This is a genomic window from Emergencia sp. (assembly GCF_048465375.1).
Classification (GTDB): domain Bacteria; phylum Bacillota; class Clostridia; order Peptostreptococcales; family Anaerovoracaceae; genus Senimuribacter.
Genome location: NZ_DBFWLQ010000011.1, coordinates 115,343 through 230,685, shown reverse-complemented (window position 1 = coordinate 230,685; position 115,343 = coordinate 115,343). Strand labels below are relative to the sequence as shown.

The window sequence follows — 115,343 nt, the reverse complement described above, 5'->3', positions numbered from 1 at the left end:
GGCAAAGAGGTGATAGCATTGAACATCAATCCAAATATAGACAAACCAATCTTCATACAGATTGCGGAACAGTTAGAGGATTCCATATTTACCGGCGTATTTCCGGAAGAGGGCAAAATTCCTTCCACAAACGAAATATCAGCGCTGTTGAATATCAATCCCCATACGGTGCTCAAGGGAATGAACATGCTTGTTGACGAAGAAATGATTTATAAGAAAAGAGGACTGGGGATGTATGTAAAGATCGGCGCAGTAGAGAAAATACGGCAGAAGAGGCAGGGACAGTTTTACAACCAATACATTGCGGCGCTGATTGAAGAGGCACGCAAGCTGCAGATGTCAAAAGAGGATATCATCACGTTGATAGAAAGGGGTTATGAACATGAACGCGATTGAAATTAAAAATGTGAGCAAAGAATACAAGGACGTCGCAGCCCTGACGGACGTTTCGCTCTCCTTTGAACACGGTAAGATTTACGGATTTCTGGGAAGGAACGGAGCAGGCAAATCTACCCTGATCAATATCATGGCAAATCGGATTTTTGCCGACCAGGGAGAAATTTTCATCGACGGTCTTGCGGCCTATGAGAATATGGAGGTCCAAGAGAAGCTTTACTGCATGAGCGAGGCGGATCTCTACGATGGCGCCCTCAAAGTCAAGGACCTCTTCAAATGGACGGCGCGCTTTTACGACTGTTTTGATTTAGAGAGGGCATATGAGATTGCAGAAAAATTCGACTTGAATACAAACAAGAAATTCAAAGCGTTATCCAAGGGTTATCAGTCCATCTTCAAGTTGGCCATCGCCCTCTCCCTGAACGTTCCTTATGTGGTCTTTGATGAGCCTGTGCTGGGCCTGGATGCCAACCACAGGGAGCTGTTCTACGACTTGCTGCTGCAGGATTACCAGAGCAATCAGAGGACGATCATCATTGCGACCCACCTCATCGAAGAAGTGGCGAACCTTATCGAGGAAGTGGTGCTCATAGATAGCGGAAAGGTTTTGCTGCAGGAGACGGTGGAAGCTTTGATGGAAAAGGGATACTGCGTTTCCGGCATTGCGGAGCAGGTGGACAGGTACTGCGAAGGGAAAAACGTCATCGGCTGCGACGAGCTGGGGAGCCTGAAGCTGGCCTATGTGCTGGGAGAAAGAGAAGACCTGCCGCAGGGCGGCAATCTGCAGATTTCCAATATGAATCTGCAGAAGCTATTTGTTAAATTGACAGAGAAAGGCGGGAATGAGCAATGAAGAAATTAGGCACGGTGATACGGTATGAATGCACGACGTCCTTCAAATATATCTGGGTCTTTTATGCCTGCGTATTTGCGGCAATTTCGGTGATTTCTGTCATCGTCTTCATCAGCACTGGCGACCGGGATAAAATCGGCACCAACGGATTGGAACTCAATTCGATGATCTATGTGGGAATCTTAGGCGTCTTTGGCTTCAAAGAGGACTTTAAAATGCTGATTCAAAATGGCTTCACGCGCAAATATATTTATCTGGCAGCGCTGTCGCTGTTCGCTTTTACCTCGGCCATTATGGCCGCTGTCGATACCATCGTAGGGAACGGGCTTCACGCCGTGGCCAAGGGGTACTTTTCCATCTTTGGCGGCTTATACGGATATGAACACTCCGTTTTCATCAACTGGCTCTGGCTCTTCCTCGCCTATATGCTGGTCTGCTGCCTGCTGTATCTGGCGATTTTGATCATCAATAGAATTGGAAAAGCAGCGTCCATTTATCTGGGGATCGGCCTTGGGCTGACTTTCGTTCTGATCATACCTGTCGTGTTCAAGTTTGTTCTGCCAAAAGCTTTTACAGAGGCAGTCGTTGAGTTTGCCATCAAAGCGATCGGTTTTGCGGGTGGGAACACGATTAACTTCCTGTACCCTATCATGTTCCTGCTTCTCGTCGCTGGCATTTTCAGCCTCGGGTCCTATTTGATCATACGCAGGACGGAATTAAAAGTATGACATTCTGACCAAAGAACAAGGGGCTTGACCTTCCCCTAAGGGCAAGGTGTATTCTGTAGAGGAGAAGGAAAGGAGATGGCCATGCTATCTATCGGTGAGTTTTCAAAGATTTGTCAGGTGTCCAGCAAGACGCTGCGCTATTATGACGAGATAGGGCTGCTGCAGCCAGAAGAAATCAATCAGGAAAATGGCTATCGCTATTACGCAATCGACCAATTGGAGCAGATGCTGTTTATCAACCGATTGAAGACATATCACTTCTCTTTGGAGGAAATCAAGGGGATATTGGAATCAGATGAGGCAGAGGCAGAAAACCTCTGCCGGCTTCTCAGCAAAAAGAAGAGTGAGATGGAAAAACAAATGCAGCAATACCAAAACATTTTGGATCAACTGAGGGATGATATCAGCAAATTGCAAGAAGGCAGGTCTGTGATGACCTATATGGAAGACATCGACGTGACGCTGGCTGATATGCCGATGATGAATCTGCTGTCTATGCGAAGAATGATTAGCGAACATGAATTTGCGGATTCCTACAGCCATTGTTTTGGCAGGCTGTTTCGAAAAATTGCTGATGACCAATTGACAGTAACGGCACCACCCATGGTATTGTTTCACAGCAGTGAGTTTACGCCAGAGGGTATGGACACGGAATTTGCAGTACCCGTAGAAGAATATGCAAAAGGGACGAGGGATTTCCGGCCGGGATTGTGTTTGAAAACCGTTTTGCACGGTTCCTATAGCAAGCTGCCTTCTGTATACACAAGACAGCGTCAGTGGGCGGAAAATCAGGGATATGAAGGCAGTGACGCCCTCTACGAAGTCTATGTGACGGATCCTTCTCAGGTATCAGAAGATAGTGAACTGATTACGGAAATCTATTTTCCGATCAGAAAGAGAAAGGGAGGATCTTATGAAGCGAGAAAAACAGAGAGAACTGGAACAGATGATAGAGAGTGAGTATAGCAATATTGCGGGCCTGACTGTGCAGAAGGATGGCAGCCTGCTATATGAACAATACTTCAATGGCTGCACAGAGGACAGTCGCATTCACGTCTATTCCGTGACCAAAAGCATCGTATCTATACTGCTGGGCATCGCTGTAGATAAGGGGTATATCAAAAGCGTTCATCAGCGGGTGTTGGAGTTTTTTCCAGATTACACGGTGAAAAATGGGGAGAATACAATTGAGAATGTGACCTTGGAACATCTGCTGACGATGACCGCGCCATATAAATATCAGGAGGCGCCATATATCGAATACTTTACTAGCAGCGATTACGTGGAATTCGCCCTGGACTTATTGGGCGGCAGTGACAAAATCGGTGATTTCCGGTATGCGGGCCTCATCGGACCAGATATTTTATCGGGGATTCTAGTCAGAAGAACGGGTCAGTCTGTCCTTGATTTTGCGAAGGAAAATCTGTTTTCGCCACTTGGAATGACGGTGGAAGATCCTATCACTTTCAGCAGCGAAGAAGAGCAGATGGCTTTCAATACGCGGTCAGACATCAGCGGATGGGTCTGTGATGAAGCAGGAAACAATACGGCCGGCTGGGGTCTGACCCTCTCTGCCAGGGATATGGCAAAGATCGGTCAATTGTACCTTGACGGCGGCCTCTGGGAAGGAAAGCAAATTGTCTCCAAAGAGTGGATAAACCAGAGCACCCGAGAGTACAGCCGCTGGCAGGAGTTAGATCTGCCTTATGGTTATCTGTGGTGGCTGGAGGATCAGGGCTACTCGGCCATGGGTGACGGCGGCAACGTGATTTATGTCAACAAATCCCAGAAGCTGGTGGTTTCTATCGCCGCATTTTTTCACCCGCAGGCAAAAGACAGCATTGCGTTGATTCAAAAATATATTGAGCCTGCATTATAAAATTGATTTAGAAAAGGACCGAAATCTGCTCGGTCCTTTTATAACATAGGAAATATCGTCCGAAGGACGTATTTCCGTATGTTTCATCGTTCGCTTTGCTCACTCCTCCAGTCGCAAACGCTCCTTTCGCTGTCCGTTTCGCCTAGCCAGCTAAAGCTGGGGCGAAAAGGCAAAGAACGTACCTTACGAAGCGTCGCCCCTTGCGGGCGGCATGAGTGCATAGGAGCGACGCTCCGTCATGCACTCGTTTTTTATGCTGACCATAAATGAATCATTTCCCTGATGGAACTTTCCAACTCGTCCAGAGGAATCTGATTATAGTAAAAAATCAAAGCGGCAGTATCCTGGTCGGTCAGGCTGGCTGCCGGCAGGACATTGAGCCCGATGGTTTTTGCCATCTGCGATAACTTGCCGGGATCTTTTTTTGTACGCACCTTCAAAATGATATTGATGCCGGAGTTGGTGTTGGTAGGTGTCGTAAAATCATTTCCGTACTTCGAAAAAGCGGCCAGGGCTGTCTGCAGCTTCTGTGAATAGAGATTGCGCAGTTTCTTGATGTTGGTATAATACAGCCCCTCTTCCATGAAAAGTGCCAGGGTCAGCTGCTCTGTCTTCGAACAGGTCTGCGTATAGTCGCTTTTGATGGCGTCAAAGATATCCACCATTTCCTTGGGCAAAACCATGTAGCTGATTTTGATGGCAGGAAAGAGGGTGGAAGAGAAAGAACCCAGATAGACGACACGAGCGTTCTTGTCCAGTCCCTGCAGAGCGGGAACTGGCTTGCCGAAGTAACGCAGTTCACTGTCGTAGTCGTCTTCCAGGATGAAACTGTCGTTTTCGCTTGCCCACTCCAGGAGACGGTATCGCTTGCCGATGGGCATGACAGAGCCTGTGGGAAATTGGTTGGACGGACTGACGTAGACCGCGGCTGGAATGTTGGTGGGCAGTTTTTCAATCATGATTCCGTCGGTGCCGACAGGAATCTTCGTAATACTCATGCCGTGGTCGCGGAAGATATTCTGCACCGGCAGATAGCCGGGATCCTCCGTAGCGACGTGACCGATGTCCATCTTGCGCATAATACGGCACAGATGAGTGGTCAGCTGCTGGGTGCCGGCACCGATGACGATTTGGTCTGGATTGCAGGTGACGCCGCGGGAGGTGTAGACATATTTGGAAATTTCAAAGCGCAGTGCGGCTTCTCCTTTGGGGTCGCTTTCAAAGAGCAGCAGATGGGAGTATTCGTTCAGCACTCTCGCCATACATTTCTTCCACTTGTTAAAATCAAAACAGGACAGATCGTACTTATAGGCGGAATCCTCAAAGGTGTAAGTGGTAAAGTCATGGCTGATATTGGCATGCTCCTGGTCCTTGGCAAAATGCCCTGCGATACTTGCCACATAATATCCTGATTGAGGCTTGCTGATCACGTATCCCTCCACCAGCAACTGATTGTAGGCCAATTCCGTCGTAGTAACGCTGATGGACAGGTCCTTAGACAGGCGGCGCAGGGAGGGCAGCTTTTCTCCCGCATTCATATTGCCGCAGGTGATTTCTCCTTTCAGATAACGATATAACTGTATATAGAGTGGCGTCGAAGTATTGTCGTCAAACTGTAGTGTAATTGGCTTCATTCTGTTAAAAACCTCCAAACTGTTCATAAGAAAATAATTAAATTTGCATATTTAATTATTTACACTTTAATGCTATTATAATACTGCGATAGAAAATGTCAACAGATTGAATAGGAAACGGGTGAGAATAATGATCAGAAATGAAAACGATAATAAAATAACAGCCATCGTGATGACTGGACTGATGATGTGTTTGGTCATGGTAGCGACCATGTTCATCAAACTGCCCATTCCTTTTACGCAAGGTTATGTACATTTGGGAGACTCTATGATCTTCCTCTCCATCCTGGTGCTGGGGAAGAAGAACGGCAGCATTGCAGCGGGAGTCGGTTCTGCCATGGGAGACATCATCGGCGGTTACGCCTTCTGGGCACCATGGACATTGGTTATCAAATTCCTCATGGCGTTCATTATGGGAGCCTTTGTGGAACACATGGAGAAGAAGGGCAGGAACAATACAGGCAGCTTTGGTATTTCTGCTATGGAAATCGTCGGTATGGTTCTGGCTGGCCTCGAAATGGTAGTCGGTTATTATATCGCTTCTGCAGTCATGTACGGCAACCTGCTGGTACCGATTCCAAGCATTCCTTGGAACATCGGACAGTTCGCAGTCGGTATGGTGATTGCAAGTGTCATCGCATCGGCATTGTGCAAGACGCCGGCCAAGAAATTCTTTGCCATAAAATAGCTGGAATGTTTTACGAGAGAATGAGAATTCTCTCGTTTTTTTATGTGTTTCATGGTATCATATAGGAATAGAATTGCAGGAGAGTGGGTTAAAATGAAGAGGAATAGAGTTTTTGCAGTATTCTTAGCCGTTGCCATCTTACTAAGTCTCACCGTGCCCGTCTTTGGCGGCAACAGTGTTCAAGCCCATAAAAAAGTGAAAGTTGCCTTTGTAGAGCAAGAAGGGTTGATGGAAAAAGACGAAGACGGCAATTTGAGCGGATATTCATATGATTACATCATGAAGATGGCGCAGTATGCCAACTGGGACGTAGAATTCGTATTCTCTGAAACAGATAGTCTGGATGGGGCCATTGTAGACATGATGGAGAAAGTAGAAAAAGGCCAAGTAGATATTATCAGCGGCATGGTCTATAACGAGGGGCTGGCGGAGACATATGCCTATCCGAAGAAAGGCTATGGGTATGCTTTTACGACGTTGCTTGCCAGTAAGACCAATACCGCTATAAACGAAGATAATTTAGCACTGCGCAAAAACCTGCGGGTCGCCGTGATCGACATGGCCGATATGAGAAATGAAGAGCTGGAGGCATTCTGTAAATCCAATAACATCGAGTACACAGAGGTCAAATGCCAGACAGATGAAGAACAGCTGGAGGCCATTAAAAACGGCAAGGCAGATGTCATGGTATCCCTGAGTCTGTTACCACTGGCGGGAACCAAAGTTGTAGCCAGTTTTGCAGACAGGCCCTTTTATTTCGCCTGCTCAAAAGCGAATGCTCAGCTTTGCGATGAGATAGATAAGGCTATAGAATCCATCGAGTACGTTGAGCCGGATTACCGAAAAGATCTGCACGACAAATATTTTTCTGATAAAGAGGGGGAATGCGCCTTTAGCACCGCCTCCCAGGCTTACATTGAGAAAAAAAAGAAGCTGAAGGTTTTAGTGCCGGATGAGATTAAACCGCTGCAGTCACAGGAGACCAGCGGCATCTATAAAGGTATTTTTGTTTCCTTTATGAAGCGTTTGACGGAGGCGACAGGACTGAAGGTCGAATTGTGCAGTCTGCCTCAGGGAATGTCCCTCAAGGAAGCCATGGCTTCTGGAAGGTATGATATGACTCTGGCTGTGCCAGAAGACTATGTATGGGCAGATGAAAACGGACTGATTTTCTCGGTGCCCCTTCTGACCAGTGATAAGGTACTGTATTATAACAAATCGGCAGATATCTCCGACCTTTCTGCACTCAAGCAGAGCAGGGAGGGCAGTCTGCAAGAGCAGATGAAACGAGTGGAAAAAGGAGAAGCCGATTACGGCTACGGTTCATCTCTGGTAGTCAATTACAATATCTCAAACAACGCATACCAGGAAATTGCCACCCTTCCGGTTTCTGAAGAGAAGAGCAACTATGTCTGTTCTTTCAGTAAGGATGCCTCTCGCGAACTGATAGCAGTCGTAAACGAGGTCATCGAAAATGTGGATTCGGCCACGATGAATTCTTATCTGCTGGAATCATCGCAAATTGACAACCAGGACCTTCTCTCTTCCTGGATTCGTAAAAATCCAGTCAGAGCAGTCGGTATCATCTCAGCCTTTGTAGTGCTTGTCATCTGCCTTGCGGCAACGGTTGTCCTCAATCGACGCAAAAAAGAGGAAAATTTGGAACTGCTGAAGGCCAACAATGCGAAGAGTGAGTTTTTATCAAAGATGAGTCACGAGATGAGGACGCCGCTCAATGCGATCATCGGTGTGACTGCGCTGGCAGGAGACGAGGTGGACGATCCGCAGGAAATGAAAGAGTACCTGAAAGCGATCAACGACTCCAGCGATTACCTTCTCAGATTGATTAACGACGTGTTGGACATGGCGAAGATCGAAAGCGGAGAATTCACGCTCAACCCGTCTAAGTATAGATATCAGGACTTTGAACGGACGGTCAGGGTCATGGTGGAACCGCTCTGTACGCAGAAAAATATCGATTTTGTCTGTCGTTACGAAATCGGCGGAGAGGATATTCTGGTCGACAAGATCAGATTTGATCAGGTCTTTATCAATTTGCTGACCAATGCGGTCAAGTTTACGCCAGCCGGCGGTCGGGTAGAGTTTTCTATTCAGGCGGCTGACAATGGAAGTGGATTTTTAGATTCGACTTTCGTCATCAAAGATTCCGGGATCGGCATGAGCGAAGAATTCTTGCAGAATGTCTTTGAACCGTTTGCCCAGGAACGCAACGACGGATCAGGCGGCGGAACCGGACTGGGTCTGGCCATTGCGAAAAGTATTGTAGACATGATGGGCGGTACTTTTGATATCGTAAGCAAGAAGGATGTCGGTACGACGATTACCATTGGACTGATGCTGGAGGTAGCACCAAAGGATCATGCTGCGGAACAGACGGTGATAGAGAATACGCAGAAAACGCTGAAGGGAAAAAGGGTTCTTTTAGTTGAGGACAACGATATGAACCGGGAAATCGCCAAGAAACTGCTTCTGAAGAAAGAACTTCAGGTCTTCTGTGCTTTGAACGGAAGGGAAGCAGTGGAGCAATTTGCAGACAGCCAGGAGGGCTTCTTTGATGGCATTTTGATGGATATTCGTATGCCGGAGATGGACGGCTTGACCGCGACCAGTAAAATTCGCACCATGGACCGAACAGATGCGAATGAAATTCCAATTATTGCCATGACTGCCGATGCCTTTGAGGAAGATGTAGAGAAGGCAAAGGATGCGGGGATTACCAGCTATCTTGCGAAACCGGTGGACGTCAATCTGCTCTATGAAACTTTAGAAAATTTGCTGTAACCCATTGCCGTATACTACATATAGTGATATAATTGTCCAAGTGACAATATATAATGTGTAGGAGGAAAAAATGGCAATTGAAGAAATAAGCAAAAATGCCCTTACGGTATTGGAAAAAAGATACCTGGGTAAAGACGAAAATGGCAATGTTCTCGAGACTGTTGAGGATATGTTTCGCAGAGTTTCAGATACAATCGCGGCAGTAGACGCCAATTACGATACGAGTACAAATACGAGAGCGCTGAGTGACGATTTTTACGAGCTGATGACCGATCTCAAATTCCTGCCCAATTCACCGACGTTGATGAATGCAGGCAGGACTTTGGGACAACTGTCAGCTTGTTTTGTGCTGCCTGTAGAAGACAGCATGGAGGGCATCTTCGATTCTGTCAAGAACGCGGCGCTGATTCACAAATCAGGCGGCGGTACAGGATTCTCTTTTTCGAGGCTTCGCCAGAGCGGTTCTGCGGTGAGATCCACAGGTGGTGTTGCCAGCGGCCCGGTCAGCTTTATGAAGGTATTTAACGCCGCTACAGAAGCAGTCAAGCAGGGCGGCACTCGCAGAGGAGCCAACATGGGCGTACTGCGCATCGATCATCCTGATATTCTGGATTTTATCAACTGTAAAGCTGATAACAGCGAGATCACCAACTTTAATATCAGCGTCGGCATTACAGAGGCTTTTATGGAAGCTGTGGAAAATCAGAGTGACTATGACCTGATTGATCCGAAAACCAAACAGGCGGTTGGACACCTCAGCGCGGAGAAGGTCTTTGACATGATTGTCGACCACGCCTGGAGAAATGGAGAGCCAGGCATCATCTTCCTAGACAGGCTCAACCGCGATAACGTAACGCCAAGCCAGGGGGAAATTGAGAGCACCAATCCGTGTGGGGAGCAGCCATTGCTGCCTTACGAGAGCTGCAACCTGGGTTCTATCAATTTGGTCAAAATGCTTCGCAAGACTTTGACCGGCTACGAACTGGATTTCCGTCTGCTGGGCGAGACGGTAGAAAAGGCTGTGCATTTTCTCGATAATGTCATAGATGCCAATAACTATCCTTTAGAGAAGATTTCTGAAACCACCAGGGCTTCGAGAAAAATAGGATTGGGCGTCATGGGATGGGCAGATGCCCTGCTGATGCTGGGCATTCCGTATAATTCTGATGAAGCAGTGGAATTGGCGGAGAGAGTGATGCGCTATATCAATAATACCGGTCATGCAGCGAGTGCAAGATTGGCGGAAAAGAGGGGAAACTTCCCATTGTTTTCAGTCAGCACCCTGAAAGAGGGACCGGCTATGAGAAATGCCACGGTAACGACCATTGCGCCGACAGGGACCCTCTCTATTATCGGTGGGTGTTCTTCCGGTGTAGAACCGGTATTCGCCTATGCTTTCATTCGCAACATCATGGACGGCACGGAGATGATTGAAGTAAACCCGGTGCTGACAGCGAAACTGAAAGAACTGGGACTTTACAGCAACGAGCTGCTGAAGAAGATCGCTTCGGAAGGAACCATTGCTCACTGCAGCGAGATTCCAGAAGAGGTGCGCCGCGTCTTCGTCTGCTCTCACGATATCAAACCGATTGATCATATCAAGATGCAGTCTGCATTTCAAAAATATACAGATAACGCCGTATCAAAGACTGTCAACTTCCCGAAAGAGGCTACGAGAAATGAAGTCAGAGATGTCTATCTGCTGGCGTATAAAGAAGGCTGCAAGGGCGTGACCATCTACCGTGACGGCAGCCGTGAAGAACAGGTACTCAACATCGGCAAGGTCAACCGGGAAAGTGCACAGATGCAGAGCGTACATCAGAGTCCGTCAAATTGTCCTGCCTGTGACGAAATTGACTTTGGTCACATCGAACCGCGCCCTCGTCCTGACATCACCCGCGGATTTACGGAGAAGATGAAAATCGGCTGCGGAAGTCTTTATGTTACGACCAACTACGACGAAAACGGTATCTGTGAAGTCTTCACCAGCACTGGCAAAGCCGGCGGTTGCCCTAGCCAGAGCGAGGCGACAGCCAGATTGGTGTCAGTCGCTCTGCGCAGCGGAATTTCCATCAACGAAGTCTACGACCAGCTGAAGGGGATCAGGTGTCCGTCTACAATCAGGCAGCAGGGCATGAGTTGTACTTCCTGCCCGGATGCGATTGCAAAGGTTGTAATGAAGGTCTCTAAGCTGATTGAAGAACAGCCGAAGGAAAAAGCCAGCTACGAGATGCCGACAGACAATCCTGTCCCACAGAAACATCCAATCATACCGGCCACGGCAAATGAGATTCATGCCTGCCCGGAATGCGGAAGTGTGGTAGAGCATGAAGGGGGCTGTGTCATCTGCCGCAATTGTGGATTTTCTAAGTGTGGCTAAACGAAATAGAATAGGACTTGCACCGGCAGAAGCCGGTGCATTTTTGTATAACCAAAGCGCGCCAGCCGTGCAGTTAAGCAGAATCGGCTGAATTCAGCAAATCGGTTACGCAGGCGAACCGATCCGAACGGCATTTGCGTAACAGAGTGCCCTTTCAGAATGACAAAAGGCAACGAATTTGTTTGACCTTGTGAAAATCGAAAGCTATAATAGGCAGTAGATAGGAGTTGCTATGCTGAGAAGATATGTAGAACAGATTTTAAATTTATATAATTATATCGATGGAATTTTGGTGGTAGATGCAAAGGGAATCATAGAATACTTTGTCACCTACAGACCGGACGTCAATAATCTGAAGGAGAAGGATTTGATCGGCAGACATGTGCTGGAAATCTATCCTAACCTTACAGAAGAGAGCAGCAGCCTGCTCCGCGTGCTGAAAACGGGCAAACCTATTTCCAACGAGTATCAGGCTCTTTCCACTTACAACGGCCAGAGCATTAACGCTATCAACACCACTATGCCCATCAAGGATGGCGATCGAGTCATCGGTGCAGTGGACGTTTCCCGTTATATGGATTCCGCCTACGAACGGCAGGATATTACGTTGGAGCTGAAGGACAAGTTTGAAGAGAAGGCTCTTTACACAGTAGATGACATCATCACTTCATCCCAGCAGATGGAGCTGATCAAAGAGCGCATAACCATGATTGCCGATACCGATTCCTCTGTCCTGATCGTAGGCGCTACGGGAACGGGCAAAGAACTAGTCGCCCAGTCCATACATACTGGAAGCTGTCGGCGAAAGAAACGTTTTGTTTCTCAGAACTGTGCCGCCATCCCCGCCAACCTGTTGGAAAGCATCCTCTTCGGCACGGTCAAGGGCAGCTATACCGGAGCAGAGAACAGGCCTGGGATCTTTGAAATCGCCAACGGCGGTACGATTTTCCTGGACGAAATCAATTCCATGGAAATCAGCGTGCAGGCAAAGATTCTCAAAGCGATTGAGGAGAAAAAGATTACCCGAATTGGCGGCGTAGAACCTATTCCCATCGACGTAAAAATTGTTTCTGCCATTAACGAAAATCCCATCGACTGCATGGAGGCTGGCAAGCTGAGAGAAGACTTATTCTACCGCCTCAGTGTGGTGCAGCTGACCCTGCCATTGCTGAAAGAGCGTATCAACGATCTGTTTTTCTTAGTCAATCACTTTATCGCAGAATATAACGAGAAAATGCACCGCAATATCATCGGCATCGATGAGACCGTAGAAGAAATTTTTCGCGGCTACGACTGGCCGGGAAATGTCCGGGAATTGAAGAATGTCATAGAGGGAGCCTTTAACGTGACCTCTTCTGGATTTATTCAGAAAAAGGATCTGCCGGAATATCTGCTCAACGCGATTGAGCGGAGCCAATGCAGTACGGTGACTGGAAACCGCATTGACCTGGACCATCCGGCCTTTTCACTGAACAAAACCATGGAAGCCTTTGAAAAAGATTTGATTGGTCGTGCCCTGAGTGAGAGCAGGAATTTGTCGGCAGCCGCCAGGAAGCTGAAAATTTCAAAGCAGACCTTGAGTTACAAGATGAATAAATATAATTTAGATTAGAAATGTCAAAATTTTATGACAAAGTGATATGATTTTTTTGACATATTTCATAGAGAAAGTCCAAAACCGCTGAAAAAGCGGTTTTTCTTTTTGGCACGGCTTTTGCTCTTTATAATAGCAGAGAAAAAGTTTGGAGGCGATAAATATGAATGAAGAAAAAAAGAAGCTGGATATTGATGCGATTCCGGGAGAACGATGGTTTCCCAAGGAAACCACTTTTGAAGAGGACATGAATCAATATTGGGGAGACTGGGGTGTTTCCTCTGAGGTGGATACGCTGAAAGCGGTATTGTTGAGACGACCGGGCAAGGAAGTAGAACACTTTGACGCTGCGGAATACCGTTTTGCCGACGTACCTGTAGATGTGGAACTGATGCGAGCGCAGCACGACGCAGTGGCACAGATATACAGGGAGCACGGGGTAAAGGTATACTACGTGGAGGAACAGCGGGAAGACAGGCCCAACGCCGTATTCTGTCGAGATCTGATGTTTATGACACCGGAAGGCGCCATCATTACCAGACCGGGCATGGCTGCAAGGAGAGGTGAGGAACGGTATATCGCCAAGGCGCTGGCTGACCTGGGGGTACCCATCGTGAGAACGATTAATGGGGATGGTATGTTTGAAGGTGCCAACGCCATGTGGGTAGACCGCAAAACGGTGGTGCTCTCAACGGGAAGCCGCTGTAATCGCAGCGGTTACGAACAGGTGGAGACCGAGCTGCGCCGCATGGGCGTTACAGAAGTGATTCACATGCAGCAGCCATACAGCAACATCCACATCGACGGTCTGATGAATGCGGCTAGCAATGATGTGGTCATGGTTCACGCATCCCAGGTGCCTTACGACGTGTTAGATGTGCTGAAGCGGAAAGGCTATAAGGTTCTTGAAGCGCCGTCTACGACGGAGGTGAGAGAGACCTTTGGCTGCAATTTCGTGGCTTTGGAATCAGGACTTGTTTTAATGCCGGAGGGAAATCCGCGTTGCCAGGCTCTTCTCGAAGAAAATGGCATCAAAGTGCTGACGGTAGATGTTTCGGAAATCATGAAAGGCAGAGGGGCGCTGCACTGCATCACTGCATTTTTGAAGAGAGGTTAAAAGGATGGAAAAAAGAAGAGATATTGACGCAATTCCAGGTGAAAAATGGTTCCCTAAGGAATCATCCATCATCGACGATATGAAGGATCTGTGGGGAGACTTTGGCGTATGCTCCGAAGTGGACCCGCTGAAGGCGGTATTGATGCGCAGACCGGGAAAAGAAATTGAGAATTTTGACTGGCAGGCAGCCAGGTTCAAGGCAGACATCGATCCTGCGCGCTTTCGAGCACAGCACGATGCCCTGGCGGATATTTATCGAGCCCACGGTGTCAGGGTTCACTACATCGAGGAACAGCGGGAGGACAAGCCCAACGCCCTGTTCTGCAGAGACTTAGTTTTGATGACGCCAGAGGGAGCCATCGTGACCAGACCGGCCATGGAGGCGCGCCGCGGAGAGGAGCGCTATGCGGCAAAGGCGCTGGCGGACTTGGGTGTTCCCATCATCCGCACCATCTGCGGCGATGCAACTTTTGAGGGTGCCATGGTCATGTGGGTCGACCGCAGAACTGCAATTCTGGCCTCCGGGGTCAGAACCAACCGCAGCGGATACGAGATGGTCGAGTACGAGCTTCGCCGCATGGGGGTGACCGAGATTCTGCACATGCAGGTACCTTACGGCCACGCCCATATCGACGGCAACCTCAACTTTGCCAGCCACGATGTAGCGATGATACACGCATCTCAGGTACCTTACGACGTGTGTGATGCCTTGAAGAAAAAGGGAATCAAGCTGCTGGAATGCCCATCGCAGACGGAGGCGAAGCAGTCCTTTGCTATCAACTTCGTAGCTCTCGCGCCGGGTCAGATCGTCATGCCGGCCGGCAATCCGCGTAGTCAGGCGCTGCTGGAACAAAATGGAATCGAGGTTATACCAGTAGAATTCGATGAAGTGATGAAAGGATTCGGTGCTATTCACTGCTGCACCGCATTCCTAAAGAGAGGATAAGGTGGAAACTATGGATTTTGGTATATTATCAATACTGCCGCCATTGCTTGCAATCGTACTTGCATTTATAACAAAGAACGTTTTATTATCGCTGATAGCGGCGGTATTTGTTGGCGCGACTATGATTGCAGGTAATCCCATTGTTGGATTTGTAGATATCTTCGGCAATTATATGATACCGAAAATTGCAGACCCGTGGAATGCAGGCGTCATCGCCATGACTTTGTTTGTCGGTTGCTTTTCAGTCATGCTGGAACGAGGCGGCGGAGCCTGGGCTTTTGGACAGGCGGTCAAAGATAAGATTACGACGAGAAAACAGGGGCAGATCGCAGGCTGGATTGGAGGATTGATGATTTTCTTCAGTGACTCATCCAACTCCGTTATCGTAGGACCAATTTTGCGGGCCGTTACGGACAGGCTGAAGATTTCCAGAGAGAAGCTGGCCTATATCTGTGATTCGACGGCATCTTCGGTGCCTTTGCTTCTGCCGATCACTGGCTGGGGCGCATTGGTTATGGGAATTTATAAAGAAAGCCTGCCTGCGGGTACGAACCTGGTGGATGTGTTTGTTAAATCCGTTCCTTTTAATCTGTATACCATAACCATTATTTTGATGGTTCTCGTCATTGCAGTGACGGGTTGGGATTTTGGACCGATGAGAAAGGCAGAAATCAGAGCGCGGAAGCTGGGAAAACTAGTTGCAGATGACGCTCACATTAAGAAATCAGAAACATTTCAGTTGAAAGAAGGGGCGCATCCTACAGCCTGGGGTTTGATTGTTCCTCTGATTGTCCTTATTGGAAGCCTCTTCGCCACCATGTACTACACTGGACCGAAAGGCGAGGGCTTCATGAACACGATCACTAACAGCGATACCATGCTTAGTTTGACGGTAGCCTTTTTCTCTGCAGCACTGGTTGGCGTATTGATTGCCATGAAGAACAAAGTCCTCACCTTCAAAGAGAGTTATCAAGTCTTTATTGATGGATTTCAACAAATGATCGAAGCAATCTTGATTTTGATCTTTGCATGGTGCATCGGGGGTGTGACTTCTGATGTTGGAGCAGCAGACTACATAGTAGAGGCAACGCGAGGGTTTATGACACCAGGCATCATGTTTATCTCCTTGTTTGTGACTGCATGTATCACTTCTTTTGCAACAGGTTCCAGCTGGGGTTCTTTCGCCATCTTCCTGCCGATTGCTATTCCGTTGGCACTGGCGAATGATGTTTCAATCTATCCGGCAATTGGAGCAAGTCTTGCGGGAAGTCTGTTCGGCGACCATTGCTCACCGATCAGTGATTCGACGATTCTGGCATCCCTGGGAGCATCCTGTGATCACCTCGCCCATGTGAAAACGCAACTGCCTTATGCGGTGTTAGCAGCTTTAGCTTCCATCGTCGGTTTTGTCACAGCAGCAATCACCATGAACGGCTTTATATCCCTGGCGGTAAGCATTGTCTGCATGATCGCTTTCCTGTATGTCATGAACAAAGTGGATCGGAAGAGACATCCGGAAAACGAGATGGCGGAATAATCCTCGAATCGCACTAAAGAGAGTGTTATCATCTTTAATATAATTAAAAAAGGGCGCTCATAGCAATGGGCTGAGAGGGGGCTGATACTGCCCCGACCTAAACCTGATTTGGATAATGCCAACGTAGGGAAATATTTGCAGAATCAAAACTGTCAATACGCCTATAGAGCTATTGGCAGTTTTGTTGTGCAGGATTTTGCAGATCCATTGATCCCAGGTAGCATACCTACGAAACAGATTATGGTGAACTGGTACACTCTAAATCCGAACAGATACTGTTCAGTTCACTTTATGCATATGGTGCCCATTTTCATTATGAAGAGTGATTCTTATATGCCATCTGGAGATGGGGTCATATTTACCCCCGATTTCACTATTTTTCTTCCTGATGGGAGAATGATTCTTTGGGAACATGTCGGGAGTCTCTCCGATAACGACTATTGTTTGCGAAGCACTAAAAAGCTGAATATTTTCCAACTGAATGGGTTGGTGTTGGGAACGACGCTAATTCTGACAATGGATGATAATAAAGGGACTTCAGCAGCGGTATCGTCAACAAGATTATCAAAGAATAAATTCTGCCGCATTATGAAGGAATTGATCTAGAACAAGAAAACATCGTTGCAGGCATAGGGCAGCGGCAATAGTCATTATGCTCGGAATAATGTTTGGTTTTATTCCGAATAATGTTGCATTTATTCCGAATAAAGGGTATACTAAAGAAAAAAGGAGGCGGGTCATGAAGAAGATGATGAGCTGCCAAGAGGCAGCATGGCGCTGGGGGATTTCTGACCGCAGGGTATCCAAGCTTTGCGCAGAGGGACGTATTCCAGACGCATATAAAGAAGGCAGAAGATGGCTGCTGCCGGAGAACACCCCAAAGCCATCGGATCAGCGCATCAAGAATGCCCTCTATGTGAAGGAACCTACACTGGCTTACAGGGCCAAACGGCCGCTGCCTATCGGCGTGTCCAGTTACCGCGAGGCCACGATGAATTACTATTACATCGATAAGACCTTGATGATTAAAGATCTGCTAGACGAGATTCCAAAGATATCCCTGTTTACTCGGCCGCGCCGCTTTGGCAAGACATTGAACATGGATATGCTGCGCGTGTTTTTTGAAGATACAGGGGAAGACACTTCTTTCTATTTCAGGGACAAGGCAATCTGGCAGTGTGGAGAGAAATATCGACGCCATCAGGGCAAATATCCGGTGATTTTTTTCACATTCAAGGACATCAAGTTTGCTACCTGGGAGGAATCCCTTGAGATTATCGGACTGCTTTTTCAAGAGGAGTTTGGCAGGCATATGGAGCTTCTCGAGAGCAGCCGCTGCAGCGACTTTGAAAAAGCGTATTTTCAGAGGGTTTTGTCTCTCAAAGCAAGTAGTGCAGAACTAACCAAGGCGCTGTCCAAGCTGTCCAAGATGCTGGATGCCCATTACGGTGTCGCGCCGATCCTGATTATAGACGAATACGATACGCCGATACAGCAGGGTCATGTGAGGGGATATTACGATCAGGTGGTGACCTTTATGCGAAACTTCTTCTCAGATGGTCTCAAGGATAATACGCATATTTCCTACGCCTTCCTGACCGGTATATTGCGCGTGGCAAAGGAGAGTATTTTCAGCGGTCTTAATAATCTTAACGTGAACTCCATCCTAGAGGAACGATATGGAGCATACTTCGGTTTTACGCCGGAAGAAGTCAGGGAAATGTGCAGATATTACGGCGTGCCGGAGAAATACGAAGAAGTCTGTGACTGGTACGATGGCTATCGCTTTGGAAACAGCGACATCTTTAACCCATGGTCCGTGATTAACTACTTCAATCGAAAATGTGAGCCGCAGGCATTCTGGCTTTCCACCAGCAGCAACGACATCATTGGAGAAGTGCTACAGGCGGCTACGCCGGAGATTCGCGCCAAGCTGGCTGATTTGATGCTGGACAGAACGATTTTGACCCCTGTGGACATCGGCATCATCTATCCGCAAATCAAGAAGAATCCGGCTTCTGTCTATAGCTTTTTATTGATGACCGGATATCTGAAAATCGTAACAAAAGAACAGCAGTACAATGGCTCCTATCTGTACCATGTTGCCCTTCCTAACAAAGAGATCAAGCTCGCATACAGCAAAGAGATCCTCGCGGAAATGGAGGAGATTGTGTCATACGGTACAGTCTCTGCCATACAGGAGGCGCTTTATATGGGAAACGGCAGCCGACTGCAGGAAGAACTGTCACAGTTTTTGATGCGGACTGTGAGCTTTTACGATACGGCAACCGAGAGTTTCTATCACGGTCTCCTCTTGGGTCTGTTTGCAGTGCTGGCAGGATATTATGCGATCAGCTCTAACCGGGAATCAGGGACAGGCCGCTATGACATCCAGTTGATGCCGCGGAACGAAGGGATGCCGGGAATCCTCATAGAACTGAAAACGGCACCTAAGGGGAGCAGTGAAGCGCAGCTCCAAAGGCTGGCAGCAGAGGCCATCGGCCAAATTAAAAGCTGCAGTTATGAGACAGAACTGCAGCGGCAGGGAGTAGATCAAATTATCAGGTACGGCGCAGCCTTTTGCGGCAAGCAGGTACAGATTGCCGCCGAAGTGTCCTGAAACGGTTTACACCAGCCCGTTATTTACCAAAAACCTGGCAGCGTTAACCTCGTCTTTTAGGATACGGCGCGCATATTTTGATAAAAAGATGCTGTCACTGCTTTTGGCGCGCAGACTATCTGCAATGAACAGGGTTACCGTTCTGCGATTGGCAATTTTGAGGATTTCCTTGATTTTACCTAAGGAGGCAAGAGATTTTAAAGAGGCCAGGGACAAGTCGATATCTAGATCCATATCATCATTGGCCTCATTGACTGCCTGGTTCAGCGCCTGGAGGAATCGATCCTTTCGATATAAAATCAATGGATCTAATTCAAAAATCTTTGCTGCTTCATCAGCCTGTTTTAAGGTGCGCTTATCGAATTCGTTCTTTGCGAAAGTGTAATAGCCGCCATCAAAGACATCAAAAGTTTTCATGGTATCCAGATAGCCGATGCGAAGAATTCTCTTTGTGTTTGCGTGATCAAAGACGAGAAAATCTCCCAGATCCCACTTGCTTTTGATGAAGGTCAGGTTTGGAACTTCTTCCAGTTCCTCCGGCTTGAAACGTCCGATGGCATCTAAGTAGACAGCGATGACTTCTGTAGCGCCTTTTTCTAAAGCCATGGGAACAGGCAGATTATCCTCATAACCGCCGTCGATAAAATCTTTTCCATCGATTTGGTGGGTGTGGACTGCTGGAAAGGCGGATGCGCTGGCGGTAATATAGTCGTAGAGCTTACCCTTTGGAATATCCTCTTTCCAGACATAGTAAGGCTTCATGGCAGGAAATTCGACTGTCAGAAGTCCGTATTCAATTGGAGATTTGCGAATCACTTCTTCGTCAATATACTCTCTCATCATCTTCTGCATGCCCGTCGAACCAGCGCCGCGGTTGACAACGAATTCTTTGGCAAAGTCCTGGATTTGAGCGTCAGCATCTACATCAAAGATCATGTCTGTTGCCATTTCCCGCCAAAGATTTGCTGTTTTCACCACATCGCCCTGAACGACCATGGCGCCATTGATGGCGCCGACTGAAACACCGACGACAATATCTATCCTTATGCCCAGTTCTTCCAAGGCCTGCCATACTCCACACTGGTATGCCCCGCGAGAACCTCCCCCGCTTAAAACTAATGCAACTTTTCTTTTATTCATATACACAATCCCCCTTAATTTATGGTATACTATGATATTATACCATGTGCATTCCTTTGAGAAATATAATCGAAGCACATGATTCAATGAACGCTTCTTTGCAGCAAAGCTGTAAGATAGTTGCGTTCATTATACCACGACAATTCCATTGAAAATAAAATCGAATGTCGTGATTCAATGGTTTCTACCTTGCGATAAAGTCGAAAGATTTTGAAACCATTATACCATGTGCATTCCTTTGAGAAACATAATCGAAGCACATGATTCAATGAACGCTTCTTTGCAGCAAAGCTGTAAGATAGTTGCGTTTATTATACCCTGAAAGGGAGGTAAATGACAAGATGGATGAAAGATTAAAAAAAGTAATTGATGAAAGCGAAAACATCGTTTTCTTTGGCGGCGCAGGTGTATCTACGGAAAGCAATATACCCGATTTTCGCTCTGAAAGCGGGTTATACCACGCACAGCAGAAATATGGACACTCACCAGAAACTATGCTGTCACACACATTTTATAAGAATAACACAGAGTTGTTTTTCAAATATTATAAAGAGAATCTCATTTATCCAGAGGCAGAGCCAAATGACGCACATAAAGCCCTGGCCAAGCTGGAGGAAATGGGAAAGCTGAAGGCAGTTATCACACAGAATATCGATGGTCTACATCAAAAAGCTGGCAGCAAAAAGGTGTACGAGCTGCACGGCAGCGTACTTCGCAATTACTGTGAGAGATGCGGCAAGTATTTCGAAGCAGAGTACATCATGGACGAATCCCATTGCAAAGACGGCATTCCCCACTGCGAATGCGGCGGTATCATTAAGCCGGACGTAGTCCTCTACGAAGAAATGCTTAACGAGGATTGCATTCAAGGAGCGGTAGATGCCATATCAAAAGCGGACACCATGATTATCGGCGGGACTTCTCTGGTAGTGTATCCAGCGGCAGGTCTGATTAATTACTTCCAGGGCAAAAATTTGGTACTCATCAATAAGACACAGACGCCTTATGATAGCAGAGCCAGCTTAGTCATCTATGATTCCATCGGAAAGGTTATGAGATTAGAATGAATATTTTAGTAGTAAATGATGATGGCATTAAAGCGCCGGGAATTCAGGCGCTGGTCCGTGCTTTGTCAAAGGCGGCAGATGTTTATGTCTGTGCGCCTGACGGGCAGCGGAGCGCCAAAAGTCACTCCGTCACACTGGGGCAGCCGGTGACAATAGAGGCAGTGGATTTTCCCTATGCAAAAGAGGCCTATCAGACTAGTGGATCTCCCGCAGACTGCACCAAAATAGGACTGCAGTTTTTCGAAGAAGCTGGTGTCAAAATCGATATGGTTTATTCGGGAATTAATATGGGAAGCAACCTGGGACGGGATACGTTGTATTCCGGAACGGTGGGAGCAGCTGCAGAAGCGGCCCTCAGCGGATATCACGCAGTAGCGGTTTCTGCGGATGACCATCAGGCGACCCACTTTGATGTAGCGGGTCAACTGGCAGTAGACGTCATAGAGAAGGTCTATGGAAAAGTCGATCCTCATACTGTGATCAGTATCAATGTGCCAAATCTTCCGCGAGAAGAAATCAAAGGCGTCAAATTTGTACGTTTGGGACAGCGATATTACGATGATAAATTTCACCTGGTTGAAGATAATAAATATAAATTATCTGGGCAGCCTGCTGACTTCAAAGATGAGGCGGAGGAGTTTGATGTCACGGCAGTGGCTAACGACTATGCGACGATTACGCCGCTGCAATTTGATTTCACGGATTATGAAAATTTAGAAACAGTAAAGAAATGGGGCTTTAATATATGAATATTTTCAAACATTGTTTTGAAGAGTTGACAGAAAAAGACGCAGAAGTGCTGAAAGAATATTTTCACGGCTTTGATTATCGCGGAGCGGGTTATACCTTCCTGGCCAATTATATTTGGCGGAATACCCACTGCTTGTGCTGGGAAATCATCGGCGACTATCTTTGTATGGCGGGAGCAGATTGCATGATTGGCGATCCCAATGCCATCATCTCTATGCCGCTGACGAAAAATGGCGTTTATGAGCCAGAAAAACTGCGGGAAACCATTTTGGAAGCAAAACGCAGATTTGATGACAGAAAAATCAAATTTCTTATTGAATTAATACCAGGACATATGGTACAATTCTTGGAAAGCGCTTTTCCCGGCGAGATGAAATTCGAACATGATCGGGATTCTGACGAGTACGTTTATCTCAAGGATAAGATGATTACCCTTGGCGGCAGAGCGTTGCATAAGAAGAAAAACCATTTGAACTATTTCTTGAAAACCTACCAGTACGAGACGAAACCACTTACCCGAGAGATGACGGAAGAAGTCATAGACTTTGTCGTGCAGATGCGAGACGGCAGGGATTATAATGAGGATGAGATGGAGAGTCTTCGCATGGAAGAGGAAGCTATTCGTGAAATCATGAAATTCGTGGACAGAAGCGATGTATATTCGACTGCGATTTTGATTGATGGGAAACTACAGGCCTTTGGCATCGGAGAAAGATTGAGCCAGGATACGGCAGTAGAACACTTTGAAAAGGCAAATGATGATTTTAGAGGACTATATCAGGCTATTTGCAGCGAATTCTGCAAAAATCTGCCAGAAGAAATCGTCTATTTGAACCGAGAAGAGGACATGGGACTGGAAAATTTGAGGCATGCCAAAGAAGCGCTCAAGCCAGATCACATGGAAGAAAAATATTCGGGTTGCTTTTTGTAAGGGGATATAGTAGAATAAGTATGTGAAGAATTTAACAAATATATCAATATTATCAATTAGCCAAAAATGGCTTGTTTAATAAAGGAGGTACATATAAATGAAAGAGGTAGTAATCGTAGGCGCAGCCAGAACACCAATCGGAAGCTTTGGTGGATCACTGAAAAACGTTCCAGCAAGAACTTTAGGAGCAGTCGCTATTAAAGCTGCAGTAGAAAGAGCTGGAATCAAACCAGAGATGGTTGACGAAGTAATCATGGGCTGCGTCCTGCAGGGTGGATTAGGCCAGAACGTTTCAAGACAGATGTCTCTTGATGCTGGTATTCCTATCGAAGTTCCAACAATGACAATCAATAAGGTTTGTGGTTCCGGTCTGAGAGCCGTTGAACTGGCTGCACAGATCATCAAAGCTGGCGATGCAGATGTTGTCGTTGCTGGTGGTGCAGAGAACATGTCGATGGCTGGATATGCTGTTCCTTCCGCTAGATGGGGTGCAAGAATGAACAACACGCAGATGGTTGACATGATGGTTAACGATGGACTTTGGGAAGCATTCAACAACTACCACATGGGTATGACTGCTGAAAACATCGTTGAACAGTGGGGACTGACCAGAGAAGAATTAGACGAGTTTGCTCTTGCTTCACAGCAGAAGGCTGAAGCGGCAATCAAAGCTGGCAAATTCAAAGATGAAATCGTTCCAGTTGAAATTCCACAGAGAAAAGGCGATCCAATCGTATTTGATACAGACGAACACCCTAAGTTTGGTTCAACAATCGAAAAGCTTGCGAAACTGAAACCTGCTTTCAAGAGAGACGGCGGAATTGTTACTGCTGCTAACGCTTCTGGTATCAACGATTCCGGTGCTGCTCTTGTCGTAATGTCCAAAGAAAAGGCTGACGAATTAGGATTAAAGCCTCTTTGCTCAATCAAGGGATATGCATCAGCAGGTGTTGACCCTAAGATCATGGGTATCGGACCAGTACCTTCTTCAAAGAAAGCATTAGAAAAAGCAGGACTGAAGATTGAAGATATGGACTTAATCGAAGCGAATGAAGCTTTCGCAGCACAGTCTGTAGCAGTAGGTAAGGATCTTGGCATCAATCCAGAAAAGCTCAACGTAAACGGTGGAGCAATCGCTCTTGGACACCCTATCGGAGCTTCCGGAGCTAGAATTCTCATCACTCTGATTTATGAGATGCAGAAGAGAGCAGATGCAAAATACGGCCTGGCTACATTATGTATCGGCGGCGGTATGGGAACTGCTATGGTTGTTGAAAAATAAGACCAATTTTAAAACGAGTGCATAGGAGCGATCGTCTCCTGCACTCGTTTTTTAAATTCATAGGAAATTGCTCGACAGAAATTATTTTCTTTTTTTCTTATCCATACGTCGATGCATCAAAAATGATTTTGGATCAGCGCTTTTGTCATCATGATTTTTGCAGTGCTCTACCTTATGGCGAAGCATGCCTTTCTCTCTGCTCCATTTTTCGAAGTCGGCCATGGACAGTGGCTTTGAAAAAAAGTACCCCTGTATGACGTCGCAGCATGTATTGCGGAGAAAGTCGATCTGTTCCTGGGTTTCGATTCCTTCCGCTACAGTTTGGATTCCCAGGTTTTTTGCCATTTGAAAGAGACTGCTGATGATTTTCTGCGATTTGACATTGCTGATATCTTTAAAGAATTCCCGGTCCAGTTTAATCGTATCCACATCAAACTCTTTAAGTAATCCCAGTGAGGAATAGCCCATACCAAAATCGTCCAGAGCACAGAGAAATCCATTCTTGTTCAACTCTTTGATGGCAGCGGTCGCAAGAACTCTCTTGTTCTGGTCAAAGAAAGTGGATTCCGTCAACTCCATTTCAATAATCCAGTCGGGTACCTGATATTTTTCTTTTAGTTTCACAAAGTCTTTCAAAAAGTTCAAGTCTCTAAAATGGGCTCTTGACAAATTGACTGAAATAGGAAGCAGTTCTCGTCCCGCTTCTCGCCAATGCTTTATCATCATGCAGACTTCTTCAAAGATATACAGATCCAGCCTGCAGATATTGCCGTTCTCTTCAAAGAGAGGGATGAAGTCTGACGGAAGGATGATGCCATGGAGCGGGTGTATCCAGCGGACCAGGGACTCGCCGCCGCAAGGAGTCTCGCCAGCCAGTTTCACCTTAGGCTGTATATACACTTGAAAATCATGATTCTCTAGAGACTTTTCAAAGAGTGTATTAAGCTCTTGGGCTCTTTTTAACTGCTCTATCATCTTTGGCGTATAGAATGCGCAGGTCCCTTCGTGGTTATAGGACTTACAAGCCATGAGCGCCCGGTCCAGCACGATGTTTACGTCCAGGCTGGGTTCGTCAATTAGATAAACGCCGGACAGTATGGTAAAATGATATTGCATATCGCTGTTATAGTTAAAAGAATTAATGGCGTCTGTGATAGCTTCTAAACGCTTTTCTATGCTCTCTCTGCAATTTTCCTGAAAACAGACGAAGAATTGATCGGCATTTCCTCTCGCTGTAAATTCACTCGGCTGCATCTGAGAAATCAGGACCTTGTGAATGTATCTTAAGGTATCGTCGCCTGCAGATATGCCGTAGCTTTCATTGATTACTTTAAAAGCCTTCACATTTAGTAACACCGCGGCATAAGTGTTCGGCTTCATTCTCATTGCCAGCTTTTGATAGCGAATTTTAAAGGCCGTTCCGTTCATCCCGCCGGTCACAGGATCTTTAAATGCGATTTCTTCCAGTTTTCGCTGATTGTTCCTGTAGAAACGGAACAACATGACGAAGAGAATTGCGAAGATAATGATGATCGCTCCTATGATTAGGAACGCATTAAGGATATAGGCGTCTGCTTCGTGATAAATCAAATCCGCCGGAACTAAAGTCAATAAAATCCAGCCATTGATGCCAAGGGGATAATAGGACATAATCAGTTGCTGTTCATCCACAGCCGTGAATTGAAAGGCGCCGGGCTGCTGTTTTTCCATGTCTTTCTGCATTTCAACGATAAGTTGCTTTGTTTGTCGCTCCTCATCAGACTGAAAGAGGTTATCAATCTGCAGAAAAGGCTTCAGATCGGTAGGCGAAATGACGACGGTGCCGCTTTGGTTGATGATGCAGGTCAAGCCTTTACCTCCATAACTCTGTGGCTGAATATGCTCTTGCATCTGTTCTCTGCTGCAGATGCCGACCAGGATCCGGCTGTTCTTGCTAACGGGTTTGATTGGTGCCGCAAAAACCAGGTTGTGCTCCTCGTCATAACTGACGATGGTTTTGCCATCAAAGGCCTTTTTGATGGCAGACTCTTCGTCAACATCGTCTTTATCGATGATAGTAAGTGAATCGAAAGTTTGATTTTTCGTCTGCTTTTGCAGCGTCTCTCTTATAACCGTCTGCTCCGTTACATCTGAAAGCGAGTCCGCTAGTAATTCCAGATACCTTTTGTCAGCGTTTAACTGAGTGTAAATATCATCTGCCAGCTGTGACGATACATCGCAGACATAAGCTTCGGTATTGTCAGATAGTGTTTTTTTCAGTTCTGATATATTCCAGCCCATAATAGCAAGCATAAGAATTAACAGGAATGACATCATCCATGCAGACAGGCTTTTGCAAATGGATTTTTGCTGATACGATAAAATATGATTCTGTATTTTCATAATATTTGCTACTCCTTAGATCTATAGAAATGATAGCATTTTATCGCAATACGGACAATAACCAATCTGTGTACGTATGCATATAGCTTGCGTTTATTCCTCTGGATTTGGTATAATAAATGCATTGATTATAACGGCGTTGCCGAAAGGAGGCGTTCATTGAATCATGACGTACGAATCTATATTCAAAGGAATCGTCATGGTATAATGTTTAAAAGTCCAGATTTGTGAGGTGATGATTGCAATAAGAAAGAAACAAACCCTATTTGATTATGTATATCAAAATCTGCGGGAGCAAATTATTACGGGGCGTCTACAGTACGGCGTCAAACTTCCCTCCATGACCTGCCTCTGCGACTTCTATCACGTTGGAATACGTACGGTGAAAGACGTTTTACGTACCTTGAAGGAAGAGGGTTATATCAAAACAGAGGAACGGAAAGCAGCCGTGGTCATCTACAGACAACAAAAGACGGATGAGGCCATTCGGTCCGTCTTGACGAAGAAGAAAGTGATTCTTGAGGTCTATCAGACTTTGACTACTTTGATGCCGTGGATTTTCGCTTTCTCCGCCCAGTTTTGTGATAAGGCAAAATTGAAGCTGATCTTGGAAAATATAGAGCAACTGCGAGACAAAGAGAAGAAAATGCCAGGTGTGAGTTTTCTCAATCCCCTTTACGAATTGCTGGACCGTTCTAATAATCTTCTCTTTCGAGATTTGTTTGCTAATTTGGAAATCTATGCGAGAATGCCGTTTTTTCAGCGTTATTCTCGGTACTTAGAATTGATAACCGTGCACAATCAGTTTCGGGATGTTTCCTGGGTTTTGGAATCCTTGATGCTGGAAAACCAGGAGGAGGTGGTTTCGCGTTTTCGCCTAATGTTTCAGACCGTGGAGGATGCAATACGCGACCACTTAGAAGAAATGTCTCGAGAGTTTGGCGAAATCGAGGAGACGGAAGAGGCTTTCTTTCAATGGAAGGCAGAAACCGGGAGAGATCATTATTATATGCAGATTACTCGTGACCTGATTGATAAAATCAGCGTTGGTATATATAAGGAAGGTTCTTTTCTGCCTTCTGAGGCAGAACTGGCCAGCCAGTATCAAGTCTGCATATCGACGATCCGCAATGCACTTTCTGTGCTCAACGAACTGGGCTTTGGGAAAACGCTCAATGCTAAAGGGACCATGGTCCTTCTTCAAACCGATGCAGACGCCTTTCGATGCATGAAGAATAAAACCTACAAAAAGGATACACTGATGTACCTCAGCGGGCTGCAACTGATGGCGATTGCAATTAGGCCTGCCGCCAGGCAAGCCTTTGACCATATCAGTATAGAAACAGCAAAGGATTTGAGAGAAAAAGTGAGGGAAAGTCATGGAATTCCCCTGGGCTGCATCGTGACGTGCGTTATAGATCACCAGTCGTTGTCGCCGCTCAAGACGATTTTAGAAGAGACGGCAAAGTTCTTGAACTGGGGATATTACTTTTCCTTTTTCAGTAAAGGGCCGGAAAGTGAAGCGCTTCTTGCAGAATTAAGCGAGAAAGCAGTCGACTATCTGATCAAAGGAGAGGCAGATTCCTTTGCGGACATCTTGTCCCATAGCTATTGTCATATATTGGATTTAGTAAGAGACTTTTTAGCAGAATGTGGCCTGCCAGAAGCTGGCAAAATTTTAACGCCGCAGATTCAGTTCTACAAAATTTAATAAATAAATTAGTGAAAGCCTTGTAGCTGTTATAGCAAATGCTACAGGGCTTTTTTAGTTATCAGAGAATTAAAAATTATGTTGTCATACAACAAATACGACTTGACAACAAGAACAAACGGTGGCATAATGATAAAAAAATAACTATTGAATTGAACGAAAACAGAGAGCAGAGATATCAGACAAGAGGTAAGCAGATGAAACATGCGATTACGGTAGATTTTGGCAGCACCTTTACTAAAATTGTTGTGATAGATTTAGAAGAGAGAGAAATATTACTGAGCGACAGGGTTCCTTCCAGTGTGGGAACGGATGCGGCGATTGGCTTAAACCGTTGTTTCCAGTTGGCAGAGTCCGTAATCGGTCATGAAGCATTTGAAAAAGCAGTAAAATTAGCTTCGTCCAGTGCAGCTGGCGGTCTGCGGATGTCTGTGATCGGTCTGACTGATTCGCTGAGTACCCTGGCCGGAAAATCAGCAGCCCTTGGCGCTGGTGGAAAAATCATTGCGAATTACAGCGGCCTTATGACGGAAGAGAAGGTGAAAGACCTCGAAGCGAGTAAAACAGAGATTGTCCTCCTATGCGGTGGTTATGAACGAGGCAACACCTCAATGGTATGGAAAAATACACAGATGCTGGCACATTCAAGAATACAGGTGCCGATCATCTATTCTGGCAATTCTGCTCTCTGCAAAGATGTCCGAAAGACTTTGACAGCACATGGAAAACAATGTTTCACTGTAGAAAATATCATTCCTGGGGTTGGGATGCTCAACGTAGAACCGACCCAGGATGTCATCAGAAATTTGTTCTTAGAACGCATCACTGACATGAAAGGATTTCGGGACGTAAAAAGAGAGTTTGACAATCAATTTATTCCCACGCCTGTGGCGGTTTTGACGGCAGGAGAATTGTTAAACAAAGGGACGGACAGCTGTCAGGGTTTAGGACCGTTGATGATTGTAGATGTAGGCGGTGCGACTACAGATGTTTATTCTTTCAACGAAAACAAAAGTCACGAAGGCGCAAAGCTGGCAGGTCTTGAAGAACCTTTTGGAAAACGGACGGTGGAGGGTGATTTGGGCATGAGGGAAACTTGTTGCGGCGTGATGAAAGAGAATGATATAGATGCCGTAATCAGTGTGCTGGCAATTACAGAAGATCAGCTTTGGGAATCCGTTAACAATCGAACGCTGAATATAGAGTATCTGCCGGACAATGAATTAGAAAAACGCATAGACGATATGATTGCAAAAGCAGCGATATATGCAGCAAGCAGGCGGCATACAGGAAAAGTGATGCCTTCCTACAACAAGTCGTGTCAGAATATTCAGGTAGGAAAGAATCTCACAGAGGTATCAAAGGTCATCGGTACAGGTGGAATTTTGGTACATCATCATAATCCTTCAGAATTGCTGAAGGCAGTAGAGAGAGATTGTGCAGACAGGGGCGTTTTGCTGCCTGAGACGATTGAACCATATTTGGACACAGAATATGTTCTATTTGCAGCAGGTCTGCTGAAAGAAATAGATGAAAATGCAGCAATTGAAATAATGATGAAAAGCATAAGACGATGTTAGTCAATGCAGGAGGTTAACATGGAATTGAAGTTTAAGTGGAAGTTTAATATTAAAGACTTGCCTGACATGGGTACGTTAAATCATGAGATTGATGGGATTGCAAAGAATGTGACCATCGGCAGGACTCTGTTCATGGAAAAGTTCGGTGTCTCTTCCGAACGGGAATACAAAGAAAGAATGATGAAAGAGAAGAAGGTCATGAAGCACTCGGCCGTCGGTCTGAATTCGTGGCAGGCGCAGGAAGAAGGGCTGAAAAAGATTTATGACGAACTGACGGAATCAGGTTCTTATATCGATCGTTATGGTGCCTGCCTGGACTGGGTCATGGGCGTGCCTGAAGAACACCGCAGCAAGATACAGCCGGGATCAGGACTGATTCTGAAAAACGAAGATGAATGGGCTCGTCTCGGTCAGGTGGTACCTGTTCAGCCTCATTTGGGCGACCACATCATCGGCTCACTGAACTCACTGCAAAATACGATGCTGGGGCTGAATGCCGGTGTTACGACCATTGGAAATATCTCACATTACTATACATACGAGTATCCCGGTTTAGATATGGAGGAGTATCGAACCATAGATATGGTGAAGGCAATCGGTCTGATGGCAAGATTAAGCGGACAGGGAACAATCATTCACTCCAACCTTGATGACGGTTTTGGCGCACAGTTTCACGACTTGGCCAATCTGGTGGGATATGCAAAGTTGGAAAGATACATCTGTGAAGATCTCTTAGGCGCAAGGGTCGGACATTGCTTCGGCAATCTGTTTAACGACCCTATGATCAGAATCATCTTTAACAGTGCGATGGGCAAGATCAATACTTACCATACTCCTGGTTCGATGATCTATGGGAATACCATCGATTTCTCTTACAATATGCCGAAGAATTATGGTGCGGTAACTTCCTACGCTATGGCGGATGCAATCGGCCAGATGATCTGTCCAAGCGGCCATGCCATTACGCCGATTCCTGTGACAGAAGCCATCAGAGTGCCAGCGATAGACGAAATTATCGACGCCCACAATACTGTAGATATGGCCATTGAATCAGCAAAATACTATAAGGATTACGTCGACGTGCAGAAAGTGGAAGCGGAGGCAGATATTCTTGTCGCTTGCGGCAACATCTTCTTTGAGAGAGTCCTCAATGGATTGGACGAGCAGAACGTCGATATTACCCATCCAGGTGAGGTGCTGGCAGCCCTCAAGGCCATCGGCGTTACACAGCTGGAAACCTGCTTTGGCGTAGGCAGGAAAGATGCAGAAGCTATGAGAGGCAGAATTCCTGTCAGACCGACATCTATTGTAAAGGAAATTGACCGGCAGCAGACCAGTATCATTAACGGGATCGATGGTTTGGATAAACAGCCGTTAAAAGACATCAATGTTATCGTCGCAGCGACAGATGTTCACGAATTCGGCAAAGAGATCAGCAAAACAGTGCTGCAGAAAGCTGGAGCAGAGGTCTTTGATCTCGGCACTAACGTGGCAATTGCAGAACTGGGTGACACGGTCATTGAGACAGAAAGCCGCGCAGTATTGATTAGCACGTATAACGGAATTGCCTATAGCTTTGGGGAAGAACTGGTCAAGAAGTTCAAGGAGCTCGGCATCGACATACCTATCGTCATGGGCGGCAGATTAAATGAACCGATGGAAGGCAGTGATCTTCCTGTTGATGTTACAGACCGATTGGCAGCTATGGGAATCAATGTCGATAACGACATCGATAAAATTGTTGATTATTTAGTTAGAGTTTTAGGTCTTTAACTGATTAATTATAATAGGGGACGGGTTTAGACGTATCAACTATATTTTAATGCCTCGATGGTAAGAGGCAGAGAGGAGTGAATTATGTCAGGAATTACAATCGCACTGCTGCTGATTTATGCGGTAGTGTTTGGCGGGGGAAGTGTTCTTCTTATTTTACAATCCATGAGAAAGAAAAAAAGCCCTGCAGGAGGTGAGCAAAAAGCCGTGAAGAATCAAGACGGTTTTGGATCCCGGTTAGGATTTATCTTGTCTACGGTCGGTTTAGCTGTCGGTGTTGGAGCGATGTGGAGATTCCCGATGATGTGTGCTCAGTGGGGAGGAGGCGCTTTTGTACTGGCCTTCGTGGTAATCTGTGTTGTCATCGTAATCCCCGCCGGATGGGCTGAAATCTCTTTCGGCAGAAAGTTTAAGAAGGGACCGGTCGGCGCGCTCAATGCAGTCGCTGGCAAAACTGGTAAAGGCCTTGGCTACATCATGGGCGGCACCTCATTAGGTTTATTTGCATATTATCCCGCAATAATGGCAATTATTCTATGTTATATTTTTAAATCCTTTGGCGGAATCGACTATGCACAGAATGCACAGGCAGTCTATGACGCCACTAACGACAATCGGCCGATTATCTATATCCTGGTTGTGGCAGTGATTCTTCTGGTGGCATTCGTCAGTTTACGAGGTATTCAGAAGGGAATTGAGAAGATCTGTAAGATTCTCCTTCCTCTGCTGTTCCTCATTTTGATTGCGATTACGATTCGTATCTGTCTGATTCCGGGGATTGCAGAAGGCATTGAATTCTACATCAAACCTGACTGGGCGCAATTGGCGAATCCGCAGATGTGGGCGGCAGCTGCCGGAATGGCTCTCTTTGCAGTAGGGCTTGGTCCTGCATGCCTGTTGGCATATGGCAGATATGTTGATGATGATATGGATATTGCTACGGATTTCATAACGGTAAATGTCGTTCAGCTGACCATCTGCCTGATTTCTGGTTTTGTCGTCATACCTGCAGTAGTAGCTTTTGGGCTAGATCCATTTATCGGAAAAGGATTGCTGTTTGTTTCGTTACCGACCGTATTTGCAACAATTCCAGGCGGCAGCATCTTCCTGATCCTGTTCTTTGTCGCTTTGATGTTTGCCGGAATTTCATCATCGCTGAATCAAGTAGAGATTCCTGTTCAGGCGCTGATGGATGAGGAAGGCTTTGGCATGAGCAGAAAGAAAGCGGTATTGACCTGCGTTATCATCGCGGTACTGATTGCAATTCCATGTGTTTGGAATGACGCTTTCTTCGCCGTATTCGATAATGTCATCGGTAATATCATGTACACCTTTGACGCAGCAGCATTGGCCATCGTATTAGCTTGGAAGGTCGGGGCGAGAACCGTCAGGGAAGAATGGTATCTTCCGACATCGGCTGTCAAATGGGGCAGACCAATCGACTACATGTATAAATATGTCGCGGTTATCTGCCTAGTATACTTCACTATTACAGCGGTAATATCATTGTTCTAAAAAGCTTACTGGAGCTGATATACGAGGATTGCTGTATATCAGCTCCTTCTGATTAAAGAGAGAGGAGAATGTTATGAGATTTTCAGGAAAAGTTGTCATTATTACAGGCTCGGGTGCTGGTATTGGCCAGGCGGCGGCAGTTGCCTTTGCTAGGGAAGGTGCCAAAGTCGTGGTGAATTCTGTCAAGGAAAAAAGTGGAGAAGAAACCCTGGCTCTCATTGAAAAACTAGGAGGAGAAGGCATTTATGTGCAGGGAGACGTTTCGAAACCGGAAGATGTGAAGAAAATTGTCGCAGCCACCATTGACCGCTTTGGCACAGTTGATGTTTTGGTAAATGTTGCAGGGATCGTCATTGCAGGACGCGCGGATAACACCAGAGAAGAGGACTGGGATAAAATGATGAACGTCAATGCGAAAGGCACGTTTATGATGATTCGCGAGGTTTTGCCATGTATGCTGGAAAAACATCATGGTTCCATCGTCAATATCGCATCAATTGCGGCGCAAAAAGGACTGAAGGACCGTTTTGCTTACTCCGCATCGAAAGGCGCAGTTCTTTCTATGAGCCATTCCCTTGCGGCGGAATATGTGGATCAAGGGATTCGATGCAATGTGGTATGTCCAGGAACTATTTTAACACCGTCCCTGCAGTATCGCATCGATCACGCGGAAAATCCTGAAGCTATGAAAGCTAACTTCTTTGCCCGCCAGCCGATTGGACGTTTAGGCAAGCCAGAAGAAGTAGCAGAGGCAATTCTCTTTGCCGCTGACGATGCAGCGGGTTTTATGACTTCTGCTGTGGTCTCCATCAACGGAGGCATGATTATTTAGAGGCGCGGGTTACAGGGAAACGCGGACATAGGTTTTGTCAGATAATGCGCATGGCAAAGGCAAGAAAATCAGGTCCTAAGTAAAGCCGGCGCTGTTACAGCTTAAATTTTACTATTTGGAGCCTGTTTGCAAAAAATGAGTATAAAAAATTCCCGTAAATTCCATCAGTTATCGTAAAAATAGGTTAAAAACAGCATAAAATTGCTCAAATCTCGATTGAATTTACATTTACTTCCAAAAAATTATACTCAATTTTTTAAAATAGCGTCATTTTAGTAAAAGTTGTATTTGCAGGCTGACTTCATCAGCTTCCATGCGTTTGCCGTGGGACAATGCGTGGTTCCACTTTATTTATAGCTTGCTGTATGGTATAATGAACGTACAATCCTCTCAACTTCGTTGCAAGGAAACGTTCATTGAATCATGACGTTCGATTCTATATTCAAAGGAATCGTCATGGTATAATAGTTCCAGAATCAAAGGGCGTTGCCTTTTTGTCCCAAGCTTGCTTGGCTAGGCAGAACGGACAGCGGCGTGAGTTATGCGAGCGTAGGAATATTGCGAAACAATATGCTGCCGAGAGGCAGGAACTATTGAATCATAGAATTTTATTGAAAGATGGAGAATCACATGGAGAACGACAAGCTATTAGATAAACTGGTAATCAATGAGATTAAAACACAATCTGACTACCTAGCTGATAAAATAAAGAATATGATTGTATCACGGGAGTTTCATGACGGGTTTGTTTTTCCCAATGAAAATGAATTCTGTAAAAAACTGAATGTAAGCCGCAGTACGCTGCGAGAGGCGTATAAGATTCTGGATACCCAAGGCTTTATACACAGGACAAAGCACGGTACTTATGTAAAGTGCAGGGATGACATTGCCAAGCAGGGAGACTTTGCAGCCAGTTTGGAATTGGCAGACAACCATGAAATGGTGGAGTTCGTCTGTGCTTTGGAACCCGAAGCAGTATTTCTCGCTGCCCAGAAGGTGGACGAAGAGGGTCTGGCAAAATTGGAAGAGGTCATGATTGCCTGTGAAAAGGCAATGGATAACTCAAAGGATCTGGTGGAGATGAATTATCAGTTCCACGCCTGCATCAGAGAATTGGCAAAGAACAACCTGATTACCAGTGCTCTGACCGCATATTATGATATTTTCAATCATCAGATCATTGAGGATATCTATGCTGTCAGTACAGATACGGTGGACTTTAAGAGAAATTCTCTGGTACAGCATAGAGAACTGTTCGAAGCGCTGAAGAATCACGAAGCCGAAAAAGCAAAGAGCCTGGCATACAATCATCTGCTGGACTCCATGAAATTCCAGTTGAAAATGAGTGGAAAATAGAAGGTTACAGACTATGCAAAAAACGTCTGCTTCTGTAAACAAAGTCAAATAAACAAATGAAAAACCGCGCCTGGGGACTGGCTGAAGTCTCAGGGGCGGTTTTTCGCATCTTCAACTAAAAACTGATCTTATACGCTTTTCTGAATGGTTCTTTCAATAATATTGTCCTGTATTTCTGTGCTGAGATCAACGAAGTATGCAGAATATCCTGCTACACGAACCAGGATGTGTCTGTAGTTATCCGGATCCTTTTGTGCTGCGCGCAAGGTCTCATCATCGACGACATTGATCTGGATGTGATAACCGTTCTGCGCAAAGTGAGCGCGGAATACGGTTTCGATGATGTCGATGCCCTTTTCACCGGCGACGATAGCAGGGTCGAAACGCTGATTCAATAACAGTCCGCTTTGCGGCACCAGTTCGTCGCAGGCGCCTAAGGAGTTGACCACGGCTGTTGGACCGTTGATATCACAGCCCAGGGAAGGTGACGCGTTGTCTGCCAGAGCTGTGCCTGCCAATCTTCCATCAGGAGTGGCTCCAATCAGCTTGCCCAGTTCGATGTTGTATGCTTGGGTAGCGACCAGGGTAGTATATGGACCGCCGTGGGCATCGTGATACTGCTGGAATGACTCGTCGATGAATCCGATCAGCCATCCCGCATATTTGTCAACTTCCTCGATGTCATTGCCGAACTTCGGCGCTTTGTTGATCAAAAGCTGACGCAGATCTTCTCTGCCTGCAAAGTTTGTATCCAGCAAGTCGATGAGTTCGCCCATGGACAAGTAATGTTTTTTAAATACACATTCGTCGATGGCCGCTAAGGAGTCGACAATATTAGCAATACCGGAGATGGCGATAGCCGAATAATGATGATTGGATCCCTTTTGCTGTAACAGCTTGCCTTTCTCAATGCAGCCCACGGAGAAACAGGAACCGGTTAAAGTCGGCAGTGCGTAGGCGTGTGCAGCCAGAGTCCGGTTGCACAAGGTGACGAATTCCTTTAGGAAGTAGTTATGCTGCGCCGCATAGGCGTTCATGACGTCTTCTATGCAAGTAAAATCTCTCGGATCACCAGTTACAGGCCCCAGTTGTGCCTTAGTCACAGGGTCATAGCCATTGTGCAGTGCGATTTCAAAAATTTTGATCGGGTTGAAATATCCCGGATTGCTCTGGAAGTCCGTCTTTCCTAAAACGTGAGGTTCGATGCAGCCGCAGATTCCCCAGTTTCGCGCTTCCTTTAAGGTGAATCCCAGACCGAGAAGGTAGGTGATTGCTGTGGTGTCGTTATAGAACGCCGGGTGGCTGCCACCTTCTCTCGCCACGTCGATGGCCAGGCGGAAGGTCTCCTCATCAATATTCGGGTGCCAGCGGAAAGAAATGCAGGGCTCATCGGTCTGCAAGTCTTTCATGCTGCGCAGGAATACGCGCGTCAGTTCATTGCAGCCGTCTTTGCCATTTGGCAGTACGCCGCCCAACATGATATGCATCCACAGCGGGCAGCCAGGATCGGCAATAGATTCCTTCTCCGTTCTGATGTTCCAAAGCTCACAGATCTTGAGTTTGAATTCGAGAATGATATCTTTGAAGTATTCTTCACTGGCGCCATCGGCGGATTCCTTTTCAAAGAAAGAATACATATACTGGTCGTATCGCCCCAGAGTGTGGTCGCCGCCAGCTACTTCCAGAACCTGGGATAAGTGGTTGAACCATACCAGTTGATTTGCCTGTAGGAAAGTCTTTGGCGCGAATTCCGGAACGACTCTGCAGTTTTCCGCCATGGTCAGCAGTTCCGTTTTTCTAGTCTCATCAGTGCACTGTGCCGCCATTTTCTCTGCCATATCTGCGTAGCGATGGGCAAAGCTGATGATAGCTTCCATAGTGATAATCATAGCCTGCCATGCGATTCTCTGTTCCATATCGTAGACATCGTCTACACTGTGTGCCGTCAGCTTTTCCTTGCACTGGTCGATGTAGTAGCGATAACCGTGCTTCACCAGATCCTCGTAATTCGGTGAATGGTTCATAGTGGACTGATTGGAAATGCCGTGGGTGCAGATTCCGACGTCGATCATTTTTCTCGTCAGATCTTCTGTCTGTGCCCTGGCGAAATCCCCAAAAGCATGACCTTTCCAGATTTTAGCGATTTCCCGCAGTTCATCTTTTTCGCCGGGAAGGAAATCCAGGCGGTCTGAAGGACGAGTATCCAGGGTTTCCAAGTCGTCATATAACCAGGCAGTCACATCGGGGTAGAGAGGGACGGCCTGCCAACGGGAACCTAGATGGCCTGCCAGCTGCTCACCATCGGGATCGATGAAGATCTCTTTGTTCTCCAGAAAATACTCAAACGCCTGCGCTCTGCGCAGGATATAGTTTTCCATGGAGGGCTGGCTGTAAAATTCGGTCATCAGCCTGGCGCGGTCCAGGCAGATGGTCGGCTGGGTGTTGCGCACTCTGGCGCTCATTTCCGCGATTCTCTCTGACATCATATCAAAATCTCCTTTTTATTTTTTTTAGTATAAAAACACTGCTTGCCAAATGGTTGTAGAATTCGGCCTGACAGCTTCACCAACTGAACGATCTGTTCCTCGGCAGGGGGCGTTACGTCATTCAACACATAAGGTCTGCCCAAAGACGCATACTTTCCGCTGCCCAGATTGTGATAGGGAAGCAGCTCGTACTCTTTGACGGCGGCAAAGTCCTTGATCAGAGAAGCGATGCCTGCGATATTCTCCACAGCGTCATTGTATCCCGGTACGATCGGTGTTCGCACAGTAATGGGGATTCCATGCTCTGAAATCGCCTCCAGGTTGCTGATGATGATCTCGTTTCCGAAACCAGTTAGCTGCTGATGAACTGCCGAATCAATGTGTTTAAGATCAAAGAATATGTGATCTATATAAGGAAGAGCCGTTTTGAAGGCCTCATAATCGCCAAAGCCACAGGTCTCTATCGCAGTGTTGATCCTGAACCGTCTGCATTTCTCTGCAATCGCGGTCAGAAATTCCGGTTGGGTCAGAGGTTCGCCGCCGGAAAAGGTCACGCCGCCGCCATATAATTCGTAGTAAAGGCGATCCTTGTAGATCTCTTCGAAAACGGCATCCACATCCATCTCCCTGCCCACTAGCTCTTTGGATTCGGCATAGCAGACATCCACACATCTGAGACAGTTTTTGCATTGACTGCGGTCGATGACAAAATCACCGTCAACCAGAGAAATCGCTGCCTCTGGGCAGACTCTTTGGCATGCGCCGCAGTGGATGCACTTTCTGGGGATTTCCATGATCTCTTCCTCATAAGACTGGGATTCCGGATTGGCGCACCAGAGGCAGTGCAGGGGGCAGCCCTTGAGAAAGACCAGCGTGCGCAGCCCGTCGCCGTCATGGATGGAACATTTCTGTATGTTGAATATCAAAATCGTTCTCCTTTCGTTCCTCATCATTTGGGTCACAGATAAATACAGCAAGAACCATGCCATGGTGAGAATGCCTGATTTTACTCAATCTTTTCGAAGAATTGACAGAATGTGTATTAGAAACGAAACAATTGCTGAATAAAGTGTCTCAGATAAAAGACACTGACTGAACTTGCAAAGCAAAAAAAGACATGATGTAGAATAATATAAGGAAATTATATGTAAGAAGATTACTTTGAAGAGAGGATTCGGTATGCATGTCTAAAATATGAGACGGATTTACGAATGAAATCTCAAATATGATACACAAAAGCACTTGATTCTTAATAAGGCTTCACGTTGTGTCGCATTTTTCAGTCAATTCCACATGGTGTAAGCATGGCATGATATTTGCGTTAGTAATAAATAACCACATTTCCTTATGTATATTGTGGCATTGGAAGAAGAAAAGAGGTGGTGATAATAATATAAATCGGAGCATGGGGTTAGTGAAAAATGGACGTGTACCAAAGTTCAGATTGGAAAATATTGGACTGTGGTAATAAGTGGAATCTATGATATTATTATGTTAGGAACTAGAAAAGGAGGAACTATTAATGAAGAAATCGTTTTTGATAATCATGCTTGCCTTTTGTTTGATTTTCGTGATGACTGCTTGTGGCAAGGATGGCGGTGAGGGAAGCTCTGATTCGGATTTGCCTAGCTATACAATACGTATTGCGGACGTATGTGCTCCTGGCAGCGCATATGATTATGGCACTGCACAATTTAAAGAAACAGTTGAAAAGGCGACGGACGGAAGAGTTAAAGTGAACTGCTACCATGGCGACATGACGACTGATGAAATTGAAGGAATTGAAATGGTGCAGACGGGGAATTTGGAGATGATGTGGACATCCCTGGGAAGTTTGAATGGTTTTACTCCGATTACAGATATCATGCAGCTGCCATTCCTCTTTGACGACCCAGAACATTTGGAAAAGTGCTTGGATAGCGAATTTGGTGAGAAGATTCTTTCTGAAATTTCTGCAGTGGACAATTTGGAAGCGATTGCTTTCCATGAAGATGGATGGAGATATGTCTTTACAACAGACAGGAAAGTAAGCAAACTGGCCGATATGAAAGGGTTGAAAATGAGAAGCATGATGAGCGAAATGCTTGTCGATATGTATAAAGACTTAGGCGCAGTACCTGTATCAATCAGTTACAGTGAATTGTACACAAGTCTTCAAACAGGCATGGTAGAGGCACAGGATAACGGTTTTGTCCCTACTGAATCAGACGGATTTACCGAAGTATTGAAAAACGTATGCGTGTCAAATCATTTTTACGCTGGTGGTGTCGTCGTCGTTGCAGATGACTGGCTCAAAGGCTTGCCTGAAGAAGATCAGAAACTGATTAAAGACGCTGCGAAAGAAGCAGGAAAAGTGCAGAGGGCTTACCTGCTTGAAGAAAATCAGAAGCTGATTGACAAATACAGCAAAGAAGACGGATGGACGGTGACTCAGATCGAAGACAAGGATGCATGGGTAAAAGCCGTACAGCCTGTATATAAAAAATATCTGAAAGCAAATCCGGAGTGGCAGGAACTGCTTGATATCGTGGATGGCTTTAGAAAATAACAGATACCAAATAACTGAAATCTGTCGCCGCCAGGCGCTTTGCTTGACGGCGACAGTGAATAACAGAGTTTAGGAGGATGACTATGAAGGCACTGATAGAAAGACTTGTCCTTGTAGGCGCTTGGATAGATAAAGGCTGCCAACTAATATTAGGAATTCAGGCTGTAATGCTACTTGCGTTAGTAACCGTGCAGATTTTCCTAAGACAGATCGATGTATCAATAAGCTGGGCTACGGAATTGAGCTGCTTGCTTTTCATTTGGATGACATTATTAGGGTCTGCAATTTCGAGCAGGTATTTGCTGCATATCGGCGTGGACGTATTAAAGGACCGTTTGAAAGGAAAGGTTAAAAAAACCGTTTTATTTATTTCTCATTTCATTTTACTGATTGGATTAATTATTTTTATATTTTCAAGTTTTGAATACACGTTATCAAATGTTAATCATATGGCTACCACTATGCCGGCAATATCCCTATCCTGGTTCTATTGTTCCTTGCCTATTTGTGGCGCAATCATGTTCTACTATACGGTCATTCAGCTGCTTGAACTTGCAGTTTTAGGAGATATGGTGAAACTGGAACTATCTCCTGACACAGAGCTAATCGGAGAGGAGGTTGTTCTATGACGACGTGGATTTTGTTCGTGATATTTTTCTTATTGTTAGCTTTAGGCATTCCTATCGCTTTCGTACTGGTCATTTCTACAGTGGGCTATGCTTTCATCATTGGAGATATATCCTGGGCGCTTATTTCACAAAGAATGATATATGGAATCAATATTTTTGTAATGATTTCGTTGCCTTTCTTCATTCTTGCAGGAAATATCATGGCAAGCGGAGGAATTACAAAGAGACTGGTCGCCTGCGCGCAGTCTTTCGTGGGACATGTTAGAGGCGGGCTTGCCATGGTAGATGTGCTTGCCTGTATGCTCTTTGGAACAGTGTCCGGCTCTGCCATTGCCGGAACGTCGGCGGTAGGCTCCCTGCTGATTCCTGCGATGAAAAAAGAAGGCTATCCGTCGGGTTTCTGTGCAGGTTTGACCTCGGTGGCCTCCACTTGCTGTCCGGTTATCCCGCCGTCATTAGCCTTTGTAATTTACGCCTCTTGTGCGAAGGTATCTGTAAGCGATATGTTTGTGGCAGGCGTCATGCCGGGTATTCTAATGGGCTGTCTTTTAATGATGGTAATCTATATTTATTCGCGTAAAGACAATTTCCCAAGAATGAAAAAGACAACGTGGAAGCAGCGCGGCAAAGCGACACTTGAGGCACTGCCTTGTCTGGGAATACCAGTAATGATTATCGGAGGGATTGTCTCAGGTATCGTTACACCAACAGAGGCAGCAGCACTTGCCGTCGTCTATGCGCTGGTACTCTCAATGATTTATAAGACGATTACATGGAAGAGCCTGTGGAAATGTGTTGTACAGAGTGCCGTTGACAGTGGAGCGATTATGCTCATCGTAGGAGGATGCTATCTGTTTGGATGGGTCATTTCCAACGAACGGATTACAGTAATTTTGACAGAAGCCCTTGTCGGCATGGATTGCTCCTTAGTTTTGAAGCTGTTGATTATCAATGCAGCACTTCTGATTGTGGGTATGTTTATGGACAGCTCACCGGCGATTCTCCTGGTGGCGCCAATTTTGGCTCCTGCCATGCAGAGCCTTGGAATCGATCCAATTCAGACAGGCTTGATCATCTGTATCAATCTTGTTTTAGGATTGTCCACACCGCCTGTGGGCGTATGCCTCTATGCCGCGACCAATATTTCAAAGGTCAGCTTTGGCGAAACGGTTCGAGCGGCAATGCCGTTTTTATTGGCTACCTTAGGCGCACTGCTGCTGATTACATACGTGCCGGTTCTCTCACAACTTCCTTTCATGATATTGGGAAAATAAAGAGCGGCCATTATTAAACATTCATAGAAAAGGGCGACTCCAATCGTTATGAGGAGAGAGTCCTTTTTCTTTGAATTCCGTAAAGTTGGCTTAATAAAAAAGGCGGGTGAAAACATTATGAGTACGAAATTGGACTCTGTAATAGTTAAACTGGATCGCATCACGAGTAAAGGACGGCGCGATTCGTACATGAACTCAACGCAAGACATACTGGTAGGAAAAATCTTTGATTTTTTGATTGGCCGTTATGAGAATCGAGAGGAATTCGTGCTTTTTTGTTCGGAGAATGGTGGGGTTATCCGGTCATGTACACCGGGGGTAGAGTTGGCGGATGGGATAAAGCTGGCCGCAGAGGATCTGTCTATGCTGAAAGAAATGCTGGCTTGGTCTGATCGTGTTACGGGGTATCTGCTCTTTATAGGAACCTCTGCGGACGATGATACTGGATATCTGGATACTTTCAGCGATGACATGATTCGGCTGATGGAGATCTATGAAACAGAAAATGCTGAAAAAAATTTTTTGCTCAGGGCACTCGATTTCATGGATAACCCTCTGTGCATTTACGACCGAGACGCGATATTTCGCTATGGGAATACGGCGTACTGCAATGTGATGAACATCAGTGACCGAAAAACTGCCGTCGGGGTTCACGTCAACGACCTCATGAAAAACAGCGGCACATCGATTCATGCGCTGAAAAGTTCGTCCAATAAGTACAAGATGTTCGACGTGCTGGAGAATGGCAGGAAGGTTCTGGACTGGGAGGTGACAGTGGAATCCAGGTCAAATTCTGCGGACACTTTGTCCGTTTCTAATAATATGTATCCTATTCTTACGGATGATGACGAAATAGACGGCGTGCTGGAATTTTTGTACTTGAATAAACTGAATCTGAATAAGGTGAACAAAATTATCGGTCATGCGGCAGAGTACACCTTCGATTCTATTATTGGCGAGAGCGAGGGAATAAGGCAGAGCATCGACATCGCAAGTGAATTTGCAACAGCGGGAAGGAATAGTGTTCTGATCGTGGGAGAGAGCGGCGTTGGCAAGGAATTGTTTGCACAGGCGATTCATAATTACAGTAACCGGAGCCAGGAAGCCTTCATCGCTCTCAACTGTGCGAACTTTCCGGAAAATCTTTTTGAAAGTGAATTATTCGGTTACGTGGGCGGAGCCTTTACGGGGGCGTCAAAGAACGGACAGCTGGGTAAGTTTGAGTTAGCAGATGGCGGGACGCTGTTTCTGGACGAAATCGGAGAGATGCCTTTCTATTTCCAGTCAAAATTGCTCCGTGTTCTTGAAACTGGAAAAATTACCAGAATCGGCGATACCAGAGAAATCGCCATAGATGTGCGTGTCATCGCGGCTACCAATCGGGATCTTGAGCGAATGGTCGAAGAGGGATTATTTCGAAAAGATCTCTACTATAGACTACAGGTTCTTAACCTGGTCATTCCGCCATTGCGAGAACGGGAAGACGACATCATTCCTCTGGCGAAAGTTTTTCTGAAACAAGTGGCGCAGTCCAACGGGAGACTGGCAAAGATGCTTGATTATAGTGCGAAAAAGACTTTGATTGAATATAACTGGCCTGGAAATGTGCGTGAACTCAGAAATGTGATACAGCGCGTTGCCCTGCTCTCCAAACGCAACGTGATCAACGACAAAGATATTGATGCCTCCATTTCATCAAAGCCATATAGCTTTAAGGCTGATGCAGCAGAAACGACAGAGGACAGGCTGGAAAAATGCCGCAGAGAAATTGAGAAGGCCAATGCCAATCTGCTGAAGGAGGCGCTGGAAATGACCAATGGAAATAAACAAGAGGCGGCAGTTTTGTTAGGAATGTCACGAGCCACCTTCTATCGGATGATGGAAAAATACCTGGTATTCCCTCCGATTAGCGAATGAACGGATCACAATTATTCTCTTTACTTTTCACGCGTAAGACACTATAATTCTTTTAGACAAGTAAATTGTCTTAGAACCATTGCCATTGTTGCGGGATAATGGCGAATACACCTAAAAATGTCGATGGGGCTTTACCAACCCTGTCGGCATTTTTGTTTATAAATCAGCTGCTGGCGATATAACAAAAAGCTATGCGTAGTATAATGATTATTCGCTTTATTTTCAGCGTGTGAAACGCTATAATTCTTTTAGATAAGTAAATTGTCTTAGAATCATTGCCATTGTTGCGGGATAATGGCAGAGTAAACCGAAAGAAGTTGCTGGCAGAGGCGTTACCTCCTTTGTCAGCAATTTCTGTAAGGAGAAATAATAACTGCAGGAGGAAAGAATAATGGGTAAAGAACTTATATTTCAGACATTGAGGCACGAAAGTGCAGAGGAACTTCCATGGGTGCCGTTTGCCGGTGTGCACGTGGGAAAGCTGAAGGGGTATACGGCGGAAGAGGTTCTGCGGGACGAAGATAAACTGGTCGAGTGCCTGATTGAAGCGAACAAAATATATACGCCGGACGGTCTTCCAGTCATCTTTGACCTGCAGGTTGAAGCTGAAATTCTCGGCTGTGACCTGATGTGGGCAGAAAACAATCCGCCGTCTGTTAACAGTCATCCGATTGCAAACGAAAAATCCATTCCCTGCAGCTGCAAGATACCGACTCCTGAATCGGGAAGGCTGCCGATGATTCTTTCGGCGATGAGGCGCGTAAAGAAAGCGATTGGTGAAGATACGGCATTATATGGACTGATCTGCGGGCCGTTCACCCTGGCTTCTCACCTTCGAGGAACAGACATCTTTATGGACATGGTATCTGACCAGGCATATGTAAAGGAGTTGGTCAGCTATTGTGCACAGGTGTCTATCGCCATGTCACAGATGTACATAGATGCCGGCATGGATGTCATCGCAGTGGTTGACCCCCTGGTATCACAAGTTTCTCCTAAGCACATCGAGAAGATGCTTTCAGAAGCATTCAAGGCAGTCTTTGATTACATTAGGGCAAAGGGTGCATTTTCATCCTTCTTCGTCTGCGGCAATGCAACAAAACAGATTGAAGTCATGTGCAAGATGGGACCAGACGGCGTATCTGTTGACGAAAATGTCAATCTTCCAGTGGCAAAGGAAGTGACAGATCAATATAACATCACGATTGGGGGAAATATTCCTCTGACTACGACCATGCTCCATGGGACTCAGGAAGACAACATGAAGGGCGTCATCGATCTGATCGACTCCCTGGACCATTTCAACCTGATTGTCAGCCCAGGCTGTGATATGCCTTATGACACGCCCATTGAAAACACTATTGCTTGCGCCCAGGCTGTGAAACACCCGGACAGCACCAGAAAGCTGATTGAAAACTATGAGGTCGTCATCGACGATTCCGATGTGGAGATTCCTGACTATGCAGGTCTGGATAAACCGATGATTGAATTGTTCCTCTTAGACCCTGAGCAGTGTGCGGCTTGTACATACATGCTGGCCTCTGTAGAGGATAACTGGGAGACGCTGAAAGATATCGCTTCAGAATACAGAGTATACAAATACTTTATCAAAGAGGACATCGCAAGGACGAGAAAGATGGGCATTGCAAATCTTCCCACGATGTGTATCAACGGGCAGCAGAAATTTATCTCTATTATCCCTTCCCGGGAAGAGTTGATTGAGGCTGTGAAGGAAGCGCAGAAGCAAATGCAGGCTGAAAATTGAGGAAGAAAAAAGGATGGAAAAGCAGTTTCTAACGATTGACCGAAATAAGTGTAATGACTTGGCAACGACTCTTTTTTTGGAAAGTGCAGGAATCAACCGAGAAGGGGAGAAGTTTGAACGGATGAGAGAAGATGCCTTTCATATGCGGGAAAGGATAGAGTCGCGGATTATCCCTCGCGCAGTATATCTTTATTTCAATAGAGATGAAATAACCCTTCACCATGAAAAACTGTCGGCCGGCGGACAAGAATTTTGCTGTAAAGCCTTTGACCAATTGCAGACAGGAAGCATTGACGGCCTTTATCTCTATGCCTGTACAGCCGGTGACTATTCTCTTCCTGGAGAAGAGGTGTTGAATCAGGTTTACGCAGACATCTGGGGGACAGCTTTTGCTGATGCAGTTCGAATGCTGCTTAAAGAAGAGCTGCAAACAAAGTCGGACCTGAGCGACAGCTTTGGTCCCGGCTTCTATGGTATGAGTACAAGGGAGGTGACGAAGATTGATTCGTTGCTGGACTTTGCGTTGCTGGGCATAAAACTTAGAAACAACACGGTTATGCTACCACTGAAATCCTGTGCGGGCATGTATTTTGCGGTCAATGCTCATTACAAACCCCTTCATGGACGGTGTGAATTCTGTTATGGAGCACAGAGCAGCTGCAAATTATGTCATGTGCTTATTGCGAATGACGTCGAAATTCGTTAGGTGTAGTTCCGTTTTTCGCTTTGAACAATTTTGTAAAATAACTTGAGGAAGAAAATCCGGTACTGAGACAGACTTCTGTCACAGTCAAAGCGGAATTATTTAACAGCTCTTCGGCATGAGCAAGCCTGACGCTGTTCAGATAGGCAACAAAGGAGATGCCCAGCTCTCTCTTAAAGAGTGTAGACAGATAGGTACAGTTTACATGGATTGTTTCAGCTACGCTTTTCAGACTGATGTTATTGCAGTAATGGAGATTTATATATGTAATTACTTTTTTAATAATGGGAGATGAACCAGAGTACACTTTGTCAGCTGTTGATTTAGCCAATGCAGCTGTCAAAGTAGCTCCGGCTTCTGTTATTTCTGCTAAATTCTGCGCTTCGTTCATCTTTTTGAGCGAAAAGAAATTTTTATAGTTCTTCTGCCAGTCATCATCACTCTTCATGAGTTGGGTAAAGAATGCGATCAAGCGTAATTTTACCATGGATAGATTACCGCTTTCAAAGGTCATAAGCTCTTCCATATAAATTGAAAACTGCTTTTTGCAGATATCGATACTGCCTGATTTAATGATGTCGACTAATTTGTTCTCTGCGTGATAGGGGTAGTCAATATTCAGATGGGCTTTGTTCATCTGAATTAATTTATTGCCGATATCAGACTGCTCTTGATGGCGCTGATATTTTATTTCACTAGTATGATGTATTTCCAGGGACGCAGTAATAGCGCTTTGAAAAAGCGTCGATAAATAAGTGATTTCTTTCGGCGCATAAAGTTTCAATTCCCGTACCAGAGTCATTAAACGGGAGTAATCTATCGCTTCTGCCAGGCTGCTGCTAAGCAAAGTGCTGATAATTTTTTTCACGTCATTTCCCATGGCGATGGGGCCGGCTATGAGAAATCCGTACACCTTCGTATCCATCATCAAAGCATAACATAAATTGATCAGTCCGGCATTACACATGAATATATAGACGTCTGGCAGAGACAGTGAGATACGCATAGAGGACATGAGATTTCTCGTGCAGTCAAAGTTTTCATTACCGTACTGACTATTGGCGGCACATATCTTTTTATCTTGCAGAGTTGTCCATTGTTCTTTACCCACACTTGAAAAGTAAGTAACCGGCGTATTGGTAATCCGCGAAAAGGCCATAAGTGTATTTTCGAGCTGGACAATTTTCTTATTCATTATCTTGTCTTTAAAGATCATTAATTCGTATAAATGTTCCATGGTTCACCTAAATATAATATAATTGACTAGTAAAATATTTGGTTTTATAGTTTATAAATTGTGCTAATTATATACATGATAGAATAATTTGTCAATGAATAATGATAAAGTCGCAAATTATTTTGATATGCACACCTCCGTAAAATTGGTAAGATGATGGTATGATAAGACATGAATAAGGAGGTAGAGAGTATGAATTCTATAGAGAGAGTAACCATGACGCTGAACCATCAGGAAGCGGACCGGGTACCGGTCTATCCGCTGATTAACAGCATTGCGAGAAATTATCTCGGCATCAATTATGCAGAGTGGACAAAGGATCCTCACAAGTGCGCCCAGTCCATCATTAAAGCGACAGAGGAATGTGATGTGGATGTCATATGCACGCTGGTGGACTTGTCTATCGAGGCGGCGGACTGGGGAATGGAGATGGAGTATCCGGAGGATAAGGCTGCCGGACCTCTTGGAGACGGCATGATTAAAAGCACCGAGGAATATGAAAAGATTGGCGTTATTGACCCTTACAAGGGCGAGCGGATGTCAAAATATATCCAGCTGACAAAAGAGCTGGTAGAGGCAAAGGGAGATGAAAAGCCCATCGTCGCCTTTGTGTTCGGACCACTGGGCATTTTGAGCATGCTCCGAAGCTTATCAGGCATGCTGCTGGACACCTTTTCTGCCAAAGATCAGATTCATAAGGCTTTGGAAAATATCACAGAGACTTTAATGACCTTTATCGATGCGCTGATGGATACTGGCTGTCATGCAATCATGTTCGATACGCTGTACGCTTCCAAGACGATCATGAGTCCTAAGATGTGGTGTGAGCTGGAAGGGCCATATATTAAACGGCTTTCTGACCACGTTCACCAACGGGGCTGCATGGTGATGATTCATAACTGCGGCGAAGGCATTTATTTCAAAGAGCAGATTGAATACATGAAGCCGGAAGCGATTTCCACGTTATACGTACCGGCGGATTGTAAGACGATGGAAGAAATGAAAGAAAAATACGGACAACAGACTACCATTATCGGCATGGTAAATCCGGGCAATCTGATGATCTATTCAGAGGAGGATCTCCGGGCGGAATGCCATAAGGAGATTGATGCCCTTGCGAAAGACGGCGGGTTTATTCTGGCAACAGGCTGTGAATTTCCTGCCAATATGACCGATGAATATGCGAAAATCATGGTCGAAGAAGCAAAGACCTATGGCAAATATTAAAACAGGTTATCTATTATTTTCACTCTAAAGACTGCTGACAGACGAAGGAGATGATTTGGTATTATCTAATTGTAATTTTGCAATCCTAATCATCTCTTTCAGCGCAGTAGACGCTTTCTTTTGGGATTTGATACCGATTCCCATCACTCTGAAGACATCTTCTTCAAATTCTTTTTTCACCACGTTAGCAGGTAAATTCTTGCACTGCATTTCTGAAATAATATAGACTCCAAGATCGGCAGCGACCATGGAGACCGCCGCGGCATCGCTGTGGACGTAATATTTGACAAAGGGAGTAAATTTCTCTGTCTCTTTTACCGTATTGATCAGATCCTGTCCCTCCGGCGGAAGCATGATAAAATCGCAGCCGTTTAGATCACTGATAGAGATGGTCTCTTTTGCGACAAAGGGATGATTTTTGTTCACGATCAAACGGCAGGGATCGTTGAAAAGGGGAATGAACTCGATCCCTTTCACATCGAATTTACTCGTAAACCCGATATCGATGGTGCCGCCCGCCAGCTGTTCGATGACTTCAAATGACGGTATCTCATTCAGGGATATTTGTATGATGGGGTGTTCGTCTGAGTAGAATTTTATGATGCGCGGAACGTAATCCTGTATGATGGAGTTCAGCGCGCCGATGCGAATGTTGCCTGTCAGCAGACCATTCATAGCGTTGACTGCGTTGATCAGCTCGTCATCATACTTCACCACTTCCTTGCAGTAGGTATACACCTGCTTTCCGTTATCCGTCAGTTCTATGGAAGAACCGTTTCTGATAAAGAGAGAAATGTTCAGTTCATCTTCCAAGGATTCGATCATCTTGCTAATTCCTGGCTGTGAATACCCTAGAATCTTCGCTGCCCTTGTAAGACTGCCTTGCTCGACTACGTGAAGAAAGGCCCTGTATTTTATCAAACTCATAGCAAACTCCTCACTATATTTCTTTTAGTCCATTATAACAAAAAGTTATGCAAAATGCTATATGAAGTTGTATTTTCAGGTTTCTCGTTAGTTTTTATATCATCTGACAGCAGAATAACAAAAAGCTATGCTCAGTATAGCAATCAAGAGTTTTACTTTTATCTTGTCAGACAATATAATTAGGTTAGACAAAATAATCTGACAACTACGAGATCTAAAGTAATATGAAAGGTAATGAAAGGTGAAGAAATGGCGGAAAACAAATATAATGAATTAGCGGCACAGGCTATTATGGACGCAGACGGAGATGCGGTAGAAGAAATTCTCGACGATGCCAAAGCTGACGGAATTACAGCAGTTCAGCTGCTGCAGGAAGGTTTTGCCAAAGGCATGGAAGAACTGGGCGACGCTTTCGCAGAGGGGGAAGTATTCCTGCCTGAGCTGATTATGGCATCTGAAGTGATGAAGATCGTTACAGCCAGGGTTGAAGAAGAAGTTGCTGCAGGCGGCAAAGTTGCAGAAAAAAAAGGCACTGTGGTCATTGGAACCGTGAAAGAAGATGTTCACGATATCGGCAAGAGCATCTGCGTATCCATGTTAAAAGCAGCTGGCTTTGATGTTTATGACTTGGGCAAACAGGTGGAGCTTCAGGACTTTGTCGACAAAGCGATTGAAGTCGGAGCGGACATTATCGGCAGCAGTGCGCTTCTGACGACGACCATGGAACATCAGAGAACCATTGAAGAACTGGTCAAAGAAGCGGGGCTAAAGGGAAAAGTCAAGACTATGGTCGGCGGTGCGCCGGTGTCACAGTTGTGGGCGGATCAGATTGGCGCAGACGGATTCTCCACCGATGCGATGTCCTGCTGCAAGAAAGCGGAAGAGTTGATTGCGATATAGCAAATTCAAAATTTGATGGACATATACAAGGAGGGCGAATAATGGAATTTGAAAAAAATATGAAAGTTTTAACAGAAGATGAAGTTTACAGAATACATATGAACGTTATGGAAGTTCTTTGGCAGATCGGCATTATGGTCGAGGAGAAGCAATCCCTGCAGTTGCTGGAAAAGAATGGGGCAAAGGTGGATTATGAAAAGCAGAGAGCCTATCTGCCCGCGGACTTAGTGCAGCATTGTATGAGCGTCAAGGGTCATTCCTTCTCGTTTTACGACGCCTTTGGAAAGAAAGTCATTGATTACGGCGGAACCCGTACTTATTATTCTACCTGCGGATATACCACGACGTATGTGGACCAGGACGGAATTTCAAAAGAAGGCTCCTATGCGGCTTTGGAAAAAGCAGTCAGATACGTGGAAACTATCGATGAAATCGATATGATGCAGCCATCTATCCAGGCCTGCGACATTCCGTCGGAAAATCAGGATCTGTATATGACAAAGGCACTGCTGGTCAATACCCGCAAGCCGACCCATGCCATTGCCAACTCAGATAAGCATGCTGAAGGACTGATCATGATGCATGCGGAAATAGCAGGAGGTCTGGAGAATCTGATGAAGAAGCCGAGACATCTCTTCAACATCTGTACCTTCTCTCCACTGGGGATCAGAAAGGATGCCTGTGAGGTTATCAGAACGGCGGCAAAATACAATATCCCGTGTGAATTCAGCACCGGAACCATGGCGGGAGCTACCGCCCCGGTTACTCTGGCAGCCTCTATCGTGGAAGCCTTTGCAGAGGTCATCGGACATATCGTATTGGCACAGTGCTACAGGCCGGGCTTAAACTGTTCACTCTTATCCGCTAATAGAATTTTCGATATGAAATTTGCCGCCTGTACAGTGGCAACGCCGGAGTATGCGGTAATAAAGACTGCAGCCTGCCAGATGGCCCACTATTATAGAATTCCAATCGGATGCATCGGACCATGTTCCGACTCCAACGAACATGACGCGCAGTTCGGCTGGGAGAAATTCATGGGAGGGTTTGTCTGCAGACAGGCAGGTAGTAATATGGAATTTGGTATAGGATTGTATTCACAGCTGAACCAGTTTTCTTATACCTGTCTTGCTCTGGATGCAGAGCTAATCAGGAATCTGGAGAAAATTGGAAGAGGCATGGAAGTCAGCGACTTCACTTTGGCATTTGATGTGCTGGAGGAAGATGCGGGGAAAGGCGAATTCCTGTTCCATAATCATACACTGGACAATTACAAAGATGAATTTCTTGCTCCGGTTCTCACTGATAGAGCGCCATACCCGAATTATCAGAAGAGAAACGGTAAAAACACCCTTGTCGACCGAGCCAACAAACAGCTCGATAAATATGAAAAGGCTTATAATTATACGAAAGGCCGGGAACATGAGGCAGAACTGCAGAAAATCCTGGACGAGTATGCGGATTGATTTAGAAAGGAAAAATTATGAACATTAAGAAGGAAAGAGTAAAACTCAATAAACCTGTTTTCTGGGCACCGATGATCATCATGATCGGCATGGTAGTCATCAGCTTTGCCAACCAGGAACTGTTCTCCGCCATAACCCAGCGGGGTACCACATGGATTGCCAACAATACCATGTGGTTCGTATGTTTGAACATGATCATCCAGACGACGTTTACCGTACTTTTTATTTTCCTGCCCATCGGTAAGAAAAGACTGGGTGGTCCCAATGCCAAACCGACTCATAAGACTGTCACCTGGTTCGCAATGTGCCTGACATCCAGTATCGGCAGCGGCATTATCTTCTATGGTGTCGCACAGCCGATGACTTACTTCATGGACGTAGCTACTCAGTGGGGTATGGATTCGGGTTCTTCTGCCGCAGCAATCAAAGCCATGGCACAGAGCAGCTGGGAGTGGAGCGCGCAGTACTGGTTCTACACCTTGTACGCTATCGCCATCGGACTTGCCGCTTACAACTATGGGCAGCAGCTGCGGGTCAGTTCCTTCGTTTACCTGCTGGGCGGCAAGCCTGCGAGGACATGGGTCAGAAATCTCATCGACATCCTCAGCGTCATCGCTATCGTTGCCGGTGTTACCAGTTCTCTAGGCAGTGGCATCATGCAGATCGGATCCGGGTTCAACATGATCTTTGGTATTCCGGTCACTAAAATGCTGTGGCTGATTATCGCCGTCGGCATCGTCGCTTTCTTCGTCCTGACTTCTATTTCCGGCGTAGAAAGAGGTATATCCAAGCTGGCGGATCTGAACTTCTATATCTATATTGTCGTACTGGCTTTCGTATTCATCGTGGGTCCGGGCAAATATATCCTGAGTCTGTTTACAGAGAGCATGAGCTATCTCTTTGGCAACATCATAGAAACAGCAGGATATACCGGCGTGCTGGACAATGCAACCTGGACCAAAGATTGGCCATTCTGGCAGTTTGTAGGTGCCTCCGGCTTCGCACCGATCTTCGGCATCTTCTTTGCAAAGATATCTTACGGTCGGACGATTAAAGAGATTGCGCTGGGCATGGGCGTGATTCCGGCATTCTTCAACGTAATCTGGTTCTGCATTTTCGGCGGTTATGCCTTCCATCTGCAGACGAGTGGCAAATATAACGTATGGCAGGGCATTGTGGACAAGGGCGCTGAGGCTTCCATGTTCGACCTGTTAAGGACGCTGCCGCTGGGCGGTATTCTGGTTGTCGTATTCCTGATCATCGTAATCATTTCATTCGTTACTATGGCAAATTCTACCACAACATCTGTTGCGTTAGTATCCACGACCACCAAGCTGAATCCTGACGGCAGCGGAGAACCGCCGACAATGATTAAATTCGCCTGGGGCGCTCTGATGGGCGCTACCGCTTATACTTTCATCAGCTTTGCTGGTATCGCCGGAGCCAAGAGTGCGATTCAACTCTTCGACTTCCCGCTCCATGTCATGACCCTGATCGTTCTGGCGATTCTGATAAAACGATTGTTCAGCAAAAAAGAGCTGAAAGAAGTGTACGATGTTTCTGAGAAAGAAGAGACTTCCCAGGCAGAGGAGACTGCCTGAAATACGAGATGCAAAACCAATAAATGAAAAACTGAACTGAGAATATAAGGGGTTGTAGTAAAATGCTGCATCCCCTTATTTCATCGAGGGTCTTCTTGTAATTTGGAGATTCGAATCATCTCTTTAATCGTCGGGGAAACGTTTTTTGTATATTTGATACCGATACCCATGACTCTGAAAAGATCTTCCTCAAATTCTTTCTTAATTACATTGTCTGGAAGATTTCTGCACTGCATTTCGGAAATGATATAAACTCCTAGACCGGCAGAGACCATGGCAACAGCCGCTGCATCGCTGTGAACATAATACTTATTAATTGGAGTGAACTTCTGCCTGTTTCTGACGACTACCAGCAGATCATCCCCGCCGGGAGGCAGGGAAATAAAATCGCTGTTATCGAGGGCGCTGATAGGAATTTTGCTGCATGAAGCGAGGGGATGGTCTTTGTTGACGATTAAGCGGATCGGATCTTTAAACAGGGGAATAAAGTCCAGGCTTTTTTCGCTGAACTTGCTGGTAAAGCCGATATCAATCGTACCATTTTTTAAATCATCTATGATTTCGGCATAGGATAACTCATCCAAAAAAATTTGAATGATCGGATGGGCATTGGAATAGGTCTTAATTACATTAGGCGTATATTCGAGAATAATTGAATTTAGGGCGCCGATTCGTATGGTGCCGGTCAGCAGTCCGTTCATCGCATTTGCGGCGTTGATCAGCTCGTCTTCACGGCGGACAATATCTTTGCAGTAAATATAAATCTGTTTCCCGTTTTCTGTAAGTTCTAAGGCAGGCCCTTTTCTTACGAAGAGAGAGAGGTTTAATTCGTCTTCCAGCGAGTCCATCATCTTGCTGATACCGGGCTGAGAGTATTGCATAACTTCGGCTGCCCTGGTGAGACTGCCCAGTTCAACAGTGTGGACAAAGGCTCTGTATTTCGTCATGCTCATGGCTAACTCCTTATTATATCATTATTAAGTAGATTATAACAAAAAGCTATGAAAAATGATAGGTAAATATGATTGGCTACAGCGACTGCTATCCATCCATTTTATACGACAAGGTGTAAATATAACATAGGGCTATACTGATTATAGCCATTGTTTGCTTTATTTCTCTCTTGTCAGACAATATAATAACGTTAGACGAAATAATCTGACAAATGTGTATTCAATTAGCAGGAGAATACACTTCTGCAATTGTTTAAAAGGATGAAAGGTGAAGAAATGGCGGAAAACAAGTACAACGAATTAGCGGCACAGGCTATCATGGAAGCAGACAGAGAAGCTGTAGAACAAATTCTTGACGATGCAAAGGCGGACGGAATTTCGGCAGTGGAATTGTTAAAAGACGGTTTTAGCAAGGGAATGGAAGAGTTAGGGGATGCTTTTGCCGAAGGTGAGGTTTTCTTACCGGAACTGCTCATGGCCTCTCAGGCGATGAAGGTCGTTACAAACAGAGTGGAAGAAGAAGTCGCTGCAGGCGGGCAGGCGGACAGCCGAAAGGGAACGGTGGTCATTGGGACCGTGAAGGATGACGTCCACGACATTGGCAAAGCGATTTGCGCATCCATGTTGAAAGCATCGGGCTTTGATGTTTACGATCTGGGTAAACAGGTTGAACTTCAAAAGTTTATTGATAAAGCAATCGAAGTCAATGCCGATATTATCGGAAGCAGTGCACTTCTGACAACGACAATGGCACATCAGAAAACAATTGAAGATCTTTTGAAGGAGGCGGGATTAAAAGGAAAAGTCAAGACCATGGTCGGAGGAGCGCCCGTTTCAAAAGCCTGGGCAGACCAGATTGGTGCAGACGGCTTTTCCTCTGATGCGATGTCCTGCTGTAAAAAAGCAGAAAAACTAATTGCGAAGTAAATTATTGCTGTTTTATGGAGAGAATTCAAAGGTGAAAATATGAAAGAAACAAAAGAAAAAACCAGCGCCTTCAAATTGAATAACGCGATCTTCTGGCCAATCGTTGTGATTATGGTCGCAATCATCGCACTGAGTTTTATTAACCAAGATGGATTTTCTACGTTTGTATCCGGCGCATTGAACGCAGAAGTCATCAACTTTAAATGGTTTGTCGGACCAATCACGTTGTTTATGTTCATTACGATGGTTGCAATGATTTTCCATCCCATCGGCAAAGTGAAACTAGGCGGCGCTGATGCAAAACCGAAATTTAAGACCTTCTCTTATTGGGGGATGTGCATCTGTTCGACCATCGCTATCGGCATTGTCTTTTACGGAGTAGTGCAACCTCTTACCTATTTCATGGAGCCATGGGAATCCTGGGGCGTAGAAGCGGGTTCCGCGGCGGCTGCGGTCAAAGCCCTGGCGCAGAACAATCTGGAATGGGCATGGGGTCAGTACGCACAGTACGGAATCTTTGCCATGGCCTTAGGCGTTGCAATTTATAATTATAATCAGCCCTCAAGAGTCAGCTCCTTCCTATACTGCATCAATGGCAGACCGGCAAACAGTAAATTAAACACTGTCATCGATGTCGTCTGCTTATTCGGTATTGTTTCAGGTGTCACTTGTTCCTTGGGAACTGGTACGATGCAGATCAGCGCGGGACTGAAGTCGATCTTTGGTATTGAAGTGTCTAACGTTACCTGGCTCATAGTGGAAGTAGTCATTGTTTTAGGTTTTCTTCTCATGAGTATCGGCGGCATTGCAAAAGGAATTAAGATTATTACTGACCAAAACTTGAGGCTGTATATCATCGTGCTGATCTTTGTCGCAATTGTCGGACCTACTTTGTACATATTTGACATGTTTACTGAAAGTACCTCGTCCACATTTGGTTGTTTTATTGAAAGTATCTGCTACACTGGCGGCATCGACGGAAATGACGGACCAATATTCTGGATGATATGGCAGTATGTTAGTGTTGCGGCATTTGCCCCTATTGTGGGGCTGTTCCTGGCAAAGATTTCCTATGGTCGTTCGCTCAAAGAAATTGCCATTGGAACGATGGTGATTCCGGCTCTGTTCACCTGTGCTTGGTTTGTGATATTTGGATCTCTGGCATTTGACATGCAGACCAGCGGCAGATTTGATATCTGGGGCGCCATGAGTGAACTGGGAATGGAAGCGACCATGTTCGAGCTGTTCAAGCAGCTGCCGGGAGGCATCCTTTGGTGTGTCGTATTTCTAGTGGTTATCTACCTCTCATTCGTCACATTGGCCAGCAGTTCCACGACGACAGCAGCCATGGTAAGCACCGTGCAGCTGCGAGCCGTTTCAGACGATGAAGAACCGCCCCTATGGATGAAATCTACCTGGGCATTGGTTATGGCCGTGTCCGCATATGTGTTCATTTCATTTGCAGGGATAACGGGCGCCAAATCCATGGCTTTGATCGGCGGCATGCCGTCAATGCTGCTGGGAGCGGCATGTGCATGCTGTGTATGGCGAATCGGCAGGCTAAAGGAAAATTACAGTGAAGCAGCAGTATTGGAAGAGAAGGAGGAGAAATAAAATGGAATTAGCGAAAAATTTGACGGTTTTATCTGAGGATGAAGTCTATAAAATTCATATGAACGTGATGGAAGTCCTTTGGCAGGTAGGCATCCTGGTGGAGGAAGAGCAGTCGTTAAAGCTGTTAGAGAAGAATGGAGCGAAGGTGGATTACAATCTGCAGAGGGCCTATATACCTGCGGAACTGGTACAGCAGGCATTGCAGACGAAAAGTCATTCGTACGCTTTTTATGATGTATTCGGCAAGAAAGCCTTCCAGTTTGGCGGCAAGGAATCTACCTATGCAACGGCCGGTTATGCAACCACATACATCGATAAAGACGGCGTAGAACATGCGGGAACCTATGAAGCGGCACTCAGGCATGCGAAACTGATGGAAGTGATGAACGAAGTCGGCGTGCAGCAGCCGGCAATCCAGCCCTGTGATATGCCAGCGGAGCTGCAGGATCTGTATATGTACAAAGCTTCTCTGGTCGGCACAAAAAAACCGATTCACAGTGTTGCGAACTCTGAGAAGAGTGCGGAAGCGATCATCAATATGAATGCGGAAATGGTCGGAGGGCTGGACAACCTGATGAAGAAGCCAAGACTGATGTTTAACCTCTGCACCTTTTCTCCTCTTGGAATTAGAAGAGATGGCTGCGAAGTGATCCGAATGGCTTCAAAATACGACATACCATGCATCTTCAGTACTGGCACCATGGCAGGTGCTACAGCGCCAGTCACCTTGGCGGGTTCCCTGATACAATCTTTTGCAGAGGTCATCGGACACGTCGTGCTGGCGCAGTGTTATCGGCCCGGTATGCGGGTCGGCCTGCTCCACGCCTCGAGAATCTTCGACATGAAATTTGCAGCGTGTACTGTGGCTACGCCTGAATACCCGATCATCAAAATGGGGGCAATGCAGATGGCGCGGTTCTATAACATCCCTACCGTCGGTATTGGCATTTCAGCGGATTCCAATGAGTGCGACGCACAGTATGGCTGGGAGACCTTTATGAATGGATTCATTGCAAGACAGTCCGGTATGAACGTCATAAACGGCCTGGGTACTTTCTCGCAGCTGAACGGTTACTCCTTTGAGCGGACCGTTATCGATGGAGAAATCGTCAGAGTCATTGAAAGAATCTGTCGCGGAATGGAAGTGAACGACTTCTCTATGGCCTTCGATGTGATTGAAGAAGAAGGAGTGAAAGCGGAATTCCTATATAACCCGCATACTACGGGCAATTTCAGGAGCGAGTTTATGATTCCAATTCTGACCGACCGTGCGCCTTATGCCAATTATGTAAAGCGAGAGGGAAAAAATACCCTCCTCGAAAGGGCGGCAAAACAGCTGGATAAGTATGAGCAATCTTATAATTATACATATGGCCTGGAAAAGGAGGAGGCGCTGCAGAAGATCATCGACGAGTACGCAAAAACGTTTTAGAACATGATATATTAAATCTTAAGGTCCGGCTCTGCAGCCGGGCCTTAAGCCGCGTGAGCAAAGAGAAAGGATAGCAGTATATGTGTAAGAGCAAAATAAAAAAACCTGGAATCATAGGAATTGATGCAGGCGGTACCTATACAGATTTAGTCTTTCTAAATGGAAAAGATAATACTGTTGAAACAAAAGCAAAGACGCCGACGATTCACGACGATTTAGTAACGAGCATAGAAACGGGACTGGATTTGATCTTGGAAAAGGTCCAGATTTCAGCCATAAGTTCCTTTAATCTGGCGACGACCCTGGCGACGAATGCCATTGTTGAAAACAGACTGCGGCCGACGGCATTAATATTAATTGGTTACAACGAAAAGCTTGTCAAAAATGCAGTGGCAGAGAATACCTTTAACACTGATTATGTATTTACAGTAGAGGGCGGGCATAATCAACGTGGCGATGAGAGGAGACCTCTTGATGAAGCAGAACTGAGGGAGAAGATTGAGGAGATTCCCAATCATATTGAGGCAATTGCAATCTCCGGCTACTTTTGCGTGAGGAATGCGGCCCATGAAAACAGGGCAGTTGATATCATACAGGAGATGAGGCCGGACCTGTATATCAGTTGCGGACATGAACTGGCGACAGATTTGGATGCAGTAAAGCGCGGAACAACTACGGTATTGAATGCGGGCCTGATACCCATCGTTATGGAACTGCTGGATGCAGTGGAAAGAGTCTGCCAGGCAAGAGGAATCAAGGTGCCGATTACTATTGTCAGAGGAGATGGAACCATCGTCGGGGCTTCGTGGGCTAAAATGCACCCGGTGGAAATGGTCTTATCAGGTCCCGCCGGCAGCGCCTGCGGCGCACGGTTTTTGGCTTCTGCTGCCGGAGACAGAAGAGGAACCTGGGTGGTCGATATCGGCGGAACGACGACGGATATCATCCGTCTGGACGCAAGCGGAAAGCCGGCACTGATGGAAGAAGGCGCCATAGTCGCAGGTCATAAAACTCTGGTTAAAGCCATTGACATCTATACCTTTGGGCTGGGCGGAGATACGAGGATTCTGTATCATCAGGACCACTCTCTAGGGCTGAGTAACCGCAGGGTCAGGCCCCTTTGCGTTTTGGCCGAGGAGTACCCGCAGATTACAGAAGAGCTAAAATCTTTACAGAAAGCACGATATAAAGGAGAACCTCTTTTTCTAATTGCTGCCGCCGGAGAAGCGGAGAGTGAATTCGAACAGAGAATCATGGGGCGGCTGAAAGAAGGGCCTCATTCGATCAACACTCTTTTAGCCGATGAAAGTGCCCTTTGGCTGAAATACGCACAGCTGGAAAGAATGGAGGAAAAAGGCCTTGTCCAGTTTGCTTCCTTTACGCCTACCGATGCCCTGCATGTTCTGGGATTGTTAGACCTATGGAACAAAGAAGCTTCTCAACGGGGAGCAAGACTCCTGACCGGCAGCGGCAGAGACACTGAGGAAGCTGTGGCTGTCTCGGTGAGAAGGTTAGTGGCAGACACCATCGCAAAAGCTTTGCTGAATAAAAGCTTTGCCGCCGGCGGATTCAATCTGATGCCAGGCGGAGAAGGACAGCGGTTAATTCAATGTGTGCTATTGGGAGAGAGCAGGATTTCAAAACAGGTGCAATTGCTGTTAGACAGTATGCTCGTTGGAGTCGGCGCACCGTCCTGGGCCTTCGTACCTCTCGTTGGAGAGCAGCTCAATGAATCTGCATTGCTGCCAGACGATGCAGATGTGGCAGGCGCTGTAGGCGCGGCTGTGGGTACCTTCTCTTTAGTTTATAGTGTTCGAATTATACCGTTAAGAGAGAAGGAGCGCTTTCGTGTTCATTATCCTTTGGGAATTGCTGACTTTGACAACTTAGACGAAGCTATCGACTTTGCAGCCGATTTTATGAAACCGTGGCTGGCTGACCGGGCTTTGAAGGCCGGGGCAAAATGTCCCAGGGTGGAGGTACGACGTTTTGACAAAATCGTGACAATAACAAGATCCAGTCTTGAACTGTATCTATACACCCAGCTTTCTTTTGATGTCATCGATGAGAGGGCGAAGAAGGAGAGGCCATCCTGACGGATAAGCCCCTTCAAGAAAACCAATATTATTTCGTTAATTAAAAAAGTTCGTGTTTTTTCATCATCCGATAAAAGGTATTGCGGGACACACCGATTAAATCGGCAGCCTCTTTCCGCTTACCCCCGGTAATCTCCAGAGCCAGGTGCACTAAATCTGCCTGTGCACTGCCAATCGCCTCTTTTGCCTGCTGAATTCTGTTTTCATCCGTGTCGCCTGCGCCTGCGGCAGGTGAGTTTCTTACGAAAGAAGGTTTTTTTACTGAAAGTACGCTTTCAAGAAAGCTGGCATCTATAACAGGATCAGGAGAAAGAATCGCAATACGACTGATTACGTTTTTTAGTTCCCGCACATTACCGGGCCACAGCTGGCTTGCGAGAAGTCTTTTTGCTTCATTGGTGAGAGTTTTAGCCTGGTTTTTACCATCAGGGGCAAATTGTGCTAGAAAATATTCAGCCAATGGAACAATGTCCTCCCTTCGATCTCGGAGCGGAGGGATTTCTACATTTAGCACCTGGAGCCTGTAATATAAATCGCTTCTGAAGAGACCTTCTTCCACCATCTTTTCCAAATTTCTGTTTGTTGCAGCGACAAGGCGTACATCTACTGGAATTGGCTTGCTGTCACCGATCTTGGTGATTGTCCACGTCTCAAGGACTCTCAAAAGCTTGGGCTGGAAGTAGTAAGGGAGTTCGCCTATTTCATCTAAGAATAGGGTACCGCCGTCGGCAAGTTCTATTTTCCCTGTCTGCCCTCGTTTGGATGCTCCCGTAAACGCACCCTCTACATAACCAAAGAGTTCGCTTTCAATCAGTTCTGATGGAAAGCTTGCGCAGTTTAAGGCTACAAAAGGTCCCTTGCTTCTTGCGCTGTGATTATGAATCGCCTGTGCAAAGAGTTCCTTTCCGACACCGCTTTCTCCTGTAACCAAAACGTTTGCAGAGCTCTTTGCAAACTGTTTGGCAATATTGATTTTATCCCTGATCACCTGACTGTATCCGATGATGGAATGAAAGTCATATCCTGCAGAAAGCCCCATGATCTTACGGGCACTTTTGATTTCCTGCTCATGTGAACGATAAATTTCAATGACGCCGGTTACATTGTCTGCGGTGTCTTTGATCGGATACATATCGGTCGATAAAATTTGTCTTTCGTTTGGCAGTGGTTCGTATTCGAGGTATACGTTCCAATCCAGCACTTCAATACCGCTGCGCAGCACTTCAGGTACCTTGAGCTGGGGACGTTTCGAGCCTACCGGGAAAGCCTTGATTTTCCCCTTTCTCATGATATCGGCAAGGGTGGTACCGATCGCTTTTTCCCGTGAGGGTATGTGAAATAAATTGCAAAACGCAGTATTGGCAAATAGCAGCTCTGTTTTTTCTCCCCAAATCACGATGGGGTTCTGTGCAAAGTCAAGGCATTTTAAGAAATAACGTTCATTAAGGATTGCAGCATTCTTATCTGTTGTGGACTCCATGGAATTCCCTCCTAAAAATAGTATTCATAAAGCTTGACATGGAGAAATTGCTTTGACTGCATTGTACCATATATTGATGAAAGATAATAGCCGAGTGTAATTATTTTGATACAAAAAGTAAAAAAGGTGTGCCATAAATGGTGCGTATCTGAATTTTCTAGGTACTTTCTCCCGAGAAAGCAGTACGTAAAAAAGTGCATCGTGTATTAAAACTGGCACGCAATAGTAATGGATTACATACTTATCTGCCATTTTTTCAGAAATTATCGGTCTTTTCCGCCCAAAAAAGAACTAAAAGTTGGCATATTTTTTGCGATTGTTAATGTTAGCTTAAGATCAGAGAGAATGCGAGAACTTCTCTCGATTTGAGCACGTTCTTTATCTTTGCGATTCATTAAGAAAGGAGAAAAAATGGAAACACTTAACAAAAAGAAGGACGGATATTCGTCCCGGTTTGGCCTGCTGATGGTCATGGTAGGAGGTAGTGTGGGAACCGGTAATCTCTGGCGCTTCCCTCGCCTCGTCTGCACTTACGGCGGAGCTTTTGTGATAGCGGCAGTCGTATCGCTGCTTATCATCGCTATTCCACTAGTCATGGTTGAGAACTTTGCAGGACGTGCATCACGTCACTCTGCACCTGGAGCATTTCGTGACCTCCTTGGTTCGAAATGGACGATTATGGGAACCTTTGCGACACTTTGCTATTTTATGATGCACTGCAATTATACGGTCATCCTTGCATGGGTTGTTCGCTATCTGTTTATGTCAATCACTGGCAGTTATTTTGGTGTCGAAGACAAACTGGAGCTTTTTACGAATGTAGCTTCGGCAGATTGGGGAACAGCGGTATGCTGGCTGGTTCCGATGGCCTTGGTATTTTTCTGTACAAACAGGCAGGGATTCCTGGAAAAAACAGCGAAGTTCATCGTTCCCATTATGCTTGTCATTTTGGTAGGGCTTGCCTGTTATTCTATGACGCAGCCAGGAGCCGTTGAAGGTCTTAAATATTCCTTTGGATTTGAATTCTCAGAATTGCTGAATGCAAATATCTGGATTCAGGCGATTACGCAGGATTTCTGGTCACTTGGTTCTGGTACGATGCTTTGTGTGACGTTATCCAAGTATTCTGCCAAGAAGGAGGATATCGTTGTAAATACCAATGTACAAGGATTTGGCGATATTTCTTTTGCTATGCTGGGAACGCTGGTTGTTCTTCCATGTATCTTCACATTTGCAGGAAGTACAGAGGATGCGTTAGCGCTGGCACAGTCAGGAAACAACGGACTTACTTTTGTCGGACTTACAAATTTATTTGAAACCCTTCCGATGGGTAGAGTGATCGGAACCTTATTCTTCCTGTCACTGGCCTTTGCCGCCTTCACCTCGATTATCGCTGTGACGACAGTATTTGCAGGTCCCTTCATCGACATGGGATGGAATCGTAAAAAGTGCATTGCGGGAGCTATTTTCTTCCAGGTGTTGCTTGGATTCCCTAGTTTCATGAATCAGGACATTCTGACAAATCAAGACACGACATGGGGCTTCGGCATCTTCATTGGCGGTATGTTCTCAGGTATTCTCGCTATGAAGTTTGGTGCAAGGAGGATGCGCGAAAAGTTCATCAATCCAGTCAGCGACAGAAAAATCACCAGAGCCTTTGATATCAAAGCCGGCTATATTGCCCCGATCGTATCAGGCATCGTATTGCTCGTTTGGCTGAAAGATGCCATCGGCTGGGATGAACAGTGGTGGAACCCGTTCAGAACGGAGAGTGTGGGAACCCTTCTTTTCCAGTGGGCAGTTGGATTTGTAGCAGCGTACTTCTTTGCGAAGAAGTTTAATAAGGACACCATCGGCGTTTACTATGACCCTGGTAAGGAAGAATTTCCTGAGATCCCTGAGAGAATCATGGATGAAGTATAGAGGAGGTAAATTATGTGGATTGCCAGTTTAATCTTCTGTCTAGCGATTACCTTTGGATCTGCAATCTTTTACATGACTGTAGCAATGAAAGGATCAAAGAAAAAGGAAGATAAATAATTATAAAAAGAGCGAGGCGGTTTTTACTGCTTCGCTCTTTCTTTTAGCAACCAGGCGGCTGAGCCTGTATTCAATTTAACCTAAAAGAAACCCTTCTGGAAACGGGTCCTTCGGATCCAGCACCCAGGTTGCAAAACCCATCACGCAGGCATTGCCGGTGACCTTGGGAATAACTGCTTTGACTCCGCCAACGGTTGTCTCTTCTATAATCTCGCATTGAAACTGTGAGCCGATAATACTTTCGTGAGAAAAGCTGTCGCCTACTTTTAGTTTGCCCTCTTCAAATAGAAGGGCAGCCTTTGCCGAAGTTCCTGTACCGCATGGCGAACGGTCAACCACCTTGGGCAGTGCGACTACGCAGTTTTGGATGTCAGCGCCTGCTCCCTTTGGGGGACCAGAGAATTCTACATGGGTAACACGGTCGACAAAGTCGAGCTCTGGATGCTTGATTGTAACCTGTGTGTTAATATCGCCGGCAATGGAGTTTGCGGCCTCGACTAATTTGCCCGCATTGCCGGGATCAATTTCAATTCCCACTGCGCCAGCGGGAAGAATCGCATATACATTTCCTCCCCAGGAGATATCAACAGTCAGCTGGCCGTAATCCTTCGTTTGCACCGTGACATTTCGGTTTAACACAAGAGCCGGTGCGTTAATGAATGAAACCTCGATTACAACGCCATCTTCTACTTTTGCTTCGACCTCGACAATCCCGGCAGGCGTATCAAGACTGATCTTTGTGATCGGCTCGGTTACTTCAACTAAGCCTGACTCAATCAGCGCGACCGTTACGCCCATCGTATCATGACCACACATTGGAAGCCAGCAGCTTGCTTCAAAAAACAGGACGCCTGCATCAGTACCAGGTGTACAGGGTTCCGTGATGATGGTGCATGACATGATTTCGCTCCCACGAGGTTCGTAAGCCAGGACTTTACGGAACCAGTCTTCATGATCCTTCATATACGTGAATTTCTCGCTCATGGTTTTGCCCGGTATATGACGGAATCCGCTGACCACATTGCGAGTAGGATGACCTAACGTATGCGTCTCAACGGTTCTAAACATTTTTCTTGCTTTCATTTTTTCCCTCCATCTTGTAGTTTTTCCTAAGCTTAGATATATGCAAGAATTGAACCAAGTAAAAAAAGCTGCATTTAGGCTCTGTTTGCTCATCATCCTACAGAAATGTATCAAAAAAGGTACGCAATGTAGATGTAAGACGTATCGTTTTTGGCACGTTAAATCAAAGACCCATGAAAGGAAATGCAAAATGCTTGTTTTTCGCTATTTTGCCAGGAAAAATTCGAAATGCAAAAAAACAGGCGTAGCAAAAATGGTACAGAAGAGAAGTCTTTTGCTGATTTTCAACAGGTTTTGCCAGGAAAACCGGCTCAAATTTCCGGAAAAATCCTTAAAAATAGCAGATGAAGTTGGCACAACCTTTGCAATATGTAAGTGTATCAATGAAAAGCGAACCAAAGATAATGTGGAGGAATCATGAATGATCTTTAATATCCAAAAATGCTCTATTCACGATGGTCATGGACTGAGAACCCTGGTGTTTTTTAAAGGATGCCCCCTTAGATGTAAGTGGTGTGCAAATCCCGAATCCCAGGATTATGGTCAGGAAATCATGGAGTCCCAGGGTAAATGCATCGGGTGCGGGGCTTGCCTCAAAGTATGTCCCGCAGATGCGATTTTCTCTGCAGAAGACGGGCTTAGAATAGACAGAAAAAAATGCATAAAATGCTTTCGATGCGCAGAAAGCTGCTACGCAGGTGCGAAGTATCTGGTGGGCGAAGAATATGAAATAGAGGAGCTTTGTAAGCAGATCGAGAAAGACAAAATCTTTTATTCCATCATGGGAGGGGGCGTCACCTTCTCCGGAGGGGAACCCTTGACCCAGCCAAGATATCTTACAGAAATTGCCAGAAAATGCGGGCAAAAAGGGATCGACGTTGCAATTGAAAGCTGTGGCGCCGGAAATTACGACGAGTTCAAGGAAGCGCTTCCTTATGTAAACAGTATGTTCTTAGACATAAAGCATATGGACTCAGACAGACATCGGGAGCTCACCGGTGCGGGAAACGAAATGATACTGGAAAATATCAAGAAGATCGCAGCTTTCGGGGTGGACATTACAGTTCGAACGCCGGTCATTCCAGGACTTAATGATTCAAAGGATAATATCATTGCCACGGCAGAATTTGTAAAAGGGATTCCTCAGATAAAATCCTATGAGCTTCTCTTGTATCACCAATTTGGCGTGAACAAATATTCTGCACTTGGCAGAGAGTATGGGTTAAGTGATGTGAACCCACCGGAGGAATCCCAAGTTAGAGAATTGGCAAGGGCTGCAAATGACGTACTGGATGGAACGGATAAATCCTGTTTCTATACAAAAGACAACGAAAAAATAATAGTGAAAGAATAGATGATAATAGGAAAGGAGATATATTATGCTTTCTCAGAGAATCGAAAAACTCAGTAAAAGAGTTCGTGATACACAGCCGACCATTGATTTGGACAGAGCAAGATTAATCACGGAATTTTACACCCAGCCTTCCATGGATAACTACATTCTAAGAAGGGCAAAGGCTTTTAAATACTATTTAGACAATATGGCTATCTTCATCGATGATGACGAGCAGCTTGCCGGTCATCAAGGCAGCCGAGTGCAATCCGTCATTTTACATCCGGATACCACAAAATGGCTTTACGACGATTTTGATACATTAGACAATCGACCATCTGACAACCTGGCTTTCCGCTCAGAGCAGGATAAGAAAGACTTATGGGAGATCGTCAATAAGTGGAGAGGTAACACCTTCGGCGATTTTGCTAGCAGTTTGATTGATGATGATACAAAGAGAATGATAGAGGCAGGCGTGCTGACCCATGGCATATCGAATCAGTCGACCATGAATCACTCGCCAGATTATGATAACTTCATTAAAAGGGGTTATCGTTATTACATCGATGAATGCAGGGAAAAGCTTGCAGCACATAAAATCAATGATGTATACGACATGGAACAGGAAATCGCATGGCAGTCCATGGTGATTGTTATGGAGTCCATCATCAATTTGGCACATCGTTATGCTGACCTTGCTGAGCAAAAGGCAGCCCGCTGCAAAGATGCAAAGAGAAAAGAAGAGCTTCTTACTATGGCTGAAAACTGCCGCACGGTTCCGGAAAATCCACCGCAGACCTTTATGCAGGCCACCCAGCTTGTATGGTTCCATCACCTGGCCATTACTTTAGAGGCATCAGGCGGAGACCACAATCTGGGCAGATATGACCAGTACATGCTCCCATTCTTTGAAAAAGAAATGGCAGAGGGAAAAAACGAAGCATTTTTTGCAGATATCATCCACGAGTTCAAGCTGAAAGTTATGGAGATGTGGAATATCAGATGCTATGCAGAATCTGTGGCAGACCCGGGCTGTCCCCTTTGGATGCACGTGATCCTGGGCGGCGTAAAGGAAAACGGCAAAGACGCCTGTAATGAACTGACAAGAGTATTCCTTCGCTGCTTATTGGATTTACAGACGGATGAACCTTGCATTTCATTCCGCTATCATCGAAATATTGATGAAGAGACTTTCAGACTGGCCATCAAAGCGGCAAGAGATACGGGAGGACACCCGGCTTTCTACAATGACGATACGGCTATCAACTACCTGCTTCAGCTTGGCTTTACTCTGAAAGAAGCACGGAACTGGGGAATCTGCGGCTGCATAGAACCACATGTTCTAGGAAAATCAGATTTCCAGAGTAATCCGGGATATTTTAATCCTATCAAAATATTTGATATCATGCTTCATGACGGATATGACCATGTTACAGACACAATGATGGGACTTGAGACGGGTGATCCCAGAAACTTTAAGGATATTGAAGACGTAAAAGAGGCATTTAAAAAACAGCTTCAATTCTTCTTAAGCAAGTTTGTAGACATGTACGCAAGAACCTTGGCCGGTCATGCTTACACCCTGCCTACTATCACTGGCTCAACCCTGGCCGTTGGCTGCATGGAAAAGGGTAAACTGTTACAGCAAAAGGGTTCAGACCATCATTACACGGCCATAGCGATTACAGGAATTGCAAATGTCGTTGACTCTTTAGAGGCCATAGATGAATGCGTATTTAAGAAAAAGTACGTTACCATGGACCAACTAATCGATATGCTTGATCACAATTTTGCGGGACATGAAGAGAAACGCCAGATGCTTCTGAACAAGGCACCGAAGTTCGGAAACGATATTGAAGAAGTTGATCAGTATTCATACTGGCTTGTGGATGTACTGGATACAGAAGCAAAGAAGTATCGTGACGCCATGGGCGGTGCGTTCACACTGGTAATTGCAACACAGGCTTACAATGTGGAATTAGGTAAACTGATCGGTGCTACGCCAGACGGACGACTGGCAACGACACCCCTTGCAGACAATGCATCTCCAATGGCGGGAATGGATACAAATGGTCCTACTGCAGTCGTAAATTCTCTGGCGTGTTGTGACCCGCTAGTTCCGGCAAGCGGCATGCTGCTGAATCAAAGATTCGACCCTACCGTATGTGCAGGTGAAAAGGGTCTGGATATTATAGAGACCGTGTTCAAAGCACACTTCTTAAAAGGCGGTTTCCACATTCAGATTAACGTATTAGACGACAAGGTGCTGCGGGCGGCCCAGGAAGAACCGGATAAGTATAGAAATATCCTAGTCAGAGTAGCTGGATACTCAGCATACTTCGTAGACTTAAGCGAAGAAATTCAAAATAATATCATCGATAGAACCATACAAACAGGATGTTAAGGAGGCAAATATGTTATCATCAAGAATTGAAAGAATACGTGACAGAATCAGAACCACGACACCTACGATCTGTCTTGACAGAGCTAGAATCGCGACGGAGTTTTATAAAACGCCGTCAGTGGAGCCATATATTCGCAGGAGAGCCGAATTGTTCATGAAAGTAATGAAGACAAGGGAAATCTATATTGAAGAGGACTCGCTGTTAGCAGGCAGCATTGCGTCCAGAACCCATGCTGTGCCGGTGTTCCCTGAGATGATGAATTGGCTGCCTGAGGCAGCGCGTACCTTTGATACTCGTCAGTTTGACCCGTTCCAGTATATGCCGGGAGAAAAGGATGAACTGATAGAAATTGCAAAGACATGGAAAGGGCACACCTTTGGCGATTATACCGATGGGCTTATGACTGAAGAAGAACACGAGCTGGTAGATATCGGAATCTTTACCAGGGGAATACAGCAATGTTCGACCATGTGCCATGCACCTGACTATGAGAATCTGGTGAAACGGGGATATCGTTATTATATCAATCAGTGCAAGGAACAGATTGCAAAATTAGATGATGATATGACCATTGAAAACACAGAGCAGAGAATGAAGTGGGAAGCGATGATCACGTCCATGGAAGCGGTCATTGTCATGGCTCACAGATATGCTGATCTGGCAGAGGAACTGGCAAAAGCATGCAGAAATACAGAGCAAAAGAAGATGTATGAAACCATTGCCGAAAACTGCAGAATGGTACCGGAAAATCCGCCGGAGACTTTCTTGCAGGCAGCCCAGCTTGTCCTGTTCACCCATGATGCAATCATGATTGAAAATATGGGATATATCCATGCCCTGGGCCGTTTTGATCAATATATGTACGAATTCTACAAAAACGATTTGGAAAATGGAGTGTCTGAGCAGGAAATCGGGGATCTTATCCATGAATTCAAACTGAGAATTGAGGAAATGTGGTATCTCAGAGACGAGTTTGAATCCGGCGCATACCCCGGATGCGCTTTGTACATTCAGATGACCTTAGGCGGACAAAAGGCAGACGGCACAGATGCATGCAATGATCTGACCAGACTGATTCTTCATGGAATGGAAGATCTGCAGACCAAGGAACCGCCGGTTTCCTTTAGATATCATGACAATGTCGATGAGGAAACTTTCAGGCTGGCAATTCATGTTGCATTGACTGGCGGAAGTCATCCGGCATTCTTCAATGATAACAACAGTATTCCGGCGCTTCTTGATATCGGTTTCACTTTGGAGCAGGCAAGGAACTGGTGTCTCTTAGGCTGCACGGAACCGGTTGTGCCAGGTCTTTCAGATTATCAGTCCATGCTTGGATTCTTTAACACCATAAAGGTATTTGAAATAACCCTTTATGGAGGCAGAGATCCTGTTACTGGAAAACAAGTTGGACCGGAAACTGGAAATGCAAGAGACTTTACGTCCATAGAACAGCTGAAAGAAGCTTACTTAACACAGCAGGCATACTTCATCGAACGCTTTGTCCGCAAGTTTAACAGACTGGTATCTGCACACGCATATACCATGCCGACGTTACTCGCCTCAGCATTTACCCAAGGCTGCATTGAAAAAGGAAAGCTCCTGCAAGATAAAGGTGCCGATTATAGATGGGATGCTATGGCGACGACTGGTCTTGGGAATATCGCAGACTCCTTTACAGCAATTGAAGAATGTGTATTCAACAAAAAATATCTGACTATGTCAGAGTTGATGGATGCATTAGAATGCGACTTCAAGGATAAGGAAGATATACGCCAGGTACTGATTCAGAGAGCGCCTAAGTATGGCAACGATATTGAACAGGCTGATAAGTATGCGCAGTTTGTAATTGAAAATGCGGATGCAGAGATAAAGAAATATAAGGACGGAAGAGGCGGTAAGTTCATCTCTGTATGCGCAACCCAGTCCTACAATGTGCAGCTTGGAAAAAATATTACAGCGACTCCAGACGGAAGACATGGTTTTACACCGCTTTCGGATAATGCTTCTCCGATGATCGGCTGTGATACTTGTGGACCGACAGCTGTGGTCAAATCCCTGGATTCTATCAATCAGGAGGCATCACAAGCTGGAATGCTGCTGAACCAGCGTTTTGATCCACAGATTGTAAAAGGTGAAAAGGGCATTGACATCGTAGAAACTGTCTTAAAAGCGCACTTTAAAATGAAGGGCAGCCACATGCAGATCAACGTCGTAGATAACGAGACCTTGAGAGACGCACAGGTACATCCTGAAAAATATCGCAACATGCTGGTTCGCGTTGCAGGCTATTCTGCCTTCTTTGTTGATTTGGAAAAAAACATTCAAGAAAATATCATCGAAAGAACGATACAGACAGGGCTATAAAATCAAAGATCATAAATAATAGGATGGGGCTGCGTTCATGGCAATGGGGCAGCCCTATCTGCGTTTTTGCTGTTTCAGGTACTGCAAATTGGCATCACATTGGCTATTGAAAAACAGGGGAAGATATAATAGAATACAAACTGTAAAGGAAGGAGAAACAGTCAATGGAAAGAACGATTATGATTGCGGGAGAATTGGATCAATATCATTTCTCACAAGGCTGCGCAGAAGCGATTACAGAATTAGGCGCAAAAGCATTTATCTCTTATGATCCTGCGGATTTTGACAAATGTGACGCAGTTCTGCTGCCGGGCAGCTGGACAGGCATCAACGCCAGGCTCTGGGGAGAAGAAAACGTGGGCTGCGATATACTGGACGACCATCTGGACACCTGCCAGGGGGAAATCCTCCAAAAGGCTGTCAGCGAGGGAAAGCCAGTCTTAGGCATATGCCGCGGCTTTCAGATGATCAATGTCTTCTTTGGGGGCAGCCTGTATCAGGAACTACATCATAAGGATCACCACAAGGGCGAGCATATTGAGGAGAAGTATCACAATACAGCCTGTGTTCCGGGCACCTTGCTTCACGGCTTATACGGAGAGCACCTTTGTACAAATTCTATTCATTATCAAGCCGTCAGAGCAGTGCCTTCTTGCTTGAAGATTGCGCAGGTTTGGTTCAGCCCTCAGATTACGCGAGAAGAGCAGGTTCATTTTCTCCATCTCTGCCAGGAAGGTGCAATTACAGAGACACCTTCGGACTGCATTATCGAGGCTGCCGTCCACGAGAGCCTGCCTATCATCGGCCTGCAGTGGCATCCGGAGATTTTGCTCAGGAATCCGGCCCACGCTGCCGATGCAAAGAAGATTCTCCAGTGTTTTCTGGAAATGTAAAGGGTCATTCCAAATGCTTCTGCATCAGATCTATGAAGATTTTCATTTGAGGGGTGATCCATTTATTTTTATGGTGGACAAGCTGAGACCAAATATAGGGTGCAGGATAGTCCGTGTCGATGATGGCTAGTTCGCCGGCATGTTGTCTCCGCTGTTATCCGATGAGATGATTGGTGCATTCTCTTGTGTGGGAGCGCTCCTGACCATTCCTCTTGGAACAAATATGATGGGGGCAACCGATATCAAAATCGCAAACTACATCCCAGCAATCATCGCCGCCCCTGTGATGGTTTGGATAGCATCATTGCTTCCCTTCCTTTGAATTTCCTGCTGACCACAAGATGAGAACTGCTGCCTAAAGAAGAAATAAATGAAAAGAGAAAAGTCTCTTCGGTAATACGGAGGGGCTTTTCTCTTTTTGTTCCACCAGGTGTTTTTGGGAATGCAAATGTAAATTATTCAGAAAACTTACAAAGTTAAGAAAAAATGGTCAGGCACCCTTGACAAATCATACAAATTATTTATAATATGATGTAAGACAACGTTGTAAAGATAATACAAATAGTTCATGTAGAGAAAGGAGGAAAGCATATTACAACTTGATTTTGACAGCAAAAGCCTGCCGCATCGGCTTTTAACGTCTCAATTACATAACAATATGCGATTTCTAATATGAAGAATTTCAGGTTTTCAACAACAATCAGTGTAGCCGCTGCATTCTGCGCCTACTTCATCGGTTCAGGTTTTGCTTCAGGCCAGGAAGCACTGCAGTATTTTGCCGCATATGGCGGTTTCTGGCCAATTCTCATTCCCCTGATTGTATTCGCCTGTCTATGGTTTTTCTGGTCCAAGATCGGATATAACTCATGGGATATTCCAGAAATAGACGCACCGGCTGATGCCTACGATTACTTCTGCGGATTTAAAGGAGCAGCCAGAGTGGCGGACGTTTTGACAATCATCATCACCGGTCTCTTCAGCTTATCCATGTTTGCCGGCTGCGGTGCAACCTTAGAGCAATATTTGGGAATCCCCCAGTGGATTGGCGCCATCGGCCTTGGAATCATCGCCTACGCCGTAATCTGGTTTGGTCTTGAAAGCGTCACAAACGTACTGAGCTGCGTGGGACTGATCATCATCGGTTTTGTCGTATTAATCGGCGTCTACTGCTTCGCAGTCCAGGGCCCTGGCGCAATTACAGACGGCGCAGAGAAAATCAGCCAGTATGTGGACAACAGCGATATCTATATTGCCAGTGTGTTTGGCATTAAAAATCCGCTCCTGTCAGGCGCATGGTATTTTGGCACCTTCATCGTGACAGGATACGCCTTCATCGTAGCCCAGGGCAAGCGATTCCGCAGCTACAAAGAAAGTAATATGGCTTCGCTCTTTTCTGCCATCCTGTTTACATTGGGACTATACATGATTACTGGCGCCGTGTTGGCCAACATCGACCACATTGTAGAAGTCAAAGCACAGATCCCGCTTCTTGCCGTCATCGACAATACCCTGCCAGTTCTACAGCCAGTATTTGCATTAGTCGTCGTGGCAGGCATCTTCACGACAATTACGGGTTATTCCTGGACCATCGGAAGAAGATTTGCAGAAGACAAGACGACCAAACAGAGGCTGATTGTCGGCGGCCTGATGATCATTGGCATCCTGGGCGGCGCCTTCATTCCATTCAGCACCCTGGTCAACTGGATTTCGCCGGCATCCGGTCTGCTGGGTTTGATCATCGCCGTATACATGACGATCGGTGCAATCGCAAAATCAAAGAGCCGTAAAAAGGCAGCGTAAAGGAGGAAATTATGGTATCTGAAAGAATCAACAGAATGAAAGAAAAACAGAGAAACACGGTCCCTACGTTCAGTGCAGAAAGGGCGAGACTGGCTACAGAGGCCTATGAGAAATTCGGCGGCGAACCCAACGTACTTCTAAAAGCCAAGATGCTGGACTATATTGTCACCAATATGACCGTCTATATCGACGATGATGATCTGATCGCCGGCAACTATACGGACCGCCCCCGGTGCGCACCGATTTTTCCGGAATTCGCATCCCAGTGGATTTTGGACGAAATTGATACCTTTACCACCAGAACTCTGGATCAGATGACTGCGGAAGACGGCATAAAAGAAGAGGTCATTGAAATTCTAAAACGATGGGAAGGCAAGTCCTTTGATGAGGTTACTGCCGGAGTGTGCAGACCGGAGGCCATTGAAGCGATGAACTCCGGCATCCTTTCCATCGGTGGCTTGGAAACCAGTACAGGTCACATCCTGCCTAACTATTTCCGCTTGTTTGACGGCGGTCTTGCCAGTGCCATCCAAGCGTGCGAAAAGAACATCAATGAGATGAAGGTGGCAAAGAAAGAGGACCAGGAAAAAGTGGATTTCTGGAATGCTGTCATCATTTCCTGTAGGGCCTGCATCAAATTTGCCCACAGATTTTCTGTGCTGGCAAAAGAGATGGCCGCAGCGGAAACAGATGAGGGGAGAAAACAGGAGCTTCTGGTTATCGGCGAAAACTGTGCCACTGTGCCGGAAAATAGTCCGCAGACCTTCTGGCAGGCCATCCAGTTCGTCTGGTTTATCCATATCACCCTCTGGATTGAAAGCAACGGACATGCCAATTCCTTCCCCGTATTTGACCGCTTGATCAATCCGCTCTATGTAAAGGATCTGCAGGAGGGCAATGTGACAGAAAGAGAAGCCTTAGACATCCTGGAATGCTTTTTCATTAAGAACACAGACATCCTCAAACTGAGAAATGCCTTTTTCAGCGAGAGCTGGGCTGGCTATCCGGTTTGGCAGAATATGATTATCGGCGGCATAGGGGCAGACGGCAAGGACGCCTGCAATGAGGCCACCATGCTCCTTCTGAAAGCAAATGAGGAAGTGCAGAGTTCCCAGCCTACCATGTCTCTGCGCTATCATAGACATATGTCTAAGGCAGTATTTGACAAGGCCATTTCCATGATACAGAAGGGACTTGCCACACCTGCTTTCTTCAACGACCATCTCTGCATTCCTCTCGTTCTGGCAAAGAGCGACGGTATCAACATCGAAGATGCCAGAAACTGGGGCGTCATGGGATGCGTGCAGCCTATGGCTGCCGGAAAATCCGACGGAAGAGCCCAGGTGGGCACGGTCAATCTGCTGAAATGCATCGAATTTGCCATGCACGACGGTTTTGACCCGCAGACCGGCAAACAGACCGGTCCGCACACTGGAAAGTTTGAAGAATTCGCCTCTTATGAAGACTTCTTCCAGGCTTTCCTGACTCAGGTGGATCATTCCTTCGACTTGATGATCAATGCCTATAATTCCGTAACGGCTATCCACGCAACCCGTCAGAATATGCCTTTTGCTTCTATGTGTGTGGACGACTGCATCGCCAAAGGCACCACCCTGCAGCAGGGCGGCGCCAAGTACAGCTATTCAGGTGCCTTGGCAGACGGGCTGGCCAATGCCATCGACTCCCTGGCCGCAGTGAGAAAGTTTGTATTTGAGGACAAGATTATCACGCCGCAGGAGCTGCTCTCCGCCTGTGACGACGATTTCGCTGATGAAGTTCTGAGACAGAAGCTGCTCAACAAGGGGCCGAAATATGGCAACGACATTGATGAGGTGGATCTGATCGGTCATCTGATTATCAAGCACATCAACGAGATGATTTCCACTTACAGGGATAGCCGCGGCGCCAGATTCTGTTTTGATATCGAGTCTCAATCCTATAATATCGTGCAGGGAAAATGCGTCGGCGCCACACCGGACGGGCGCAAGGCCTTTGCCCCTTTAGGTGACAACGTGTCGCCGGTCATGGGCAGAGACATCAGCGGTCCGACGGCAACTGTACTATCCGTTGCAAAGATAGATCAGTTCTACACCACAGACGGAACCCTGTTTAACATCCGTTTCGACCCGAGATCCATCGCAGGAGAGAAGGGCAGGGAAGTCCTTGGCGGCGTCGTGAAGACTTACTTTGACAACTACGGCGAGCACATTCAGATCAACGTGGTCAGCGATGAAACCTTGCGAGAGGCGCAGAAACATCCGGAAGACTATAAGAACCTCTTAGTTAGAGTTGCCGGGTATTTAGCCTACTTCACAGAACTGGACAAGAACGTGCAGGACAATATCATCGCACGTACGCTGCACAGCTGTGATTGTTAAGACGGAGCAATATGATGAATAAGAACGGTAAAGAATTGATCGGCGGTATTCAGAGGTTTTCCACAGAAGATGGTCCGGGAATCCGTACCACGCTGTTCTTTAAAGGGTGCCCGCTGCGCTGTAAATGGTGTCATAATCCCGAACTGATCGATTTTGACTTTACACTCATACACACAGGCAATCAATGTATTGCCTGTGGCGAGTGTACCGCCATCTGCCCGGAAAATGCCATTCACATGGGAATTGAAGGGGTGCAGATTGATAGAAAACGGTGCAGGAGATGCGGAAAATGTGCGGATAATTGCTGTACAGGAGCTATGCGGCTTGTAGGCATGCATAAAACCGACGAGGAACTGCTGACCCTGCTGACGAAAGATCGAGGCTTTTATGCAGAGACGGGAGGGGGCATCACCTTCAGCGGCGGCGAGGTGACCAGCCAGGCTGCTTATGCACTGCGGCTTTTAGAAAAGTGCCGGGCAGCCGATTTGGATGTGGCCATCGATACCTGTGGCTGCTGCGATTATGAGCAGCTGCAAAAGCTGTGTCGGGGAGCAAAGACCGTGCTCTTTGATCTGAAGTGCATGGATGAGGAACGGCATAGAGCATTGACAGGAGTAAACGATAACTTAATTTTAGAAAACCTGGAAAAGCTCAGCTGTCAGCCGGATATTCACGACAAAATCGTCATCAGGCTGCCCCTGATTCACAGGTTCAATGATGGAGAGGCTGACATGAAGGCGATTTGCAATCTGCTGCATCGCCTTGATTTTAAAAAAGTTGACGGCCTGCCTTATCACAGCCTGGGAGTAGCCAAAGGGAGAAACATCGGTGAACCGATGGCAGAGTTTGAGACGCCGCCCGATCAGCATCTGGATCAGATTGCAGCCTGGTTTCAGGAGGAGAATCTCCATATTCGCATCATGGGCAGGGATAAGAAATAGGTGAACTGTATGACGTATACATTTTGTGTTGACTTTGGCAGTACCTTTACAAAGCTCTGTGTTTTAGACCTGGCGAGGGGCGAACTGGTCATGACCACGAAACATCCCACCACGGTGGGAACGGATGCCAGTATTGCTCTTCTGGCAGGTCTTGCGCAGGCGAAAAGATATGTGGGAGAGAAAGGCGTAAAGGAAGGAAAGATCGTTACCAGCAGCAGCGCCGCCGGGGGTCTTCGCATGGTAGTTGTAGGACTGACCAAACGATTCAGCCTCCTAGCCGGAAAAAACGTGGCATTAGGGGCAGGTGCAAGGATTATCAAGACCTATGCAAATTATCTGACGGAAGAGAATGTGTGTGAAATTGAGAAAATCAATCCGGAGATCCTTCTGCTCTGTGGCGGCATCGAGGGGGGCAATGTGGACCGAATCCTCTATAATTCCAAAATGCTCAAAGAGGCTGATATCTCCTCTTATGTGGTCTACGCTGGCAATCAGGAGGTTGCTCCATATATCAGGCAGGAACTGGTCACAAACTCCATTCCCTGCTATATGGCAGAAAATGTGTTTCCTGCCTATGGACAGCTCAACGCAGCGCCAGCGGGAAACATCATCAGACAGCTGTTTATGGAACGGATTGCAGGCGCCAAAGGGTTGGCCTCCGCCTTTCCCATTATCGGACGGGTACAGATGCCGACACCGGCGGCAGTCCTGGCTGGTGGACAGTTGCTGGCCCAGGGAACTGATAAAGAGTCAGGCCTGGGCAGTCTGATGGTCTTTGATGTGGGAGGAGCCACCACCGACGTGTATTCCTATATGGAGGAGACTGGATGTGGTGCAAAACATGTCGGTTCGCCGGAACCTTTTGCCAAGAGAACTGTGGAAGGAGATCTGGGCGTGCGATCTTCCTGTCTATCCCTGGCAGAAGCCATGAATCTGACGGCAGGTGCAAAGCGGGCTGGCAGGTCAGCCGAGCAGTTTTTATCCGATTGCAGGAGACGGGCAGCAATAGGGACTTACGTGCCGGATAATGAATTTCAGAAGGAAGTGGACGTTGTCTTAGCAGAAGGAGCCGTGGAAATCAGCGCCCGCAGACACTGCGGGAAAGTGACCAACGCCTACGCCAGGGAGGTCAGTGAAACCTTAGAAGGAAAAGATTTGCGAGAAATTGGCAGCATGGTCGGCACTGGCGGACCCATCATTCACAGCGGCAATCCGGCTGGTCTCCTGAGCCAAGCACTGCGCAGACCGTGGGAAAAAGAATTGCTGCTGCCTGAAGAAAGCAAGTTTTATCTTGATAAACGATATATTTTATATGCTATAGGCCTCTGTGCCGGCATCAATCCTGCCGGTGCACTGCATATTGCAAAAGAAAATATAGTGGAAGTAGATTGAGGAAAAGAGAATGAAAGCATATTCAAAACAGGATTTTATTACTACTGAATTTCCGTCGGTACAGAAGATGATCGAGCTGGCAAAGGAGATCAGCAAAGACTGGGAATACGGACAAACAGCCTTCTGCCGGGAAAGGGGCGTAGACTCGGAGAGGGCGTTCAAAGAACAGTGCAAGACTGAGAACAGAATTTCCAGACATGCCGCCATCGGCTATAACTCAGTAGAAGAGACCTGCAGCGCAATGAAGTGGCTTTATGAGGAACTGGAAAAGAAAGACTGCACCTTGGATCGAGTAGGTGTGTTGCTGGACGTTTCCATGGGCATTTCAGATGAATATAAAGACCATGCCATGGTCGGCTCTGGATTGGTACTGCACAGCGAAGAGGAGTGGGTGACCTTGGGACAGGCAGCGCCGTTTATGATTCACTTCGGAGACAATATGATTGGCTCCCTGAGAAGTCTTGAAAATCTCAAACTGGCCTTTAAAGCGGGAACGACATCGGTGGGGAATTTCTCCCAGTATTTCAGTTACAGCTATCCATTTCAATATGATATGAACAAGAGAACCCTGGATGCCTGTCTGGCGATTTGTATTATGGGACTTAACAAAGAAAGAGGCATGGTCATGCACTCCAACCTGGACGACGGCTTTGCCGCTGCCTTTAACGATTTGGTGACGGTTCTGGCATGGGCAAGGGTTGAGAAATATCTGGCCGAGGACTTGATGAAGGCCAAACTGGGCCACTGCTTTGGAAATCTGTTCAGCAGTCCGATCTTACGAATGACCTTTTCCCTGGCTCTGGATGAAATCAACGGCGGGGATTCCTGCGGCACCATGATTTACGGAAATACGACGGATTACACCAGGGATTTCGTCAGAAACAACGCGGTAGTAAATGGTTATATCATTGGAGACATGATCGGTCAGATTCACAGGCCTACCGGCCATGCCATGAGTTCGGTGCCAGTATCGGAGGCAGCCAGGATTCCCACCAAAGAAGAGATTTTGGACGCCCAAGTCATGAGCAACGAGATTGAGCGCTATGCCAGAGCTTTTGAACCCTATATTAATTGGGCCAAGGTTGAAGAGGACAAGCAGCTACTGCTGCAAGGAGCCGACGTAGTTTACGGCAATATAATGAGAGGCCTTGCAGACATGGGTATCGACATGAAGAACCCGGCGGAAATCATGATTACCTGTAAGGAACTGGGACCTGAATACTTGGAACGATCTTTTGGTCTGGGAGAACCCTCTGAGGAATACGCCAATGGCAGAAAACCGATTTGGCCGACAGATATGGTACGTAGTCTGGAAAAAATTCAAAATCAGTGTTTCCGGAACTTCAATCCAGATAAATCTGATCTGGCCGGGCTGAAGGTGATTCTCTGCGCCACAGACATTCACGAGTTCGGCAAGGTGGTGGTGGGCAATGTTCTGCGCAGAGCCAATGCCAGAATCATTGACATTGGGAGAGATGCCAGCCCTGGCGAAGCCGCTGAAATGGCTTTGGAGACAGACAGCCACGTGATTTTGGTCAGTTCCTATAATGGAATCGCCAGAACCTTTGCCAAAGCTCTGCTCCGTCAAATGGAAGACCTGGGGGTAGAGGCCGAAATCTTTATGGGCGGTCTGCTTAACGAAAACGACGAAGGCGGCAACATTCCAGTGGACGTGACTGAGGAACTGGAAGTAATGGGTGTGCACTGTGTAAAAGAAGCAGAAAGCCTGCCGGCGGAGATCAAAAGAGTTTTTGCTTAAATAGTCAGAGGCGGTTATTCTCATAAAGGGCTGTAAAATCCACTTGTAAAAAACCACTAGATATGCAATAATTTCAGTAGTAATACAATCGGAGGGAAATATTATGATGGATAACCGCAGCCTAACGGATAGAACGATAAAGGAACTTACAGAGATGATTACTGTGAAAAAAACGTACAAGCCGGGTGATAAATTACCCAATGAACTGGTACTGTCGGAAGAACTGGGGGTGAGCAGAACCACCCTGAGAGATGCAATTACCTATCTGACATCAATCAATGTTCTTGAAAGAAAACGAGGAAAGGGTACCTTTGTAATCGATAATGAGGCGCTGCGCGATGATTATGGTTTTAACGAATTAAATTTTCTGCAGGTGAAACTGAAAGACCTGTATGAAGTGCGGCTGATTGTAGAGCCTGAAATGACAGCGATTGCAACCAGAAAAGCCACAGAGGAGGATCTGGAAAAAATCATCAAATATACGAAAATGATTGAAGCGACACTTGAAGAGGGTGATTTCACAGCAGATATGAATAAGAAGTTTCACAACGCCATTGCTATGGCAACCCACAATGAGTTCATCATCAGGCTGTACGAGAACATCAGCACGGCTACGGTGAAGGCGTTCAATGAGGAGAGCATCATTCAAAAAAATAACGAGGTGCTTGTCATGAGCCATGGCATGATAACAGAAATGATGAAGTGCAGAGATGCAGAAGGAGCCAAACTGGCCATGAGGCTTCATATCAAGCAGTCAATCGACTTCTATAATTTGAAAATCTAAGACGAATTACAAGAGATATGCAGAAGCAAAATCTATGGAGGACAGACATGAAAAATGTGAACAAGAAAATTGTGTTTTACGGCGGGGGCAAAATGGCTGAAAACATCATCAGGGGACTGATTAAGAATGAGACGATGAATCCCGATAATATTACGGTGGGTGAGATGATGCAAGCGCGCTGCAGCTATTTGGCGGATACATATGGTGTAACAGCAGTTACCGATGCATCAGAGGCAATAAAAGAAGCCGACATGGTATTGATCGGGGTCAATCCGCCACAGATTCCCAGTGTGACTGGCGCACTGAAACCCGTTCTCAACGAGGATACCATAGTGATGTCCTTTGCTTGCGGCGTGGCCATCAAAGTCTTTGAAAATCAGCTGGGCAGTGATAAAAAGGTCGTAAGAATCGTACCTAACACTCTCAGTCAATCCGGATATGGATATTCCTTGGCGCACAGCAATGGAAACCTGGACGAAGATGACAAAGCTTTCGTCGACCAGCTGCTCCATGGTCTTGGAAAAGTGCTCTATATGGAGGAAAGCAAGTTCGACAGCTTCCAGGGCTATGGCTGCACAGGTCCGCTTTGGATATATAAGTTTGTAGAGGCGATGATTGACGCGGGGATTTATGTTGGCTTTACCCGGGCGGAGGCTCGAGAACTGATTCTTGAAAACATGCTGGGTACAGTAAAGATTCTTCAGGAGACGGGGGCATCGCCTACTGCCAAGATTGAAGAACTGACCTCGCCTGGCGGCGTGACCATTGAAGCCCTCCGAGCCTTACAGGAGAATGGCAGCTATATGAGACCTACCATAGCTTCTATGGAGGCAGCCGTAAAGAAATGCGCCATTGTGGCATCGTAATAATAAGGAGGATGAAGGATGAAAAAATTTGATTTACTAGTGATGGTGGACAATACCGGCATTGCAGAGTTTGCATTGCCGGCGTTGCAGTTGTTGGCAGAACGGGTGGTTTGTCACGATGATTTTCCCTCTGATCAAGAGGAGATTTTAGGGAGAATCAGAGAAGCGGATGCTGTTCTCGTATCCTGGAACACCAGATTGACGAAGGAGGTTCTCTCTCAGTGCCATAAGCTGCGTTACATCGGACTTTGCTGTACTTATTTTGACGAAAAAGCTTGTAACGTGGATATTGCTTGCTGCAGAGAAAGAGGAATCACGGTGACGGGAGTCAGCCACTACGGCGATTACGGCGTGGTGGAATACGTCATCAGCGAGTTGATTCAGATGGTGAAGGGGCTGGGTTCCATTTCCTTCTATGAGGAGCAGAGAGAACTGCGCCACATGAAACTGGGTATCATCGGTCTGGGAACCGTGGGAACCATGATTGCGGAGGCGGCAGCGTTTTTCGGCATGGAGGTCGCTTATCACAACCGCAGCCCAAAAGCAGATTGCCCGTATCCATACTTGGAAAAGAGGGAGCTGCTTCAACGCAGTGATGTCATTCTGGTCAGCATTCCTAGAAATCAGATTGTCATGGAAAAAGAAGACTTCCATCAGCTGGGAAATCATAAGATTTTTATCAACGTAGGGGTGGGTCCTTCTTTTGATCAGAAGGCTTTTGAAGAATGGATCGATGCGGGGAACTATGGTATTCTCGATGCAGGATCGATCCATAAGAACTGCCGTCAGTGGTACGAAGGGCAGAAACGGATATCTCTATCCGGCCAAGTGGCGGGGTTTACCTATAATGCCCGCCAGCGACTGGCAGAAAAAGCTGTTAAAAATATCGGAGAGTATCTGGCTTAGAGTTCATATTTTTCGAGCATGCGGTAGAAGATTCGGTGAGATTACGCCGATCAGTTCTGCCGCTTGTTTTTTAATATGTAGGCAATATAGAAGAAGTCGATATTGACCGAATATCAAGGGGCGTACCTTGCGAAGCGTCGCCCCTTGCGGGCGACATATGGAAATAGGTAACCTCTGGACTAGATAAAAGGCCGCCGAATGGCAGCCTTAAGGATGGTATCTGTTTATTCAAATGCATTTACTTTTTCGAATGAAGCGATGACTGATTTCATGACTGCTGTAGAAAATCCTTCTTCCTGCAGCACTTTCAGTCCTTCGATGGTTGTTCCGCCAGGTGAAGTCATCTGATCCACCTTGACGGCTGGATGTTCTCCAGTTATTTCCAAGACGCCTGCCACACCTGCCATGTTTTTAATCGCAATATTGCGGGCATCGGTGCGGCTGAAGCCTATGTAGACACCAGCGTCAATCAGTGCCTCTGCCATCTTATATAACCACATCGGTCCTACATTGCTGAATGCAGTAAAGGTATTGAACATTTCCTCTCTGATGTGCATCACCTGTCCCAGGGCATTGAGGGCCTCATCCACCAATGCTTGATCTTGTTCTGTACAATTTTCGTTGAATGAGGCAGCGCTATAGCCGTCACCCGACTGATTGAGGGTGTTGGGCATGACGCGAACAACCTTTTTATCACAGCCTGCGATATTTTCCACCGTTGCAATCGTTACACCGGCTGCAATGGACATGATGATCGTTTTTTTACTGACTAATGGTTTTAGCATCTTTGCTACTGTCGGTACTTGGGGCGGGTTGACCGCAATGATTATCATATGGGCTTCTTTAATTGAAGCTTCTGCATCCTTCGTCGCCGTTACACCATAGGTCTTCGTCAAGTATTCACAGCGGTTTGGAACCAATTCATTAACAGTAATGTCTTCAGGATGATTTACTCCATTCTGAAGCAGCCCTCGCATAATTCCTTCTGCCATGTTGCCGCCGCCGCAGAAAACAATTTTTTTGCTCATTTCATCTCCTCGTTTCATATTATTTTACACGTTCTTCCAGTCACTTTTTCTACCCTTATTATATCTATTGACATTCCTGTTGTCAACTTATATTTGTTGTCATACAACAAAAAAGTGTGATATTACTTCTAGAATAGCAGGCTGTAGAAGGGTATGTCGGACTGTAGCCGACTATATCTGACTATATCGGGGCAGCCTGCCATGTCCGCCTAGATATACAGAGTCGATTTGCGCAGGTTAGATACTTTGAAGTGCTTCCTGCCATGTTTTATTAAAATTGGCTGAGTGTCTTGCGGAACTCCCTTTGCAAAATAGGTCAAAAATCAGTCATTTTATAGTTAGTGGAAAATGGTGCGCAATGTAGATCTTGGTAAAGCAGGAAAACATGGCGTTTTAAAAGAGAAACACGATGTTCTGCGCAAGTGATAACCTGATTTCTGAAAGAACATGGCGCGTGACCTGTCAGACGCGCAAGTGGTTGTGTGAAATTGAGGTTATCATGGCGCGGAAGCTGTCGGGCGTATCCTCGAGCTGTCGGGTAGCCCGGAGACAAGCCAAGTAATCCGGAAGGCAGACAACCTTTACTTGAGATAGGGCTGTCTGACACCGGCAATTATTTTATTCCGATCAACTTTGACTTCCTGGAGCAGAGGCAGTATTTGATCGACAATGGTCTGGTTGATGATGCGGCTGCTGAAATCACCCCTGTTGTCATCCATGGTCAAGATTAAGTTGCTGCCAATGGTAAGCCCGTTTTGCTGAAATAAATTCAACTTTCTCGCACAATCATCGCAGTAACTCTTCTTCGACAGGAGTCCCCAATGTTCCCAAATCTTCCACTCTCCGTTAGGAAGAAGAATACGAAAATCTGGATATAGAATAATGCTGCCGGCACATGTGAATGCTTCCTCATAATGAAAGGGGACGCAGTACGAAAATAACGTGTTGGCTAACAACTGCTCTGACTTGGAACGAACCAATTCCCCGTAATCTGTCTCGTGTACATGAGATTCTGGGTCATAGGGGCACTTTTTATAAGGTGTGGTGAGACGTTCTTCTAGTTGATGCTGTTTTCGTAAAGAAAGCGCATGCTGATATTTAGGCGCACACTCCTTGACGATTTTATCAGGATTGACAGACGTGTAGGCTGTGCGAGCCTGCTCTAAGCTGGGCAGGTTCTTGCCAATGGTTTTTAGGGTGCGGCTCTTAATTTTTTTCTCTGTCAGTTTGAAAATGAGTTCTGGCTTATTTGTAATATTGATCTGCTCCTGCTTTGCTATTTTACCTTGTTTCTCCTCAAAGACCCAGTAATATGTAAAACTGCGGGCTCTTTTTCTCACCATCAAAAAACCTTTTGGAGCGCAAGCTAAGTACTCTTCACAAATGGCAGAAAGCTTCTTTTCTCGCATGATTTCCATATCTAATGATGCTGTTACATGATCCATAATAACCTCCTTTAAGTTCTAATTATGTAAATATTTTACATTTAGAATTGACGCAAGTCAAGAGTTTTTCCAGAAAATTCTAACTACCAAACAAAAAGTAATAAAATCTGAAAAATAATTTGACATTGCTCGTCGAATTGGTTACAATGAAAAGTGTAAAGAGGCAACACAGAGTGAGGGATTTTGATGAAACAGATATTAACAGAACTTCTGAAAACAAAGAAAAATTTTGTCTTTGTCGGAGAGGCGGGCAGCGGCAAGAGTGAAATTGCTATCAATTTTGCTGTCAATTTGGCGAAACTCAGCGATAAGCCTGTGCATTTCTTCGACGTAGACCAGACCAAGCCATTGTTCAGATCCAGAGACGTGAAGGAAAAGCTGCAGGCAGAGAATGTGCAGTTTCACTACGAAGAACAATTCTTTGATGCGCCAACCATTGTAGGCGGTGTTAGAGAACATTTGATGGATGAGAATGTCATCGTAGTCATCGACGTAGGCGGCGACCACTTGGGAGCCAGACTGATCGGCGGCTTCGCACCCATTCTGAACAGAGAATTTACACAGAACTTCTTTGTTATCAATTCCTACAGACCTTGGTCGAAAGATTTGGTGGCAATCGACGGCACCATGGCTCGGGTTTTGGGTATGGCCCACATCGAACTATCCAACGTCTCCATCATGAGCAACCCCAATGTAGGTTTTACAACCACCGCCGAAGAGGCTGTGAGCGGCAACGAGAAGGTCAGCAGTCTGATCGACGAATACTTCTCGGTAGACTACATGTGTGCAAGAGAGGAGATCTGCCCGCAGATAAAAGACAAAGTGCAGATTCCGCTGCTCCCCATAAAGTTATATCTTACATATGAGTGGAGCGAATAAATTTATCAACAAACCCACAATTACAATAGAGGGTTATTGAATAGAAACTCAATTTCTTATACGGCGATTGAGAAATTGAGGCGAGAACCATTATACGACTAAATCCATCCAATCGTGCTTCGTGCGTACCACTCGCACTCTTGGGGATTTACAGCATAAGGTCTCCCTCACAATTTCTAAAGAAATTGGGGCGAGAACCATTAGGAGGTAATCAAAAATGGCAAAAGGAAAAGTAGAAATTAGAGCAGAGAGCTGCAAGAGCTGTGGCTATTGCGTCAAATTCTGCCCTAAAAACGTACTCGCAATTGGCGACAAAGTTAATTCAAAAGGCTATCAGTATGTTGTCGCAGCAAATCCGGATGATTGCATCGGCTGCGCGTCATGCGGTGTTGTATGTCCAGACGCAGCAATCGAGGTTTATAGGGAGGTTTAGAAAATGGCAAGAGTATTTATGAAAGGCTGCGAAGCGATTGCAGAAGCAGCTGTTAGAGCAGGTTGTAGGTTCTTCGCCGGCTACCCGATTACACCACAGAATGAAATTCCGGAATATTTCTCAAGAAGAATGCCGGAAGTAGAGGGCGTTTTCGTACAGGGAGAAAGTGAAGTCGCATCTGTAAATATGCTTTATGGTGCAGTTCAGACAGGAACCAGATCCATGAGTTCTTCTTCAAGTACAGGTATCAGCCTTTACAGTGAAGGCGTATCCTATTGTGCTGCTGCACGTTTACCGATCGTCTATGTAAACGTAGGCAGAGGCGGCCCTGGTATCGGCGCAATCCAGCCGGCACAGCAGGATTACCTGCAGGCGACAAAGGCCTCCGGAAATGGCGGTTTTGAGATGATCGTTTTGTCACCATCTACGGTCCAGGAAGCTGTCGATATGACTTACGAAGCATTTGATCTTGCTGAAAGAGATAACAACCCGGTATTAGTTTTGACTGATGGCGTCATGGGCACCATGATGGAGCCAGTTGAACTTCCTCCTATGAAGACTGCAGAAGAAGTTGCTGCAATGAAGGAAGCACGCCGCAGTGTATCTGCAGTAGGACATAAGCCGGAAGAACAAGTGAGAATTCTTCCAGGCGGTGTTGGCGGCAGTTTTGAGCCTGTCAATATGGCAGCAGCTGAATTATACAAGTCCTGGGTAGACAAAGATGTCAGAGTGGAAGAAATCATGATGGACGATGCAGAAATCGTTCTAACTGCATATGGAATCTCTGGCCGTATTGCAAAGGTTGCAGTAAAAGAGCTGAGAGCAGAAGGCATCAAAGCTGGAATGATCAGGCCGATCGCAATTCATCCGTTCCCTTACAAATCCTTTGAGAACCTTGATTTTGACAGAGTAAAAGGCATCCTGGATGTAGAAATGTCCATCCCGGCACAGATGGTATGGGATATCGACCATGCCGTTCATGGAAGATGCCCAATCAAAGAATGTCTGCGTTCAGGCGGAGAACTTATGACAAAGGAAAGAGTCATGAGAGCAGCTCGTGAACTGGCAAAGGAGGTATTATAATGGAAAAGGTATATAAGAGAACCATTGGTATCAAGCCAGATGCAGTATCTGGTTTCTGCCCTGGCTGCATGCACGGAACCATACATAAATTGATCGGTGAGGTTTCTGAAGAACTGGGCATGTTGGACAAATTAGTTCGCTGTGAAGGCGTAGGCTGCTGTGGACTGGGACAGTTGTATGTAAGCCACGACTTGAACATCTCTGCACACGGAAGAGCTTGTGCAGTAGCGACAGGTCTGAAGAGAACAAGCCCGGAATCATTGGTTTATACATATCAGGGAGACGGCGACTTAGCCTCCATCGGATTAGGTGAAACCGTTTCTGCGGCAAACAGAGGTGAAAATTTCACTGTTATCTTTGTCAATAACGGCATTTACGGCATGACAGGCGGACAGATGGCACCGACCACTTTGATCGGTATGAAAGCGACTACCGCACCTAAGGGCAGAGATCCGAAAGAACATGGCTATCCTATTCACATGTGCGAAGTGCTGAATCAGCTGACAGCGCCATATTATCTTGAAAGAACTTCCTGCAATACGCCGGGCAACGTTCGCAAGACCAAAGCGGCTATCAAAAAGGCGTTCCAGTATCAGATGGAAGGGAAAGGTTTCTCCATGGTAGAAATCGTTACTTCCTGTCCGACCAACTGGGGACTGAACGAAGCAAAGGCGCTTGACTTCTTAGAAACGGATATGCTAAAGGAATTCCCTCTGGGAGTATTCAGAGATAAGGCAAAGGAGGAATAATCATGGAAAGAAATTTACTTGTTGCCGGATTCGGCGGACAGGGTGTCATGATGCTGGGAACTCTTTTGGCAACAGCAACCTGCGAATCAACAGATAAACACGTTACCTATTTCCCATCCTACGGCGCTGAGATGCGTGGAGGAACAGCAAACTGCTATGTCGTCATTTCTGACGATGAAATCGGTGCGCCAGTTATGGAAGCGATGGAAGACATGATCGTCATGAACGATCCTTCCCTGCACAAATTCCTTCCAAAACTGAAAGCGGGCGGAACATTGTTCATCAACAGTTCCATCGTAAAATCCAAGATTGAAAGAGACGATATCACCGTTGTAGAAGTTCCTGTAACAGAGATGGCTCTGGAGATGGGTAATCCAAAGGTACTGAACATCATCATGCTCGGTGCATACATCGGATATACTGAAGTCGTTTCTGAAGACGTCATCTTAGAGGGCATCAGAAACAAAATCGGTAAGAAAAAACCGCAGCTGCTTCCACTGAACGAAGAGGCTTATGCAAAAGGTCTCGCAATCGGAAAAGCTGCCAGAAAATAGTATATACTGCTAACACGGGCCGGCGCGGATGCGTCGGTCTTTTGTCGTTATAAATGTATGATAAGGCAATATTTGAATAGGCCGTGAAAGTGGCTGACAGAGCAGACTGGAAAATTATAACAAGATAACAAATGTTCTTGAATCGCTAGTAAAAACATCGTATAATGAAACCAGAATTGAAGATTGGGTAAACCTGTCGAAAGGCAGCGACACAAAGCTATAGGGCCTTCCCCTTTACGGATGGCAGCCAGTTGCACAGATTATTTGAGTTCGTTCATAGAAGAATGAATTCTGTTTTATTGCGCAAAAAGAGCATGTGCTGCGGCCATGCTCTTTTGTTTTTTAAGAAAGGAAACGTTATGAAGAAATTATTACTAGCATTTCTCTGCATTGCAGTGGTCATGAGCTGCATGCCGACAATGGTGTTTGCAGGGGTAGGAGAGTCACTGAACCCAGATGTTTTGACTGTCAAGATGGGGACGGAAAAAGACAATATGACTCCTTTGACTACAGAATACAGTCCGTCATTTGGAAGCAGTCAGTATTATAACTTATCAATTACAAATAAGTGTAGCCTGGATCAGAAGCAATATGTGTATTTACAGGTAGAGTGTAAAGAGGAATATAAATATGATATATCAGAGAAAATATCAATCTCTTACCAGATTGGGGATCAATATTATGAGATAGAAGAGCCAACTGCCATTGACAATACTAAGATTACAATACCAGCTAGTCAATTGAGACTACAGAATTATGATGATTATGATATGTTTATTATAACTGTAAGATATTCGGATTTGACATATTACTATAAGGGGTATTTTAAAGATCTTTTCACCTCATCTTCTGATACGTATGATAAATATGATTTAGAAAAGTGTATCGGGTACTATACCTCAGAGGGAAAAGCACCTATCGGTATCTTTAAAAATAGCAATGGAGAAGTGAAAGCAAGGATTTATGATGAGTTAGACGAGAAGGGTAATCCCGTAATTAGTAATCTATCTTCTTTGGTCGTTCAGGACAAAGACGGGAATAGAAAATCTGAAATTTTAACTCTTGGGTATTCGGTAAACGCAGAATTTAAATTCTTGGGAAACTCTCTTATTGTATTAAAAAGTGACAAATATCGCAATAAACCGGATAAGGATAAAACAGGCGACATAATCAAAGATACGGTCTATACCAAGGCTACAGCTTCTGTTGCCGCAAATGCGAATACAGGCAAATCCTATCCGTCCCTGGAGCAAGCTGCGGCAGAGGCAAAAGGTGAGGAGAGGATTCAGCTCTTGACAGATACGACGACTAATCAGAGCGTAATTGTTAGGAATGACATTACTTTGGATTTGAATGGCAGAACAGTTACAGCCGCCGGAGGTTTAGTTCGACCATTTTATTTGTCTCAACAGGGGGAATTGACCGTTGAGAACACAGGCAGTTCCGGTGGCATCATGGTCAACGTAAAACCAATCAATGCGCAGAAAGCGCTGAACTATGCGGTGGATTATACGACACTCAACTTCGCACCAGGTAACTATGAAAAGCTGGAAATCAGAAATAGGACTATCGATAAGGTCATTGATGATAAGGAAAAGGGTAGATATAGGAGGTCACTGAAGCATATTTCCTTTGTAGGACAACCAGATGCCAAACTGAAAAATATAACAGTAGAGCCGGGACATAATGCTACAGATAAGAAGATGGTCAATTATGTAACAGGCGAAGATATCGTGGTAAATGAAGCCGATGGCTATATAGGCCGAATTGATTTATCAGATATTATTTTTGATGGCCTATATTTTGTCAACAGTGAGAATAAACCGGGTATAGACTTAGCTTATTGGGGGAATGACCCAGGTGGTGCAAGCTATGGGACTGTGGACAATCTGGAAATTAAAAATTGTCACTTCGATTTGTCTAATTCGGGGAGCAATGCGGCAGCCATTAAAATTGTCGAACAGGGTTATCATACCTTTGGCAGGATCAGAATTCAAGATAACATCGTTGATCGAGCGTTTCAGGCGATTTATCTAGCGGGATGTGGGGATCATACAGAGGTTTCCGTTAGCGGAAATGTATTCAAGAATACAGTTCATAATGCTGTTGCAATGCAAAGTACAATCGACTTAGTTCAAAACACACAGCAAGTAATTCATGATAGCAGGATAAGAGGCAAAATTACTGTAGAATCCAACATAATAGAAAATGCGTCAGATAGAGCCTTTCGACTGGGGCAGGTTCTGGCTTCTGCGGACATCAAAATCAACAACAACATCATTTTGAACTCGGGCGATGCAGATGGAGAACTGATTAAGGATGTATCGATTGAAACCGGTGCCAAGATCGACCTGGAGCACAATTATTGGCAACTGAAAGAAACAGTAACCCTGGATAAGGCGATTGCAGGGAGTTTGCAGACACCAACTTCCACAGGTGTCGTTTCTGGCACCTTCCCACAGGATGTCAGCCAGTACGTTGCCGAAGGCTATGAGTGTGTCAGCGATGGAACTGGCAAATATGCGGTCAAGGAGATTTACAGACCAGTAATCGTGCCGCCTGCTAAGCCAGACGTGACGACGGACGACACTGGAGAAACGACAACTACTAAGACAGAGGCACAGACTACGACTAGCGGCAATGAGACGACTGCAGTAATTACTGATCAGACAGCAAAGAAGCTAGTTGAGCAGGCAATCGAGAAGAAAGCTGACGAGGTGGCCATTGAAGTTCCAAAAGGCAGCGGATCGGTAATAAAGGCGGAGCTTCCAGCGGAGACGATTAAAGAAATCGCAGAGAAGACAGATGCATCGCTGACAATCAAAACTGCCAGTGCAGAAGTTTCCTTTGATAACGAAGCGCTAGCTGCCATCTCTAAGGACACAGAAGGGGACAAAGTCACTGTTATCGCCGAGGTTGTGGAAGAGCCGACTGAGACGCAGAAGAAAATCATTGGAGAAGACAGCGTTTTGCTGGATTTGAAAGTGGTGCATGCAAATGGATTGATTACGGACTTTGGCGAAGGAAAGGCCACTATTGCGATTCCGATTCCACAGCAGCTCCTGGGTAAAGAAATAAAAGCGGTGTATTTAGCGGACGACGGTACCTATGTGACACTGTCAGGCAAGGAAGTAGCAAAGGAGGGGAAGTCATATTATGTGTTTGAGACCGGACATTTTTCCAGCTATGCCCTTGTGGATACAGAGACAGTGGATCAGTATTCTGCCAGAATCAAGAAAGGTGTAAAGGGCACCACTATCAAGGCGTCTTCCGTTGCGAAGAAAGGCTCTATTACAGTCAAATGGAAAAAGTCGGGAGGCTTTAAAGTTGACCATTACCAGGTTTTCCGCTCCACGAAAAAGAACAGCGGGTATGGAATAAAGGCTTTCTATACCACAAAAACGGGTACGCAAAAATCCTATAAAAATACGAAACAGTTAAAGAAGGGCAAGCGCTATTATTACAAGATAAGGGGCGTCAGGACACTGGACGGACAGAAGATTTATACCAAGTGGTCCAACAAAGCGATCAGAGTCGCAAAATAAATAATTCACTTGACACGAGCCTCCTACAGTTGTAGTATACAATTAGATACTACAATTGTAGGAGGTGTTTTTATGCGCAGATTATCCGAAGCGGAACTGACTGTTTTGACGGTACTCTGGGATGGAGATGGCTTTAACCTGGGGCAGGTGGTAGACCAGTTGAAGCCGATTACTGGCTGGAGCCGCAATACGGTGCATACGTATTTGACTAGAATGGAAGGAAAAGGACTTGTTATCATAGACCGCAGCAGAGACCCTCACCGATATAGGGCAGGTGTCAGCCGAGAGAATTGTGCCAAAAATGAGCGCCGCAATTTGCTTGAGAAGGTATATGGGGGTGCTGCGGGCGATCTTGTGGCCGCCTTTTTGAAGGAATCGAAGATAACAGAAGAGGAGCGGGATGCGCTGAAGAAGCTGCTTGACGAGATGGAGGTCTGAGATGACAAATATATGGGAGTTTTTGCTGCAGACAGCGGAAGTATCTATAACAGCTGCAATTATTTTGATTGTGAAGAGGCTTTTTGCCGACAAGCTATCGCCTAGGTGGCAATATGCGGTCTGGATTTTGTTAGCGTGCAAAATTCTTTTGCCAGCCCGGTTGATGGGGCGGTATTTGAGCGTGACGCTGGCAGCAGGGATAGAAGCAATCAAAATGACGGCAGAATCGACTCTCTCCTCGGCTTACAGCCAGCAGTGGATCCCCATCGGTCAAAATACATCTGTTTTGCCTTTTGTTAATAAGGCACCAGAGTCTGTCACGGACTGGCTCTTTGTCTTATATGTGACGGGGGTGTTGATTTCATTATTGTACTATGGTCTGTCCTATGTGCGGCTGCGCAGGATTCTGCGGCGCAGCAAGAGGGCAGAGGCGGTACTTCTGAAAAAGGTGGAAGAGATTTGCGCGCGATATGCCCTCAGCGGCTGTGAAGTCGTCACAGCAGAAGGAATTCCTTCTGCATTTGTCTGCGGCTTTTTCAGACCACTTTTGGTAGTTCCAGAGGGGGCAGATATTGATGAAAAGATTTTGCTCCATGAGCTTCTGCACAGGACCTATGCGGATGCTTTGCAGAATGCATTTTGGTGTATCCTGCGGGCACTGCACTGGTGCAATCCGTTTCTGCAATATGTCTTTCATCGCATCGGAAACGACATGGAGAGTTTGTGCGATCAGAGGGTTTTGGAGGAACTGGAAGGGGAAGAGCGCCGAGCGTATGGCAAAATTCTGCTTTCTATGACGGATGAGAAATATGCCAGGGCTCCGGGTACGACCTCTATTTCCAATGGCGGAAAAAACATCAAAAGGCGCATTGAAGCCATTGCCCGCTTCAAGAAATATCCCCGTGGGATGGCGTTGGTTTCGGTCTGCGCTTTGATCGTGCTGGCGGCGTCAATCTTTGCCGGAAGTGAGGCGAGCGGCTACGAGACGGATTATCCTGACCTGACCGATTATCGTTCAAAGGTGATGATGGCGGAGGCGAGGATGAACGGATGCACGACGCCGGCAGGTGCGATTGATACTTGGGTCAAGGGCAAGGTGTTCAATCTGCCGAGCTATCTGGCGGCTGTGACGCCTAGCGGCCAACAGGAAGAATTACATAGACAGGTGGAGAAAGGAATGGATTTTTCTTCTGCTATTTCTCATGGGCTGAAGGACGTTCCGTTCTCCGACTATGCGGTATATAACCTGCAGAAAGAAAATGAGCATTGTTATACGGCTCTGGCAGTGATCGAGGGACAGGAGGGATATGAAACGCGGCCCGTACTGACAATCCCTTTGATGATAGAAAAGGATAACGACTGGACGGTAACGCAGAGCGGAAAGATGAACATATATAAATCTCTTTCAGGCATTGGGATTTACTGGGGGTTTGAGGAACTGCCGGGCGCTGTGACATCGGAGGGCAAAGGAAAGACGGGAATCGTCCGTATCAAAGAGCAGACCATCCGTACAGTGGATAATCAGACACAAAATCAGGAGGATTTCTTTGCAGACATGATGGGGAATGGATATTCTTTTGATGTGCGCGCCAAGCGGTCTGCGAAATTTTCCATGGAGAGAATGTTCGTCTGGGGCCAGTATCAGGACTGTAGAAGTGAAGCGGAGCAAAGTAACGTCAAAGTGATTGGAATGATGGCAGCTGTACTTAAACACATGTCTGACGATATTTCAGCGGATCTCATAAAAGAAGAATATCTTGGACAGGAGACCAGTGGGAACAGCAGTGACGGTGTCGGGTATGATTACCGGTATATAGAGCAGCCTTGGGAGGGAAATTTTGACGGGCTGAACTTTCTTTTGTGGGGTTCATCTGATAGTGAACTCGCTAGTTTTGAAGGTTTTGAAACTAGAATTTACCAAGACGGCAAACTGCTGGATACTTTGAGGATCAAGAGGGGGGCGAAGCTATGAACTACTTGAGTGCCATTGGGAAGATCAGCTGGGGATATATTTTCATCTACATCAGCTTGAACCTTGGAACGATAAATATCTTTCCCGCCTGGGCAGGTTTTCTGCTGATCTATCTGTCATTGGACGCAGTGGCAGAGATGCAACCATCGGCAAAACTGCTGAAACCCTTTGCCCTGCTTTTGCTGGCAGAAGATCTGGCAGAATGGGTGCTGAACATATTTTCTATGACACCAGATTTGTATTGGATTGACGTGTTCGCCAACGTGATCATCCTCTATTTTCACTTCCAGCTTCTGACGAACCTTGCGAACATCGCAGAAGGTCAGGGATCTCAGTACGCAGAGAGACTGAAAAAGCTGCGCAGTGTACAGACGGTATTTATGACGGTGATAGCGTTGATTCCCGTCAGCAAGAGAGCTGCGATCACTTTGGCAAAAAGCGGTCTCGTTGTCTTTGGCATCGGACTGTTCGGCGTAATCGTAATGCTTGTTATTTGCGTGACGCTGTTTCAGTACAAAAGGGAACTGAGAGGGATGGAGCAGAACGCTTCATTGGCAGCGGAATGAAGCACTCTGCAGACTGTGCTTTTAACCCCTATTGCTGCAAAAAAATGCGAAAGCACCTAAAAAATCTGTCTTCTGCAAAGGGAGTCTATTTGCGACGATGGCTGTAACCGTTGAAACTTCGTGGTATCCTTCGCTCAGGCCACCATTACAGCCTCTCAACGGCCAGGATATTTAGGTGCTTTTGGCCTTTTTTGATAAAATGACAGGTAAAACCGTATCAAGGGCAGCTTACCTGATCCCTCTGGTTACCTGGCTCGCCATCCGTGTCTTTGCGTGATACTGCTTCGCGCCAAGATTTGAACAGCGGTTGAATAGAAGTGCGTAATAGGGTGGAAACTGATATTGACAAAATACCTGGGGGGGGGTATACTGTAGAAGAAAGAATTAAATATTTGGTAAAGCTGTCGAAAGGCAGTGACACAAAGCTATAGGGTCTTCCCTTTACGGATGGCAGCCAGTTGCACAAATTAGGTGGTTCTAGTTATTATGATTAGGGCTGTTTTTTGTATGGAAGGGAAGAACTTTGTGAATCGGGTTCTTCTTTTTTATTTGTAATGGTATATTTTAAATTTACTAAGTTAGGAGATGTTTAAAATTAAAAAGTACGTTTATAAGTTATTAACAGTTGTGCTGGCGCTTATGGTGGTGCTGAATACATCGGCTATTGGAGTGCTGGCAGGGAGCAACGGTTCAGTTGAGGCGACACCAGAACCAAGGGATTATGCGTTTTCAAATGGGACGATTACTGGACTGAAGACAACATATTTGGATGGACTGACTGACGAACAGAAGCAGAACATTAGACTGGAGATACCAGGAGAAATTAATGGGGAAAAGGTTACTGCGATTGGAGATAGTGCGTTTTCAAAGTGGTACAATAAGAAATATGATGGATATGATTTTGCATCATTGGATTTAAGTAAGGCAACCTCATTAGAAAGTATAGGAAAGGATACCTTTTATTCCTGTAAGAAATTAACTGGAGATTTATGTATTCCGGATACTGTAACCCAGATAGGAGAAAATGCTTTTAGAGAGTGTAAAGCATTTGATGGGACTTTACATCTGCCTAAAAACGTGAAAGTAATATCTAAATATGCATTTTATAATTGTAGCTTTACTGGAAGTTTGGAACTTCCTTCTAACCTAAAAAACATTGGTGATAGTGCCTTTAGACAGAGTTCGGCAAAAGTCAGCTTTACTGGGGAACTGATTCTGCCTGAGAGTGTGATAACGATTGAGGTAGCGGCTTTTTCTGGACAACAAGGATTTTCGGGAGTAGACTTGTCAAAATGCGTAAATGTCACGAGCATTCCAAGTGGCGTCTTTAGATACTGTAATTTTGAAAAGCTAATTATTCCTGAGAACATTCAGACCATTGGACCGAGTGCCTTTGCCGAAAATTCTGCATTGAAAACAGTGTACTTGCCTGAGAGAAAAAATCCAGAAAATGCTGATTTTGTTGCGGAATCAGCATTTGACTCAACTGCGAGTGATTGTGATATAATCTGCAAAAATGAAGATTATGATTATATACACGGGAAGCTCAAGTCCATTGCACAAGGCAAATTGACCTTCCCTGTCACGATATCCTTTAGTGATGATAAGAGTAACACATATGATGATATAGAACGCTTGTATAAGCGCACATATAATTATATAAAACAAAGTGATGGTTCGTGGAAAACAGATACAGCATATACATTTCCCCCAGTGAAAGGGGAAACGAAGAAAGTATGGAGTGTAGAAAAGGACGTAAATAAAGCCGTACGCGAAGGAGATACCATTTCTGAGAAAAAACCAACTCAAACTTTATATGCTGTAAACGGCATTATTGATCCAGTGATTGAATACAGTGAAGGAATTGATAAAGTATATGATGGGAAGCCGGCTAAATTGACTGTAACTGCAATGCATCCAGATATCAAGACCAGTGGTCCATACTATATGGGGGACAAAGTATACTATTATACTTGGAAGTTACTGCAGATTGGTAAGACCGAAACTATTTTACAGGGGATGAATGTAAATGTATGTGAGCTTACAGATGTATATGCCCCAGGACAAGCAATAGGTTGTGAAGTGACTGTACAAGCGTGTACATTAGTACCAAGTTCAAGCAGTAAGGTGACAGCGCAAGCAGTACCTTTCTATACAGAAAAACATACTTTTACGATAAAAATAAGCCAGGCAGAACCAATGGTTAACCCAAACATAGCCTCCGGTGTATACCAAATGACCTCGGGCAATACCGCTTTACCTGAGATAAAGTTATCCGATGGAGACACCCCAGGAGCGATTGCATGGAAGTCTGGTCAGAAGCTTCATGAAGGTGCAGGAAGCTATGAATGGACTTTTACCCCAGAGAAGAATTCACAGGGACAATATAATTACAAGCCTATGGAAGGTACAGTAGAATTATATTGCACCACGAAAAATTTTGATGACGACTTTGTCAATGGAAAAATCGAAGCATTACCATCTATTGAAGAAAATCAAGAGGCAACTGAGGCGCAAAAAAAAGATATTCTCGATGCCTATGCTGCATATCAGATAGCTAGTGATGAGATTAAGGCTGCTGTCAATGAAGAAGCACAACAAAAGATGTTAGATGCGGTTGCAAAGATTCCACAATTTGAAACAGCCACGGAGGGACTTGCCGTTAAGAATGAGCAGGATTTGCTGACGAATTTAACAGCAAAAGACGCTGCTGTTGTGAAAGACTCAGATGATACCAAATGTACCCTCAAGGTTGTTTCATCTGAAGTTCAAAATCCAGAAGATACCGTGCAGAATGCCATAGCAGAGGCGGCAGGCAGCGAGGCAAAGGTGGGTGGCCACTTTGACGTCCAGGTGGTAAAAACTATAGAAAGTGGTTCAAGTCCGGCCACAGAAATTTTGACCACCGTTAAGAAGCCGTTGAAACTTGTCTTTAATGTCCCGAAAGCACTTCAGTCTGCCAATCGCAAATTCTTTATTATACGGGCTCACGAAGATGCGGAGGGCAAGGTTACCGCAGAGAAGTTACTTGACGAAGACAACGACCCTTCCACTATCACGGTAACCAGCGACAAATTCTCCACATATGCAATCGCTTATGCAGAGGAGGAGTCTTCAGGCGGCAGCAGCCCTGGAGACAGTTCTTACGTCTACAATATATCCGCTTTTGCCGGCGACCACGGCGTAATCACGCCATCTGGTACTGCTTATGCATACTATGGCAGCACCAAAACTTTTAGCTTCACACCAGACGAAGGTTACAAAGTTACTGATGTCGTTGTGGACGGTGCCAGCATTGGTGCGGTTTCTTCTTACACCTTTGAAAATATAACAAAGGCGCACACCATAGCGGTCACTTTCGAGCTGATTGCAGACGATCAAGATAGAATTATCAATGGCGTCAAGGCAACGACCATCAAAGCGTCTTCCTCCGCAAGGAAAGGCTCTATTACGGTCAAATGGAAAAAATCCACAGGTTTCAAGGTGGACTATTTCCAAGTGTTCCGTTCGACAAAAAAGAACAGCGGGTATGGTAACAAGGCTTTCTACACCACCAAGACGGGAACGCAGAAGAGCTATAAGAATACCAAAAAACTTAGAAAAGGCACTCGCTACTATTATAAAGTCAGAGGTGTTAGAACCATCGACGGTGTCAAAGTCTGCACCAAATGGTCCAACAAAGCGATCAGAATCGCAAAATAAGTGGAGAAAAACCAGTCATAACTCACAAAGAGCCATGGCTGGTTTTTTGATACAGATATTCGCAGCGGCCAATACGCTTTTACAAAAAAATATCAAGAACGTACAGAAAAAGTCCAAAAAGTGACATAAACTTAAATCCCCCTTGTATTCCCCATATCCTGGTGGTACCTTTATTAAAAAGGACCGCGAGGAGGGGAACGTGAATGAAGCTTTTTGAAAATAATTATCGCAGCAGGCTCAAACTGACCAATGACCAGGTTTTCTACTGGGTCTATGGCATGGATACGGAAGAGTCGAAACGGGCGCTCATCGCACTGCTCAATGTGGTTCTGGACAGAAAGGACGACCCCATTGTCGAGGTCAGGCTCCTGAACCCGGTCCAGAAGGGCTTTGTCATCGGCGACAAACTCACCGTCATGGACGTCAAGTGCGAGACGTCATCGGGCGAACTGATTGACGTGGAGATGCAACGTTCGCTTCGCTCACTCCTCCAGTCGCTATCGTTCCTTCCGCTGTCCGTTTCGCTTAGCCAGGCATAGCCTGGGGCGAAAAGGCAAAACGGCCGGCTTCCGTTCTATCCGGAGCGGTCGCTGTTTTATAACATAGGAAATATCGTCCAAAGGACATATTTCCGTATGTTTCAAAGAACGTACCTTGCGAAGAGTCGCCCCTTGTGGGCTACATGTGGAAATAGGAATCTTTGATTCCGTCATTTCCACGTTCTTTATGGCGGAAAAATGGTGAATTCGGCATTGGAAGAAGGGGAAGACTATGATAAAATGAAGAAAAGTATAGTCATCTCCTTCGTGGACAAGGTGCTCTTTCCGGACATACCGGGCATCCATACGAGGTTCCTGGTCAAAGAGGAACATACAGGCCATCCGCTGGCCGACAGGCTTATCCTGCATTTCATAGAGCTGGGCAAGGTGTCGGCAGACAGGGCGGTGGAGGACCTGGACCCCCTGGAGAGGTTCGCAGCCTACATGAAATACTGCAGCGACCCGCAGAAGGAGGACTATGTGAACCAGCTGCTAGACAGCGGGGAGGAGGCGGTTCAGATGTCAGAACATGTATATAAGAAGGTGACGGAAAGCGATTTTGCAAGGGAGATGCTGGAGCGGGAAGAAAAGGCTGCACATGATATAGCGACCATGAAGGTCCATGCCCGCAGGGAAGGCCTTGCAGAAGGCCTTGCTGAAGGACGCAAAGAAGGACGAACGGAGGGTATTGTCGCAGGCGTTCAACAAGTGAAACGAGCGCTCAGGCTTTCAGCCGAGGGAAAAACGCCAGAAGAAATATCTGCGGAACTGGATCTAACCATTGAAATCGTCAGGGAGATGCTGGATTTGGAGGCTGTCATAGAGTGAACATTAATATACCGGATTACGTAAACCGTGCTTTGCTGGCTTTGGAGAATGCAGGCCACCAGAGTTTTGTCGTCGGCGGCTGCGTCAGAGACGCTTTGATGGGAAAAAAACCGGCGGATTGGGACGTCTGCACTTCGGCAAAGCCAGAGCAAATTAAAGAGACGTTCAGCAGTTATAAGACTATTGACATCGGAATGAAACATGGCACGGTGGCAATTTTGACCAGCGGCGGTTCAGTAGAAATCACTACTTACCGCATCGACGGAGCGTATTTGGACAATCGTCATCCTGAGAAAGTGATGTTTACCGACGACCTGACAGAAGATCTGGCGCGCAGAGATTTCACCATGAACGCCATCGCTTATCACCCGAAAGACGGCTTGCGGGATCCTTTTGATGGACAAAAGGCCATTGCGGACAGGCTGATCCGATGCGTGGGAGAGCCTGTAAAACGATTTGAAGAAGATGCACTGCGTATTCTGCGGGGATTACGATTCGCATCTGTTCTCGGCTTTCAGCTTGAAAAGGAGAGTGCAGAGGCTATGAGGCAGTGCGCAGAACTGACCAAAAAAGTGTCTGCGGAACGGATCAATGTGGAACTATCGAAGCTGATTATGGGAAGTTCTGCCGATAAGGTCTTACAGGAATTTGGGGACATCATCGAAATCGCAGCGCCGGGACTTAGGGCGGTGCCAGTGAGCCATGCACCAGAGAAATTACCAGTACGCCTAGCGATGTTGTTTCCAGAAAAGACAGAGGCTGCGTTGCGCCAGCTGAAGTATGATAATCATAACGTCAAAACAGCGGTGGCGTTGGCAGGTTTATTGCGAGAGGCACTGCCAGAGGGGGGCTGGGCAGCCAAAAAACTTTTATATCGCCATGGCGAAGAGATTGCCAGGATGTATTTTGAAACCTTGGGCAGGCTTCCAGAACTTGATGAAATTTTGCAGTCAGGGCAGTGCTACAGTGTCGGGCAGCTGGCGGTAAATGGCAGGGACTTGATTGCTGCGGGGATAGGACCGGGCAAGGCAATCGGTGAGAGCTTAGAATATCTTCTGCAGGCCGTGATGGAAGGCAAAGTGGAGAATGACAAAGAGCAGCTTTTGCAGCTGGCTTTGAAAAAGAAGTAAGCAGATAGCTGCTCATAGAAAAAATACAGTTCAAACTTCCATGACATAGATTTCATTATTTCCATCAAAAGTGAATCCGCAGGACAATAATGTGTTGCAAGAAGCTTTGTTTTCTTGCTCCGGCTGTGCGATAATACGTTTCGCACCATTTTGTAATTCAATTTTTTCAATCAGTAATTGGATCATCTTTTTACCAAATCCTTTGCCAAGATATGCAGCATCCCCAATCAGATAATCAATACTGTAAGTGCCATTTATATCCGTGCTGCCATGCCAATCTTCTCCACTGTGGCGATATTCATAATACTGACAGAAGCCGATAGATCTGTTTTCTGCTTCCAGTATGAAGTGACGTAAAAAAGAAAATTCATCATTCCTTTTTCTGACCTCGTCAATCCAATCCAACGGGTCGTGATACCATTTGGCTACATGGGGCGAATACAGCCAGTTTTCAAATAGAGCAACATCTTCATTCTGAAGTTGACGAAGTAACAGTTTTTCCAAGGGACGTCTCCTTTCTAAATATGAATAATATTTCATGTTCTTATTATAGCCGCCGCAGCCCTTGATGTCAATATGAATAATATTTCATATTTCTTGACCGGATAAATACTATGAGGTATACTTGTTCTTGTGAAAGGGGGGCTTGAATTGAATGATACAGCCGTTCGTGAGCCAATACAGAAACGCTCTATCGAAAAGAAAACCAGAATCATAACAGCAGGGTTGGATTTATTTTCTAAAAAGGGTTATTACAATACAAACACTGTTCAAATTGCAAAGGCCGCAGGTGTTTCCACGGGAACAGTCTACAGCTATTTCAAGGATAAGAAAGATATTTATATCGCTTCTTTTGAATACTTCCTTGATAGTTATCTCAGACCATTGCTAAATGAATTAGAGCGCCTGCCGAAACCTGTTGATATGCAAGTGCTTGTTGATAAATGTATTGATTTGTTTATCGATCTTTATGTCAATTCTAAGCAAACCGTAAACGAACTGGGACGTATGCAGCAATCAGAGCCGGAAATCATGCAGCGCTTTGCGGCTTACGAGGACATGATTTTGTCGGCGCTTGTAAAAGCTGTCGATCATCCCAGTGTTACTAAGAAAAATTTGTCAGAAAAGATATATCTCTTATATACCTTGGCAGATGTTTTAGGGCAGGAACACGCTTTTCATTACCACAGAAACATTGACTTAGAGGTGCTGCGCAGGCAGATAACAACCATGTTGACGTATCTACTGCAGAAAGACAAAGAAAATTAGCATGGACAGATGACATATAACGTGTATTGCGAAGCGTCCTGATTTCATGCCCTTTTCTATATTGCATTGATAATCTTGGCTTTGTTTGCAAATAATGAGTGCAGTAGAAAGAAGGGGAAAATTACTATGCAAAGAAAATCAAGACTATATTTCATCACGACCGGAATATTATTCTTGACTTTTATCGTTTTTACGATATTAGTGAAGACCGTCGATGTAAAACCGATTGGCCCGCGAGGTTCCGAAGTTGGATTTGCGGCAATCAACCGATTTTTCTTTCAACATCTGGGCACGAGCCGTTTCTGGTATGTTGTCACCAGTTGGCTGGGATTTGTGGCTATGGCAGTCATCTTTGCCTTTGCCATTCTGGGACTGGTGCAGTTCATCAGAAGACGAACCCTCCAAAAGGTGGACGAGAGAATTTTGCTGCTGGGCGGGTTTTATTTTGTTATTCTGATTGTGTATGCGATTTTTGAATTTCTCGTCATCAACTATAGGCCGGTAATTTTGACGAAGGAACTGGAAGCGTCTTATCCGTCGTCCCACACCATGCTTATTATCTGCGTCATGGTTACGGCGATGATGCAGCTGCATTACTATTTGAAAGAGAAAAGGGGATGGCTGACAGCAGGCGATGCGGCGGCAGTTCTTGTCATCGTTCTGACGGTAGTCGGCAGGCTTCTGTCTGGAGTTCACTGGTTTACTGATATCTTTGCCAGCATGATATTATCGTCAGCTTTTATTGCCTTGTACGTGGCGGCGCTTAAACATATTGAGGAAAAACGCGAAGAAAAAGACTGCTGAAAAAGCAGTCTTTTTGTACAATTAATTGGACGTTGGAATAAACGGTCTGACAGCACCTGCAACCACGTTGATTGGCATGGTTTGCAGAATGATTTTGCCTGGTCCCTTGACCACGGTGTTAAATACGCCTTCACCGCCGAAGAGCATGTTCTTCACACCTGGCACGGAGACAATTTCCATAGAACAGGTGGATTCCATCGCTGCCAGGTAGCCAGTGTCGACGACCATGGACTGGCCAGCTGCCAAGTTGTACTCTACGGCGTAACCGTCAATTTCGACAAAGACAGTGCCGTGTCCTGATAGTTTCTGCATGATGAATCCTTCACCGCCAAAGAAGCCTGCGCCGGCTTTCTTCTGGAAGAAGATGGACAGCTCAACGCTCGCTTCGCTGGCCAAGAATGCGCTTTTCTGTACGATCATTTCTTTTCCTGGTGCGATATCGAAGACTTTGATGGAACCGGGAAAGCAAGAAGCAAAAGCGATTTGGCCTGCACCACCCTGGGCGGTATATTTGTTCTGAAAGAGTGTATCTCCTGAGAACATTCTGCCCAGCGCTTTGCCGATGCCGCCATTGCTGGTGGTCTCCATCTTCATGTTTGGCGTCATCCAGCTCATAGCGCCACTCTCTGTAATTAATGCCTCACCTGAATCCAAGTCACAGATGACTGCAGGTAATGGTTCTCCGACAATTTTATAATTCATAAATTCATCCTTTCTTCTCTCAACGATAAGCTTATGTAGATTTTATCAGATGGTAGCATCGGCTGTAAAGAAGTTTTGGGCAGAGCTTTTGAAATTCCTAGCAATTTTTGTTTTGTAATTGGGTAATTTATGGTATACTAACATATTATACGAAGCATTTGGAGGATTTTTAAATGAGCGAACCTGTTTCAACCAATTTTATTCATGCGATTATTGATAAAGATTTAGAAAATAAAAAATACGGAGACAAAGTCTACACCAGATTCCCGCCGGAACCTAACGGTTACCTGCACATCGGACATGCCAAATCCATCTGCCTGAACTTTTCAACAGCTGCAAAATATGGCGGCAAGTGTAATCTGCGATACGACGACACCAATCCGGTCAAAGAAGATGTAGAATACGTAGATTCCATCGAAGAAGATGTAAAGTGGCTGGGCTGGCAGTGGGATAAGCGCCTGTGGGCTTCGGACTACTTTGACCAGATGTATGAGGCAGCGGTGGAATTGATTAAAAAAGGAAAGGCTTATGTCTGCAGTCTCAATCCTGAGGAGATGAAGGAGTACAGAGGAACTTTGACCTGTGCCGGAAAGGAAAGCCCCTGCAGGGCACAGAGCGTAGAAGAAAATCTGCGTCTGTTTGAGGAAATGAAGGCTGGAAAATACGCCGACGGCGAGAGAGTTCTCAGAGCAAAAATTGACATGTGCTCTCCGAACATCAATATGAGAGATCCTATCATTTACCGAATTGCCCATACAGAGCATCACAATACAGGAAACAAATGGTGCATCTATCCGATGTACGATTTTGCGCATCCCATCGAGGATGCTATCGAAGGAATCACCCATTCCATCTGCACCCTGGAATTTGAGGATCATAGGCCTCTGTATGACTGGGTTCTGAAAGAAGTCGGCTGGTGGGAGACACCGCCGCAGCAGATTGAATTTGCCCGCCTGAACATCACCAATACGGTGATGAGCAAACGCCATCTGAAGGCGCTTGTGGATGACGGTGTCGTCGAGGGCTGGGATGATCCGAGAATGCCGACCATCGCTGGTCTTCGTCGTCGTGGTTATACGCCGGAAGCAATCCGGGACTTCTGCGAGAGAATCGGCGTAGCCAAATCCAACAGCACTGTTGAGGTGTCGCTGCTTGAGCACTGCGTTCGGGAGGATCTCAAAGGCAAGGTTCCAAGCCGCAACGTCATTGAAAACCCGATCAAAGTGGTCATCACCAATTATCCAGAAGATCAGAGCGAAATGGTGGAGTTGGAAAACAACAAGGAAGTGCCGGAAATGGGTACGCGTCAAATTCCGTTCTCTCGTGAACTTTATGTGGACGGAGCTGACTTCATGGAAGTACCAGTAAAGAAATATTTTCGCCTGTTCCCTGGTAATGAAGTCAGATTCAAAGGTGCCTATTTCATCACTTGCAACGACGTAGTGAAAAATGAAGATGGTTCCATCAAAGAACTGCTCTGTACCTACGATCCTGAGACGAGAAGCGGCAGCGGATTTGAAGGCCGCAAGGTGAAGGGTACCATCCACTTCGTCGACGCCAAGACCGCCGTCAAGATCAAAATCAGAAACTATAATTACCTGATGGTAGAGGATGAGAATGGAGAATATGTTCTCAATCCGGATTCGGTAGAAGAAACCTGGGGTTACGCAGAGCCTTCCATAGCCGAAGCCGCGCCAGGAGAAAGATTCCAATTCTTCAGACATGGCTACTATGTTGCCGACAGCAAATTGACCACGGCAGATGAGAAGGTCTTCAATCGAATCGTAGATTTGAAGAGTTCCTGGAAACCAAATAAATAGATGTAAATGTACAGAACCGCTAATGCGGTTCTGTTTTTTTGAAATGATTGCGGTCAAATCGGAATCATTTCAATTAAAATCGGCAAATCTGCCATGAATACTTGGTTTTTGATCATTTTAGGCACTTTTTTAAGAAATCAAGCCGATTTTTAGATTGAATTACCAAAAAAAGTAAATAAATACAATGGTGAAGAAACCTATATAATAATTATATTTTGTAAAAAACAAGGTTTTAGCTTAAAATTCCATCCAATTATTGCTTTTTTTCCACCTGGGGAGACTGATAAAAACTGAAATCTGCCATAAAAGCCCTCAAAATTACTGATTTCAGGCACTTTTGCCGGATTTAATAATTTGCCGTGATGTATGAGTAAGAAATTATTGTAAAAAAATTACAATTATGGTATTATTTAAATGAAGGAGACGCGAGATGGACGATTTTTTAAAAATGGTGGAAGAAGAACTGCATCATCAAAAAATATTATTGAAGAAAAGCAAACAGATTTTGAGAAAAGGCACAGAGGGGACACTCAGATGCAGATTGCGAAAAGAGGGGACGGCAATCTATCGGATAAAGAGAGAAGGCGGGCGGCAACAGGAAGTCAATATCACGGATCAGAAAGATTTGATCAAAGAGCTGGTCGAAAAGAGAGTTTACCAAAAGATTTTGCCAGCTGCAGAAAAGAATATCGAGATTTTGAAAAAGCTGAAGGAGCAGTATCAGCCTGATTCTTTCAAGGAAACCATCGGAAGGCTTTCCCAGAGCTATCGTGAAGCTATTCTTGCCTTGGGATATGAAAAGACGATAGATAAAAAAACTTTTAAACCCATTCAATACCACTTTGATGAGAAGAGACACATCCATGAGACCAACTGCGGTCTGATGGTACAATCAAAATCCGAGGTCATTATTACCAATGCTTTAACCAGCTATGGCATTCCCTTTTCCTACGAAAAAGATTTCCCTCGTTACGAAGACGATCCATGGCCGATGCAGCCGGATTACACCTTTGACTTGCCCAATGGGGAAGTCAAGCTATGGGAGCATTTGGGGATGTTGAAAAGAGAGAAATATTGTAAGCGCAATGCAGATAAATTGTACACTTATCAAATGCAAGGCTTTCACATCGGCAGAAACCTGATCATCACCCAGGATGATGCCAAGGGCAATTGCAGCAGCCCGTATATCGACAAGATGATTCGCGAGCATCTGCTGCCATATTACAGAAGGTGACCAGAGGTCTTTACAACTCATCCAAATATTCATCTGCGATTTTGTTGATCTTTTCTATTTTGTCAGCGATCTTCCTCGGGTCGCTTCGAAAGTCGTAGTTGGGATTGCTGTGAGCCAGGCAGTCGTTCCAGGCATTGCAGATTTCGCTGAGTGAAGCGAGAATTTTTTTCCTTACCGCTGGTGTCAGCGTGTCTTCGTGATCTGCATACTCATATTTCAGCCATTGAGAGTAGAGACCGACATCAAAAACATCGTACTTCGCGTACAATTTGTCAGCTTGCTTGAAATCTTTGATCGCCATCGCGTTGCTATAACATCCGTAGTAGAAATCATCTATCAATTCTTTTGTCTGTACAACGGTGGCAGTAGAAGAACCTATTTCCTCCAGGTCTTCATCTATAGAGGCAAGTTGGTTGTTCATACCGTCGAGGCTCTGGTATACAGAACGGTCGATATAATGCCGAAGCTGATAGATATGACGGACGTTGAATGCCAGGCATGCAATCAGTACGATGCAAATTAGGATGGTAACGATATTGATGTTTTCTTTCTTCATTGCACTCACCTCTATAATCCAGATGATCCATTGGTACTGACTTTATCTGCCAGATCGTGCAAAGCTTGGGGGTCTGTTATCAGGTATCCGCTGCTATTTTTCGTTAAAATGCCTTTCTTGGCAAAAGCCGCTATTACGTAGAGCAGATGGCGGTAGGAGACACCGAGAAATTCTGCTGTTTCCGTGTGTTTCTCTCGATAAACGCCGCCGGTGGCAGTAGTGAGAATGAAGGCGGCTAAACGATTTTCCAAAGGGTAGGTCTGACTTTTTGAATACGCAGCAGTATTGCGCAGTGCTTTTTTGCTCAGAAACAGGCAGAGCTGGCGGAGAAACTTCACATCGGTCATAATCTGCTCACGGCAGGCAGCGGTGTCAATTCTGTAGCATTGGCAGGGTGTGATTGCAGTTATGCCGTTGGCACATTGCTGTGCGCCTAAGAATTCCATTTCTCCGATAAAGCAGGGAGCGTCAAGGAAGCTGACCAAAGAGGTTCGTCCGTTTTCATGTGTCAAAAACAACTTGGCTCTGCCTTCCATCAAGTAATATAGAGGGGAAGAATCAGTGCCTTCTTCTAATATCGATTCGCCGCTTTCGAACTTTACAATGGAACAAAAAGGCTCAATATCAAAGCTGAATAATTCCGTCAAGGGAAATAGTTTCATAAAGTTAGGTCCTCCGTTAATGATGTGAGAAATCTCATATTCATTTTACTCTAATTTATGGTACAATGCAACAAAAGGAGGCTGATTATGGAACAGATAGAATACTGGGACAGTGTTTCAGAGGTAAAAGAATTTACGACGCCTTTTCAGACAGAGGCTTTTGGAAAGTACGTGAGAAAGAAAGATGTGATTGCGGATATCGGCTGTGGCTATGGCCGCACGCTGCACCAACTACAGCAGGAGGGGTTTCAAAATCTCCTCGGCTTTGATTTTGCAGCGGGCATGATTGAACGAGGAAAACAGCAGTTTCCCACTCTCGACTTACGGGTAAAGGAAGGAGATGCCATCGATCTGCCCGACCAAAGTGTAGACGCAGTCATACTCTTCGCCGTTTTGACCTGTATAAGAGACAATGAGGAACAGCGACGTCTGATTAAAGAGATTCAGCGTGTGTTAAAGCCAGGCGGCGTCTTGTATGTCAACGATTTTCTTCTGAATACAGACGAGCATAATGTGCCTCGTTACGAAAAGTACAAAGACAAGTACGGCGTGTATGGAGTATTTGAACTTCCAGAAGGGGCTGTCTGCAGACACCACGATGAGCGGTGGATCAAAGAATTACTGGCAGATTTTAGAGAAATGGAGTATCAACATTTGACTTTTACAACCATGAACGGAAATAAGTCCAATGGATTTTACTTTATCGGCAGAAAAGACAAGTAGAGAATCTTGTGACGCGTTCCGAACCAGCCATAGGCCGGGGAACGCTAGCATAAATTCTGCCAGGCAAATCGCCAGTGGCTCTTTGGGCAGAATGTCATACGAAAACGGCGGGTGATCCTACCCGCCGTATTTTTAGTGCGCTTCTTCGTATAGCTGCAATCCCGTCAACTGACAGTAACAGTGAATCTCCTCCGTCAAAATCGAGCCGGCTGCATTTCCGTCGCCTGCCAGAAGGTATCTGTGAATGGAAGTCACAGAGGCAGAAGCCTGGCTGCCGCGAGTCTCACAATACTTTTTGAAGTGGAGGAGGGACACCTGCTTGAATGTATTGTAAATCAGGGAGAACAGGTTGTTACCTGACTTGATATAGATAAAGTGATGGTAGGCAAAAAGCGCGTCAGCCCACTGGCCGGCATGCTGTGGGTCCGTCGGAATCTTCTCCGCGATAGCAAAGAGCTCCTGCAGTTTTTCGTAGTCCGCTGGTGTGGCTCTCTGCACAAACCGCTCAAATGTCAGGGGCTCCAGCACCAAACGCAGTTCCAGAATCGATCGATAGGTCTGTGCATCCATCCTGTTATTGTTGTATTTGATGATTTCTGTCAAAGTCTCCAGAGAGCCGGTCTCCACATAATCGGTTACGACAGTTCCCTGCTTCGGAATCGATTTTACAAAGCCGAAACGCTCCAGATCCTTCAGACCGTCGTGTACGGCGGTTTTACTGATATTCATTTCTTCTGCCATGGCCCGCTCCGAGGGCAGTTTTTCTCCTACGGGCAGTTCTCCTGAGAGAATCATGGACTCCATCTTATTGATAAACATTTCTTTGATTGTAGGTCTTTTCAAGCTTTCGAATTTCAAAATGCGTACCTCCATGCTATTCTGGTCTGACCATATGATATCACAATTCAGAATATTTGTAAAGATTCTCTTAATCGGTTGACAAAAGGCAGTTCATCATGTATGTTAATAGTATAACAATCGTTATGGTATTTGGTCTGACCAAACAGACAGGAATTTGCAAGGTGGTAAAAATATGAAAGATTTCAAGATCATTGAGGTAAAGCAAAGCGTATTTGCAGATAACGACGCGGACGCAGAAAAGCTGAGACAGCAGTTAAAGGAGGAGAAAACCTTCCTCTTGAACCTGATGTCGTCTCCCGGAGCAGGTAAGACGACGACCCTGAAGAGGACCATCGCCATGCTCGCAGGCGAGATGAAAATCGGCGTCATGGAGGCGGATATCGATTCCGATGTAGATGCCAAAGCCATCTCAGAAACGGGAGCGGAGACCATTCAGCTTCACACCGGCGGCATGTGTCATCTGGATGCAGATATGACCCGGCAGGGCATAGAGCAGCTGAACGCAAAAGATTTAGATCTGGTGGTTCTGGAGAACGTCGGCAATCTGGTCTGCCCGGCTGAGTTTGATACAGGCAGCGTCAAGAATGCGATGATTTTGTCTGTACCGGAGGGCGATGATAAACCGCTGAAATATCCGCTGATGTTCCAGATTAGTGACGTGGTTTTGATCAACAAATGCGATACCCTGCATGTCTTTGATGATTTTGATACGGAGGCTGTCAAGGAGCGGATTCACAAACTGAACCCGAAGGCAGAAGTATTTTACATATCGGCAAAGACCGGCGAAGGCTTTGACGCCTGGACCGACTGGCTGAGACGTGAAGCTGCAGGTTGGAATAGATAGGAGGGAATGATATGGCACAAGAGAGAGAATTGATTATAAAGCTGGGGCAGAAGATTACGGACCGCATCGGTCACAAGGTTACGGCAGACGACCCGGAATACTACGGCCTGGCCTGTGTGGTAACCGACGAGATGGCGGAGGTGGCTTTGGCCATGAAAGTCAGAGTGCCGACCACACCAGAGGCCATTGCAAAGAAATGCGGCAAAAGCGCAGAGCGCACCCATGAACTGATGGAAGAGATGAGCGTCATCGGCCTTTTGGAATACAACTGGGAAAATGCGGATCATCACAAGCAGTACGTTTTGCCGATGTTCGTTCCCGGCTGTGCGGAATTTATGAATATGAACAAAGAGCAGGTGGAGACCCATCCGGAAGTGGCAAGGATGTTCGAGCGGATGTCTTTCCTGCCTCTTGAGAAGATTACGCCGATGATTCCGCCGGGAGGGGCTGGCGTCGGCATGCATGTCATTCCGGTAGAAAAGGCCATCCCGACAGAACAGAAGTCCCTCAGCATCGAGCATATTTCCCACTGGCTGAAAAAATATGAAGGCAAATATGCAGTAGGCGCCTGTTCCTGCCGTCGTTCCAGGCGCATTTTGGGTGAGGGCTGTGGACATCTGGAAGACGACATGTGTATCGGTGTCGGCGATATGGCGGACTACATCGTGGAGACGGGCAAAGGACGCTACATCGATATTGACGAAGTGATGGAGATTCTGCAGCGAGCCGAGGACAACGGCTTTGTACATCAGATTACAAACATCGACGGAGAGGACAAAATCTTCGCCATCTGTAACTGCTGTGTCTGTTCCTGTTATGCCCTGCGTACATCACAGTATTTCAATACGCCCAACATGTCCAGATCCAGCTACATCGCCAAAGTGGACACAGAAAAGTGCGTAGCCTGCGGCCAATGCGTGGAATACTGTCCGGCGGGAGCCGTCAAGCTGGGGCAGAAACTCTGCACCAAGGAGCCTATCGAATATCCGGTGCGGGAGCTGCCTGACGCGGTCAAATGGGGGCCTGAGAAGTGGAGCCCTGATTACAGAGACGAAAATCAGATCAACTGCTATGATACGGGAACTTCTCCTTGTAAGACCAACTGCCCGGCGCATATTGCCGTGCAGGGATACATCAAAATGGCTGCTCAGGGAAAATACATGGACGCTCTCAAGCTGATTAAAAAAGAGAATCCGTTCCCGGCAGTCTGCGGGCGAATCTGTAACCGCCGCTGTGAAGATGCCTGTACCCGAGGTGAAATCGACGATCCAGTGGCAATTGACGATATCAAAGATTTTATCGCGCAGCAGGAACTGAAGGCAGAGTCACGTTATGTGCCGCAGATGCTCAATCAACTGAACAAACCTTTTGCAGAAAAGATCGCTGTCATCGGCGCGGGACCTGCAGGCATGAGTTGTGCCTTCTATCTGACGCAGAAGGGCTATCCTGTCACTGTCTTTGAGAAAGCCGACAGACCGGGCGGCATGTTGATGCACGGCATTCCTTCCTTCAGGCTGGAAAAGGACGTCATCGAAGCAGAAATCGACGTGCTGCGTCAGATGGGCGTAGAGTTTCAATGCGGCATCGAGGTGGGAAAAGATTTGACCATCGATAAGCTGCGGGAAGAAGGATACAAAGCCTTTTACATAGCCATCGGCTGCCAGGGCGGACGCAAAATCGGCGTACCGGGCGAAGAGGCAGAAGGCGTGGACACGGGAGTCGAGTTCTTATACAAAGTAAACAGCGCCACAGATATCAAGCTTTCAGGACGCACCGTGGTCGTAGGCGGCGGCAACGTCGCTGTAGACGTAGCTAGAGCGGCGGTTAGATGCGGCTCATCTGAAGTATCTATGTATTGCCTGGAAAGCCGCGACATCATGCCGGCGGCAGATGACGAGGTGGCAGAAGCCGAAGAAGAAGGCATCAAAGTGGGCAACAGCTGGGGACCGGCGGAGATTTTGACAGAAGAGGGCAAAGTGAAGGCAGTCGTATTCAAGAAATGTTTATCGGTATTTGACGATAACGGTCGATTTGCACCGGTTTACGACGAAAATAACACCATCACAGTGGAATGTGAAAACGTGCTTCTCAGTGTGGGTCAGAGCATCCAGTGGGGCGGCCTCCTGGAGGGCAGCAAGGTTGAACTGGGGCGCGGAAACGGTGCAATGGCAGACCACGTGACCTATCAGACGGCAGAGCCGGATATCTTTGTGGGCGGTGACGTCTACACCGGACCGAAGTTTGCCATCGATGCCATCGCAGCAGGGAAAGAAGCCTCCGTGTCAATTCACCGCTTTGTCCACGAAGGACAGAGCCTGACCATCGGCAGAAACCTGCGCCAATATATCGAGTTGGATAAGAAGAACCTGGATATTGCCGAGGATAGTTACGACAATTCCAGCCGTCAGGTACCGGGCAGGAACGGTGAGGATGCAAGGTCCACTTTCCGCGATCTGCGCAAGCCTTTGACAGAGGAACAGATTGCCATCGAAACGGCACGGTGTCTGGGATGCGGTGCTTCTGTGGTCGATTACAATAGATGCATCGGCTGCGGTGTCTGTACGACAAAGTGTGAGTTCGACGCTATCCATCTGAATAGGGAGCTAGAGGCCAGCAAGATGATGAGAAGTGAAGACAAGATGAAGGCAATTCTGCCATATGCCGCAAAACGCCAGATCAAGATCATGAGAAACAAGAAGGCAAATAAGGGGCGCTGATTATGCATGAATTTGGAATCGTAGTCCACGTGGTGGATACACTGGAAAAACTGGCGGTGGAAAATGATCTGAGCGAGATTGCCAGCGTTACCTTGGAAATCGGCGAAGTTAGTTCAGTATTGCCAGACTACATCGTGGATGCATGGCAGTATCTGCATAAGAAATCTGATGTTCTTGCCGATGCAGAGCTGAAAATAGAGAAGCTGCCGGCGGTATCCATCTGTCTGGACTGCAAGAAGACCTATCCGACCCTGGAGGGCAAGAAGCAGTGTCCCCACTGCGGCGGATTCATGACAGAATTGGTATCCGGTGATGAATTTAACATCAAAGAGATAGAAGGCTGCTGATTATAACGGCCGGAGTACAAGGAAAACCTTGCCCTCCGGCCGATTTATATAAAAACGACCTTTTCAGGCCATTTTGTCCGATTGGTGTCTATCTGTCGTGAGGCCAAACTGAATTAGTCCGAACTAGGACTAATTCAGTTTGGCGTTAGATGCAGATTATGCCAACAGGCTGCCGCCCATGATGACGGAGAAGATGAAGCCGGCTGCGATGACGACAAATGTGATGATGTCCGCCATGGAGTCGAAAATCTTTTGATGATGCTGCAGCCTGCTCCAAGCGTAGAAGAAAAA

89 protein-coding genes, 1 pseudogene and 3 riboswitches (1 of these 93 cut by a window edge) are annotated in these 115,343 nt (G+C 45.9%); of the genes and pseudogenes, 72 read left to right on the top strand and 18 right to left on the bottom strand.

What is annotated here, in order from left to right:
- Positions 1-18: 18 nt before the first annotated feature.
- The 5 genes from ACMQ5W_RS10130 to ACMQ5W_RS10110 all read left to right on the top strand — a co-directional run bounded on the left by ACMQ5W_RS10130 (position 19) and on the right by ACMQ5W_RS10110 (position 3,856).
- Positions 19-396, top strand: coding sequence for a GntR family transcriptional regulator (locus ACMQ5W_RS10130; RefSeq protein ID WP_148491265.1), 378 nt, complete (start codon positions 19-21; stop codon positions 394-396).
- Entirely contained in the window at positions 383-1,249 is an 867-nt protein-coding gene (locus ACMQ5W_RS10125; protein ID WP_419025084.1) for an ATP-binding cassette domain-containing protein, read from the top strand. The genes ACMQ5W_RS10130 and ACMQ5W_RS10125 overlap by 14 nt, the downstream gene beginning before the upstream one ends.
- The gene (locus ACMQ5W_RS10120; protein ID WP_419025083.1) at positions 1,246-1,977 is read left to right on the top strand and encodes a hypothetical protein; all 732 of its coding nucleotides are present in this window, start codon (positions 1,246-1,248) and stop codon (positions 1,975-1,977) included. Before ACMQ5W_RS10125 ends, ACMQ5W_RS10120 begins: the two co-directional genes overlap by 4 nt.
- Positions 1,978-2,058: 81 nt before the next feature.
- The gene (locus ACMQ5W_RS10115; protein WP_419025082.1) at positions 2,059-2,937 is read left to right on the top strand and encodes a MerR family transcriptional regulator; all 879 of its coding nucleotides are present in this window, start codon (positions 2,059-2,061) and stop codon (positions 2,935-2,937) included.
- The gene (locus ACMQ5W_RS10110) at positions 2,891-3,856 is read left to right on the top strand and encodes a serine hydrolase domain-containing protein (protein ID WP_419025081.1); all 966 of its coding nucleotides are present in this window, start codon (positions 2,891-2,893) and stop codon (positions 3,854-3,856) included. The genes ACMQ5W_RS10115 and ACMQ5W_RS10110 overlap by 47 nt, the downstream gene beginning before the upstream one ends.
- Before the next feature lie 251 nt (positions 3,857-4,107).
- Here the strand turns inward: ACMQ5W_RS10110 and ACMQ5W_RS10105 are convergent, their stop codons facing one another.
- Complete coding sequence (locus ACMQ5W_RS10105; protein ID WP_419025080.1) at positions 4,108-5,490, bottom strand: PLP-dependent aminotransferase family protein; 1,383 nt, start codon at positions 5,488-5,490, stop codon at positions 4,108-4,110.
- Positions 5,491-5,620: 130 nt separating this feature from the next.
- Between ACMQ5W_RS10105 and ACMQ5W_RS10100 the strand changes: the two genes are divergently transcribed.
- From ACMQ5W_RS10100 to ACMQ5W_RS10065, 8 genes are all read left to right on the top strand, one after another.
- Positions 5,621-6,178 carry an ECF transporter S component gene (locus ACMQ5W_RS10100; RefSeq protein WP_148491275.1) on the top strand — a complete coding sequence of 186 codons (558 nt, stop codon included), beginning with the start codon at positions 5,621-5,623 and terminating at the stop codon, positions 6,176-6,178.
- 93 nt (positions 6,179-6,271) lie between these two features.
- Positions 6,272-8,980, top strand: coding sequence for an ATP-binding protein (locus tag ACMQ5W_RS10095; RefSeq protein WP_419025079.1), 2,709 nt, complete (start codon positions 6,272-6,274; stop codon positions 8,978-8,980).
- A gap of 70 nt (positions 8,981-9,050) precedes the next feature.
- Entirely contained in the window at positions 9,051-11,360 is a 2,310-nt protein-coding gene (locus ACMQ5W_RS10090; protein ID WP_419025078.1) for a vitamin B12-dependent ribonucleotide reductase, read from the top strand.
- Between the two features lie 232 nt (positions 11,361-11,592).
- A complete protein-coding gene (locus ACMQ5W_RS10085) occupies positions 11,593-12,972 on the top strand; it encodes a sigma-54 interaction domain-containing protein (protein WP_419025077.1) in 1,380 nt (459 codons plus the stop codon).
- Positions 12,973-13,117: 145 nt separating this feature from the next.
- Positions 13,118-14,071 carry a dimethylarginine dimethylaminohydrolase family protein gene (locus ACMQ5W_RS10080; RefSeq protein WP_419025076.1) on the top strand — a complete coding sequence of 318 codons (954 nt, stop codon included), beginning with the start codon at positions 13,118-13,120 and terminating at the stop codon, positions 14,069-14,071.
- A gap of 4 nt (positions 14,072-14,075) precedes the next feature.
- The gene (locus ACMQ5W_RS10075) at positions 14,076-15,017 is read left to right on the top strand and encodes a dimethylarginine dimethylaminohydrolase family protein (protein WP_419025075.1); all 942 of its coding nucleotides are present in this window, start codon (positions 14,076-14,078) and stop codon (positions 15,015-15,017) included.
- A 10-nt stretch (positions 15,018-15,027) separates the two neighbouring features.
- Complete coding sequence (locus ACMQ5W_RS10070; RefSeq protein ID WP_419025074.1) at positions 15,028-16,554, top strand: Na+/H+ antiporter NhaC family protein; 1,527 nt, start codon at positions 15,028-15,030, stop codon at positions 16,552-16,554.
- Between the two features lie 39 nt (positions 16,555-16,593).
- Positions 16,594-16,703, top strand: a riboswitch (TPP riboswitch).
- A 590-nt stretch (positions 16,704-17,293) separates the two neighbouring features.
- The gene (locus ACMQ5W_RS10065) at positions 17,294-19,174 is read left to right on the top strand and encodes an AAA family ATPase (protein WP_419025073.1); all 1,881 of its coding nucleotides are present in this window, start codon (positions 17,294-17,296) and stop codon (positions 19,172-19,174) included.
- A 6-nt stretch (positions 19,175-19,180) separates the two neighbouring features.
- On the opposite strand, the gene ACMQ5W_RS10060 is transcribed toward ACMQ5W_RS10065, so the two are convergent.
- Positions 19,181-20,314: a patatin-like phospholipase family protein gene (locus tag ACMQ5W_RS10060; protein WP_419025072.1), complete on the bottom strand. Its 1,134-nt coding sequence runs from the start codon at positions 20,312-20,314 to the stop codon at positions 19,181-19,183.
- A 341-nt stretch (positions 20,315-20,655) separates the two neighbouring features.
- Between ACMQ5W_RS10060 and ACMQ5W_RS10055 the strand changes: the two genes are divergently transcribed.
- The 4 genes from ACMQ5W_RS10055 to ACMQ5W_RS10040 all read left to right on the top strand — a co-directional run bounded on the left by ACMQ5W_RS10055 (position 20,656) and on the right by ACMQ5W_RS10040 (position 24,344).
- The gene (locus ACMQ5W_RS10055) at positions 20,656-21,381 is read left to right on the top strand and encodes an NAD-dependent protein deacylase (protein ID WP_419025071.1); all 726 of its coding nucleotides are present in this window, start codon (positions 20,656-20,658) and stop codon (positions 21,379-21,381) included.
- On the top strand, positions 21,378-22,130 hold the full coding sequence (gene surE, locus ACMQ5W_RS10050) for a 5'/3'-nucleotidase SurE (RefSeq protein ID WP_419025070.1): 753 nt from the start codon (positions 21,378-21,380) through the stop codon (positions 22,128-22,130). The genes ACMQ5W_RS10055 and surE overlap by 4 nt, the downstream gene beginning before the upstream one ends.
- On the top strand, positions 22,127-23,062 hold the full coding sequence (locus tag ACMQ5W_RS10045; RefSeq protein WP_419025069.1) for a DUF2156 domain-containing protein: 936 nt from the start codon (positions 22,127-22,129) through the stop codon (positions 23,060-23,062). The genes surE and ACMQ5W_RS10045 overlap by 4 nt, the downstream gene beginning before the upstream one ends.
- A 97-nt stretch (positions 23,063-23,159) precedes the next feature.
- Positions 23,160-24,344 (top strand): acetyl-CoA C-acetyltransferase, encoded by a 1,185-nt coding sequence (locus tag ACMQ5W_RS10040; RefSeq protein WP_419025068.1) that lies wholly within the window; start codon positions 23,160-23,162, stop codon positions 24,342-24,344.
- Positions 24,345-24,425: 81 nt separating this feature from the next.
- Here the strand turns inward: ACMQ5W_RS10040 and ACMQ5W_RS10035 are convergent, their stop codons facing one another.
- The gene (locus tag ACMQ5W_RS10035; RefSeq protein WP_419025067.1) at positions 24,426-26,726 is read right to left on the bottom strand and encodes an EAL domain-containing protein; all 2,301 of its coding nucleotides are present in this window, start codon (positions 26,724-26,726) and stop codon (positions 24,426-24,428) included.
- A 235-nt stretch (positions 26,727-26,961) separates the two neighbouring features.
- Between ACMQ5W_RS10035 and ACMQ5W_RS10030 the strand changes: the two genes are divergently transcribed.
- The 6 genes from ACMQ5W_RS10030 (at position 26,962) to ACMQ5W_RS10005 (ending at position 35,493) form a co-directional block, all read left to right on the top strand.
- Positions 26,962-28,437, top strand: a complete 1,476-nt coding sequence (locus ACMQ5W_RS10030; protein WP_419025066.1) for a GntR family transcriptional regulator — start codon at positions 26,962-26,964, stop codon at positions 28,435-28,437.
- A 197-nt stretch (positions 28,438-28,634) separates the two neighbouring features.
- Positions 28,635-30,017 (top strand): glutamate mutase L, encoded by a 1,383-nt coding sequence (locus ACMQ5W_RS10025; protein WP_419025065.1) that lies wholly within the window; start codon positions 28,635-28,637, stop codon positions 30,015-30,017.
- Between the two features lie 18 nt (positions 30,018-30,035).
- Complete coding sequence (locus ACMQ5W_RS10020; protein WP_419025064.1) at positions 30,036-31,790, top strand: cobalamin B12-binding domain-containing protein; 1,755 nt, start codon at positions 30,036-30,038, stop codon at positions 31,788-31,790.
- Between the two features lie 84 nt (positions 31,791-31,874).
- Positions 31,875-33,305 carry a sodium-dependent transporter gene (locus tag ACMQ5W_RS10015; RefSeq protein ID WP_419025063.1) on the top strand — a complete coding sequence of 477 codons (1,431 nt, stop codon included), beginning with the start codon at positions 31,875-31,877 and terminating at the stop codon, positions 33,303-33,305.
- 73 nt (positions 33,306-33,378) lie between these two features.
- Positions 33,379-34,137, top strand: a complete 759-nt coding sequence (locus ACMQ5W_RS10010; RefSeq protein WP_419025062.1) for an SDR family NAD(P)-dependent oxidoreductase — start codon at positions 33,379-33,381, stop codon at positions 34,135-34,137.
- Positions 34,138-34,767: 630 nt separating this feature from the next.
- Positions 34,768-35,493, top strand: a complete 726-nt coding sequence (locus ACMQ5W_RS10005; protein WP_419025061.1) for a FadR/GntR family transcriptional regulator — start codon at positions 34,768-34,770, stop codon at positions 35,491-35,493.
- Between the two features lie 128 nt (positions 35,494-35,621).
- Here ACMQ5W_RS10005 and ACMQ5W_RS10000 read toward each other — a convergent pair whose 3' ends face one another.
- The gene (locus ACMQ5W_RS10000) at positions 35,622-37,979 is read right to left on the bottom strand and encodes a glycyl radical protein (RefSeq protein WP_419025060.1); all 2,358 of its coding nucleotides are present in this window, start codon (positions 37,977-37,979) and stop codon (positions 35,622-35,624) included.
- The gene (locus ACMQ5W_RS09995) at positions 37,976-38,905 is read right to left on the bottom strand and encodes a glycyl-radical enzyme activating protein (protein WP_419025059.1); all 930 of its coding nucleotides are present in this window, start codon (positions 38,903-38,905) and stop codon (positions 37,976-37,978) included. The genes ACMQ5W_RS10000 and ACMQ5W_RS09995 overlap by 4 nt, the downstream gene beginning before the upstream one ends.
- A 596-nt stretch (positions 38,906-39,501) precedes the next feature.
- Here ACMQ5W_RS09995 and ACMQ5W_RS09990 point away from each other — a divergent pair.
- The 6 genes from ACMQ5W_RS09990 (at position 39,502) to ACMQ5W_RS09965 (ending at position 46,818) form a co-directional block, all read left to right on the top strand.
- The gene (locus ACMQ5W_RS09990; RefSeq protein WP_419025058.1) at positions 39,502-40,527 is read left to right on the top strand and encodes a TRAP transporter substrate-binding protein; all 1,026 of its coding nucleotides are present in this window, start codon (positions 39,502-39,504) and stop codon (positions 40,525-40,527) included.
- An 83-nt stretch (positions 40,528-40,610) separates the two neighbouring features.
- Positions 40,611-41,156 (top strand): TRAP transporter small permease, encoded by a 546-nt coding sequence (locus ACMQ5W_RS09985; RefSeq protein WP_419025057.1) that lies wholly within the window; start codon positions 40,611-40,613, stop codon positions 41,154-41,156.
- Positions 41,153-42,430, top strand: a complete 1,278-nt coding sequence (locus ACMQ5W_RS09980) for a TRAP transporter large permease (protein WP_419025056.1) — start codon at positions 41,153-41,155, stop codon at positions 42,428-42,430. Before ACMQ5W_RS09985 ends, ACMQ5W_RS09980 begins: the two co-directional genes overlap by 4 nt.
- Before the next feature lie 117 nt (positions 42,431-42,547).
- Positions 42,548-44,347 (top strand): sigma-54 interaction domain-containing protein, encoded by a 1,800-nt coding sequence (locus ACMQ5W_RS09975; protein ID WP_419025055.1) that lies wholly within the window; start codon positions 42,548-42,550, stop codon positions 44,345-44,347.
- A 391-nt stretch (positions 44,348-44,738) separates the two neighbouring features.
- Complete coding sequence (locus tag ACMQ5W_RS09970) at positions 44,739-46,112, top strand: uroporphyrinogen decarboxylase family protein (protein ID WP_419025054.1); 1,374 nt, start codon at positions 44,739-44,741, stop codon at positions 46,110-46,112.
- Between the two features lie 13 nt (positions 46,113-46,125).
- The gene (locus ACMQ5W_RS09965; protein ID WP_419025053.1) at positions 46,126-46,818 is read left to right on the top strand and encodes a hypothetical protein; all 693 of its coding nucleotides are present in this window, start codon (positions 46,126-46,128) and stop codon (positions 46,816-46,818) included.
- Here ACMQ5W_RS09965 and ACMQ5W_RS09960 read toward each other — a convergent pair.
- A complete protein-coding gene (locus tag ACMQ5W_RS09960; RefSeq protein WP_419025052.1) occupies positions 46,790-48,010 on the bottom strand; it encodes a helix-turn-helix domain-containing protein in 1,221 nt (406 codons plus the stop codon). The two genes, ACMQ5W_RS09965 and ACMQ5W_RS09960, sit on opposite strands and share 29 nt — an antisense overlap.
- 234 nt (positions 48,011-48,244) lie before the next feature.
- Between ACMQ5W_RS09960 and ACMQ5W_RS09955 the strand changes: the two genes are divergently transcribed.
- Complete coding sequence (locus ACMQ5W_RS09955) at positions 48,245-49,279, top strand: uroporphyrinogen decarboxylase family protein (protein WP_419025051.1); 1,035 nt, start codon at positions 48,245-48,247, stop codon at positions 49,277-49,279.
- A 24-nt stretch (positions 49,280-49,303) separates the two neighbouring features.
- On the opposite strand, the gene ACMQ5W_RS09950 is transcribed toward ACMQ5W_RS09955, so the two are convergent.
- Positions 49,304-50,206: a LysR family transcriptional regulator gene (locus ACMQ5W_RS09950; protein ID WP_419025050.1), complete on the bottom strand. Its 903-nt coding sequence runs from the start codon at positions 50,204-50,206 to the stop codon at positions 49,304-49,306.
- Between the two features lie 234 nt (positions 50,207-50,440).
- Here ACMQ5W_RS09950 and ACMQ5W_RS09945 point away from each other — a divergent pair, with 234 nt between their 5' ends.
- Genes ACMQ5W_RS09945 through ACMQ5W_RS09935 form a run of 3 tightly spaced genes read left to right on the top strand, consistent with a single transcriptional unit; the run spans position 50,441 to position 54,173 of the window.
- Positions 50,441-51,106, top strand: a complete 666-nt coding sequence (locus ACMQ5W_RS09945) for a cobalamin B12-binding domain-containing protein (RefSeq protein ID WP_419025049.1) — start codon at positions 50,441-50,443, stop codon at positions 51,104-51,106.
- A gap of 41 nt (positions 51,107-51,147) precedes the next feature.
- Entirely contained in the window at positions 51,148-52,572 is a 1,425-nt protein-coding gene (locus tag ACMQ5W_RS09940; RefSeq protein ID WP_419025048.1) for a trimethylamine methyltransferase family protein, read from the top strand.
- A 17-nt stretch (positions 52,573-52,589) separates the two neighbouring features.
- Entirely contained in the window at positions 52,590-54,173 is a 1,584-nt protein-coding gene (locus tag ACMQ5W_RS09935) for a BCCT family transporter (RefSeq protein ID WP_419025047.1), read from the top strand.
- Between the two features lie 80 nt (positions 54,174-54,253).
- On the opposite strand, the gene ACMQ5W_RS09930 is transcribed toward ACMQ5W_RS09935, so the two are convergent.
- Entirely contained in the window at positions 54,254-55,126 is an 873-nt protein-coding gene (locus ACMQ5W_RS09930; protein ID WP_419025046.1) for a LysR family transcriptional regulator, read from the bottom strand.
- A 249-nt stretch (positions 55,127-55,375) separates the two neighbouring features.
- On the opposite strand from ACMQ5W_RS09930, the gene ACMQ5W_RS09925 reads away from it, so the two are divergent.
- The 4 genes from ACMQ5W_RS09925 to ACMQ5W_RS09910 all read left to right on the top strand — a co-directional run bounded on the left by ACMQ5W_RS09925 (position 55,376) and on the right by ACMQ5W_RS09910 (position 61,195).
- Complete coding sequence (locus ACMQ5W_RS09925) at positions 55,376-56,053, top strand: cobalamin B12-binding domain-containing protein (RefSeq protein WP_419025045.1); 678 nt, start codon at positions 55,376-55,378, stop codon at positions 56,051-56,053.
- 39 nt (positions 56,054-56,092) lie between these two features.
- Positions 56,093-57,667 (top strand): BCCT family transporter, encoded by a 1,575-nt coding sequence (locus tag ACMQ5W_RS09920; RefSeq protein ID WP_419025044.1) that lies wholly within the window; start codon positions 56,093-56,095, stop codon positions 57,665-57,667.
- A gap of 1 nt (position 57,668) precedes the next feature.
- A complete protein-coding gene (locus ACMQ5W_RS09915) occupies positions 57,669-59,099 on the top strand; it encodes a trimethylamine methyltransferase family protein (RefSeq protein WP_419025043.1) in 1,431 nt (476 codons plus the stop codon).
- Positions 59,100-59,179: 80 nt separating this feature from the next.
- Entirely contained in the window at positions 59,180-61,195 is a 2,016-nt protein-coding gene (locus tag ACMQ5W_RS09910; RefSeq protein ID WP_419025042.1) for a hydantoinase/oxoprolinase N-terminal domain-containing protein, read from the top strand.
- A 40-nt stretch (positions 61,196-61,235) separates the two neighbouring features.
- Here the strand turns inward: ACMQ5W_RS09910 and ACMQ5W_RS09905 are convergent, their stop codons facing one another.
- On the bottom strand, positions 61,236-62,675 hold the full coding sequence (locus ACMQ5W_RS09905; RefSeq protein WP_419025041.1) for a sigma-54 interaction domain-containing protein: 1,440 nt from the start codon (positions 62,673-62,675) through the stop codon (positions 61,236-61,238).
- A gap of 411 nt (positions 62,676-63,086) precedes the next feature.
- On the opposite strand from ACMQ5W_RS09905, the gene ACMQ5W_RS09900 reads away from it, so the two are divergent.
- Positions 63,087-64,598: a sodium-dependent transporter gene (locus ACMQ5W_RS09900; RefSeq protein ID WP_419025040.1), complete on the top strand. Its 1,512-nt coding sequence runs from the start codon at positions 63,087-63,089 to the stop codon at positions 64,596-64,598.
- Between the two features lie 192 nt (positions 64,599-64,790).
- Here the strand turns inward: ACMQ5W_RS09900 and ACMQ5W_RS09895 are convergent, their stop codons facing one another.
- Positions 64,791-65,798: a proline racemase family protein gene (locus tag ACMQ5W_RS09895; RefSeq protein WP_419025039.1), complete on the bottom strand. Its 1,008-nt coding sequence runs from the start codon at positions 65,796-65,798 to the stop codon at positions 64,791-64,793.
- A gap of 421 nt (positions 65,799-66,219) precedes the next feature.
- Between ACMQ5W_RS09895 and ACMQ5W_RS09890 the strand changes: the two genes are divergently transcribed.
- The 13 genes from ACMQ5W_RS09890 (at position 66,220) to ACMQ5W_RS09830 (ending at position 83,622) form a co-directional block, all read left to right on the top strand.
- Positions 66,220-67,152, top strand: a complete 933-nt coding sequence (locus tag ACMQ5W_RS09890) for a glycyl-radical enzyme activating protein (protein WP_419025038.1) — start codon at positions 66,220-66,222, stop codon at positions 67,150-67,152.
- Between the two features lie 25 nt (positions 67,153-67,177).
- A complete protein-coding gene (locus ACMQ5W_RS09885; RefSeq protein ID WP_419025037.1) occupies positions 67,178-69,535 on the top strand; it encodes a glycyl radical protein in 2,358 nt (785 codons plus the stop codon).
- 10 nt (positions 69,536-69,545) lie between these two features.
- Complete coding sequence (locus tag ACMQ5W_RS09880; RefSeq protein WP_419025036.1) at positions 69,546-71,903, top strand: glycyl radical protein; 2,358 nt, start codon at positions 69,546-69,548, stop codon at positions 71,901-71,903.
- Between the two features lie 164 nt (positions 71,904-72,067).
- Positions 72,068-72,796, top strand: a complete 729-nt coding sequence (locus ACMQ5W_RS09875) for a gamma-glutamyl-gamma-aminobutyrate hydrolase family protein (RefSeq protein WP_419025035.1) — start codon at positions 72,068-72,070, stop codon at positions 72,794-72,796.
- Positions 72,797-72,935: 139 nt separating this feature from the next.
- Complete coding sequence (locus tag ACMQ5W_RS09870) at positions 72,936-73,118, top strand: DUF554 family protein (protein ID WP_419025034.1); 183 nt, start codon at positions 72,936-72,938, stop codon at positions 73,116-73,118.
- 350 nt (positions 73,119-73,468) lie between these two features.
- Positions 73,469-74,596, top strand: coding sequence for a hypothetical protein (locus ACMQ5W_RS09865; protein ID WP_419025033.1), 1,128 nt, complete (start codon positions 73,469-73,471; stop codon positions 74,594-74,596).
- Between the two features lie 11 nt (positions 74,597-74,607).
- Positions 74,608-76,974, top strand: a complete 2,367-nt coding sequence (locus tag ACMQ5W_RS09860; protein ID WP_419025032.1) for a glycyl radical protein — start codon at positions 74,608-74,610, stop codon at positions 76,972-76,974.
- 11 nt (positions 76,975-76,985) lie between these two features.
- Positions 76,986-77,915 carry a glycyl-radical enzyme activating protein gene (locus ACMQ5W_RS09855; protein WP_419025031.1) on the top strand — a complete coding sequence of 310 codons (930 nt, stop codon included), beginning with the start codon at positions 76,986-76,988 and terminating at the stop codon, positions 77,913-77,915.
- A 9-nt stretch (positions 77,916-77,924) separates the two neighbouring features.
- Complete coding sequence (locus ACMQ5W_RS09850) at positions 77,925-79,307, top strand: glutamate mutase L (RefSeq protein ID WP_419025030.1); 1,383 nt, start codon at positions 77,925-77,927, stop codon at positions 79,305-79,307.
- A gap of 10 nt (positions 79,308-79,317) precedes the next feature.
- Positions 79,318-81,066, top strand: a complete 1,749-nt coding sequence (locus ACMQ5W_RS09845) for a cobalamin B12-binding domain-containing protein (protein WP_419025029.1) — start codon at positions 79,318-79,320, stop codon at positions 81,064-81,066.
- A 103-nt stretch (positions 81,067-81,169) separates the two neighbouring features.
- Complete coding sequence (locus ACMQ5W_RS09840) at positions 81,170-81,850, top strand: FadR/GntR family transcriptional regulator (RefSeq protein WP_148491352.1); 681 nt, start codon at positions 81,170-81,172, stop codon at positions 81,848-81,850.
- A gap of 47 nt (positions 81,851-81,897) precedes the next feature.
- On the top strand, positions 81,898-82,716 hold the full coding sequence (locus ACMQ5W_RS09835; RefSeq protein WP_419025028.1) for a pyrroline-5-carboxylate reductase family protein: 819 nt from the start codon (positions 81,898-81,900) through the stop codon (positions 82,714-82,716).
- Between the two features lie 18 nt (positions 82,717-82,734).
- A complete protein-coding gene (locus ACMQ5W_RS09830; protein WP_419025027.1) occupies positions 82,735-83,622 on the top strand; it encodes an NAD(P)-dependent oxidoreductase in 888 nt (295 codons plus the stop codon).
- Between the two features lie 224 nt (positions 83,623-83,846).
- On the opposite strand, the gene proC is transcribed toward ACMQ5W_RS09830, so the two are convergent.
- Together proC and ACMQ5W_RS09820 are read right to left on the bottom strand one after the other, a co-directional pair.
- Positions 83,847-84,650, bottom strand: a complete 804-nt coding sequence (gene proC, locus ACMQ5W_RS09825; RefSeq protein ID WP_419025026.1) for a pyrroline-5-carboxylate reductase — start codon at positions 84,648-84,650, stop codon at positions 83,847-83,849.
- A 581-nt stretch (positions 84,651-85,231) separates the two neighbouring features.
- A complete protein-coding gene (locus ACMQ5W_RS09820) occupies positions 85,232-86,095 on the bottom strand; it encodes a hypothetical protein (RefSeq protein WP_419025025.1) in 864 nt (287 codons plus the stop codon).
- 186 nt (positions 86,096-86,281) lie between these two features.
- Here ACMQ5W_RS09820 and ACMQ5W_RS09815 point away from each other — a divergent pair, with 186 nt between their 5' ends.
- The 13 genes and pseudogenes from ACMQ5W_RS09815 (at position 86,282) to ACMQ5W_RS09755 (ending at position 102,513) form a co-directional block, all read left to right on the top strand.
- Entirely contained in the window at positions 86,282-86,974 is a 693-nt protein-coding gene (locus ACMQ5W_RS09815) for a hypothetical protein (RefSeq protein ID WP_419025024.1), read from the top strand.
- Between the two features lie 217 nt (positions 86,975-87,191).
- Positions 87,192-87,407, top strand: coding sequence for a 4Fe-4S dicluster domain-containing protein (locus ACMQ5W_RS09810; protein ID WP_067535446.1), 216 nt, complete (start codon positions 87,192-87,194; stop codon positions 87,405-87,407).
- A gap of 3 nt (positions 87,408-87,410) precedes the next feature.
- The gene (gene vorB / locus ACMQ5W_RS09805) at positions 87,411-88,490 is read left to right on the top strand and encodes a 3-methyl-2-oxobutanoate dehydrogenase subunit VorB (protein ID WP_148491362.1); all 1,080 of its coding nucleotides are present in this window, start codon (positions 87,411-87,413) and stop codon (positions 88,488-88,490) included.
- Positions 88,490-89,239 carry a thiamine pyrophosphate-dependent enzyme gene (locus ACMQ5W_RS09800; protein ID WP_148491364.1) on the top strand — a complete coding sequence of 250 codons (750 nt, stop codon included), beginning with the start codon at positions 88,490-88,492 and terminating at the stop codon, positions 89,237-89,239. Before vorB ends, ACMQ5W_RS09800 begins: the two co-directional genes overlap by 1 nt.
- Before the next feature lie 2 nt (positions 89,240-89,241).
- On the top strand, positions 89,242-89,793 hold the full coding sequence (locus ACMQ5W_RS09795) for a 2-oxoacid:acceptor oxidoreductase family protein (RefSeq protein ID WP_148491366.1): 552 nt from the start codon (positions 89,242-89,244) through the stop codon (positions 89,791-89,793).
- Positions 89,794-89,969: 176 nt separating this feature from the next.
- A riboswitch (cyclic di-GMP riboswitch) is annotated at positions 89,970-90,052 on the top strand.
- A gap of 100 nt (positions 90,053-90,152) precedes the next feature.
- On the top strand, positions 90,153-93,338 hold the full coding sequence (locus ACMQ5W_RS09790) for a hypothetical protein (protein WP_419025023.1): 3,186 nt from the start codon (positions 90,153-90,155) through the stop codon (positions 93,336-93,338).
- Positions 93,339-93,410: 72 nt separating this feature from the next.
- The gene (locus ACMQ5W_RS09785) at positions 93,411-93,776 is read left to right on the top strand and encodes a BlaI/MecI/CopY family transcriptional regulator (RefSeq protein ID WP_419025022.1); all 366 of its coding nucleotides are present in this window, start codon (positions 93,411-93,413) and stop codon (positions 93,774-93,776) included.
- Position 93,777: 1 nt separating this feature from the next.
- Positions 93,778-95,748, top strand: a complete 1,971-nt coding sequence (locus tag ACMQ5W_RS09780; RefSeq protein WP_419025021.1) for a M56 family metallopeptidase — start codon at positions 93,778-93,780, stop codon at positions 95,746-95,748.
- The gene (locus ACMQ5W_RS09775) at positions 95,745-96,314 is read left to right on the top strand and encodes a hypothetical protein (RefSeq protein WP_419025020.1); all 570 of its coding nucleotides are present in this window, start codon (positions 95,745-95,747) and stop codon (positions 96,312-96,314) included. Before ACMQ5W_RS09780 ends, ACMQ5W_RS09775 begins: the two co-directional genes overlap by 4 nt.
- A 384-nt stretch (positions 96,315-96,698) precedes the next feature.
- Positions 96,699-96,780: riboswitch (cyclic di-GMP riboswitch) on the top strand.
- Between the two features lie 119 nt (positions 96,781-96,899).
- The gene (locus ACMQ5W_RS09770) at positions 96,900-100,016 is read left to right on the top strand and encodes a leucine-rich repeat protein (protein ID WP_419025019.1); all 3,117 of its coding nucleotides are present in this window, start codon (positions 96,900-96,902) and stop codon (positions 100,014-100,016) included.
- 203 nt (positions 100,017-100,219) lie between these two features.
- Entirely contained in the window at positions 100,220-100,555 is a 336-nt protein-coding gene (locus ACMQ5W_RS09765) for a PD-(D/E)XK nuclease family transposase (RefSeq protein WP_419025018.1), read from the top strand.
- 192 nt (positions 100,556-100,747) lie between these two features.
- A pseudogene (locus ACMQ5W_RS09760) lies at positions 100,748-101,383 on the top strand (Rpn family recombination-promoting nuclease/putative transposase); the annotation flags it as partial.
- Entirely contained in the window at positions 101,380-102,513 is a 1,134-nt protein-coding gene (locus ACMQ5W_RS09755; protein WP_419025017.1) for a CCA tRNA nucleotidyltransferase, read from the top strand. The pseudogene ACMQ5W_RS09760 and the gene ACMQ5W_RS09755, both read left to right, overlap by 4 nt.
- Before the next feature lie 30 nt (positions 102,514-102,543).
- Here the strand turns inward: ACMQ5W_RS09755 and ACMQ5W_RS09750 are convergent, their stop codons facing one another.
- Entirely contained in the window at positions 102,544-103,017 is a 474-nt protein-coding gene (locus ACMQ5W_RS09750) for a GNAT family N-acetyltransferase (RefSeq protein ID WP_419025016.1), read from the bottom strand.
- Between the two features lie 147 nt (positions 103,018-103,164).
- Between ACMQ5W_RS09750 and ACMQ5W_RS09745 the strand changes: the two genes are divergently transcribed.
- Both ACMQ5W_RS09745 and ACMQ5W_RS09740 read left to right on the top strand, forming a co-directional pair.
- Positions 103,165-103,782 (top strand): TetR/AcrR family transcriptional regulator, encoded by a 618-nt coding sequence (locus ACMQ5W_RS09745; RefSeq protein ID WP_419025015.1) that lies wholly within the window; start codon positions 103,165-103,167, stop codon positions 103,780-103,782.
- 126 nt (positions 103,783-103,908) lie between these two features.
- The gene (locus ACMQ5W_RS09740) at positions 103,909-104,586 is read left to right on the top strand and encodes a phosphatase PAP2 family protein (RefSeq protein ID WP_419025014.1); all 678 of its coding nucleotides are present in this window, start codon (positions 103,909-103,911) and stop codon (positions 104,584-104,586) included.
- Positions 104,587-104,607: 21 nt separating this feature from the next.
- Here the strand turns inward: ACMQ5W_RS09740 and ACMQ5W_RS09735 are convergent, their stop codons facing one another.
- Positions 104,608-105,288: a TIGR00266 family protein gene (locus ACMQ5W_RS09735; RefSeq protein WP_148491386.1), complete on the bottom strand. Its 681-nt coding sequence runs from the start codon at positions 105,286-105,288 to the stop codon at positions 104,608-104,610.
- Positions 105,289-105,461: 173 nt separating this feature from the next.
- Between ACMQ5W_RS09735 and ACMQ5W_RS09730 the strand changes: the two genes are divergently transcribed.
- Together ACMQ5W_RS09730 and ACMQ5W_RS09725 are read left to right on the top strand one after the other, a co-directional pair.
- The gene (locus ACMQ5W_RS09730) at positions 105,462-107,108 is read left to right on the top strand and encodes a glutamine--tRNA ligase/YqeY domain fusion protein (protein ID WP_419025013.1); all 1,647 of its coding nucleotides are present in this window, start codon (positions 105,462-105,464) and stop codon (positions 107,106-107,108) included.
- A gap of 430 nt (positions 107,109-107,538) precedes the next feature.
- Positions 107,539-108,342 carry a hypothetical protein gene (locus ACMQ5W_RS09725; protein ID WP_419025012.1) on the top strand — a complete coding sequence of 268 codons (804 nt, stop codon included), beginning with the start codon at positions 107,539-107,541 and terminating at the stop codon, positions 108,340-108,342.
- Positions 108,343-108,352: 10 nt separating this feature from the next.
- Here the strand turns inward: ACMQ5W_RS09725 and ACMQ5W_RS09720 are convergent, their stop codons facing one another.
- Positions 108,353-108,898, bottom strand: a complete 546-nt coding sequence (locus ACMQ5W_RS09720) for a hypothetical protein (RefSeq protein WP_419025011.1) — start codon at positions 108,896-108,898, stop codon at positions 108,353-108,355.
- A gap of 11 nt (positions 108,899-108,909) precedes the next feature.
- Positions 108,910-109,560 carry a transcriptional regulator YeiL gene (yeiL, locus tag ACMQ5W_RS09715; protein WP_419025010.1) on the bottom strand — a complete coding sequence of 217 codons (651 nt, stop codon included), beginning with the start codon at positions 109,558-109,560 and terminating at the stop codon, positions 108,910-108,912.
- An 87-nt stretch (positions 109,561-109,647) separates the two neighbouring features.
- Between yeiL and ACMQ5W_RS09710 the strand changes: the two genes are divergently transcribed.
- Positions 109,648-110,283: a class I SAM-dependent methyltransferase gene (locus tag ACMQ5W_RS09710; RefSeq protein ID WP_419025009.1), complete on the top strand. Its 636-nt coding sequence runs from the start codon at positions 109,648-109,650 to the stop codon at positions 110,281-110,283.
- A gap of 132 nt (positions 110,284-110,415) precedes the next feature.
- Here ACMQ5W_RS09710 and ACMQ5W_RS09705 read toward each other — a convergent pair whose 3' ends face one another.
- Positions 110,416-111,141, bottom strand: coding sequence for a FadR/GntR family transcriptional regulator (locus ACMQ5W_RS09705; protein WP_419025008.1), 726 nt, complete (start codon positions 111,139-111,141; stop codon positions 110,416-110,418).
- Between the two features lie 175 nt (positions 111,142-111,316).
- Here ACMQ5W_RS09705 and hypB point away from each other — a divergent pair, with 175 nt between their 5' ends.
- The 3 genes from hypB to ACMQ5W_RS09690 are packed head-to-tail and all read left to right on the top strand — an operon-like array spanning position 111,317 to position 115,052.
- On the top strand, positions 111,317-111,988 hold the full coding sequence (hypB, locus tag ACMQ5W_RS09700) for a hydrogenase nickel incorporation protein HypB (protein WP_419025007.1): 672 nt from the start codon (positions 111,317-111,319) through the stop codon (positions 111,986-111,988).
- Positions 111,989-111,999: 11 nt separating this feature from the next.
- Positions 112,000-114,705, top strand: a complete 2,706-nt coding sequence (locus ACMQ5W_RS09695) for an FAD-dependent oxidoreductase (RefSeq protein WP_419025006.1) — start codon at positions 112,000-112,002, stop codon at positions 114,703-114,705.
- Between the two features lie 2 nt (positions 114,706-114,707).
- Complete coding sequence (locus tag ACMQ5W_RS09690; protein WP_419025005.1) at positions 114,708-115,052, top strand: hydrogenase maturation nickel metallochaperone HypA; 345 nt, start codon at positions 114,708-114,710, stop codon at positions 115,050-115,052.
- Between the two features lie 156 nt (positions 115,053-115,208).
- On the opposite strand, the gene ACMQ5W_RS09685 is transcribed toward ACMQ5W_RS09690, so the two are convergent.
- A protein-coding gene (locus ACMQ5W_RS09685) for a basic amino acid/polyamine antiporter (protein ID WP_419025004.1) crosses the window boundary here: on the bottom strand, positions 115,209-115,343 show its 3' portion. 1,287 nt of this gene lie beyond the right edge of the window; only the last 135 of its 1,422 coding nucleotides appear in the window; the start codon falls outside the window, past its right edge — the gene reads right to left on this strand; it ends in the stop codon at positions 115,209-115,211.

Coding starts and splice junctions, on each gene's coding strand:
- ACMQ5W_RS10125 (WP_419025084.1), top strand. CDS start 383: ATGAACGCGATTGAAATTAAAAATGTGAGCAAAGAATACAAGGACGTC.
- ACMQ5W_RS10120 (WP_419025083.1), top strand. CDS start 1,246: ATGAAGAAATTAGGCACGGTGATACGGTATGAATGCACGACGTCCTTC.
- ACMQ5W_RS10115 (WP_419025082.1), top strand. CDS start 2,059: ATGCTATCTATCGGTGAGTTTTCAAAGATTTGTCAGGTGTCCAGCAAG.
- ACMQ5W_RS10110 (WP_419025081.1), top strand. CDS start 2,891: ATGAAGCGAGAAAAACAGAGAGAACTGGAACAGATGATAGAGAGTGAG.
- ACMQ5W_RS10105 (WP_419025080.1), bottom strand. CDS start 5,490: ATGAAGCCAATTACACTACAGTTTGACGACAATACTTCGACGCCACTC.
- ACMQ5W_RS10100 (WP_148491275.1), top strand. CDS start 5,621: ATGATCAGAAATGAAAACGATAATAAAATAACAGCCATCGTGATGACT.
- ACMQ5W_RS10095 (WP_419025079.1), top strand. CDS start 6,272: ATGAAGAGGAATAGAGTTTTTGCAGTATTCTTAGCCGTTGCCATCTTA.
- ACMQ5W_RS10090 (WP_419025078.1), top strand. CDS start 9,051: ATGGCAATTGAAGAAATAAGCAAAAATGCCCTTACGGTATTGGAAAAA.
- ACMQ5W_RS10085 (WP_419025077.1), top strand. CDS start 11,593: ATGCTGAGAAGATATGTAGAACAGATTTTAAATTTATATAATTATATC.
- ACMQ5W_RS10080 (WP_419025076.1), top strand. CDS start 13,118: ATGAATGAAGAAAAAAAGAAGCTGGATATTGATGCGATTCCGGGAGAA.
- ACMQ5W_RS10075 (WP_419025075.1), top strand. CDS start 14,076: ATGGAAAAAAGAAGAGATATTGACGCAATTCCAGGTGAAAAATGGTTC.
- ACMQ5W_RS10070 (WP_419025074.1), top strand. CDS start 15,028: ATGGATTTTGGTATATTATCAATACTGCCGCCATTGCTTGCAATCGTA.
- ACMQ5W_RS10065 (WP_419025073.1), top strand. CDS start 17,294: ATGAAGAAGATGATGAGCTGCCAAGAGGCAGCATGGCGCTGGGGGATT.
- ACMQ5W_RS10060 (WP_419025072.1), bottom strand. CDS start 20,314: ATGAATAAAAGAAAAGTTGCATTAGTTTTAAGCGGGGGAGGTTCTCGC.
- ACMQ5W_RS10055 (WP_419025071.1), top strand. CDS start 20,656: ATGGATGAAAGATTAAAAAAAGTAATTGATGAAAGCGAAAACATCGTT.
- surE (WP_419025070.1), top strand. CDS start 21,378: ATGAATATTTTAGTAGTAAATGATGATGGCATTAAAGCGCCGGGAATT.
- ACMQ5W_RS10045 (WP_419025069.1), top strand. CDS start 22,127: ATGAATATTTTCAAACATTGTTTTGAAGAGTTGACAGAAAAAGACGCA.
- ACMQ5W_RS10040 (WP_419025068.1), top strand. CDS start 23,160: ATGAAAGAGGTAGTAATCGTAGGCGCAGCCAGAACACCAATCGGAAGC.
- ACMQ5W_RS10035 (WP_419025067.1), bottom strand. CDS start 26,726: ATGAAAATACAGAATCATATTTTATCGTATCAGCAAAAATCCATTTGC.
- ACMQ5W_RS10030 (WP_419025066.1), top strand. CDS start 26,962: ATGATTGCAATAAGAAAGAAACAAACCCTATTTGATTATGTATATCAA.
- ACMQ5W_RS10025 (WP_419025065.1), top strand. CDS start 28,635: ATGAAACATGCGATTACGGTAGATTTTGGCAGCACCTTTACTAAAATT.
- ACMQ5W_RS10020 (WP_419025064.1), top strand. CDS start 30,036: ATGGAATTGAAGTTTAAGTGGAAGTTTAATATTAAAGACTTGCCTGAC.
- ACMQ5W_RS10015 (WP_419025063.1), top strand. CDS start 31,875: ATGTCAGGAATTACAATCGCACTGCTGCTGATTTATGCGGTAGTGTTT.
- ACMQ5W_RS10010 (WP_419025062.1), top strand. CDS start 33,379: ATGAGATTTTCAGGAAAAGTTGTCATTATTACAGGCTCGGGTGCTGGT.
- ACMQ5W_RS10005 (WP_419025061.1), top strand. CDS start 34,768: ATGGAGAACGACAAGCTATTAGATAAACTGGTAATCAATGAGATTAAA.
- ACMQ5W_RS10000 (WP_419025060.1), bottom strand. CDS start 37,979: ATGATGTCAGAGAGAATCGCGGAAATGAGCGCCAGAGTGCGCAACACC.
- ACMQ5W_RS09990 (WP_419025058.1), top strand. CDS start 39,502: ATGAAGAAATCGTTTTTGATAATCATGCTTGCCTTTTGTTTGATTTTC.
- ACMQ5W_RS09985 (WP_419025057.1), top strand. CDS start 40,611: ATGAAGGCACTGATAGAAAGACTTGTCCTTGTAGGCGCTTGGATAGAT.
- ACMQ5W_RS09980 (WP_419025056.1), top strand. CDS start 41,153: ATGACGACGTGGATTTTGTTCGTGATATTTTTCTTATTGTTAGCTTTA.
- ACMQ5W_RS09975 (WP_419025055.1), top strand. CDS start 42,548: ATGAGTACGAAATTGGACTCTGTAATAGTTAAACTGGATCGCATCACG.
- ACMQ5W_RS09970 (WP_419025054.1), top strand. CDS start 44,739: ATGGGTAAAGAACTTATATTTCAGACATTGAGGCACGAAAGTGCAGAG.
- ACMQ5W_RS09965 (WP_419025053.1), top strand. CDS start 46,126: ATGGAAAAGCAGTTTCTAACGATTGACCGAAATAAGTGTAATGACTTG.
- ACMQ5W_RS09960 (WP_419025052.1), bottom strand. CDS start 48,010: ATGAATAAGAAAATTGTCCAGCTCGAAAATACACTTATGGCCTTTTCG.
- ACMQ5W_RS09955 (WP_419025051.1), top strand. CDS start 48,245: ATGAATTCTATAGAGAGAGTAACCATGACGCTGAACCATCAGGAAGCG.
- ACMQ5W_RS09950 (WP_419025050.1), bottom strand. CDS start 50,206: ATGAGTTTGATAAAATACAGGGCCTTTCTTCACGTAGTCGAGCAAGGC.
- ACMQ5W_RS09945 (WP_419025049.1), top strand. CDS start 50,441: ATGAAAGGTGAAGAAATGGCGGAAAACAAATATAATGAATTAGCGGCA.
- ACMQ5W_RS09940 (WP_419025048.1), top strand. CDS start 51,148: ATGGAATTTGAAAAAAATATGAAAGTTTTAACAGAAGATGAAGTTTAC.
- ACMQ5W_RS09935 (WP_419025047.1), top strand. CDS start 52,590: ATGAACATTAAGAAGGAAAGAGTAAAACTCAATAAACCTGTTTTCTGG.
- ACMQ5W_RS09930 (WP_419025046.1), bottom strand. CDS start 55,126: ATGAGCATGACGAAATACAGAGCCTTTGTCCACACTGTTGAACTGGGC.
- ACMQ5W_RS09920 (WP_419025044.1), top strand. CDS start 56,093: ATGAAAGAAACAAAAGAAAAAACCAGCGCCTTCAAATTGAATAACGCG.
- ACMQ5W_RS09915 (WP_419025043.1), top strand. CDS start 57,669: ATGGAATTAGCGAAAAATTTGACGGTTTTATCTGAGGATGAAGTCTAT.
- ACMQ5W_RS09910 (WP_419025042.1), top strand. CDS start 59,180: ATGTGTAAGAGCAAAATAAAAAAACCTGGAATCATAGGAATTGATGCA.
- ACMQ5W_RS09905 (WP_419025041.1), bottom strand. CDS start 62,675: ATGGAGTCCACAACAGATAAGAATGCTGCAATCCTTAATGAACGTTAT.
- ACMQ5W_RS09900 (WP_419025040.1), top strand. CDS start 63,087: ATGGAAACACTTAACAAAAAGAAGGACGGATATTCGTCCCGGTTTGGC.
- ACMQ5W_RS09895 (WP_419025039.1), bottom strand. CDS start 65,798: ATGAAAGCAAGAAAAATGTTTAGAACCGTTGAGACGCATACGTTAGGT.
- ACMQ5W_RS09890 (WP_419025038.1), top strand. CDS start 66,220: ATGATCTTTAATATCCAAAAATGCTCTATTCACGATGGTCATGGACTG.
- ACMQ5W_RS09885 (WP_419025037.1), top strand. CDS start 67,178: ATGCTTTCTCAGAGAATCGAAAAACTCAGTAAAAGAGTTCGTGATACA.
- ACMQ5W_RS09880 (WP_419025036.1), top strand. CDS start 69,546: ATGTTATCATCAAGAATTGAAAGAATACGTGACAGAATCAGAACCACG.
- ACMQ5W_RS09875 (WP_419025035.1), top strand. CDS start 72,068: ATGGAAAGAACGATTATGATTGCGGGAGAATTGGATCAATATCATTTC.
- ACMQ5W_RS09870 (WP_419025034.1), top strand. CDS start 72,936: ATGTTGTCTCCGCTGTTATCCGATGAGATGATTGGTGCATTCTCTTGT.
- ACMQ5W_RS09865 (WP_419025033.1), top strand. CDS start 73,469: ATGAAGAATTTCAGGTTTTCAACAACAATCAGTGTAGCCGCTGCATTC.
- ACMQ5W_RS09860 (WP_419025032.1), top strand. CDS start 74,608: ATGGTATCTGAAAGAATCAACAGAATGAAAGAAAAACAGAGAAACACG.
- ACMQ5W_RS09855 (WP_419025031.1), top strand. CDS start 76,986: ATGATGAATAAGAACGGTAAAGAATTGATCGGCGGTATTCAGAGGTTT.
- ACMQ5W_RS09850 (WP_419025030.1), top strand. CDS start 77,925: ATGACGTATACATTTTGTGTTGACTTTGGCAGTACCTTTACAAAGCTC.
- ACMQ5W_RS09845 (WP_419025029.1), top strand. CDS start 79,318: ATGAAAGCATATTCAAAACAGGATTTTATTACTACTGAATTTCCGTCG.
- ACMQ5W_RS09840 (WP_148491352.1), top strand. CDS start 81,170: ATGATGGATAACCGCAGCCTAACGGATAGAACGATAAAGGAACTTACA.
- ACMQ5W_RS09835 (WP_419025028.1), top strand. CDS start 81,898: ATGAAAAATGTGAACAAGAAAATTGTGTTTTACGGCGGGGGCAAAATG.
- ACMQ5W_RS09830 (WP_419025027.1), top strand. CDS start 82,735: ATGAAAAAATTTGATTTACTAGTGATGGTGGACAATACCGGCATTGCA.
- proC (WP_419025026.1), bottom strand. CDS start 84,650: ATGAGCAAAAAAATTGTTTTCTGCGGCGGCGGCAACATGGCAGAAGGA.
- ACMQ5W_RS09820 (WP_419025025.1), bottom strand. CDS start 86,095: ATGGATCATGTAACAGCATCATTAGATATGGAAATCATGCGAGAAAAG.
- ACMQ5W_RS09815 (WP_419025024.1), top strand. CDS start 86,282: ATGAAACAGATATTAACAGAACTTCTGAAAACAAAGAAAAATTTTGTC.
- ACMQ5W_RS09810 (WP_067535446.1), top strand. CDS start 87,192: ATGGCAAAAGGAAAAGTAGAAATTAGAGCAGAGAGCTGCAAGAGCTGT.
- vorB (WP_148491362.1), top strand. CDS start 87,411: ATGGCAAGAGTATTTATGAAAGGCTGCGAAGCGATTGCAGAAGCAGCT.
- ACMQ5W_RS09800 (WP_148491364.1), top strand. CDS start 88,490: ATGGAAAAGGTATATAAGAGAACCATTGGTATCAAGCCAGATGCAGTA.
- ACMQ5W_RS09795 (WP_148491366.1), top strand. CDS start 89,242: ATGGAAAGAAATTTACTTGTTGCCGGATTCGGCGGACAGGGTGTCATG.
- ACMQ5W_RS09790 (WP_419025023.1), top strand. CDS start 90,153: ATGAAGAAATTATTACTAGCATTTCTCTGCATTGCAGTGGTCATGAGC.
- ACMQ5W_RS09785 (WP_419025022.1), top strand. CDS start 93,411: ATGCGCAGATTATCCGAAGCGGAACTGACTGTTTTGACGGTACTCTGG.
- ACMQ5W_RS09780 (WP_419025021.1), top strand. CDS start 93,778: ATGACAAATATATGGGAGTTTTTGCTGCAGACAGCGGAAGTATCTATA.
- ACMQ5W_RS09775 (WP_419025020.1), top strand. CDS start 95,745: ATGAACTACTTGAGTGCCATTGGGAAGATCAGCTGGGGATATATTTTC.
- ACMQ5W_RS09770 (WP_419025019.1), top strand. CDS start 96,900: ATGTTTAAAATTAAAAAGTACGTTTATAAGTTATTAACAGTTGTGCTG.
- ACMQ5W_RS09765 (WP_419025018.1), top strand. CDS start 100,220: ATGAAGCTTTTTGAAAATAATTATCGCAGCAGGCTCAAACTGACCAAT.
- ACMQ5W_RS09740 (WP_419025014.1), top strand. CDS start 103,909: ATGCAAAGAAAATCAAGACTATATTTCATCACGACCGGAATATTATTC.
- ACMQ5W_RS09735 (WP_148491386.1), bottom strand. CDS start 105,288: ATGAATTATAAAATTGTCGGAGAACCATTACCTGCAGTCATCTGTGAC.
- ACMQ5W_RS09730 (WP_419025013.1), top strand. CDS start 105,462: ATGAGCGAACCTGTTTCAACCAATTTTATTCATGCGATTATTGATAAA.
- ACMQ5W_RS09725 (WP_419025012.1), top strand. CDS start 107,539: ATGGACGATTTTTTAAAAATGGTGGAAGAAGAACTGCATCATCAAAAA.
- ACMQ5W_RS09720 (WP_419025011.1), bottom strand. CDS start 108,898: ATGAAGAAAGAAAACATCAATATCGTTACCATCCTAATTTGCATCGTA.
- yeiL (WP_419025010.1), bottom strand. CDS start 109,560: ATGAAACTATTTCCCTTGACGGAATTATTCAGCTTTGATATTGAGCCT.
- ACMQ5W_RS09710 (WP_419025009.1), top strand. CDS start 109,648: ATGGAACAGATAGAATACTGGGACAGTGTTTCAGAGGTAAAAGAATTT.
- hypB (WP_419025007.1), top strand. CDS start 111,317: ATGAAAGATTTCAAGATCATTGAGGTAAAGCAAAGCGTATTTGCAGAT.
- ACMQ5W_RS09695 (WP_419025006.1), top strand. CDS start 112,000: ATGGCACAAGAGAGAGAATTGATTATAAAGCTGGGGCAGAAGATTACG.
- ACMQ5W_RS09690 (WP_419025005.1), top strand. CDS start 114,708: ATGCATGAATTTGGAATCGTAGTCCACGTGGTGGATACACTGGAAAAA.